The sequence below is a fragment of the Pseudomonas sp. SID14000 genome, assembly GCF_002165135.1.
Taxonomy (GTDB): domain Bacteria; phylum Pseudomonadota; class Gammaproteobacteria; order Pseudomonadales; family Pseudomonadaceae; genus Aquipseudomonas.
This window is the reverse complement of sequence record NZ_NFZQ01000002.1, coordinates 285329-397531: the sequence shown is the minus strand read 5'-3', so window position 1 is coordinate 397531 and position 112203 is coordinate 285329. Positions and strand designations below refer to the sequence as shown.

The window sequence follows — 112203 nt, the reverse complement described above, 5'->3', positions numbered from 1 at the left end:
CGCAGTTGTTGCTTGAAGTCCACCGGCATGTCCGGCGCGTCATCCCAGTCGGCTTCGGCAATGTGCAGGTAGCCGATGCCGATCTCGCCCAGGCGCCGGGCCGCTGCGGTATAGGTGGTGACCGGGTCGGCATCGACACAACCATTGAGCGTGGTCAGCGGCGCCAGGCGTACACCTACACGCTGGGCGTTGCCCGTGCCTTCGACCAGCGCGCGGGTGACCTGGTCGAGGAAACGCAGGCGGTTTTCCAATGAACCACCATAGCGGTCGGTGCGGTCGTTGGCGCCGGAATCGAGGAACTGGTTGACCAGGTAACCATTGGCCGCGTGCAACTCGACACCGTCAAAACCGGCCGCCATGGCATTGCGCGCAGCCTGGCGGTACTGATCGATGATCTCGGCAATTTCCGCTTCGCTCAACGCGCGCGGCCGGGAGGCCTGGACAAAGCCTGGGGTGCCGTCGGCATTGTCGATGAACACATTCACGCCTTCGGCTTGCATCGCCGAGGACGACACCGGTGCCTGGCCGCCGAGCAGGCTGCTGTGGCTGAGGCGGCCGACGTGCCAGAGCTGGGCGAAGATGCGCCCGCCCGCGGCATGCACCGCCTCGGTGACCAGGCGCCAGCCATCGATCTGTGCCTGGGTGTAAATGCCCGGGGTGCGGGCGTAGCCCTTGCCCAGTGGCGAGATCCAGGTGCCTTCACTGACGATAAGCCCGGCACTGGCGCGTTGCGCGTAGTACTCGGCCATCAGCGCGGTCGGTACATCGCCCGGCTGGGCGGCGCGGGAACGGGTCATCGGCGGCATCAGTACGCGATTGGGCAGGTTCAGGGCGCCGAATTGCAGGGGTTGGAACAGCGGATCTTGAGTCATGGCGAGCATCTCCGTAAGTCGAATCAGGGGTCAGGCGCGGCTGACGACAGGTTGTGGCTGGGCAGGTACGCGGCGGTCGAGGCGGCCGCTGTACAGGGTCAGGGCCAGGGCACCGAGGGTGACCAGCGCGGCGATCCACGGGGTGTGGCCGAGGCCGAGCTGTTGCACCACCTGGGCACCGCCCCAGGAACCACCGGCCACACCCAGGTTGAAGGCGGCGATATTGAAACCGGCAGCCACGTCGACGGCGTCGGGGGCGACCTTTTCCGCCTGCTGTACCACGTACACCTGCAGGCCTGGCACATTGCCGAAGGCCACCGCGCCCCAGGCCAGTACGGTCAAGGCGAGAGGCATTTGAGAATCACCTGTGGAAGGTTGGGATGGGTGAATTCTCGAGGGACATGGAGATGGGAAAAAGGTAGGGGCGGGACAATGAGTTTTGATCTGGAAGCAAAGGTTGCGACTGGGCTGTTGCAAAAGGGTCAATCTTTTGGGTTGCCCGCGAATGGAGGGCAAAGCCCTCCCCTTGCGTTGAAACCACCAAGTCCTGGTCAGCATGCTTAACCGACGAAGTGAACGCATCCCAGGCTGGCAAGATCAAGACCGCGCAAGTCATAATTACTAATAGTTAAGTCCCTGGAGGTCTCATGCAAGATCTACGTCAGTTGCGCTACTTCGTGGCCGTCGCCGAATGCGAGAACGTCGGCCGGGCCGCCGAGCAGCTGCATATTTCCCAATCTCCCCTCAGCCGGCAGATCGCCCAGCTGGAAAACAACCTGGGCCTGGCCCTGTTCGAACGGCGCAACCAGCGCCTGTACCTGACCAGGGACGGTCGCACCTTCCTGGCCGAGGCGCGTGGCCTGCTCAAGCATGCCGACCGCCTGGAATCGCTGGGCAAGCGCCTGGGCCGTGGCGAGGAAGGCGGGCTGTGCATCGGTTACGTCAACCATGCCATCCATGCCGGCGTGCTGCCGGGCGCTGTGCGGGCGATTCGGGGCGAGCGCCCGAACATTCACATTGCGCTGTACAACATGACCCCCAACGAACAGTTCGAAGGCCTGCGTCAGCGCAGCCTGGACATTGCCCTGGTTTGCGAGCCGCCGCCAAAGAATGACCCCGACCTGCGCGGCCAGCCGGTGCTGGATGACCCACTGCTGCTCGCCATCCCGGCCGCGCACCCGCTGGCCAGCAAGGCCGAGCTGACCCCCGCCGACCTGCACGAACAGGACTGGATCATCACCGGTGGCCAGCCCGACCAGGGCCACAAGCGTGACGATTTCATCGCCCGCTGTGGCGATGCCGGCTTCACCCCGCGCCTGTCGCTGGAGGCCAACGACCCGTTGAGCGTGCTAGGCCTGGTGTCCGCCGGCCTGGGGCTGGCCATGGTGCAAAGCAGCCTGTCGGCCAGCGCCGGGCCGACCGTGGTGCTGCGCCAGCTGGACTGGTTCCAGCCCAGCGAGCAGTTATGGGCGGTCTGGCACCAGGTCGACTTGCGGCCAATCGTGGGCATTTTCCGCGAGCGGGTGCTGGCCTTGGCAGACGCAAGGCTCGACAAGTCGATACAGGTCTGAACTAAGTCGAATTCCGTCTTTTACAGTCTCATTGCGCATCACTAGGATGGCTCCATCGATGCAACTCACCCACAGGAGCCATTCCATGAACATCGACCTCGGCGGACGCACCGCCATCATCAGCGGCTCGACCGGCGGTATTGGCCTGGCTATCGCCCGCGGCCTGGCCCGCGCCAACGCTGACGTAGTCATTGCCGGCCGCAGCCAGAAGTCGCTGGATGCCGCCCTGGCCGAACTGCGCGAGCAAGGCGGCCGTGGGCAGATCCACGGCGTGGTCGCCGACCTGGGCACCGCCGCCGGTGCCGAAACCCTGTTCGCCGCCCACCCACGGGCCGACATCCTGGTCAACAACCTGGGCATCTACGACGACGTCGACTTCTTCGAGGTGCCCGACAGCGAGTGGACGCGCTTCTACGACACCAACGTGCTGAGCGGCGTGCGCCTGGCTCGCCACTATGCCCCGGGCATGGTGGAGAAAGGTTGGGGGCGGATCCTGTTCATCTCCTCGGAGTCGGGTATTGCCATCCCTGCAGACATGATCAACTACGGCGTCACCAAGGCTGCCAACCTGGCGGTTTCGCATGGTCTGGCCAAGCGCCTGGCCGGCACCGGGGTAACCGTGAACGCCGTGCTGCCCGGCCCGACCCTGACCGATGGCGTGGCCGCGCTGGTAGCCGATGCAGCCCAGGCGTCCGGGCGCAGCATTCGTGAAGAAGCCGACAACTTCGTGCGTACCGCACGACCGAGCTCGATCATCCAGCGCGCCGCCGATGTCGACGAAGTCGCCCACCTGGCCGTGTACCTCGCCTCCCCTTACTCCTCCGCTACCACGGGCGCAGCGCTGCGCGTCGACGGCGGCGTGGTAGACAGCCTGGCTATCTGAATTCAACCGGGGGGTGCTCTGCCGAAAGAGGGCAAAGGCGCAGGGGGGACGCGCCTCTACTAAAGGCCGTGTGCGAGAACTTGGATACCATTCGGTGACAAGGTATGCTGGGCGATAGCTAAACGCCACTATCCAAGGCAGGCTTCATGCCTGCCTTCAAGGACGAGCCCTTTGCCCAGCCACCCTACCCGTCACACCATCGCCCGCCAGTGGCAGTTGCTCAAGCTGCTGCCCGGCCGTCACCCGGGGATGAGTTCCACCCAGTTGCAGGCAGCTCTGAAAACCGCGGGCCATACCACCAGCAAACGCACTGTCGAACGCGACCTGATCGAGCTCGCGGCGCTGTTCCCGCTGCAGTGCAACAGCAAGGGCATGCCCTACGGCTGGTACTGGCAACCGGGCCTGAGCCTGGGCGAAGCGCAGCAACTGCAGCCCGATGCGCTCACATCCCCGAAACAGATCGAGTTGCACGCCTGGGTCGACGACGCGCTGGCCCGGCGCCTGGATGCGTCACCCCTGTCGGCAGATATGCAACTGAAACCGCAAGCGGACGGCGGCGCCAGGCTGATAGCCACCGTCGACGACAACCGCGCGCTGATGGGCTGGCTGCTTTCCCAGGCCGGCTCGATCCGCGTGCAGGCACCACTGGTACTGCGCCAGGCCATGCTCGAGCAGCTGCGCCAGAGCCTGGCGTTGCACGAGGATGGTTGTTGACCGGCAAGCAAAAGTCATTGTCCCCCGAGCCGCTTTTTCCCACAGGTGGCCCTGCGCAGAATCTACTCCTGACAACGCCTCACTATCAGGAGTACCCGATGCAACGCTTCAAGCCCCTGCTGCTCGCCGTCGCCCTGGCGAGTACTGCCCAGGCCACCCTGGCCGCCGACTGGCAGACCTCACCCTACGGCAAACAGGATGAAATCGGCGCCGCCAACCTGCTCACTCCCGAAGTGGTCAAGCAGGCGGTCGGCCTGGTCAAGACCGGCAAGACCTACCCGCTGGCCGTGCCGGTCAGCAAAGACCTGCCGGCCTTCCGCCACCGCAGCTTCCACCTGTACAACATCCAGCCTGGCGAGCAGGCCGGCCAGACCCTGGGCCGCAACAAGTTCAGCTTCAACGATGAACTGGTCAACGGCTGGACCGGCGTCGGCACCCAGCTCAACAGCATCGGCCATATCGGTATCGACAACGTCTACTACAACGGCAACAAGGCTGCCGACTTCGTCACCGTCGAAGGCGTGACCAAGCTGGGTGTGGAAAAAGTACCGCCCATGGTCACCCGCGGTGTGGTGCTGGACATGACCGCGCACTATGGCAAGGCCATCGTGCCGGGCGGCACCTCGATCACCGTCGATGACATCAAGGCCGTGCTGAAGAAAGAAGGCATTACCCTGCGCAAGGGTGACGTGGTGCTGTTCAACACCGGTTGGCTGGAACTGATCGGCAAGGACAACCAGCAGTTCCTCGCCACCGAACCGGGCATCGACCTGCCGGCGGCCGAGTGGCTGGCGGACCAGGGCATCGTTGCCTTTGGTGGCGACACCTGGGCATCGGAGGTGTACCCGAACCCTACCGGTGAAGAATTCCCGGTCAACCAGTTCATGCTGGCCAAGCGTGGCATCTACAACCTGGAGCTGATCGACACCCGTGCGCTGGTCAAGGACAAGGCGTTCGAGTTCCTGTTCGTGCTGGGGCAGCCGCTGTACAAGGGCTCGACCCAGGTAAACATCAACCCTGTAGCGATTCACTGACTATCAGTGCCATTGGGCTCTGACCTGTAGGAGCAGCCTTGTGCTGCGAAGGGGCCGGTATGTCTGACAGATTTCTGTAAGTCATACCGGCCTCTTCGCAGCACAAGGCTGCTCCTACAAGGGGGAGCGTTCGGGCCGTTAGAACGTACCGGGGAACGCCCCACCATCGATCAACAGATTCTGCCCGGTGATGTACCCGGCATGCGCACTGCACAGGAACGCGCAATACGCGCCGAACTCGCTGGCATTGCCAAAGCGCGCCGCCGGGATGGCATTGCGCCGCGCCTGGGCGGTGGCTTCCACATCGCCACCTGCCGCCTTCAAGGTCTTCTGCAGGCGCGCTGTGTCGAACGCCCCAGGCAGCAGATTGTTCAGCGTCACGTTGCTGCCCGCCAGGCGCTGCTGACGGGCCAGGCCGGCGATGAAGCCGGTCAGGCCACTGCGTGCGCCATTGGACAAACCAAGAATATCGATCGGCGCCTTCACCGCGCCGGAAGTGATGTTCACCACCCGGCCGAAGCCGCGCTTGGCCATGCCATCGACCACCGCCTTGATCAGCTCGATGGGGGTAAGCATGTTGGCATCCAGTGCCTTCAGCCAGTCCTCACGCCCCCATTCACGGAAGTCACCCGGTGGTGGGCCACCGGCGTTGTTGACCAGGATATCCACCTGTGGGCAGGCCGCCAGCAGCGCCTGGCGTACTTCGGCGTCGACGACATCACCGGCTACGGTGCGCACCTCGATGCCCGGGCAGGCCGCGCGCAACTCGGCGGCGGTCTGCTCCAGGGTGGCCTGGGTACGGGCATTGATGACCAGGTTGACGCCTTCTTTGCCTAGTGCTTCGGCGCAGCCTTTGCCCAGGCCCTGGCTGGCCGCGCAGACGATGGCCCAGCGGCCGGTAATGCCTAGATCCATTGGGTTGCTCCTTGATGCAATGCAGTTACAAGGTCACTGGATCGGCGAAAACGCGGCAGGCATCAACAGCTTCGACTCCATCCGCACCAGCATCGGGAAGGCCACGGGGATGAAGCGCTCCAGCCAGTCTGCATCGCGGTACAGGGCAGCGCGGCGCTCGATGCGGTCGTCAAGGCTCTCGTAGGCCCAGATGTGCACCACCTGGTTCAGTTCGCCAATCTCGGTGTACCACCAGCCCACCAGCTTGGCGTAGCGGGAGATCACCGGCAAGCCTTCCTTTTCGAAGTGCTCCAGGTATTGCTTCATCTTGCCGATGTGCAGGGTGTAGGTACGCATTTCATAGAACATGGTCGTGGTTCCGCTAAAGGTTCAAAGGTTGCCGTGGTAGGCGTCGGTGATCAGGCGCTCGACATCGCGCGCGGTGGTCAGGCGTGGATTGACCAGCACGTTGCCGCTGCGCATCGAGTCGCTGACCATCTGCGGCAAGAACTCCAGGTCCACGCCCAGTTCACGGATGGTCGCGGGGATACCGATGGCCTGGTTCAGGGCCACTACCGCATCTACCGTACGCGCTGCAGCCTGCTCCACGCTGAGCCCGGTCACATCAGCGCCCAGGGCAATGGCGATGTCGCGGAAGCGCTCCGGACAGGCCGGCAGGTTGAACTTGATCACGTATGGCAGCAGGGCGGCGTTGGCGATGCCATGGGGGATGTTGAACACCCCGCCGAAGGTGTGAGAAATGGCATGCACGTTACCCAACCTGGATTGCGAGAACGCCACCCCGGCCAGGAACGAGCCCAGCAGCATCTGCTCGCGGGCGGCCATGTCGGTGCCGACGAAGTAGGTTTTTTCCAGGCTGCCGGCAATCATGCGAATGGCTTGCAGGGCCATGGCCTGGCTGATCGGGTTGGCCTGGCGCGACACATACGACTCGATGGCGTGGGTCAGCGCATCCATGCCGGTGGCGGCGGTGATGGCCGCGGGCAGTTTCAGGGTCAGTGCCGGGTCGAGAATGGCCAGACGCGGGAACAGCTGCGGGCTGACGATCACCGTCTTGAACAGCGTGCGCTTGTTGGTGAACACGGTCGACGCGGTGCATTCGCTGCCGGTACCGGAGGTGGTCGGGATGGCGAAGATCGGCAGCGGCGGCTGGAGCAGTTTGTCGTAACCCTCGTAGTCGAGGATGTTGCCAGGGTTGGTGGCCATCGCCGCCACGCCCTTGGCGGTGTCGATGCTGCTGCCGCCACCCACGCCGATCACGGCGGTGCAGTTACGCTCTTTGAGCAGCGCCACGGCAGCGTCCAGCACGTCGGTGCCGGGGTTGGCTTCAACGGCGCAGAACAGCTGGTAGTCGATGCCCGCCTGCTCCAGCGAGGCGAAGAAGCCGGCCAGGATGCCAGCGTCGATCAGGCCCTGGTCGGTGACCACCAGCAGGGTGCCGTCCATGTACGGCTTGAGCAGCGCACCGGCCTGGTCGGCCAGGCCCGCGCCACATTTGGCAATGGTGGGGAAATGAAACTGGAATTGGCTCATGAGGGGTCCTCAGGCAACTGCGTTGTTCTTGTTGTGCCCACCGTGACGCTGGCGGGCCGTGCCGAGGCAATCTAGAGCGCGGGCCAGGCCCGTCGATAATGAAAAGAGCTGATCCGCCAATAACCACTGCTTATCCCCTGCCCGGGTAATAAGCAGGCGTTATTGGCGGATCAGCTCTTTTCATTACCCGCCCCGCCAGCAGCACTCCAACAATCGGCCTGCGTAGCTGCTACGCCTCCCGATAATCACAACAACGAGCTCCTGCGATGAAGACCATCCCCTCTCCGGCCGACCTGGCGCTGACCGCTGCGCCCCCGATGACCACGGTGCGCTGGCGCATCTTCCTGATCCTGTTGCTGCTGACCGCAATCAACTACATCGACCGCGCCTCACTGTCGGTGGCGCTGCCGCTGATCGCCCCCGAATTCAACCTGACGCCAGCCATGGAGGGGCTGATGCTCAGTGCGTTCTTCTGGTCGTATGCCTTGATGCAGATCCCTGGCGGCCTGCTGCTGGACCGCTTCCACACCCGCGGTATCATTGGCGCGGCAACCGTGGCCTGGGGCCTGTTCCAGGCGCTGGGCGCGGCCTCGCACAACTGGCTGGTACTGCTGCTGACGCGCATCGGCCTGGGCGTGGCCGAGTCACCGATCATGCCCGCCGGGGCCAAGCTCAATGGTGCCTGGCTGACGCCCAACGAACGTGGCCGTGGCGCGGTGCTGGTGGATGGCGGCGCGCCGCTGGGCAGTGCCTTGGGGGCGATCCTGATTTCCGGGTTGATTGCCTGGCTGGGTTCTTGGCGTTTGGCCTTCGTGGTGGCCGGGGTCGGCACCGTGTTGGCCGGCATCCTGGCGTGGAAGTACATCCGCAACCACCCCAGCGAGCACCCGGGGGTTAACGAAGCCGAGTTGCGCCACATCACCGAAGGCAACGCCAGCGCTCATGCTGCGGCAGCCAAGGCCAGCCTGCCGCTGCGCGAGCTGCTCAAGGACCGTTCGATCTTTGCCATGTTCGCCGGCTACAGCTGCATCCTGGCGGTGTTCTACGGCCTGCTGACCTGGATGCCGAGTTACCTGCACAAGGCCCATGGCCTGAACATCTCGGCCATGGGTGGGGCGACCTTCCTGATCTTCATGTGCGGGTTTGTCGGCGAGCTGATCGGTGGCTGGATCGGTGACCGCTGGCGGGCCAGCGGTGCCTCGCCGAACCTGGTAATGCGCACCATGTTCAGTGGTTCGGCGCTGGTAGCGGCACTGTGCATCCTGGCAGCAGCCTATGTGGGTGAAACCGTCGCGGTGATCAGCCTGCTGTGCGTGGCGATGTTCTTCATCCGTTGGTGCGGAATGTACTGGTGCCTGCCGGCGATCATCGGCGGGCCGTCGCGCACCGGTGTGCTGGGTGGCACCATGAACTTCTGCGGCAACATGGCTGGGGTGCTGGTGCCGATCGTGATCGGGCTGATCGTGCAGTTCACCGGGGATTACTTCTTTGCGTTGATCTTCTTTGTGGTGGCGGCGGTGTTGATTGCAGTGTTTTCCAGCTTGATCGATTACCGCGAGCGGCGGTTCTGAGGTAAGACCGGTTGGGCCGCGCTGTCGCACAGATAACTGAATTCGCAAGCGATCCTCGTACCCTGTGGGAGCGGCTTTAGCCGCGAAGAATCCAGCGCGGTGCATGGCACCGGCTGCGCCGGTGTTCGCGGCTAAAGCCGCTCCCACAGGGTCCCTGCTAATTCAATGTGTCATGTAGGGCTCAACCGGCCGTAAGCTCCTCCACCAGCAACCGCGCCGCCGGCGACAGCGGCGCTGCCACCCGGTGTACGATACCGAACGGCTCGCTCAGTGCCCGCAGCTGCACTGCCAGCGACACCAGCAGCCCGCGCTGCTCGGCGTAGGCCGCCACCGCGCTGGGGATCACCGCCACCAGCGTTGGGTCATCCTCCAGCAGCATGAAGGTGGCGAAAGTGGAAAAGGTTTCCAGCGGGTAGCGCGGCACCTCCACCCCCGCCTCGCTCAACTCACGCTCCAGCGCCTGGCGCATGGGCATGTTGGCCGGGTAGACAATCCAGCGGTACTGGCTCAGGTCGCCAACTTCCAGCCCCGCCACCCCGGCCAGCGGGTGCAGTGGGTGCGCGACCACCGCCAACGGCTCCTGGGCCAGCTCGACAAAGGCGTAGTCTGCCGCGTTGCGGCCCAGCCCCGGCCGGCAGATGGCCAAGTCCAGGCGCCCTTCATCGAGCTGGGCCAGCAAATTGGCACTGGTGTTCTCGGCGATCTCCACCGCCAGTTGCGGCTGCTTGCTGCGCAGCCGCCCGAGGGCGCCGACCAGGATCGGCATGGCACCCATGATGCTGCCCACCGCCAGCCGCCCGCCCTGGCCCTGGACGATGCCCAGCACCTCTTCGCGCAAATGCCCCAGGTCGCTGTGGATCAACCGCGCGTAACGCACCACGCAACGGCCTATGTCATTGGCAACCAGGCCGCTCGGGAGGCGCTGGAACAACGGCACACCCAGCACCTCCTCCACCTCGCGCAAGGCCTTGGTGGCCCCGGGCTGGGAAATCGCCATGGCCTCGGCCGCCTTGTGCAGGGAGCCGCAGCGGTCCAGTTCGATGAGCAGGCGTAACTGACGCAGGCGCAGGCGGGAGAAAATGGAGTCCAGAGAAGGGATCATCGGGCAGGCTCGGCATGGCTCTTGTAATGCCCAGCACTATAGAGAGTCGCAAACGAGCGATTGTTGAGTATGCAGCAAATGACCTTTGCCCAAGATGCACGCATGTCCGCCTTCCCCTGTAGGAGCAGCCTTGTGCTGCGAAGAGGCCAGTACTGCCTGAACATGTGTATCGCTCGTACCGGCCTCTTCGCAGCACAAGGCTGCTCCTACAAAGGTGTACGGCTGAAAAACAGGGTAACGATCTGCCGGCGTTGGTAGCGTCTGAAATCTCTATTGTAGGTATCCCACACTGAACGGATGCGAGGAACACTACATGGATCGTGCTGAGGCCAACCTGCTACGGCGGGGGCGTTTTTCCGAGCCTGGCAGGCTGTACCTGCTAACCACTGCCACCCAGGCACGCAAGCCGCTGTTTCAGGATCTTCGTACGGCTCGCCTGGTCATCAGGGAGCTGAGGCAGTCGGAACGCCTTGGCGCTTGCCGCTCACTTGCCTGGGTGCTGATGCCTGACCATTTGCATTGGCTGGTAGAGCTGCATGCCGTCACATTGAGCAGCCTGATGCGGCAGTTCAAATCACGATCTGGTACGGCATTGTGCAAGGCGGGCGTGAGCCCGGGACAAGTCTGGCAACGCGGGTTTCATGACAGAGCGCTGCGCCAGGACGATGATGTGCGCAAGGTAGCCCGATACATCATTGCCAACCCTCTGCGGGCCGGCCTGGTAGCAGAGATTGGCGATTATCCGCACTGGGACGCAGTATGGCTCACTGACAGCCTGCACAACTCCTTGTAGGAGCAGCCTTGTGCTGCGAAGAGGCCAGTACTGACTGAACATGTGTATCGCTCGTACCGGCCTCTTCGCAGCACAAGGCTGCTCCTACAGGTGAGGCGTTCAGTGCCGGTTACGGCGCGACAGGCAGGCATACCCCAGGCCCAGCACGCTGGCCGCCAATACACCCAGCAGCACCATCAGCTCGCGGCTGTAACGGGCCACCCAGGCCGGGAAGCCGATAACTTCGCGGTACACCTGTACGTCAGCCTTACCATCGGCGTGACTGATGCTGACCCCGCCCTGGCGGATCTGCGAATAGTCCGCATCGAAATACACCCATACCTTGCACGTGCCACCCGGCTCGACGACGGGGATATCCACTTGCATGGTGGAGGTTTCCAGGATGGTGTCATTGCCAGCAGCATCACGTACCTGCACCAGGCCTTTGGCCGGCAGGCGGATTTTCACCTGGCGCACCTGCGCATCACCACTGTTGCGCAACTCGATGAGCAAACCGGTGCGGTGGTCGACCAGCCCGGCCTCGAAGGGCTTGGCGAACAGCTGGGCATACGGCGCCTGGGCCATCTCGATCAACCGCTCGACCTGATCGTGGCTCAGCCCTCCCTCGCTGATGGTGTTGATACGCCCCTGCAACTGCTCGTACTTGAGCTGCTCGCTGGCCTTGCTGATACGTTCGCTGAACTGGCTGGGATAGGTGAGGTAGGCATAGGTCAGCGATGCCTCCAGACGCGGGTTACCTCTGAGCACCCCATAGGCGGCCAGCAGAACTACCAGGCCAAGCAGCACGGCTACGAGGAGTTTCCCCACCTTGTCCCAGCTCAATGCGAACTTCCTTCTATCGTGATACAGACGATTCAAACTGACCAAGGGTGCCAAGTTCACGGCCCCCAGGCAAGCCTGACTAAGGCTCTTGCTCGCCTGCCCGTGCCTGGCGCAACTGCTGTAACTGGCCGTCGATCAGCGCCTTGGCCATGCCTGCCAGGTAGTAGGTGGCCTGCATCATCACCTTGCGGTCGCCGGGCCGGTCGATGGCCTTGCGGGTGAGTTCGGTAATGCAACCCATGATGCTCGAGGCCTCCATCAGCGCCGTCCGCATTGGCAGTTGCGCCTTCATCTGCACCAGTTCGGCACCGCCGTTGCCAAAACGGCCCGCTGCGCGCACGACATTGAGGTTGCTGTTTTCTTTCGGGGTGTCTTTGTCCATGTCCATTCCTCGGGTTACGAGCGTGCCGAGACTAGGGCGCTGCCCGCCCCGCCACAATCACCTTGGGGGTGGAAAGGCTTACTTTCGGAAATGGACTACAAGAACCCTACAAAGGGACGCTCTGCCACCGGTCAGGCTATTGACCGGCACCCGGCGGTGACGGACGATCAACCTCCCTCACACAAGGACGAACACCATGCTACGGATACTGGGCAGAGCCTCTTCCATCAATGTACGAAAAGTCCTGTGGGCGTGCGCCGAGTTCGAGGTTCCGTTCGAGCGCGAAGACTGGGGCTCGGGCTTCAAACCCACCGACAGCGCCGAATTCCTCGCGTTGAACCCCAACGCCATGATCCCGGTGATCCAGGATGGCGACTTCACCCTGTGGGAATCCAACAGCATCATCCGCTACCTGGCCACGCGCTACGGCGCCACCGCGTTCTACCCGGGCGAAGCGCAGGCGCGGGCCAGGATCGACCAGTGGATCGACTGGCAGGCCTCGGACCTCAACCGTGCCTGGAGCTACGCGTTCATGTCACTGGTCAGGCACTCGCCCGCCCACCAGGACCCACAGGCCCTCGCGGCCGGTTGCGCGGACTGGGCGCGCTACATGCACATTCTCGACCGCCAGCTGGCGGCCACCGGTGCCTATGTGGCCGGCAGCCAGTTCACCCTGGCCGACATTCCCATCGGCCTGTCGGTCAACCGCTGGTTCGAAACGCCGTTCGAACACCCGCACCTGCCGGCCGTGCGCGACTATTACGAGCGGCTGAGTGAGCGCCCGGCCTATCACCTGCATGGCCGCAACGGTACGCCGTGATGGCAGCAGATTAACAGCTAGTACAGGACCTTGGGGCTGCCTTGCAGCCCATCGCGACACAAGGCCGCTCCCACAGGGACGGCGCTCGCTTGACTTGTGGGAGCGGCCTTGCGTCGCGAAAAGGGGCGCAAAGCGCCCCCAGGACCTCAGCCCCTTAAACCGCTGCCCGATCCCCCAACGCCACCGCCCGCCCACGCCAGGCAAACATCAAGACCATTACCAACCCAACCGCCGCCATCGCCGCCCCCGCCAGGGAAACTGCCGAATACCCCAGCCCGGCATTGATCACCGCCCCACCCAGCGCCGCACCTATCGCGTTACCCAGGTTGAACGCACCAATATTCACCGCCGACGCCAGGTTGGGCGCATCCTTGGCCGCCTCCATCACCCGCATCTGCAGCGGCGGCACCAGGGCAAAGCTGGCAGCGCCCCACACCAGGATCGCCAACGCAGTCGGCAGCGGCCAGTTCATCACCAGCGGGAACACCAGCAACACCGCAATCAGCACGGCCAGTGACAGCATCAGGGTGCGGTCGATCGAGCGGTCCGCGGCCTTGCCACCCCACACGTTGCCCAACGTCAGGCCGACACCGAACAACACCAGCATGGCCGTGACGAAGGTGGTGGAGGCTGCCGCCTCGCTGTGCAGGATCGGCGCGATGTAGGTGAATACCGTGAACATCGCGCTGGAGCCCACCACGGTCAGCAGCAATGCCGCCAGCACCGGCCCGCGGCCCAGCACGCGGATTTCGGCCATGGCCCCGTCACCCTTGGGCGACGGCACATTGGGCAGTGCATACCAGAGGGTTGTCATTGCCACCAGGCCAAGCCCGGCGATGCCCCAGAATGCCGTGCGCCAGCCCAGCATTTCACCGAACCAGGTCGCCAGCGGCACCCCGCCGATGGTGGCCAGGGTCAACCCCATGAACATGGCGGCCACGGCCCCGGCGCGCTTCTCGGGCGGTACCACGCTGGCCGCGACGATCGAACCGATGCCAAAGAACGCGCCGTGGTTGAGCGAGGTGACCACGCGGGCGACCAGCAGGCTGGCATAGTCGCTGGCCAGCGCCGACATCAGGTTGCCCAGGGTGAAAATGGCCATCAGACCGATCAACAGGTAACGCCGCGGGATCTTCACCGTGGCCAGGGTCATCAGCGGAGCCCCGATCAGCACACCGATCGCATAGGCACTGACCAACAGCCCGGCAGCCGGGATGGAAACGCCAAGGTCGGTGGCGATGCCGGGCAACATGCCCATGGGGGCGAACTCGGTGACCCCGATGCCAAAGGCACCGATGGCGAGTGCGACAAGTGGTGGATTGATACGCATGGCAAGCTCCTTATCTATGCTGCAAATGCTACGATCCGAAGCCGAGCCGCACTAGACTGCGTTTTTGCGAACCACCTTTGCTTAAGAGGCACAAATGGACTTCAGTGGAAGATCCGGAGAGATGGAAATATTTGCCAAGGTGGCACAAGAGGGTAGCCTGTCCGCCGCCGCCCGGGCGCTGGGGCTGACGCCTTCGGCGGTCAGCCGCATCCTCGCGCGCACCGAACAGCGGCTGGGCACCCGCCTGCTGCTGCGCACCACCCGCGCGATCACCCTCACGCCCGAGGGCGAAGCGTACCTGCGCGGTGCACGGCGGGTGCTGGCCGACATGCTCGAAGTGGAAGAGGCCATCACCGACCAGGGCGTGCCACGTGGGCGCTTGCGAGTCAGCGCAGCGCTGGGCCATGGCCGGCTGACCGTGGTGCCGTTGCTGGCGGCGTTCAGCGCGCGCTACCCGCAGGTGCTGGTCGACCTTACCCTCAGTGACGAAGTGGCCGACATTCTCGGCGGCCAGGCCGACGTGGCGCTGCGCTTTGGCCGCCTGCCGGACAGCTCGTTGAGCGCCCGCGCCATTGGCGAAACCGGCCAGGTGATCGTCGCCTCGCCCGAGTACCTGGCGCGCTGTGGTACACCGCTTGTGCCGGAGGACCTGGCCCGGCACAACTGCCTGCGCTTCAACTTCCGCCGCGCCGCCCCCGACTGGCCGTTCTGCCGCGACGGGCAGGCGTTCTCATTGAAGGTGACAGGCAATATCGAATGCAGCAGCGGCGAAGCCCTGGCGCAGTTGGCCAGGCTCGGCGCCGGTGTGGCACGCATCGGTACCTTTACCGTCGCCGATGACCTGGCCAACGGGCAGCTAGTGCCGTTGCTGGAGGCGTACAACCCCGGTGATCGGGAGCCGATCCATGCAGTATTCGTGGGCGGCCCGGCGATGCCGGCGCGGGTGCGGGTGTTCGTGGATTTTCTGGTGGAGCAACTGTCAGGCCTGCGCTGTCGCGTAGAAAACTGAATTCGCAAGCGGTCCGCGGACCCTGTGGGAGCGGCTTTAGCCGCGAAGAAGCCAACGCGGTGCATGGCACCGGCTGCGCCGGTGTTCGCGGCTAAAGCCGCTCCCACAGGGTCCCTGCTAACTCAATGAGTCATGTGCAGTTCCAAGAAAGCGGCATCCGCTGATCAGGCAGTACAATGACGCACTTTTACATCAGCCATGCAAAGGACCGCCCATGCTTTACGTCGTCATGCTCGGAGGCCGCCACCCCGGCGCCAAGATCGAAGTCCACGATGTGGTGTTCGCCCAGGCCGACACCTTCGAACAGGCCTACCCGCAATTGCGCCAGGCCTGGTTCGGCAGCCCGCAAGGTTTGCACATCGACTCGTGGCTGGAAGTGCACGGTATCGACGGCCAACGCATTGAACTGCGCCCGAACGCCCCCGCCCCTGGTGCCCTGCGCCTGTACTTCATCAACCTCGGTGGCTACGAACGCGAGGTGTTCGGCGAGGCCCACCGCTACCTGCTGGTCACCGCCCACACCAAAGCCGAGGCCAAGGCCCTGGGCAAGCAACGCATGCAGGCAGAGTGGCTGAAGCCGCATACCGATGCCTTGCTGGATGTCGACGATTGCCTGGCGATCGACCAGGTGGCAGGGCAGTTCGTGCACCTGGTCGAAGGCGCGCATGAGCCGGTAGTGGTGCGTAGCGACTACATCCTGATCTGACGCCGACAGCCCCCCGAAGCGCGCGGTACACTTGCCTTCAGCTCACGCTCAGGAGTTGTTTCATGCCCTACCCCATCGAACAGAAACTGGTCATCGGCGTTGCTTCGAGTGCGCTTTTCGACCTCACCGTCTCGGACGACATCTACCAGACCCAGGGCGTCGAGGCTTACCGCCAGCATCAGCAACAGAACCTGGACGAACCGTTCCCCAAGGGCGTGGCATTCCCGTTCATTCGCCGCTTCCTGAGCATCAACCAAGCCTTCCCCGAGCAGTTGCCGGTGGAGGTGGTGCTGCTGTCGCGCAACTCGCCGGAAACCGGCCTGCGGGTGTTTCGCTCGATCAACCACTACCAGCTGGACATCACCCGCGCGGCGTTCATGTCGGGCCGCTCGCCCTACGAGTACATCCCGGCGTTCAACGCCTCGCTGTTCCTCAGCGCCAACGAAGAGGATGTGCAGAAAGCCATCGACGCCGACTACCCTGCCGGACGAGTACTGCCGACGCGCATCTACGATGACGAGATCGACACCGAACTGCGGGTGGCCTTCGACTTTGACGGGGTGATTGCCGATGACGAGGCAGAGCGCGTGTACAAACGCGACGACAACCTGGACGAGTTTCAGGAGCACGAGCGGGCGCGCAAGGGCATCCCGCATTCGCCGGGGCCGCTGGCAGACCTGTACCGCAAGCTTTCGCTGATTCGCATGCTCGAGGACCGTAAGTTGGCCGAGGACCCGGCATACAAGCGGATTCTGCGGATTGCGATCGTGACGGCGCGCAATGCGCCTTCCCATGAGCGGGTGGTAACGACGTTGAAAAACTGGGGCGTGTCGCCGGACGAGTGCTTCTTTCTGGGGGGGATGGAAAAGCCCAGGGTGTTGTCGATCCTGAAGCCGCATGTGTTCTTTGATGACCAGCGCAGCCATTTGCAGTCGCCGGCGGGGGATTTGCCGATGGTGCACGTGCCGTTTGGGGTGGCGAACAGGGAGGCGTTGCGAGGGCCGGCACTGCCGGGGGACTCGCGACAAGCTGCGGCATCTGACGCAACTGCCTTGTAGCAAGCGTTCGAGATTCCTGCGTTGTCCTGATTACACTGAATGATGTCAATATGGCATCATTCGCGCACGAATCCTACATGCTATCCCGAAGACGGGATCTACAAGCAGTCGCCAACAGTACACAGGAGTACCCATGGCCAATGAAATGACATTGAGCAAGTTGAACGAGGCGCTGGATTGGGCCTATGACAAGGCCATGAATGGTATTCCGGGAACCGGTACAGCTCTGGAGTTTGCGCAGGAGTACCGCAGGAATAACGATACCATCCTCGACGCCGCCAACTCCCTGATCCGCTGGCAGAATACCAAAGCCGCCACCTCTGGCTTTCTTACTGGTCTGGGCGGGATCATTACCTTGCCAGTGGCGGTACCCGCCAACGTCGCCAGCGTCATGTATGTCCAATTGCGCATGATCACAGCCATCGCCTATCTCGGCGGCTACGATCCACGTGATGACCGGGTCAAGGCATTGGTATACACCTGCCTGGCTGGCAATGCCGCCAAGGACATTCTCAAGGATGTAGGGGTGGTCATGGCGACCAAGCTGGCCACTAATTACATCAGCAAGATCAGTGGCGCTACCCTGGTGAAGATCAACCAGGCCGTAGGCTTCCGCTTGCTGACCAAGTTTGGCACCACTGGCGCGATTAACCTGGGCAAGGCAGTGCCTTTGCTCGGCGGCCTGGTAGGCGCAGCGTTCGACTCGGTGACAACCAATACCGTCGGCAACGTCGCCAGGGACCTGTTTGCCGCAAATCCGGCCCCCAAGCCCACTGCTGCTGCGAAAGAAGAAACGTTCGCCGATTAACCCGTGGACGGTGACTGCAACCGCACCAGCGTGCTCCCTTTTGTGGAGGGTGTGGCCAAGCTGTACGGCGGCACCTACAACCTGCTGGCCCAGGCACTGGACGCCAGCCGCGGCTGACCCACCTGGCGGGTGCCGAACGTACGACGCGCCGTGCGGCGATCTACCGCACGGCGCGTCGCCCCTTCTCTAAACGACGGTAAAGGTCATCTGGCTGACAACGGCCATGGCCTTGGGCTTGATCGCCGAGACGCCTTGATCCCCAAGCGCATCGTAGTGATGCAGATTGACCAGGTTCTCAGCGATTGCCCGTTCAAGTTCGGCTCCAGGGTTGATCGGGTAACTGAAAGTGACCGACAGACTCGCACCAGCTTCCACCTTCTGGTTGTCCGGGTTCCAGAACTGCACCGCAAGGTTGGCTGAATAACCGGCGGGCAGCGTGAAGGTGGCGCCGGTCTGCATCCCATCGCCCCCCAGCGTCAAAGGCCCGAGCAACACCGGCACCTGCTGGGATGTGAGGGTATCGCACAGCAGACTGACCCGCGTGCCCTGCAAGCCACTGGCGAACAAGGTGATGGTGATCGGAGACGTGCTGAAGTTTGCCGGTACGGTCAGGCGCTGACGACGTATCCACTGGGTAGCGGTGACCGGAGTCTGGGTACGGATGCCAAACGTGGGGGTCTGGCCAATCAGCTTCGCAAGGTCCAGCCAGTCACTCACCGACGGAATCGTGGCCACCAGTGCGTTCGCGCTCACCTGGGCAATCAGGTTGAAATAACTGTCTGGCGGCAACGCCGGGGGCGTCCAGACGAAGGGCTCTTCACCGACGCCGATATGCCCTGCGGGCGCACTTACCGGTGTGCTCTCGTGGCCGCTGACGGTGCACAAGGCATTTCCCTTGAACGTGGCCGGAAGCAGAAATACTTGCGCGGGTGCATAGTACAGCGAGAAGGCATTGGCATCGTTATCGCTGCCACCGTTCATGCCACGCAGGTAATAGTAATTGGGCACGGCTGCGACAGGTTGCGCGTTATAGGCCTGCTCCCAACTGCTGACGGTGCTGAACACATTCTGCGCATTGGCTACCGGCTCGCTGCTCTGGATTATGTCCGGGCATTGCCCCAGCGGCCCCTTGAACGGCACGCTGCCGGTTGAGGCCAGGTTGTTGCGCAAGTAAAGCGTCTGGCTGGCATCCAGGCTGTTGCTGAACAGGTTCAAGACTGATTCACTCATGACGATTCACTCCCTGTTAACCATCAAATGACATGCAAGCCGTCAGCACCCAGCAGTACCACCGGGCGCGGACGAATATCGGCCACTTCGGTAGCGGCATAGGCCCGGTGCAGCGCGTGTGACATCGCGAAGTCCACCAACCCCCGGTCCAAAGCTTCCTGCAGTTCTCGAGGCGTACCGTCGGCGTAGTACGTCGGGGTAATGTCGAGCGCCGCACCGGGCTGCGAATCAGGGCCGTTGTTACGGTACAGATTGATGGTAAGCAGCGCACTGTAACCAGGGTCCAGGGTGCAGCGCACGCCGACGAATTGGCCCGCAGGTGGCATGGCGACGTTGTTGATGGCGATTGGCTTGCCAGTCGAGTCCGGTTGGCTGCAGCTCATCGTCAGGGTCCAGCCAGTCGCCGGGAAGCCCAGGTTGGTGATTTGCAGTGAATACTCGCGGCTGCCTGCCGTCACGTCGCTGGGGATGATCAGTTGGGAACTCATCTGCCGGGTTGGCGAGCGCCCCGACTGCATCGACACATTGCGCCAGCCGAACTGCAGGTTGTTGGTGATCAGCGCCGACATGTCCAACTGGGTGAATACATCCGGAAACGGATTGCCCGCATTGTTCATCCAGGTGATGAAACAGTAGTGATCACTGCCACCGCCCGGCGGTTGCGGGTTACTCCAGACAAAGGTATCGCTCGCCACGCCGATGCTCGACGACGCGAGGCTGACGATGGATGAATCGTAGTAAGGCTGCGTGCCGTCCGGGTGATCGCGGTCGGTGGGAATGCCATACTTCGCCCACTCGCTGGGCCACTGGATGGAGGCACAAGGTACCCCATACAGCTGCACCTTGGTGGTGCTACTGACAGCCGCGCCATTGCGCCCACGCACATAGATGTAATTGGGCGTGCCCTGTGTGATGGTGCCCGGGGACTGCGTTGCGTAGCTGTTCGCCGTGGCCAGCGCCGTCTGGAAGTTGGCGACCGGCTCGGTGCCGGCTATCCAGATATCCGGCGAAGCCGACAACGGCGAGCGGGCCGGCACGGTGCCATCGCTATTCAGGTTGGGGCGCAGGTAGATACCCTTGTCATAGGTGCCACTCAAGGCCGCGGCCCTGCCCAGCGACTGGACAGTTGGCCCGCGCAGCACCTGGCCATGACCGACAACGGGTGGATTCTTGGTTACGATCAACATTGCCAAACTCCTTTTTGGACTACTACGAACCGGTGCCGGTGCGCATTGCACTGGCATCGACGAGGGAAGGTTTTGTTGCAGCAGACACCGATACCACGTTGAGCACCGTGGCCGAGGTGTAACAAATGGCATCCAGCGCGGCCTGGCCCACTAGCGAAAGGCCCTTGCTGGCAGCCACCACCTTTTTCAGGCGCAGTGGTTTGCACACTTCCGGCAGGCACGGCACGATGTTCAGCGCCACCGCCGAGCCGCTTTGCCCCAGAGAGGCAGGGATAGCTACACCCAGGTGGCCCAGGCCGTAGATGAACGTGGCCATCACGCCCACATCGTCACGGTTTTCAGGCATCTTGCTTGCCGCCACTACGAACACGCCATCCAGCAGCACCCCCAGGCAGGTGTAGATCCACAGCGTGCGGCTGGCACCATCGGCCGTGACGCAACCCGGTGCGCCACTGGAGAAAATCCAGGGGCAGCTGCACAACTGCGCGGCGGTTTCCAGGGTAAGCGCCACATAAGCAATGATTGCAGGCGGGCCGGCATCGGGCGGCATGCTGTCGCCCAGCGCGGTAAGGCCACCGTAGAAGAAATAGGCAACCGAACCCAGCACCCCCGTCACCAGCGCCAGGTCCCTCGGCAAACACCCGGTCCAGCCATCGCCGACGGTTGCCAGTGCCTGGCTGCCCGCAGGCTTGAGCCCGGTCGCGCGGAGCAGCATGTCGGCATTGAATGCGGCCTTGAAGCGCTGCACGCTCGCCTCGTCCGGGAAAGGCGCCTGGTTCTGCATGACCTTGAACAGGATCGTGCCCGGCACCGCCAGCACCAGAGCCATCAGGTCGAGGGTAGTCAGCTCCGAGCCATTGGTGATCAGCCGGTACAAGTCGCTGACGAAGGGGATATTCCACTTCGCGTTCATCAGCGTCTTCAGGCTGGCGATCAGCGTGGCCACTGTTCGCAGCATGGCGTCGATCACCGCTTGCACGCCAGAAAGCACTGCCTGCAGCACACCTTCGACCACACTCATCAACGCCGCCAGCAACTTGCGGAAAATCTCGTCCGGCGCAGTGCCCAGGTCTTGCAAATACGCGAGTGCCTGCTCGAACGCCGCGGTGGACTCGGTAAAGTCAGCCAGGCGCGTGAGCTCATCCAGAAACTGGTTGAAGGGCCCGTCAGCCTGGCTGAGCAATGCTGGGCCAGCCAGGCTGGTCTGGGCGACGGAGGCATTGTTGACCAGGCCATTGTAGACAATGTTGTTGGCGCAGGCCCTGGACGTTGCCGGGTCGTCAGGGGTGTTTGCCTGCTCGTAGCCACCCAGGCTGTAACTGCCGGCGATGGTGTTGCGCGCCTCTGCAAACCATTGCTGCAACTGACGCTGCAAGGTGTCGATGCCACCGTCCACGATACGCTGAATACCGCCAGTGGCGCCGACCAGGAAGTCGAAACCGGTGTTGACGATGTGGGCAATCGCGTCATGGGTACGCAGCATGTCACCCCAGTTGAACAGGAATGCCAGCCATTCGTACAGGTCCTGGAAGAACACCTTTACTGCCGAGAACACGGCCTCGGCCAGGTCGAATGCCTTCTCGACCGTGTCAACCAGGGTTTCGAACAAGTACGTGACACCATCGATCACGAAGTGAAACGCCGCCTGCACGCCGGCGCTGACCGTGGTCACCACATAATCGAGCACCCTGATGATGCCTTGCGCGACACCGGCGATGAAATCACCGATATCGGTCAACCAGCTGAACCATCCGGCCGATAGCGAAGCGCTGCGCAGCGCCATCAACACGCCGGAGGCCGCATCGCTCGACAAGTCGGTGAAACGGACTTCACCGTCACGCACGCTCAGGTGCCAATGCTGTTCCGGCACCGTTTCAAGAGCAAGCATACGCTCCGTGAGGTGGCCATCGCGTCGCAGCAGTACGCCTGCGCGTGGCCGGCGGGGGTCTACATAGGGTATTGCCGATGCCTGCATGTAGGCCGGGCTGGCCAGGCGCATGCTGCGGCTCACCGCCTCGGCCACCGCGTTGGCGGTTTCCTGCTTGTGGTATTGGTCACGCAGCAACGGCGCACCGCTAGCGAGTTTGGCGCTCATCAGTTCATCGCCGGTCGTGACGCTGATCCGCTCCTGGACCTCGGCATCCTGACGGATTTCGATACGCTCGCCCGGCGACATCAAGGATGGCACTTTAAGCAAAATGGCCGGCGCGGCCAGGCTGCTGACCTGCTGGGCTATGGAGAGGATGCCGGCACTGTTGGTCAGCAAGCGCACCGGCCGACGCGGCGTCACATAGTAGACACCGCCATTGATTGCCAGACGGGATGGCGCCTCGGTCCAGACCTCTACAGGTGTTTCGGCCAAGGGAGTGCCCACCTCGCTGAACAATGTCACGTCCGTGCTGTATGAGGCAAAGTCCTCGATGCTGCCCTGGGCCTGCACCTCCAGCGCTGCGGTCAGCCAGTTGCCGCTGTTGGCTTCGCGGGTAAGCTGGACCACATTGTTCTGCTGGCTCTTGAGCGCGAATACTGCCAGCCCGCCGTCTTCCACCGTGCATTGGAACGACTGCACGCCGCTGTACACCGGCGTAGGCTGAGACCACCCTGTTACTGACGGCGCATGCTGGCTGGCGTGATAGAGCGTATTGTCCACCCCCAGCAACAGCGCATCGAGCGACGGCAGTAGCGCGACCTGCTTGAACGACGACGCTGTAGTGAGCTGCGCCCAACTGTAAGGTCGGCTACCGCCACCGACCAGGCAGTAGGCATTACCATCGGCGAGAATAGCCAACACCTGGGTATTGCCGACCTGATCGGTAGTCGCGGCCACATCGACACTGCGGAAGTTGGCAGCAATTGCCGGACGCGAAAGCTGCCCGGTGCTGAGGGTGTATTCGAGAATGACAGTGTCGAACACCGAAAACGCGACATTGCTGTCACTGTTGCCGGTCCACACGGCGTTAAGGCTTTGCAGTTGCAACGTGGTGCCGTTGAGGGCCGTGGGCGCCTGGCTGCCCCACACGCCCCAACTGAAGTTGTAAAGCGTACCAACCAGTGCCTTGGCCTCGACCAGCACACCAACGTACAACTTGTTGTGGATACGCGTGGTGGTAATGCGCGCGATGCGAATGGCGTTGGACGGCAGCGGCACATCGATCAGCTTCACGGCGGACCAGCGCGTCGCCGATGTCGGCTGTTCGACACAGTACAGCAGGTTGGTGCCCTGTGCCGCGAATACCACGATGTCCCCGCTGGGGGTGAGGCCGGTGCTGATCACCTCGCCGGTCAACCCGGTCAGCGTTGCGCTGTTGGCGGTCGGGCTATGTGGATCGGGATAAATGTTCCAGACCTGGGTGTCGCTGCCACTGGTAAACAACTCCACATCCCCATGCCCATTGACGATGGCGGATGCCGAACTGCCACCGTGAACGGCGCTGGCTACCCGGTAGTTCTGCATGAAGCGGGACTCAGGAACGACGGTGACGGATGATCGGGCAAGCGAAGACGAAGACTCGAATCTTTCCATGATTTGCTCCGTTGGTGGTTGATCCATCAACGGACAGGTTAGGAGCTATAAGAGAATAGGATTCGTTTATTTTGGAATATTGGAGGTAGCGATTTGCTATCGGACAGCGGTCGCCTGGCCTGCGAACGGCTGGGTGTTTATGGATATCGGCACGTTGCGAACAATCAATTTGGAGACCGTCTCGGCAGTCCCTTGCCGGACGCTAACGGTTCAATGCCTCAAGCATTGGCGGACACGTGTGGAGCACGCAAACCCCACAACCGTAACCCAGGGATAGCAGAACCAACCCGCTCACCCGCGAACACCGGCACAGCCGGTGCCATACACCGCGTTGGATTCTTCGCGGGCACGCCCGCTCCCACAGGATCACACAGCCTTCACTGCAACCGCAGCACCTGTGGGAGCGAGTTCACCCGCGAACACCGGCGCAGCCGGTGCCATACACCGCGCTGGATTCTTCGCAGGTGTAACACCGCTGCTTCGCACAACGCGCGAGCCTGTCGATCAGAACACCGACCATCCAATCCGCGAACTGAGCAACTCAAGCGCCGCCATCCCCGCCAGGGAGTTACCCGCAGCATTCAACTCCGGCGACCACACGCACACCGTGAATTGCCCCGGCACGATCGCCACAATCCCGCCGCCCACGCCACTCTTGCCTGGCAACCCCACCCGGTAGGCGAAATTCCCGGCTTCGTCATACAGCCCGCTAGTGGCCATGATCGAGTTCACCTGCTGGGTCTGGCGGCGGGTCAGAATCTGCTCACCGCTGTGCTTGCAGAACCCGTCGTTGGCCAGGAAACAGAACGCCCGAGCCAGATCGAGGCAGTTCATTTGCAGCGCGCAGTAACTGAAGTAACTGCGCAGCACCGTCTCCACCTCGTTATGGAAGTTACCGAACGACTGCATCAGATAAGCCATGGCCGCGTTGCGCGCGCGGAATTGATACTCCGAATCAGCGACACGGGCATCAATGGAAATGTGGGGATTGCCCGACAGCCGCCGTACAAAATCGCGCATCGACAAAGTGGGTGCTGCGAAGCGCGACTGGTTGATATCGCAGATCACCAACGCCCCCGCATTGATAAAGGGGTTGCGCGGCCGACCACGCTCGAACTCCAGCTGCACCAGCGAGTTGAACGGCTGACCGGAGGGTTCATGACCAAGCCGTTGCCAAATGGCTTCACCCGAGTGGCCAATCGCCTGAACCAGGCTGAACACCTTGGAAATACTCTGTACCGAGAACGGCACCAGTGCGTCGCCTGCGCAATGATAGCTGCCATCGTTGCCATAGACCGCGATACCCAACTGGTTCGCAGGCACATCGGCCAGCGCAGGAATGTAGTCAGCCACTTTGCCCTTGCCGATCAAGGGACGTACTTCTTCGAGAATCTCGTTCAACAGCGTTTGCATGGAAGGCCCTGTATCAGTCCCCCAGACGACGGCTAAGGGGTAGCATTCTTGACGAAGGTTGGCCGGCAGAAATCACACACTTGGCAAGAAATTCCCGACCAACCCTGTAACGCGTGGCGTCTCGCCATCACCTATGCTGTGCTTGTCTCGACGGATAGAGAACATGCAACCGCCAGGGTGCACAAGCAACTAACCAAGGAATGGAGAGTCAACAATGCCCGCTTGCCCCTTACCCGCTGACGAAGCGCTGCGCCAGCGCACGCTCGATGACATGAACCTGGTCGATACGCCAGCCGAGCATTACCTCGATACCTTGGTACGGCTCACCCAGGACCTGGCCCACGTGGATACCGTGCTTATCAGCCTGATCGATCAGGACCGCCAGTGGTTCAAGGCCCGCATAGGGCTTGAGGCAAGCGAGACGACGCGCAGTATTTCCTTCTGCGGCTACGCCATCCTCGGTGACGATACCTTGATGGTTCCCGACGCGAAAAGCGATAGGCGATTCGTCGACAACCCGCTCGTGCTGAACGCGCCCTATATCCGCTTTTATGCCGGCCACCCCTTGCGCGCCGGGAACGGTAAAGCCATCGGTACGCTGTGCATGTTCGACCCGCGCCCGCGCGTGCTCAGCGAGGCTCAGCATGCGAATTTCAGGGACCTGGCCACGCTTGCCGAAGGATATCTGCAGTTGCGTACCTTGGCACAGGTGAACCGCGATCTGCGGCTTGAAATGGATCGCGAGCAGCGCAAAGCCTTGCTCGACCCTTTGACGCAACTGTGGAACCGCGGCGCGCTGTCGGCGTTTGAAGAGCATGAACGGAAACTGGCAGAGGTGAACGGCCTGCAGCTGGGTGCGGTGTATGCAGACCTGGATCACTTCAAATCCATCAACGACAAGTACGGCCATGGCGGCGGTGACAAGGTGCTTTGCGAAACTGCCCGGCGCCTGCGCGCAGCACTTCGCCCCGATGATCTGTTGGTGCGCCATGGGGGTGAGGAGTTCGTTGCTATTTTGCAGGTTAAGGACAGTGAAGAGCTGACGGGGATTGCTGAGCGGATTCGCGAACAGGTGGGTGCCAGCCCGATGCAGTTGCCCTGTGGCCAACTTAAGGTGAGCGTGAGCGTAGGGTGCACCCTGTTTGCCAAGGGTGAGACGTTGGATGACGCACTGGAACGCGCTGACAAGGGGCTTTATGACGCCAAACAGAATGGACGAAACCGGGTTGTCTATGTAGCGCCGTAACTCGAGCCGAGCACGATCCGGGCTGTACGGCATTTTTTCTGCACATCAGCCCGAAACTAGCGGGAGGTTTTGTGGCGAACGTAAAGCGCAGCCGTGCCCCCGGAAACCGGCCGTGCCTGCAACTCGAATACATGTGGATGGCCCTTGATCAAATCACTCAGCTTCTTGAAACCATGCGTGCGCGAATCGAACTCAGGTCGGAGCTTGGTCATGTTGGCGCCCAACGCACCCAGGTTCGCCCAGCCCTCCTCGTCAGCGAGATCGTCCAGAATCTTGCTGATAAAGCTAACTGGAGCTTTGGGCTTTTTACGAGCGACTACTTCTGTGTTCGGCTTACCGGTCCCTGCAGTAGCATCAACCTCCACCGCCACTTCCTCACTGGCAGAAGGCAAGACCTCCTCCCGCAAAAGCTCGGTGTAGATAAACTTGTCGCAGGCAGCCACGAATGGTTTCGGTGTTTTTTCCTCCCCAAACCCATAAACAGTCAGACCTTCCTCACGCATGCGCGAAGCTAGCCGAGTGAAGTCGCTGTCGCTCGAAACCAGGCAAAAACCATCAAAGCGCCGGGTGTAGAGCAGGTCCATCGCATCAATGATCAACGAGCTGTCGGTTGCGTTCTTCCCTTTTGTGTAGGCGAATTGCTGTATGGGTTGAATGGAGTAATCGAGAAGAACCTTTTTCCAGCCACCCAGTTGGGGGCCGGTCCAGTCGCCATAGATACGTTTCACGCTCGCCACACCGTACTTGGCAATTTCCTCGAACAGCCCCTCAACGATGGCGGCCGGGGCATTGTCGGCATCAATCAGTACAGCGAGGTGTTTCTGTGAGTGGTTCGCGCTGTAAGTGGCCATGACCCGTCCTTGAAAAGAATCAACCATATCGTCAACGGTTCCAGAAATCTCCCCCTTTTCAATATCCAATCGGATCGGCTTGCGGGGGCTTCTGAGCCTGTATTCCCTGGCGCAGTCACCGGTAATCCATCCGGCAGCTGCACAGTGAAGAAAAATCGGCGGAAAAACAGCCACAGACCAATCGCATTCTTGACTGTTAAAGGGTTTGGGGTTCACGCGCTTCAGCCTGCACCGCTGGCCCCGATCTCATCCATGAAATCCGCAAGAAACACTTCAAGCCGAGCATGACGTTCAGCAGCCAGCCGAGCCCCTTCAGCAGTTTTAAAGCCTGACGCAAGCTTGAGCAGCTTGGTATGAAAGTGCTCGACCGTATACGCCTTGTCCTGATACTCCCTCCCCCATGCAGTGGGGTTCTCGAAATCGTACAGCGCCGACCCCATTCGCCCGGAAACGTAAAAACACCGGGCGATACCCACTGCACCTATGGCGTCCAGGCGATCACTGTCCTGAAGAATCCTGGCCTCAAGGGTGAGTGGTTCGAAGCCAGCCGAGTAGCTGTGGGTTTTGACTGCATGCGCCACCTGTTCGATGCGCTGCAATGGCCAGCCCATATCAGCCAGGATCGACGCTGCCCTTTGTGCGGACAGCGTTGACGCCTGCCCACGCAAGGGCGAGTTCTTTTCTACCGCAACACAATCATGCAGCACTGTCGCTGCAAGCAGCACTTCCAGGTCGCCGCCTTCTACGCGCTGTATTCGTTGTGCGTTGACCCATACGCGATGGATATGGGACAGGTCGTGGGAGCCATCTGGCTGGTCAGCCGGTAGATACTTCAGCAGGTCAGCGGCAAAGCGCTGGAAAGGGGCAAAAGCTTCGATAGTCATCTTCGGTGCATTCCATGGGCTGTTACTTGGCGTCCTTTGCAGGGGGCTGGCCCGTGACCTGCCTTGGTCCAGATGCGAGCGGGTCAGTTTCAAGGCTTGAGTGGCGAAAGTCCATGCTGGACCGTTTGTTGGCATCGCGACATAACTGGATACAGGGATGCGTGAGTGGAACGCTTTTTGAGAGCCACAAACCGTTAACAGAGCAGCCGACGTTGCATGCTGTAAAGGTGAATGGGCAAAAAAAGTCAGAATTAACCCCTTCCTTGTAGGCCATTTCCCAAAGATACTCCCTGCGCCTGTTTTTCGTTGCACATGGAAATCGTGAACCATAGTCTCGACCTGCCGCTACCAATTGGCGGCACGGTTTTGACAGGCCGTGGTTCACTGAGAGCATGTGCAATGCCAGTTATGGCAGCTGTGCGTGGGGCACCTTTGTGTGCGCCGGGATTCTCAGTGCCCCCGGTCTGTCAACCCACAAACAGCTGCCACCCTTCCGTTTGACAGCGGATCTGCGGCAGCCCTTTAAGGCACTGAGAGGGTTTATGCTGAAGATAGTCCCTGATCCACCCCACAATGTTCTATCCCTTGAAGACACCCTGATCCAAGCCACCGATTACGCGCTGTGCGCGGCGACCGTTGTGCATCAGGCAATGTTGCTGCAGCCCAAATCGCCCGCGTCGATTCTGATGATGGCCTCGATGCATGAGCTGGAGACGCTGCGAGCTTTGCTTGAGTCCGCAATAGTCCAGGTGCAGATGCCTACTGAGCCTCGAACTGTGCACTGAGGCTTCATTGATGTGTCGCTTGGTCCGGCCCTACCGCCGGGAGGTCTGGCTCCCACATAGATCTGAGCTGCGCCACAGATCTCGAGGCCTATGCAGTAGCTGTGGGAGCAAGCTGGCTTGCTGGTGATGAGGCCAGACCAGGCACTAGTGATTTCGGGGAGATTGAACAATGACCACAGAAGAAACCAAATTCACCGTCGGCAAAACCACCTTCTACCAAGGGGAAAACCAGACCCATCCGCTGTTCCGCATCGAAGCAGGCATCCCCTGCCAGAGCGCCCGCGAGCAAGCCTCTGAGCTTATGGGCTATGCACGGGATATGACTCTGGACGGCTTGATGGAAGACAAACCCCAACTGATCTGGGCTTCGCATTACCTCTGCGCATTGGCTAAGGCGCTGATGGATGATGCCGAACTGGGCATGATGCGCTGAATTGCCCTTCCCTCACTGGATGCCTTCAGAACCTAAATCCATCCCGTTTTGAAGGCGCTCCAGCTGCCCCCACGTTCACAGCCAGGTAAAGCTCGCGTGCGCTTAGCTGTCTACCGAGACTCGATTACCCATCGGCCGCGCAACATTCCTTTCAGCTCGTCAACACTCAGAGTCTTATCTCTCTTGCGATGGACAACCGCGTGACAGTTGGCACACAACGTCACGAGATCTGTCTCAGGATTCACGGCCTTCTCCCCACCAAAGTCCGAAATCGGTACTACGTGATGAACGTGAATGAAGCCCTTCGCGTGTTCGCCGTATGCCTGTTCGAAATCAAACCCGCATGCCTTGCAGTCAAGCCCGTGGATGGCGATGGCCTTCACCCTCAGATCTTTCCGGCGCTCGTAACGGGTTCCAAAGTAGCTTGTTTTGCTGCCTTCACTGGCCGATTCAAAGGTAAGTGGGTCGCCTTCCGTATCCGGTACATCCGCGTCGACCTCCGAAGGCAGGAGCTTTGCATGGCTTAAGATGGCATCGTAATCGGATTGAGAAATTGGCCGAACGCCATCACGCCAGTAGTTACTCATACGGCTGGCGGGGATAGTCTCCAGGTACTCGCCGTCAATTTTCGAGGGGACAGCGTCTTCAAACGGCGTGAAGTTTTCGATCAGAGCAAACAGATCACCCTTATCGCTCCTCCGATCTGCGTAGACCTGACCTATACGTGCCTTACCAAAATAATGCGGATCGGCGCTGAGGCGGACGGAAGCAAAGGCTTTGTCCTTGATGCGCCCTTTGTAGTAGATCACCTCGGTTCCCTCCGCGAGCCATGCTTGGTAGCGCTTGGGGAAGTGATAGACAGCGCCTGTCTCGTCTTCCCACTGTGATGTATCGTTTTCAACGATGACGACGGGCATTTCCTTTTCCTCTCGACTGATGGCAAAAGCCTATCAAAAAAGAGGAAATTTCCTACGGGACAATGGCAAAAATCGATAGCATCGCGTTACGGTCCACTTCGCTACGCCAAACGCCGCTATGCGTGCATTTTTCTAACTGAGGATTACCATTACCGACTTACCCTCATCTAGGGCATCTGGCCAGCCTTGATCAGAACACCGAACATTCGATACTTGAATTCAGCAATTCAAGCGCCGCCATCCGAGCTAGGGAGTAGCCGGCAGTGTTCAGCTCAGGTGCCATACGCACACGGTGAATTGACCTGGCATGATCGCCACGACCCCTCGCCTACACCACTCTTGCCTAGCACCCCCACGCGGTAGGCGAACTTGCAGGTCATACAGCTTACTGATGGTCATGACAGCATAGGTGCTGCGAATCGCGACCGGTTGATATCGCAGATCCCCAACGCATTCACGTTGATGCATATATAGTTAGTACAAAGAATCGATCAATTATCGGCTTCAAGGCATACGAAAACACGACACATCAACAGCTTGAGTTAGGGCGAAATTCAATCATAATAGAAACAATATAAAATATGCTAACCTTCCAATACCAGGTGCTTAGTAATCCTCAACCAGTGCTTCCCCTTCCAAATTAAAACAACTGGGCTTAGCGATATTGTTTCGCCAAATCAAAATTTACTTTTTTTTTGCCATCTGATAAAATCGCGCGCGAGACCGAACACCTACGAGGATTCCAGTGTCCGCAAAACAAGCAATAGCTTCTACTGAGAATTCTCAGCAGGTCAGCGCCACGAGAAAAAAGAGCCTGGGAGCCTATTACACCCCAAGCAACTTAAGTCGAATTCTATGCCAGTGGGCGATTCGTTCAAGCAACGATAGCATATTAGAACCCAGCTTCGGCGGCTGTAATTTTCTAGACGAAATCGCTTTACGACTCAAAGAAATTGGAGCTGCAGACCCGCTTGCAAATGTTCACGGTTGTGATATTGACACTCATGCATTTGAAAAGCTCAAAGCTTTACCCTATAGTTACCCAGATTCAAATTTTCTCCACGAGGATTTTTTATCGTTAAGTACGGAAAATTTTTGCAGCGAACAAGCTACTGCTGTGATTGGGAACCCCCCCTATATCGGACACGCACAAATCAATGAAAAACAAAAAGGTACAATCAGCGCCTGGAAAGCCAAATTTAAAACCATAGTTGATGCCCGCTCAAGTCTTTGGGTTTATTTTATCCTGCATTCACTTGAATTCATTAAGCCCGGAGGAAGAATTGCTCTGGTGCTTCCTGGTAGCTTCCTGTCCGCTGACTATTCGAAAAAATTGCACACCGCACTGAAATCAGCATTTGAGAAACTATTGGTGATTTCTCTTTCAGAACGAATTTTTTTAGATGAAGGAGCCGAAGAGAGAACAGTTATACTCCTGGCAAGGGGATTTAATAAATCAAAAAAAGCTGCGGGAGATATGCGATTCCATCATGCTATACGAGTTACTGACATCTCCCAAGCGCTGAGGACATGGAATGACAACTCATCGGCCCTGGAACCTTTTATCGACTTTGGCGCAGGTTCGTTCGTAACGCGTGACACTATTAATTTATTTGCTGCAACTCGCAATATTTTCCCTTGCGTCACCTTAGGAACCATCGCATCCATAAATATTGGAATCGTTACCGGCGACACAAAATTTTTTATTAGAACACAGACCGAATGGACTAAAAGCGGAATCGACAAGAAGTACCTTAAATTCGTAGTGCCAAAAATTAAAAGTATCCAAGGCATACACTTAACACCCGAACAAGCTTCAAATCTAGTAAAAGCAGATGAACGATGCCTGCTACTCAACACCAAGAGCAAAAAGCTATCAGCTGAAGTATTGCTCTATTTATCATCTTATCCCGAAGATTTAAAGCAGAAAGCCACCTATACAAAACGCGCAGTTTGGCACCAGCCGGATGACGAAAAAATACCTGACGGATTCATGTCCTTTCTTACCCACTATGGACCTCGGCTTGTAATCAACTCTAGCAAAGCCAACTGCACAAATTCAGTGCATCGAGTATTTTTTAACGCTTGCATTACTGAAACCCAAAAGAAAACGGTCGCTATTTCGATACTTTCATCTTTTACTCAGCTACACGCAGAGATAATCGGACGCCCTTGTGGCTCTGGCGCCCTCAAGCTAGAACCAAAAGATGCTATGGCTCTAGCAATTATACTTCCGACCCAGCCGAATCCGCTTGTAGTTGATAAAACATTTGAGCAGATACAGTTCCTGCTTTCGGCTAACATACCCGATGAAAAAGAAATTCGGAAACTAGCGGACTCATTTCTAAAAAACACACTTAACAAGAATACTCACTGGGAATTAGACATATTTGACGAGGCACTGAACAGCGCTAGAAATCATAGAAAAGGCGAACTAAAATAGGGAAAGCATAAATGGACGCTCTACATTTAAAAAACATTCTTAAAAGCGAGCTAGATTTAGATTCTGTGGATTTCAGCAAAATATTGATGTTGGCAAACGAACTTGCTAAAACCGACACAGACAATGTTCGCTTTTCTATCGACGCAAGTCACATATCTCGCCTAGGCAGGGAACTCGTTTCGAAGCAAGAAACTGCCGTAGCAGAACTGATCAAAAACGCTTACGATGCCGATGCCACTTATATAAAAATAACATTTATAGACTCGAATTCTATTGGCGGCTCACTAATAATTGAAGACAACGGCTGCGGGATGAACAGAGAGCAGTTGATAAATGGCTTTATGCGAATATCAACTAAAGATAAAAGTATCAATCCACTCTCAAGCAAATTCAAGCGACAGCGGGCCGGGCGCAAAGGAATTGGACGTTTCTCTGCTCAGCGGCTCGGATCTCATTTACAGATTCTGACCAAAAGAGAGGATGAGAAACATGGCTTTTCGCTAGAAATTGATTGGGCCCGCTTTGAAAATGGAGATTTAACTCATATATCTAATAAGCTCACTCTTCAGGACAGCATCCCGACCGGTACTCACCTCATAATATCAGGATTGAAAGATTCCTGGAGCTTAGCTCAGATCCAACGGACCTATAGATATATATCAGAACTTATCCAACCATTTTCACTTCCGTTTGCACCTGAAAAAGCAGCAGGTGACCCAGGATTTAAAGTTGAGTTTTTCCAACGTATCCACGGTGAAGAAAAAATTGTAGCCGATGAGCAAAAAAGCATATTAGACCACGCTTACGCTGTATTTTCTGGATATATTTCCAGCAATGGAACACCTTACTACTCGATAAAATCTACGCGGTTTGGAATTGCCGAAAACGACCTGATTCTTACTCCCGACCCCAAAGTTAGAACCGTTTATGATAACAACGTGAGTGATTACTCTAATTTGGTTGGTGTTAGCTTTAGAGCTTATTATTTTATTGACGACTTATTACCAACGGGATCTCGTGGTGCTGTTAGGAATGTGCTGAAGAACCACGGCGGTATTAAGGTTTACAGAAATGGCTTTAGAGTCCTACCGTATGGAGAACCAAAGGACGATTGGCTCGGTTTGCAGCGGTCATCCGCTCTACGACAGCTGCTTCCTCCGCATCACAACTCAAACTTCCTTGGTTTTGTTCAGCTTAATGATGTTGATGGAATAAATTTTGAAGAAACTGCAAGTAGAGAAGGGTTAATTGAAAACCTCGCTTTCTTCCAACTACAAGATTTTCTTTACAAGGCGTTAATGAAGGGTGTAATTGCTATTGCTCACGCTCGTAGTAGAAAGGTATTTTCAACAGACACATACATTCAAGTAAAAGAGAAAGAAAAACCCACCGCTACAGCTCTAGTGGAAGAGATTAAAGAGCTGATTGAGGATTTGAGTTATCACGCCGAATCAACTGATATACCTTTAAATGAATCATCTTGGAAAAACCAGGCAAGTAGTAAAATTTCAAGCATTTCAGAAAAAGCCGAACAACTAGGTAACGTTTCTGAGTCTCTTCTCAAAGAAATTGGCATGCTTCGCGTACTAGCGAGCCTTGGGTTAACAATAGGTGAATTCACACACGAAACCCGACACGTACTGACAGCCTTATCTGCGGGAGTACTTGAGCTTGCTGACGGAAGACCTACTGAAGAGACGTTAAGGAATCTCAAAAGCAACATATCCTCCCTCCAAGCTTATATGCGATACTTCGACAAAGCTGTAACTCAGAACTCTCAAAGAACACTTGAAGTACACGAAGTAAGAGATCTACTATCGGATTTCGAAAGAATTGTTCATTCTCCACTTCAACGTCAAAATGTTGAACTCGCCATTACAGTGAAGGGATATGACCTATTTGTGAAGCCCAGCCATCGCTCAGAATGGGCGTCAATATTCTTCAATTTATTCACAAACTCACTGAAGGCTATTAATCGAGCACGCACCTCCGGAAAAATTCAAATCAATGCCGGTGAAATCGATTCGTCAACGCTGTATATCGAATTTTCTGACAACGGTGATGGCATTCAGCCGGACCATAAGGATAAAGTGTTCGATGCATTCTTCACCACATCTACTGCTGCAGATGCATTGGCAGATGAAGAAACACAAGTTACAGGCTCAGGCTTAGGCCTCAAGATAATTCGAGATATCATAGAAGATGCTGGGGGTGAAGTATACATTCATCAACCACCAACAGGGTTTAGCACCTGCGTCCGAATTGAATATCCACGCGCAACCGATGAGGAAATACCAGATGAGCTTCGTTAAGTACCTTTGTATTGACGATCAGCCCCAGCAGTTCATCCAGCCAATGCTAGATAGACTGGCCGGTACTAATGGAAACTTAAAATTTCACCGAATGCAGCCTCAAAAGCTCGAACAGCAACTCGATGTGATTCGAGAAATGGAGCGCAACTCTGAAATTTTCGGTTTATTACTCGATTTACGCCTTGATGAAGAGTTCGACGAAGCAGGCAACAAAGTCTTTTATCGGGGCCCCACGCTAGCACAGGAACTTAGAAGCCGTATGGCCGATGGAGAAATTTGTAGTTTCCCAATAGTTCTTTGGTCTATGAATGATAAAATAGTTCATTCATATTCTCCTGACAGCAGCTCGCATGATCTATTTGATGCAGTTTATGCGAAAGACGACGGCATGCATCAACTAGAGGGCAAATTTGTCTCTAGCGCTTTGGTAGCTTTAGCACAGGGTTATAAATTTCTTCGAGGCCTTTCAAAAAAAGGAAATACAAAAATTTCGGGCGCAGTCGAAGTACTTAACTTGCTTCCAAATGAAAGAGACCTATTGGACCCCCGGCTTGTTAATTCATTTTTCTCTGTTTCCCCGGTAACAGCGGCAAGCATCGTAGTATCTCTTATCTCAAACAACGGTACGCTTATCGACGAAGACGTTTTAGCTGCAAAACTAGGCGCTGATATAACGGCATCCGGTGAAAGCTGGGACGAATTAAAAGTCATAATTAAAGACACTTACTATACCGGACTATTCCATAATGGATGGGACCGCTGGTGGTCTCACAGGGTAGAGGCAATTGCTTTTGAGAAGCTTAAGCTAAAGACTTCACTTCGCCGACTCGATGCCGCTGAACGTATAACAGAGTTGAATAACGCCTTCAACTTGAGCCTGGTCCCGGCCAGTCCAATCGAACCTGGCTACAGCACCAATTATACGACAAAATGTTTTGCTACCAACAAACCTCTTGACAGCAGCGACGGCTTTAAGATAGCCAGCAATACACAAGACCCATGGTTGGATAGCTGCTATATATCTACTCACGCATTATTGGCCCGGATTAATAAAGACACCTGGCATCTAGACCCTTTAGAACTGGAGCGCTACAAAGGACTTAAGGAAAAGCTCAAAAATGAAGAAGAAAATTAATAGCGCCTCATTTCGCAGAGACCTGTCTTCTGAGCTGAGATCTTTCGCCACTATTCTCAACAGGAATCTATCCATTGTTTTCAATGACATTGGTGCATTGACGCAAGCAGCCAGCATGTGCGCAGGAAACATGCCATATGGAAAAGATTCGTGGGGATATAGCGTTGATAACTTAGTGCTTCGTATAAAGACCCCAAGGAAGACTATTCCAGCTACGGTCGGTGACTTCCTAAAAGTCAAGGTCGATTTTAAGATTGGTGGACTGTGCTCTACAATCTTATCGGAACTCATAAGTGAGTTAGAGCTAAACATAATAATTTCCACAGAAGACAATAAGCTTATAGCTAGCTGGCATTTTGATCGACATATATTCAAAGATGGGGACGGTGAGCCTGAGGATGCCCATCCTTTATATCATTTCCAGTTCGGGGGTAGAAACCTTAATATCTTGCAAGGAAATCATGGGGGAATTTTGATCTTACCATCCCCTAGAATCGGTCACCCCCCGATGGATATTATTCTCGCCTTGGACTTCGTGCTATCTAACTTTGCTGGTGGATACTGGAAAGCGCTTCGTAGCGAACGAGATTATGGAAATAAGATTCGAGACTCCCAACAACGCTATTTACGACCTTACATAGAAGGCCTTAACTCTTGGTTCACTTCATCCGGAAGTAGGGACTTTTCGACGGAGCTTTGGCCCCACTTTATATAAACTTTGGCTTGCCGAGATCACTGATTACTCTATGAACTCGGCTGCCCTAATGTTTAGGTCTCAGTTCTGCGGCCCTGCCGCATTATTTATTTGGGTTCTACCTCGCATTCGGTAATGCATTGACTAGAGATACTCCTACGCCATTTCCCGAAAAGTCAGATAGTTACGCCACAGATCATGTATGTAAGTAATTGCGGCGATCGAAGCCTCATGCTGGCCTACGATTAATTTGTCGAGCTGAATTTAAAATTTATTCTCAACTGCTTAGTCCCGCCGTCCATTTCACAACTTGCGCCAAAGTCGCCGTTAATAGGGCCGATCAAACAGTTGGGGCATGCAAGGCTTGGGTTTCCGCTTCATCGAGCGCAGCGGGATTAAGGGTTTCATTCGATATTGTCGCAGTAGCGGCGTAGCGCTTCGACGTCGCAGCCCTTGTCGGTAAGCAACCATTTGCAGCGCTTACGTAGCCGGCTACGCTGGCTTGATAGTGCTGAAGTCGTCCAGAAATGGTTGGACCTAGCTGATGCCACAGGCTCGACCAAGAGGAAGAAGCGCAACAGCGTCCCATTGGCACCGCAGATGCCTGTTGGTTGTCAGGTCCGCCGCGACTGCGGCCTAGAACGTGATCGGCAGGCTCCTCTCCGAACGCCAGATGAGGTTCGGGTAGCGCGGATAGCAGTTGGGTTGAAAACAAAAAGCCCAGTCATAACCGACTGGGCTTTTTCGTTTCAAATAATGGTCGGGACGGAGTGATTCGAACACTCGACCCCTTGCACCCCATGCAAGTGCGCTACCGGGCTGCGCTACGCCCCGACTGGGCTTTGAAGCATGCTCTCAATGCTACCGAGAACGTTGAAGAATGTACCCTAACCTCCTGATAAATGAAAGCTTTTTCTCAAAAAATTTTCCATTCACCAACAACCCAGCTCACTTCTTCAACACCACCAACACATCCTCCAACTCGACAATCATCTGCCGAATCAGCTGCTTGTACTGGCTCGACTCATCCTTAGCCTCATCACTGGAGAGCCTCAACCGAGCCCCGCCAATGGTGAACCCCTGGTCATAAAGCAGCGCACGAATCTGGCGAATCATCAGCACATCCTGCCGCTGATAATACCGCCGGTTCCCCCGCCGCTTCACGGGATTGAGCTGATCGAACTCCTGCTCCCAATACCGCAGCACGTGCGGTTTTACCGCACAAAGCTCACTCACCTCACCAATGGTGAAGTACCTTTTGCCCGGTATGGGGGGCAGTTCGTCGTTATGGCTTGGTTCCAGCATAGGCCTCAACCCGGGCCTTCAACTTCTGCCCTGGACGAAAGGTGACGACGCGCCGTGCGGTGATCGGGATTTCTTCCCCTGTCTTGGGGTTGCGGCCCGGCCGCTGGCGTTTGTCGCGAAGGTCGAAGTTGCCGAAACCGGACAGCTTGACCTGCTCGTTCTCTTCAAGTGCGTGCCGAATTTCTTCGAAAAACAGCTCGACCAGCTCCTTGGCCTCACGCTTGTTAAGCCCCAGCTCCTCGTACAGCCTTTCGGCCATCTCAGCTTTCGTCAGAGCACCCATGCCGTTATTTCCTTAACGTGGTGTTCAACCTTTGTTCGAGCGAGGTGAGGATGTTTTGCAGTGCGGCGTTCACCTCATCGTCGTTAAGAGTGCGCGATGGATGCTGCCAGGTCAAGCCAACGGCAAGGCTTTTTCTATCAGGATCAATGCCTTTACCCTGGTAGACGTCAAACAGCCTGAGGTCTGTAAGCCATTCGCCTGCATTGTCACGAATTACTTCAAGCACCGCGCTAGAAGCTACATCACGTCCTGCGATCAACGCCAGGTCGCGACGGGTTTCTGGGAACTTGGACAGCTCGCTGAATTTCGGCAGGCGGCCTTCGACCACGTCACCCAGCACCAGCTCGAACAGGAACACCGGGCGGTCCAGGTCCAGGGCTTTTGCCAGCTCTGGGTGGATGGCGCCGAGGTAGCCGACCAGCTTGCCGTCACGCTCGATGGCGGCGGTCTGGCCTGGGTGCAGGGCTGGGTGCTTGCCGGCGCTGAAGGTGAAGTCGCTCAGGGCGCCGGAGTAGCCCAGCAGGGCTTCCACGTCGGCCTTCACGTCGAAGAAGTCGACGCCGTCGCGGCCGTTGGCCCAGCCTTCTGGCAGGCGGCTGCCGGTGACAACGCCGGCGATCATCGGCTGCTGCTTCAGGTCGCCGAGCTGGCCGACGAAGCGCAGGCCGCTTTCGAACAGGCGCACGCGGTCTTGCTGGCGGTTCAGGTTGTGCTGCAGTGCCTTGACCAGGCCCGGCCACAGGGACGCACGCATGGCGGCCATGTCGCTGGAGATGGGGTTGGCCAGCAGCAGCGGCTCTACGCCCGGGCTGAACAGTTCGAACAGTTTCGGGTCGATGAAGCTGTAGGTGATGGCTTCCTGGTAGCCGCGGGCAACCAGCAGGCGGCGCAGGGTTGGCAAGTCGCCGCGGGTTTCCGGCTTGCCCTGGGGGGCCAGGCGGGCTTGCGGGTAGCGAACCGGCAGGTTGTTGTAGCCGTACAGGCGGGCCAGCTCTTCGATCAGGTCCACTTCCAGGCTGATGTCGAAGCGGTGGCTTGGGACGTTGACGGTCCACTGCCCTTCCCCACTCTTGGTGGTGGTCAGTTCCAGGGCGTTGAGCAGTTGCTCGACCTGGGCTGGGTCCATTTCCATGCCGAGCATCTGGGTGATGCGTTCGGCGCGCAGGGTGACCGGGGCCACTTGCGGCAGGTGCTGTTCGCTGACGGCTTCGACCACCGGGCCGGCTTCGCCGCCGACGATGTCCAGCAGCAGCTGGGTGGCGCGCTCCATGGCTTCGCGGGCCAGCTGCGAGTCCACGCCGCGCTCGTAGCGGTGCGAGGCGTCGGTGTGCAGGCCGTAGGAACGGGCTTTACCGGCGACGGAGATCGGCTCGAAGAAGGCGCTTTCCAGGAACAGGTCGCGGGTTTTTTCGGTGTTCACACCGCTGTGCTCGCCACCCATGACGCCGGCAATGGCCAGGGCGCGGGTGTGGTCGGCGATGACCAGGGTGTCGGCGCGCAGGGCGACTTCCTGGCCATCGAGCAGGACGAGCTTCTCGCCCTCTTCGGCCATGCGTACGCGGATGCCGCCGTTGATTTCTGCCAGGTCGAAGGCGTGCATCGGCTGGCCGAGTTCGAGCATCACGTAGTTGGTGATGTCGACGGCGGCGTCGATGCTGCGCACGTCGCTGCGGCGCAGGCGCTCGACCATCCACAGCGGGGTCGGCTTGCTCAGGTCAACGTTGCGGATGACGCGGCCCAGGTAACGTGGGCAGGCAACCGGGGCGCTGACTTCGACCGGGCGCACTTCGTCGTGGGCAGCCGGTACGGCTGGCACTGCCGGGCGGGTGACCGGGGTGTCGTACAGGGCGCTGACGTCGCGGGCGAGGCCTGCGATGGACAGGCAGTCACCGCGGTTAGGGGTGAGGCCGATTTCGATGCTGGCATCGTCCAGGCTCAGGTACTGGCGAATGTCTTCGCCAACCGGGGCGTCAGCCGCCAGCTCGAGCAGGCCGTCGTTCTCTTCGCTGATCTGCAGCTCGGCAGCCGAGCACAGCATGCCGAAAGACTCGACGCCGCGCAGCTTGGCCTTCTTGATCTTGAAGTCGCCTGGCAGTTCGGCGCCGATCATGGCGAACGGGATCTTGATGCCTGGGCGGGCGTTAGGGGCGCCGCACACGACCTGGAAGGTTTCCAGGCCGTTGCTTACCTGGCACACGCGTAGTTTGTCGGCGTCCGGGTGTTGTTCGGTGGCGAGGATTTCGCCCACGACGATGCCGCTGAACTGGCCGGCAGCGGGGGTAACGCTGTCGACTTCGAGGCCGGCCATGGACAGGCGAGCGACCAGTTCGTCACGGGAGACTTGCGGGTTTACCCAACCGCGCAGCCACTGTTCACTGAATTTCATGCTGTTCTCCTAGAATGTGCGTCGATTGGGCCTAGCGGAATTGGGCAAGGAACCGCAGGTCGTTATCGAAGAACAGACGCAAATCGTTGACGCCGTAGCGCAGCATGGCCAGGCGCTCGGCGCCCATGCCGAAGGCGAAGCCCTGGAACTCTTCAGGGTCGATGCCGGACATGCGCAGCACGTTCGGGTGCACCATGCCGCAGCCCATCACTTCCAGCCAGCCGGTCTGCTTGCACACGCGGCAGCCTTTGCCGGAACACATCACGCACTGGATGTCGACTTCGGCGGACGGCTCGGTGAAGGGGAAGAACGATGGGCGGAAACGTACCGCCAGTTCTTTTTCGAAGAACACGCGCAGGAATTCTTCGATGGTGCCCTTGAGGTCGGCGAAGTTGATATCGCGATCGATCAGCAGGCCTTCGACCTGGTGGAACATCGGCGAGTGGGTGATATCCGAGTCGCAGCGGTATACGCGGCCCGGGCAGACAATGCGGATTGGCGGCTGGGTGGACTCCATGGTCCGCACCTGCACCGGCGAGGTGTGGGTGCGCAGCAGCATGTTGGCATTGAAGTAGAAGGTGTCGTGCATCGCCCGGGCCGGGTGGTGGCCAGGGATGTTGAGCGCTTCGAAGTTGTGGTAGTCGTCTTCGACCTCTGGGCCTTCGGCGATGCCGTAGCCGATATGGGTGAAGAACTGCTCGATGCGCTCGAGTGTACGGGTGATCGGGTGCAGGCCACCGGTGGCCTGGCCACGGCCTGGCAGGGTGACGTCAATGCATTCGGCAGCCAGGCGAGCGCTGAGCTCGGCTTCTTCGAAGGCAGCCTTGCGGGCATTGAGCACAACGGTGACGCGCTCTTTGGCGTCGTTAATCAGCGCGCCGACTTTCGGCCGCTCTTCGGCTGGCAGGTTGCCCAGGGTCTTCATCACCTGGGTCAGCTCGCCTTTCTTGCCGAGATAGTTCACCCGGATCTGTTCCAGGGTATTGATGTCTTCAGCGCGCTCCACAGCCTCGAGGGCTTGGGAGACCAACGCATCCAGGTTTTCCATGTACAGACTCCAGATACGAAAATAGGGGAAGAGCTTTGAAGGCTCTTCCCCTATCGATGACGTTCAATGCCCGACGGCGCTAGCGCCGCCGGGTGATTGTCGCGGGTACTTAAGCCAGAACGGCTTTAGCTTTCTCGACAATCGCAGCAAACGCCGCTTTTTCGTTCACTGCCAGATCGGCCAGAACCTTACGGTCGATTTCGATCGAAGCCTTTTTCAGGCCAGCAATCAGACGGCTGTAGGACAGACCGTTGGTGCGGGCACCGGCGTTGATACGAGCGATCCACAGTGCGCGGAACTGACGCTTCTTCTGACGACGGTCACGGTAGGCATATTGACCAGCCTTGATGACAGCCTGCTTGGCAACGCGGAATACGCGCGAGCGTGCACCGTAGTAGCCTTTAGCCAGTTTCAGAATTTTCTTGTGACGCTTACGAGCGATGACGCCACGCTTAACACGAGCCATGAGTAACTTCCTCTATCTAAACCAGAATTAACGTACGCGCAGCATGCGCTCGACTTTTGCCACGTCAGACGGGTGCAGCAGGCTGGCACCGCGCAGTTGACGCTTACGCTTGGTCGACATTTTGGTCAGGATGTGGCTCTTGAAAGCGTGCTTGTGCTTGAAGCCGGAAGCGGTCTTCAGGAAGCGCTTCGCAGCACCGCTCTTGGTTTTCATTTTTGGCATGTTGGAACTCCGCATTCGATAAAATTACACAATAATCATCAGGCCTGCCGTGCCCGGGAGATTACTTCTTCTTTTTGGGGGCGATGACCATCATAAGCTGGCGTCCTTCCATCTTCGGATGCTGCTCAACGGAGCCGTATTCGGCGAGGTCGGCTTCGACCCGCTTCAACAGCTCCATGCCCAGCTCCTGGTGGGCCATCTCACGGCCGCGGAATCTCAGAGAGATCTTGGCCTTGTCCCCATCGGTAAGGAAACGTACCAGGTTGCGTAGTTTTACCTGGTAATCCCCTTCTTCCGTCCCTGGACGAAACTTGATTTCTTTAATCTGGATCTGCTTCTGGTTTTTCTTGGCTTCGTTGGCCTGCTTCTTCTTCTCGAAGAGGTGCTTGCCGTAGTCCATCACCTTGCAGACGGGCGGTTGCGCGTCGGCGGAGATCTCCACCAGATCCAGCTTCGCTTCATCAGCGATACGAAGCGCTTCATCAATCGAGACGATGCCAATCTGCTCGCCGTCAGCGCCAATTAACCGAACCTCGCGTGCCGAGATATTCTCGTTGATCGGGGCTTTCGGTGCAGTTCGTTTATCGTTTCTCATTTCACGCTTAATAGTCATTACTCCGATTCTAGGCGACCGCGCTGGGCGACAGCGCTGTTGAGCAGCTGCGTGAATTCAGCCACCGGCATGGAGCCGAGGTCTTTGCCTTCACGGGTGCGTACGGCGACGGTCTGCGTTTCGACTTCGCGATCCCCTATAACCAAAAGGTACGGGACCTTGAGCAAAGTATGCTCGCGGATTTTAAAGCCGATCTTCTCATTTCTCAAGTCCGACTTGGCACGGAAACCGCTACCGTTCAGGGTATTTTCCACCTCGAGGGCGAAATCGGCCTGCTTGTCGGTGATGTTCATGATCACGGCTTGGGTTGGTGCCAGCCAGGCCGGGAACACGCCAGCGTAGTGCTCGATCAGCATGCCGATGAAGCGCTCGAACGAACCGAGGATTGCACGGTGCAGCATGACCGGGCGAACACGGCTGTTATCTTCGGCGATATAGCTGGCATCCAGGCGTTCTGGCAGGTTAGGGTCGTACTGCAGGGTACCGCACTGCCAGTTACGGCCGAGGCAGTCGCGCAGGGTGAACTCGATCTTCGGGCCATAGAAGGCGCCCTCGCCCGGCTGGTATTCCCACTCCAGGCCCGATTCGTTCAGGGCGTCGGCCAGTGCGCCTTCGGCACGGTCCCACAGCTCTTCGGAACCCACGCGCTTGGCCGGGCGGGTCGACAGCTTCATGGCGATGTCGGTGAAGCCGAAGTCCTTGTACACGTCCAGGGTCAGCTTGATGAAGTCGGCGGCTTCTTTCTTCACCTGTTCTTCGGTGCAGAAGATGTGCGCGTCGTCCTGTACGAAGCCACGCACGCGCATGATGCCGTGCAGGGCGCCGGACGGCTCGTTACGGTGGCAGGCACCGAACTCGGCCAGGCGCAGCGGCAGGTCGCGGTAGCTCTTCAGGCCCTGGTTGAACACCTGCACGTGGCACGGGCAGTTCATCGGCTTGACCGCGTAGTCACGGCTTTCCGACGAAGTGGTGAACATGTTCTCGGCGTAGTTGGACCAGTGGCCGGAACGCTCCCAGAGGATGCGGTCGACAACCTGCGGGGTCTTGATTTCCTGGTAGCCGTTGGCGCGCTGGACCTGGCGCATGTACTGCTCGAGCACCTGGTATACGGTCCAGCCATTGGCGTGCCAGAACACCATGCCCGGGGCTTCTTCCTGCAGGTGGAACAGGTCGAGCTGCTTGCCGATCTTGCGGTGGTCGCGCTTTTCCGCTTCTTCGATGCGCTGGATGTACGCCGCCAGTTGCTTCTTGTCGGCCCAGGCGGTGCCGTACACGCGCTGCAGCTGCTCGTTCTTGGCATCACCGCGCCAGTAGGCGCCGGACAGCTTGGTCAGCTTGAATGCCTTGAGGAAGCGGGTGTTCGGCACGTGCGGGCCGCGGCACATGTCGACGTATTCTTCGTGGTAGTACAGGCCCATGGCCTGCTCGTCCGGCATGTCTTCGACCAGGCGCAGCTTGTAGTCTTCACCACGGGCCTTGAACACGTCGATGACTTCGGCACGCGGGGTCACCTTCTTGATGACGTCGTAATCCTTGTCGATCAGCTCCATCATGCGCTTTTCGATGGCGGCCATGTCTTCAGGGGTGAAGGGGCGCTCGTAGGCGATGTCGTAGTAGAAGCCTTCGTCGATAACCGGGCCGATCACCATCTTGGCGGTCGGGTACAGCTGCTTCACTGCGTGGCCGACCAGGTGGGCGCACGAGTGACGGATGATCTCCAGTCCCTCTTCATCTTTAGGGGTGATGATCTGCAGGGTGGCGTCGTTGCTGATCAGGTCGCAGGCATCAACCAGCTTGCCGTCGACCTTGCCGGCCACGGTGGCCTTGGCCAGGCCGGCGCCGATGGAAGCGGCGACTTCGGCTACGGATACGGCATGATCGAACGAACGCTGACTGCCATCGGGAAGAGTAATAACGGGCATGGCGCCTCCTCTCCTAGTGGTGACCCCTACCAAAGGTCACGTGGGTTGGGATGAGCCAGTACAAGATCCGACCTGCCTTCCTCAGCGGGAAGCCTGCCTCACAGTGGCAGAAGCCTTTCGGCTTGTCAGGGACGAACCAGAGTGACTGGAAAGAAAAAAGATAGCTGCAAGTTGTAGCTGCAAGCCGGCCATGCTAGCACGCGGGTTGCACAGCAGGCAGAAATATTTGGAAATTACAGACTTCGGCTGAACTTACACGGAAAAATTCCTATCAGACCTTGGGAAGCAACCTACTCTTGATGAGACCTTAACCCAAGGAGTAACTGGTTATGCGAGTTCCGTCTCTTCTGGCCCTGGCGGCCGCTGGGGCCCTGCTGCTGCCCATGGCTGCGAACGCCGGCAACTTCCCGCCCGGAAAGGAGGCCGGCTACATGGCCCAGTGCACGCAGGTGGCCAGCGGCCAGGGCGTTGATGCTGCGACCGCGAAAAAACACTGCGAATGTGGCGCCCAAGCCATCAAAAAGAATTTCACCGACGCGGAGATTGCCGACCTCGACAGCAAGGATGGCGTGGACGCCAAGCTGATGCAGAAGGCCCAGACGGTCGTGAGACAGGCCTGCGCAGCAAAGAGCTGAAACCTTAAAGCCAGAGCAGATCAGCCATTCTTTGAGCTGAATCAATATCCTGCGAAGGTAAAAGGCGCTAGATGCGCAGAATTAGACTATGATGTGTCCCGTGCTCCGTAGCCTCGGCCGCATTGCACCACTGAAAAACTAAATGTTCTGGAGATTCACCCCATGTCCAATCGCCAACAAGGCACCGTCAAATGGTTCAATGATGAGAAAGGCTACGGCTTCATCACCCCAGCAGGCGGCGGCGACGACCTGTTCGTACACTTCAAGGCCATCGAAACTGACGGCTTCAAGAGCCTGAAAGAAGGCCAGACTGTTTCCTTCGTCGCCGAGCGCGGCCAGAAGGGCATGCAGGCTGCACAGGTTCGTCCGGAGTAATTCGGATAGCTGTAAAAAAACCCGCCCTTGTGGCGGGTTTTTTTATGGGTGCTGCATGGGCTGACGGGGCTGGCCCATGCGGGCGCGGCTTTTCTTGTGGGAGCGGCCTTGTGTCGCGAAAGGGGCGCGTAGCGACCCCAAGGTTTTCAGCTTCGCAGCATCAATGGCCGGGGCCGCTTTGCGGCCCTTTCGCGACACAAGGCCGCTCCCACAAGGACCGCGTATCAACCGCAGTTGACGCGAATCACCTTGCCCTGCTCGTCCACATTCAGGTTCAAGCGCTCGGAGCGGTACTCCAGGGTGACCACATCATGCGGTTTGAGAATGCGGGCCATTTGCGAGCCACTGGCTTTCCGCGCCTGCTCCAGCAGTTCGGCACTGGCTGGCTTGCCAATGGCGAAATCGGCGCCGCTGGCTTCGCAGCGACCATCGTTGCCAGCTGACGCGACTGGGGCTGCGCCGCCAGCAGAACTGCCACCAGTGCTGCAACCAGCCAGGACAGCAGCCACCGCCAGGGTTGCCAGGTAAGCACGGGTACGGAACATGAAGCCTCCTAAATCGGTCCGGGAACTGTCTGATCCGACAGTTCCGCTCATCTTTTGTTGCACAACCGGTCAAGTCTGCCTGAACTCGCCAGCAGAGGCGAAAACGCAATCGTGACCGGATTTTGCACAAGCCGCTGCGTTTGCCATATGCTTAAGCCGCAAGGTCACTGACGCAAAGTCATGATTTAGTGCAAGAAGTGGAGCGCACCCCGCCTCCATCGAACACCAGGGTCAGTGTTCGCCCCTTCGTCCCGGGCCCCAAGCGAGAGCCTTTCATGAGCAGCCACAGCATCGAAGCCGATATCAAGGTCAAATGGGCCGAGGGCCAGAGCGCGTACAGCCCTGGCACGCCGGAGGAGTTGCTGCTGATTGCCATCGACCTGCTGGTGCGCGATCGCGGCGCCGAGGCGGCACGCAGCTTCTTCGACCAGGTGTTCGAGCGCTACGCGCCGCACACGGCTATTCCAATCGAGCCAAACGGGCGCTGAGCAGGTCGAACAGGCCCTGGGCATCGCCCTGCTCCACCCACATCACATTGGCAGGCTGCCTGAGCACGCCGTACCAGTCGGCAAGGGTCTGGCCGAAGCTGGGGCCTTCGCGGCTGTCGATGCTCATATGGATGCGCCGGCCGCTGAACAGCTCGGGCTTGAGCAGGTAGGCGATCACGCTGGCGTCATGCACCGGGCCGCCGGGCATGCCGTACAGGTCCATATCGTGGGTAATGTAGGCATTGAGGATATCCACCACCCGTTTGCTGGCCTGGTTGTTCACCGCTGCCAGTTGCTTGAGGCGGGCGTCGCTGGTCAGCAGCTTGTGGGTGACGTCCAGCGGCAGGTAGGTCAGTTGCACACCGCTGGCCAGCACCACTTCGGCGGCATGCGGGTCGGCATAGAGGTTGAATTCCGCCGCCGGGGTGATGTTGCCGCCGTTGAAATGAGCGCCGCCCATGACCACCACCTGCTTGATGCCTTTGACGATATCCGGGCGCTGGATCAGCGCCAGGGCCAGGTTGGTCTGCGGGCCGAGCATGGCGATGGTGATGCTGTGCGGCTTGGCGGCGCCAAGGGTGTCGACCAGGTATTGCACGGCATTGCCCTGGGCCAGCGGCGTTTTCGGTTCATGAACCTGGATGCCGGTGAGGCCTTCCTCGCCGTGGACGTCGGCGGCGTAGATCGGCTTGCGCACCAGCGGGCGAGCGGCGCCGGCGTACACCGGGATGTCTTCGCGGCCGGCCCATTCGCGGGCCAGGCGAGCATTGCGCGAAGTTTTTTCCAGGCGCACGTTGCCGGCCACGGTGGTGATGGCGCGAATGTTGAGTTCCTCGGGCGAGGCCATGGCCAGGAATAGCGCGACCACGTCGTCGGCGCCTGGGTCGGTATCGATGATCAGGTCGATGGGGGCGGCCTGGAGGGTGGTGGCTGCGGCCATGAAGGCGATTCCTTATAGCAGGGGTTTGAGCATGGGTGGCACTCCTGTTGCCTGGATTGGTATTCCTGAAACACCGCAAATCCCTGTGGGAGCGGGTTTACCCGCGAAGAAGGCAGCGCGGTGGATGGCACCGGCTTCGCCGGTGTTCGCGGGTGAACCCGCTCCCACAGGGGGGCTGCGCTGACAGGAGGACGAGCTAGAAAGTCACGCCGGAAATCAGCGCGATGTTGCTGTAGGGCTGGCACTCGCCAGTGCGCACGACCGCACGAGCACTGCGCGACAGCACTTTGAAATCTTCATGGCTCAGCCATTCGCGCTTGCCCAGTTTGCCCTTCAGGCGCTCGATCTCGACCAGTGCCGGAGGCACCACTTTCTGCATCTCTTCGGCCAACACATGGCGCTCCACCTGCAACTCGCTCAGCACCGCCCGCAGTACACTGGAAAAATCCGGTAACCCAGGCGTAACGGCCAGGTCGATCAGTTCGACGCCCGGCGGCACCGGCAGCCCGGCATCGCCGATCACCAGGATGTCACCATGCCCCATACCGGCAATGGTCCGCGACAGGGCGATGTTCAGCAGTGGGGTTTTCTTCATGGTGTCAGTTCCGCCAGGTAAGGGATCGACGGCTGGGCGCCGGCGCGGGTGACCGACAAGGCCGCGGCGCGCTGACCGAAGACGATGGCTTCGCCCTCCTCCAGGCCGCGTACCAGGCCAGCGGCAAAGCCACCAATGAAGGTGTCACCAGCTGCGGTGGTGTCCAGCGGCTGCACCACCGGCGCGGGGAAGTGCTGGTGGCCCTGGGCGGTGACCAGCAAGGCCCCTTGCGCGCCCAGGGTAATGATCACTTTGCCCGCCCCCAGTTGCAGCAAGCGCTCGCCGGCGCGCCGGGCACTGTCCAGGTCGGTTATCGCAATACCGCTCAGGGCTTCGGCTTCGCTTTCGTTGGGCGTCAGGTAGTCGATGTGGGCGAACCAATCCGCCGGCAAGGGGCCGGTCGCGGGTGCCGGGTTCAGGATCACCTGCTTGCCCAGCTCACGCCCCCTGGCCAATGTCCAGGCCACGGTGTCAGCCGGCACTTCCAGCTGGCAGATGATCACCTCGGCCGCCTGCAGCAGCGCATCGAAGCGCTGTACCGACTGCGGCGTAAGCAGGCCGTTGCTACCGGGGATAATGACGATGCAGTTCTGGCTGGCGGCATCCACGGTAATCAGCGCCACACCGCTGGACACGCCTGGGCAGGTATCGACCGCCCGGCAGTCGACACCCTCTACATACAGGGCCTGGCGCAGTTGCTGGCCATAGGCATCGTCGCCGACGTTGCCGATCATTGCCACGCTGCCGCCCAGGCGTGCCACGGCCACTGCCTGGTTGGCCCCCTTGCCGCCCGGCACGGTGAAAAAGCTTTCGCCGGGGAGTGTTTCGCCGGCACGGGGCAGGCGCTGGGCGCGGGCCACCAGGTCCATGTTGAGGCTACCGACTACCACAACCTTGGCATTCATGACATTTCCTTAGCATTAGCGGCAATCGTTGAACAGGTCCGAGCGTGGCCCGGTGGACTCGCGCAGCACGATGCGCGGGGCGACGATACGTTGCTCTGCCGCACCCTGCCTAGGTGTGCCGATACGCGCCAGCAACAGCGACGCGGCGCTCTCGCCCAGCTCGCGGATCGACTGGCCCACCGTGGTCAACGGTGGGTACACATAGCGGCTGAGCTCGATGTCGTCGAAGCCGATCACCGACAGCTCGCCGGGCACGTTGATATTGCGTTCGGCCGCGGCACGCAGCACGCCGAAACCGATCATGTCGTTGCCAGCGAAAATCGCCGTGGGCCGTTTGCCCTCCAGCAAGCGGGTTGCCACTGCATGGCCACCGGGGCTGGTGAAGTCGCAGTGCAGCACACGGTTGCCCAGCACCGGCACACAGGCCTCGGCCATGGCGCGGCGGAAGCCGCTCAGGCGCAGCTGGGTAACGCCGGTCTCGGCGGGGCCGCCGATGTAGGCGATGTCGCAGTGGCCAAGCTCCAGCAAGTGTCGGGTGGCCAGGTAGGCGCCCTGCTCGTGGTCAATGCGCACCAGGTCGGCATCCACGCCGTCCAGTTCGCGGTCGACGATCACCATTGGCGTGCGCACGCCAGCCAGGCTTTGCAGCAGGTCGCTGTCCTGCCCCACCGAGGCCACCACCAGGCCGTCGATGCGCTTTTCCAGCAGCACGCGCAGGTAGCTGCGCTGCTTCTGCGGGTTGTCGTCGGAGTTGCACAGGATCACGCAGTAGCCGTTGCGCTCGCAGGCGTCTTCAATGCCCCGCGCCAGCTCGGCGAAGTACGGGTTGACGCTGTTGGGCACCAGCAAGCCGATGGTGGCCGTGCTGCGCGCCTTCAGCGAACGGGCCACGGCGCTGGGCACGTAGTCGAGCTCGGCGATGGCGGCCTCTACTTTCAGCCGTACCTGCTCGCTGACCGGCCGGGTCTTGTTCAGCACATGGGACACGGTGGTGTAGGAAATACCCGCCAGTGCCGCGACGTCTTTGATGGTTGCCATGTTCTCAGTTCCGCCGGCCTGCACGCCGGCTACGGTAAGTGTCGAGCACCACGGCGATGACGATCACCGCCCCGGTGATGATGCGCTTGGTCGGTTCGCTGGCACCGATCTGTGCCAGCCCGGCGGCCAGCACCGAAATGATCAGTACACCAAAGAAGGTACTGATGACCGAGCCACGCCCGCCCATCAGGCTGGTACCGCCAATCACCACGGCAGCGATCACCTGCAGCTCCAGGCCGGAGCCGGCATTGGGGTCGGCGGCTTCCAGGCGCGAGATCTGGAACAGTGCAGCCAGGCCGGCGAGCAGGCCCATCAGCGCGAACACCAGCACCTTGTACGGGCGCGGGTCGATGCCGGCCAGGCGCACGGCCTCTTCGTTGGTACCGATGCCGATCAGGTAGCGGCCGAACACCGTGCGGGTCAGCACCAACTGGGCCAGCACGATCACCAGCAGTGCGATGATGAATGCCGGCGAGATGCCGAATGCGATGGGGTTGGAGAACCAGGCATAGGCATCGCCGATATAGGCAGTGCGCGAGTCGGTGAACTGGTAGGCGAGGCCGCGGGCCATTTCCAGCACGCCAAGCGAGACGATGAACGACGGAATGCGCCAGGCTACAGTGACGCCGCCGGTGATGCTGCCGGCCAGCGCGGCCACGGCCATACCCAGCAGGGCCGAAGGCAGCACGCCCCAGCCCCAGCCGAGGATCGCCACACTGACCGTCGAGGCCGCCAGCGCCAGCACCGAGCCCACCGAAAGGTCGATACCGCCGATGATCAGCACGAAGGTCATGCCCACCGCCAGCACCATCAGGTCGGGGATCTGGTTGGCCAGGGTACTGAAGGTGTTGTACGACCAGAAGTGGCTGCTGAGGAACGAGAACAGCACGATCATCGCCAGCAAGGCGCCGGCCAGGCCCAAGTAGGTACCCAGGCCAAGGTAGGTAGCACTGCGGCGCACCGGTGCGGCGCCTTGGCTGTCGAGCGGGGTGGTTTTCATGCATCCATCCTGGGGGCTGCATCATGCAGCAGTGCGTCACGTTTCTGATAACCGGCGAAGGCCGCGGCCAGCAACTGGTCCTGGCTCCAATGGTCACGCTCGAAGGTGTCGACCAAGCGCCCGGCCGACAGCACGGCGATGCGGTCGCAGATCAGCATCAGTTCGCGCAGGTCGCTGGACACCACCACCAGGGCCTTGCCCTGGCGCGCCAGTTCGGCCAGCAGGCCATAGATGTCGAATTTGGCGCCGACGTCTATGCCACGGGTGGGCTCGTCGAACAGCAGCACCCGGCAGTCGCGCTCCAGCCAGCGACCGATCACCACCTTCTGCTGGTTGCCGCCCGACAGCTCACCCACCACCTGCTGCGGGCCGGCACTGCGAATGCGCATGGCCTGGATCTGGCGCTCGGCCAAGGCCTTTTCGGCCTCGCCATCGAGCACACCGGCCCGTGATACCGCGCCGAGGTTGCCCAGGGCGATGTTGGCGCTGATCGACTGCGTCAGTAGCAGGCCCTCGCCTTTGCGGTCTTCGGTGATCAGCGCGATACCGGCCTGCACGGCGGCCCTGGGCGAGTCGATGGTGACCGCCTGCGGTGGCTGGCCGAGCGCGATACTGCCACTGTCGGCGCGGTCGGCACCGTAGATCAGGCGCAACAGCTCAGTACGGCCGGCACCGATCAGGCCGGAGATGCCGAAGATCTCCCCTGCCCTGACATCGAACGACACTTCACGCACCTTGTCCGCGCGGCTGAGCTTGTCCACCTTGAGCAGTGGCGCGCCGATCTGCCGGCGGCCCAGGTCGATATGCTCGCCCAGCTCGCGGCCGACCATCAGGTTGACCAGTTCGGCGCTGCTGTAACGCTGGATCGGCTCGTCGCACACCAGCTTGCCGTCGCGCAGCACGACGATGCGCTGGGCCACGCGTTGCAGTTCTTCCAGGCGGTGGGAGATGTACACGATGGCCACGCCACGCTGGCGCAGGCGCTCGATCTGGGTGAACAGCAGCTCCACCTCGCGCGCGGTGAGCATGGCGGTGGGTTCGTCGAAGATCAGTACATGGCAGTCGCCGATCAGGTTGCGGGCGATCTCAACCATCTGCTGATGGCCGATGCCCAGCTCGCCAACCGGGGTGTCCGGGTCGATTGCGTCGAGGCCGACCTGGGCCATGGCCGCCGTGGCCAGTTGGCGCAGGCGCTTTTGGCTGATCCAGCCGAAGCGACCGGGAAGGTTGTCGAGGAACAGGTTTTCGGCCACGGTCAGCGTGGGCAGCAGGTTCAGTTCCTGCATGACCATGCGCACGCCGAGGCGCTCGGCCTCGCTGCGGCTACCGGGCGCGTAGGCCTGGCCGCGGTAGCGCATGTGCCCGGTAGTGGGGGGTTCCAGGCCACTGATGAGCTTGGACAGGGTACTCTTGCCCGCGCCATTCTCGCCGGTCAAGGCCAGCACTTCGCCGGCCCGCAGGTTCAGGCTGACCTCGCCGAGCACAGGCTGGGCGTAGGTCTTGCCCAGGCCGCTGGCGGCGAGCACCACTTCATTGGCCGATGCAGGCATGGCCGTTTCTCCTGCCAGCGATCAGGGCTTGGTAATGAGTTGGACCGGGGTCTGGATGACGTTGTCGGCATCCACATCCGGCTTCTCGCCCTTGACCATTTTCAGCGCCGCCTGGATGCCGTACACCGCCTGCTGGCTGGCCGCCTGGTCGAGGGTGGCGAGCACGCGGCCATCGGCGAGCATCGGCTTGATGGCGTTGATGTTGTCGTAGCCCACCACTTGCACCTGCCCGGTCTTGCCAGCGGCACGCACGGCCGACACGGCGCCCAGTGCCATGCTGTCGTTGCCGGCCAGCAGGGCTTTCAGGTCGGGGTATTCGTTGAGCATGGAAGCAGCGACGGCGTTGCCTTTGTCGATTTCCCAGTTGCCGCTCTGCACCGAGACGATCTTGATCTGCGCGGCTTCCATGGCGTCCTTGAAGCCGGCAGTGCGCTGCTGGGCGTTGGTGGTGGTCGGCACGCCTTCGATGATGCCGACCTGGTCGCCGGCCTTGAGCTTCTCGTTGGCCAGGAAGTCGCCGACCAGGCGCGCGCCCTTGCGGTTGTCGGGGCCGACGAAGGGTACGCTGATGCCTTTGCTCTGGAGCAGTGCCGGGTCCAGGCGGTTGTCGATGTTGATCACCACCACGCCCTGGTCCATGGCCTTCTTCACCGCCGACACCAGCGCCTTGGAGTCGGCCGGAGCTATGACCAGGGCCTTGGCACCAGCGTTGACCATTTGCTCGACGATGCGGATCTGCTCGCCGGTATCGGTCTCGTTCTTGATGCCGTTGGCAATCAGCTCGAATTCATCGGCGTGAGCTTTCTGGTAGTCCTTGGCGCCGTCTTCCATGGTGCGGAAGAACTCGTTGGCCAGCGACTTCATGACCAGGGCAACCTTGGGCTTGTCTTCGGCGTGGGCGGCAGAAAACGGCAGGGTAAAGGACAGCGAGGAAATGACCGCGAGGGCCAGCAGACGACCGGGGAACGGCAGTTTCATGGACGATGACTCCGAATCTTGTGTTTTTTGTCGGATCGCAAACGTTTGCTTTGACCAACTATGGAAACAGGACCGGGTTTTGTCAAATACGTCTGGCTATCGGAGGTCAAGTCGAGCCCGGGGCAGTTTATCCGGATTTTTCCGAAAAACCGAACGTATTTTCCTGCATTTGTTCGGAATCCCGAACGGAATACGCCCGCATGCGGCCTTGTATCGCGAAGCGTCGCAGCGGATCTTCCGGGAGATTTGGATAACGCCGGGCACGGATCGGCTCAGGCTTGAGCACAGCTTTCGCCTGACAAGCTGTTGCGAAATTACTTACGGTGAAATACTGTATGCGCATACAGCAAAACAAGGAAATGCTTGTGTCCAGCACCGCCTCCTCCACCCCGAGCAGCTATGAACAACTGGGTGTGCGCATTCAGAAGATCATCAACAGCCCCACCGCCCAGCGCAGTCGCGCGGCGCTGATCTTCCGCCTGGAGCAGGAAACCCCGGAAGACTGGGAAACCCTGCTCGAGGAAATTGCCGAAAACGACAATGTCACCCTCGCCCACCGCGACGATGGCGGCGTGCAGATTTTCTGGACTGTACCGAAGGAAGACTGACCGCGCATGAGAGTTTCGCTTTTCGCGGCTGTTTGCCTGTTTCTGACCACCCCCTTCGGCCCATGAGCAAGCAGTACAACCTGCGCATGTCCCGGCAGGACCGCCAGTTGTTCGAAGCCTGGAACAGGACCTACCCGCCGCAAGCCTGGGAGCGACAACGCAACCAGCAGGTGGCCTGTGTGATGGGACGGGGCAACGAGTTCGTCGGGCCGGTCAACCTCAAGACCTGTGGCTGAACCTCAGACCAACGCCTGCAGGTAGGCGCTGGCTTCGCGGTAACGCGCCAGCCGTGCCAGGTCAGCGGGGCCCGGGCAAGGGATGCGCGAAAGGTCGCTGTTGTCGGCCAGGTCGGCCAGTTTGACCGTACGCGCCAGCGGATCACCGCCCAGGCGCACCACGAAGTCCTGGTAGGCCTCGCCCTCACGGCGGCTGAGCGCCAGCAAGGCGGCAAGGATTTTCAGCGCGAAGCCCTCGCGCGCCAGGTCGGACAGGGTCAGCGAAGTATCTTCGATCACATCGTGAAGCACTGCGACAATCCGTTGCTCAGGTGTAGAAACCCGCATCATCACACGTAACGGGTGGAGGATATAAGCAGCCCCACCCTTGTCGTACTGCCCTTCATGCGCCCTGGCGGCCACGGCAATGGCCCGCTCCAGTGTAGACATGAGGCCCTCCCCGTTCGGCATCTTCCTGCCAAGCATAGCCAAACTTGTGCGAACAATGTCTAGCGCAGGTGTGACCACTCAAAATCCAGAAGCTGGCGCGGCCTTTGTAGGAGCAGCCTTGTGCTGCGAAGAGGCCGGTACGGGCAACAGATATGCATTACCAGTAAGGCCCCTTCGCGGCACAAGGCTGCTCTCGTAGAACTGCGCATAGCTCATTGAGTTAGCGCTCGCGAATTCAGCCCTCTACGTGACAGAAAGGGCTGGGTTTAGCGTGCTGCGCCGTGCTGGATGACCACCGAATCGGTGCCCAGTTTGGCCATCACCTCGGCCTTGCGTGCTTCGGCTTCTTCACGGCTCGGGAACGGCCCCATCAGCACCACCGGCTTGCCGTCGCGATACTCCACCGAGGACGGAATGCCCTTTTCGATCAAGCGTGCGGTCATGTCGCTGAGTGCACCCATGTTGGCGCCCTGGATCACTTCCACATCCCAGCCTTGCGGGGCCGGTTGGCCAGCCAGGGCTTCGGCGCGGCGTTGCAGCTCGGCGCCGCCACACATTTCGCGGATGCGCAGGTTGTTGCCGCTGTCGTCTACGATGATTTCGTATTGGCCATCACGCTTGATCGCCACATAGCTGCGGTAGGCCTCGTACTGCCCGGCATCATCCTTGCCGCGGACCTGACCGCAGATGGTGCCTTGGGTGTCAATCCGCACGTTACCGAACTTGGCGGTCTTGGGGTTGTGCAGGTGTTCGGCCACCTGTTTGTGCACGCCTTCGACCTCGTTCTCACAGCCCGCCAGGGCGAACACTGCCATTACCACAGCCAGTTTGCGCACGCGTGTACCTCCAGATTCGAAGGAGCGGATTCTAGCACGCCGGGCAATACCCCGAACCGCGACCAAACGTTACACGCTGCTTCATGCGTGAATTCCAGCGTCATGATCACTAAGGCTGGGAGAGAGGTTGTCGCAGGATTATGCTGAACAATCCCTTGCTAACTGGCTTTTGTTCTCTGCCTGATAGACTTGAATGGCAGGGCTGAATCGCCCCTTTCTCACTCGACATTGCCGTAGCGCAGGCAATACTGCTGACAATGTCCAAACGAGCTTGCTCAATGCCGCTTCCTGCACTGCGTTTCATCGCCTTCATTATTGGTGTATTCCTGATCACTTTGGCCATCAGCATGGTGATCCCGATGCTGACGCTGCTGCTGCATGACCGCAGCGACGACCTCGGCGCATTCCTCTGGTCGAGCCTCATCGTCCTGTGCGCCGGCCTGGTCATGGTGGCTCGTGGAGTGCCCGACACACCGCAACTGCGGGCCAGGGACATGTATTTCCTGACAACGGCGAGCTGGGTCATCGTGTGCGCATTTGCGGCCCTGCCGATGGTGTTCATTCGGCACATCAGCTATACGGACGCGTTCTTCGAAACCATGTCGGGAATCACCACAACCGGCTCGACAGTACTGACCGGTCTGGACAGTGCATCGCCGGGGCTGCTGATCTGGCGCTCTCTGCTTCACTGGCTGGGAGGCATTGGCTTTATCGGCATGGCCGTCGCGATCCTGCCATTACTGCGCGTGGGCGGCATGCGCCTGTTCCAGACAGAGTCGTCGGACTGGTCCGACAAAGTGACCCCGCGCTCGCATGTGGCGGCCAAGATGATCCTGCTGGTCTACCTGAGCCTGACAGCACTGGGGACATGGGCGTTGTGGGCGGCCGGAATGACCCCGTTCGAAGCCATCAATCATTCGATGTCACTGATTTCGACCGGAGGATTCTCCACTTCGGATGCCTCACTGGGGCATTGGGTGCAACCTGCAGTGCATTGGGTGGCCGTGGTCATCATGATTCTCGGCAGCCTGCCCTTCACCCTGTATGTGGCCACATTGCGTGGCCATCGGCGCGCCCTGCTCAAGGACCATCAGGTTCGCGGTTTTCTGGGCTTCCTTGTCTTCATGTGGGTCGCTGTCGGAACCTGGCTGAGCTGGCACAGCGACTTCTCCTGGTGGGATGCGTTTCGTATCGTTGCGGTCAATGTGACCTCGGTGGTGACCACCACAGGCATTGCCGTCGGTGATTACACCCTTTGGGGCAGCTTCGCGATCATGCTGTTCTTTTATCTGACGTTCGTCGGCGGCTGCTCAGGCTCTACCGCTGGCGGTCTGAAGATATTTCGTTTCCAGGTGGCCGCGGCCTTGCTTGTCAGCAGCCTGAAACAATTGATCCACCCAAGGGCAACGATCTCGAAGAAATACAATGGGCACCCCATCGATGAAGAGATCGTGCGCTCAATGCTGACGTTTTCGTTCTTCTTCTCGATCACCATCGCGGTCATCGCCCTTGGCCTCTCTCTGCTGGGGCTCGACTGGATGACGGCGTTGAGCGGGGCAGCTACCGCCGTGTGCAACGTTGGACCGGGGCTGGGTACACTTATCGGGCCTGCTGGTAATTTCGCCTCGTTATCAGACGCTGCGAAATGGCTGCTGACGATTGGCATGCTCCTTGGGCGGCTCGAAATCCTGACCGTACTGGTACTCGTCTCTCCAGCTTTCTGGCGATTCTAGGCCAGACGTCAAGCAGGTGAGAAACATTAGGTTTGGTACTTTTCGTTCATCTGAGAATAGTTGTTCGGTAGACTACCGGATGGGTGCCAGCTGCACGGTGCAGTGGGGGCAGGTTAAAGAACAGCGCAGGTCGGGCCGCCATGCGGGAGTACTTGCGCCTATGCATAAACAGGAATTGCCTCGCGCCCAGGAACTGGCCGAGCGTGCCTTCGCCAACCTTGAACGCTTTCTGCACATTGAAGCGGTCAGCGGCATTGTTCTGCTGGTTGCAGCTATTGCTGCGCTGATCTGGGCGAATTCCCCAGCCGCCGAAAGCTACGACGGCCTTTGGCATACACCGTTGACGATCGGCGTGGGTTCGCTGATCTATTCGCAGTCCCTGCATTTCTGGATCAATGATGGCTTGATGACCATCTTCTTCCTTGTCGTGGGCATGGAGATCCGTCGCGAGATCCACGAGGGCGCACTGTCCAGCCTGCGGCAAGCCACGCTACCCATGGCCGCCGCCGTCGGCGGTGTAGCCGTACCCGCGCTCCTCTACCTGGGTTTTGGTCACGCCTCGGCAGAACAACAAGGCTGGGCCGTGCCGACGGCTACAGATATCGCCTTTGCGGTAGGCGTACTGGCGCTGCTCGGCAAGTCGATCCCGTCCAACGTCCGTGTGTTTCTACTGGCCCTGGCGATCATCGATGACATCATCGCAGTGCTGATCATCGCGTTCTTCTATTCGGGCGGCCTCGATTACAGCGGTTTCGGGGTTGCGTTGATCGGTCTGTTAATGGTGATCGGGCTTCAGAAGATAGGTGTTGGCTCTGCCTACGCGTATATCATTCCTGGCGCGATCACTTGGCTGGGCGTCTTGTTGACCGGAGCCCATCCGACCCTCGCAGGCGTTGTGCTGGGCCTGATGACGCCTGTGACCGCAATGCCGATGCGTGAGCGCCCGCTGGATGCAATTACCCGCTTCACCGGCGAGTTGCTGGGACGTGCCAAGGCACCTGAACAGGATGCCAGCGACCTCATGGACCCTTTGAAACGCCTGCGCCTGGCCCAGCGCGAACTGGTGCCACCAGTAGTGCGCATGCAGGGAACCTTACACCCCTGGGTTGCGTTCGGCATCATGCCGGTGTTTGCCTTGGCCAATGCCGGGGTAAGCCTATCGGGTGTCGATCTCTCCGCCGAGTCCCGCCAATGGGTCATGATCGCTGTCGCTGTCGCGCTGGTGGCAGGCAAACCCTTGGGCATCGTCAGCGTCAGTTGGCTGATGGTCCGCTTGGGCTGGTGCGCGCTTCCTGCCGAGGTCAACTGGCGCAGCATTGTCCTGATTGGGCTGCTGGCCGGCATCGGTTTCACCATGTCGATCTTCATCGCCAATCTCGCGTTCGTCGACCATGGCTCATTAGGGGCAGCCAAACTCGGCGTACTATCCGCTTCGGTGATCGCAGCCATGCTCGGCTTGGCCTGGGGTGCGTGGATTATACGAAGAGCATCGTCTGCTACCAAAGCAAGTGCGACCACCTAGCAGCAATCTCACCCTGGCGATCCATTGCCATTGAGCAAGTGGATCGCCACAAGCCTTGGAAACGCCCTCTCGCCGGCTGCGCGCCCGATTACTATCGCTCCCCATGGCTGCGTGGGGCCCCCTGCTTATTGGTGGTTCGACTGACCGGGATCCAGGCGGGAGGTTTTGCAATAGTTTTGCAAAAGCAAAAAGGGCGACCCTTTCGGATCGCCCTTGCTGCGCCCGGAAAACCGGGACTTTTGTTTGGTAGGCACAATTGGACTCGAACCAACGACCCCCACCATGTCAAGGTGGTGCTCTAACCAACTGAGCTATGTGCCTGTCGTGTGGTGCGCATATTAGTGATCGAATGCGTACCTGTAAAGCGTTTTTTTGAGAAAAATCAAAAACTTTCGAGATTCAAGCATAGGGGCGCACTGTGCGCCGCAGGCCGCATGAAACCCCAATGAAAAAAGGGGTGACCCTTGCGGATCACCCCTTCTTCGATTTGGTAGGCACAATTGGACTCGAACCAACGACCCCCACCATGTCAAGGTGGTGCTCTAACCAACTGAGCTATGTGCCTGTCGTGTGGTGCGCATTCTACTCATTCCAAAAACCCTGTCAACACTTTTTTTCACGCTAACCTACTGAATCTTAAACTTTTTATAGAAAGGCGCGCTGACAGGGACCGAGTAAAGGATTTTCAACGGACGACTAGCGGGTGTTTATTATTATTGATAGCATCGGTACATTCGTTAAAAATATAAAACACGAGGTTCCTGCAGCATGGCTAATACCCCCTACCCCCAGTCCTACTACGCCGCCTCGGCCAACCCGGTGCCGCCACGTCCGGCGCTGCAGGGTGAGGTGGAAACCGATGTGTGCATCATCGGCGCCGGCTACACCGGCCTGTCCAGCGCCCTGTTCCTGCTGGAGAACGGCTTCAAGGTAAGCATCGTCGAAGCGGCCAAGGTCGGCTTCGGCGCGTCGGGCCGCAACGGTGGCCAGATCGTCAACAGCTACAGCCGCGACATCGACGTCATCGAACGCACCGTTGGCCCCAAGCAGGCTCAACTGCTGGGCCAGATGGCCTTCGAAGGCGGGCGCATCATTCGTGAGCGCGTGGCCAAGTACAACATCCAGTGCGACCTGAAAGACGGTGGCGTATTTGCTGCCCTCACCAGCAAGCAGATGGGCCACCTGGAGTCGCAAAAGCGCCTGTGGGAACGCTTCGGCCACAACCAGCTGGAGCTGATGGACCAGAAGCGTATCCGCGAAGTGGTCGCCTGCGACAACTATGTGGGCGGCATGCTGGACATGAGCGGCGGCCACATCCACCCGCTGAACCTGGCCCTGGGCGAAGCCGCCGCGGTCGAGTCGCTGGGCGGCATCATTTATGAGCAAACCCCGGCCGTACGCATCGAGCGCGGCGCCAACCCGGTGGTGCACACCCCGCAGGGCAAGGTCCGCGCCAAGTTCATCATCGTCGCCGGCAACGCCTACCTGGGCAACCTGGTGCCGGAGCTGGCCAGCAAGTCCATGCCATGCGGCACCCAGGTAATCACCACCGAGCCGCTGGGCGACGAACTGGCGCGTACCCTGCTGCCGCAGGACTACTGCGTCGAGGACTGCAACTACCTGCTCGACTACTACCGCCTGACCAGCGACAAGCGCCTGATCTTCGGTGGTGGCGTGGTGTACGGCGCGCGTGACCCGGCCAACATCGAGGCAATCATCCGTCCGAAGATGCTCAAGGCCTTCCCGCAGTTGAAGAACGTGAAGATCGACTATGCCTGGACAGGTAACTTCCTGCTGACCCTGTCGCGCCTGCCACAGGTTGGCCGTATCGGTGACAACATCTACTACTCCCAGGGCTGCTCGGGTCACGGCGTAACCTACACCCACCTGGCGGGCAAGGTGCTGGCCGAAGCCATGCGTGGCCAGGCCGAGCGTTTCGACGCCTTCGCCGGCCTGCCGCACTACCCGTTCCCGGGTGGCCAGATGCTGCGCGTGCCGTTCAGCGCCATTGGTGCCTGGTACTACAGCCTGCGTGATCGCCTGGGTTTCTGATGTAGGCAGGCCAGGCCTCTTCGCGGGTAAACCCGCTCCCACAGGGATATCACTGGACCTGAGGGCAGCGGGTTTCCTGTTGGAGCGGGTTTGCCCGCGAAAGGGCCGGAACAGGCCAAGCTACTTGTTCAGGCTACTCACAGCCTGCTTCGCCGCAATCTCCTGCCCCGCCCGGGCCAGTTCATCCGCAGCTTGCAGCCAGCGCTGGCGGTCCACCTGTGCCGGCAGTTGCCGCGGTGGCTGCACCAGCACCGCCCAACTCCCAAGCTTCGCCCACGCCGACGCAAAGTCATCGAACGCCATCACCTGCCGCCGGTGCATGCCCGAGCGCAACAGCACCCGCTGCTTGTAGCGATCGTAGCCGATCAACACGGCATAGCGTGGCTCGCTCCACCAGGCCGAACCATCCTCGTAACGCAGCAGCACCGGGTTGCCCGCCGCCACCTGGATCAGCAGCGCGTCCAACTGCTTGTCCAGCGGATACACCACCATGCCGTAGTCACGCGCCACGCGTGGGATGCCGGTGTCCAGCGCCTCGGCGCCCAAGGGCAAGTTCAACGGCTTGTCCAGCAACCCTGGGGTGATTGGCGCGCCCTGTTGCGACAATACCGCCGCCAAGGCCATGGCCCCACTATGGTTGGCGTTACCACGGTAGAACGGCACGCTGCTGATCTCGACCCGCTGCGGCAGGCCCTTGAGGTTGGCGGGCGGGGCACTGGCACAACCGGCCAGGCTGACCGCCACCAGGCAGGCAGCCAGCAGCCGACGGGGGGCGGATTTGAAGGAATGTTGCTGCATGGACACTCGCTTGCTCCAACGCCGGGCAGGCAGCGCCCGGCTCTGGCCACCGATCATAGGTCGGACAGCGGCGCGGGTATAGTCCGACACTGGTTAGGAGCAAATCGGACCAAGCAATAGACCTTTGGTCAATGGAACGTCACAGGCGAAAGGCTAGACTAAAGGAGTGTCTGGAAGGCCAGCGTCGGCAGACCGAGCGCGGCTTGTAGAGATGGAGGCACAGATGAGCCTGACCGTGGCAATCCTCATGCTGGTGGGCATGTGGCTGAGCGTCGCAGCCGCCATGCTGTGGGGTGTACTGCGCATCGTGCGGCGTCATTCCCACCACCACCTGCCACCGCAGGTCGCCGCCAAGCCACAGCCTGTGCGCCGGGCGCGGCGGCATGCCGGGGTGCACTGACTTCAGTTTTTCTTAACCCCCTTCGCGGGCTTGCCCGCGAACGGGGCGCAAGCGCCCCGCCTTTTCACATCAACCTTCAGCCGCCTCACGCTTCAACCGTGCCCGACGGGCCAGGATGTTGAGGATCTCGATCGCTGTCGAGAAGGCCATGGCCGCATACACATAACCCTTCGGTACATGGGCGCCAAAACCTTCGGCGATGAGCGTCATGCCAATCATGATCAGGAAGCCCAGGGCCAGCATCACCACGGTCGGGTTGTCGTTGATGAAGTTGGCCAGCGGGTCGGCGGCCACCAGCATGACGATCACCGCAGTGATAACGGCAATGATCATGATCGGCAGGTGCTCGGTCATGCCCACGGCGGTGATGATGCTGTCGACCGAGAAGACGATGTCCAGCAACAGGATCTGGAAGATCGCCGCGGCAAAGCCCAGGGTAACCGTCGACGACACCTTGGCTTCTTCCTTGGCACCGTGCGGGTCGACGTTTTCGTGGATCTCCTTGGTCGCCTTCCACAGCAGGAACAGGCCACCGGCAATCAGGATCACATCCTTCCAGGAGAAGGCATTACCGAACACTTCGAATACCGGGTCGGTCAGCTGGACGATCCAGGCCACCGTACTGAGCAAGGCCAGGCGCATGACCAAGGCCATGCTGATACCGATACGGCGCGCCTTGGAGCGGTACTCCACCGGCAGTTTGTTGGTCAGGATGGAGATGAAGATCAGGTTGTCGATGCCCAGTACAACTTCCATGGCCACCAGCGTAGCCAGGGCAACCCAGGCGGTAGGGCTAGCGACGAGTTCCAGCAAGTATTCCATTGTTCAAATCCTGCAGCAGCGGTTGGGGTCAGATTTCCTGGGTGTCTTCTTTCTTGTCGGCGTCCTTGGGCTTGTGCCCTTCGCTGCCGATGGCCTCGCTCAACGCCTGCTGCGCGGCCTTGTTGGTGTCATCGATGGCCTGCTTGGCCGACTGCGCGGCCTGGTCGAGCATCTGTTGGGCGGATTTCTCGGCCTGCTCGCAACCGGCCAGGGTAAACAGGGCCAGGGCCAGTACCAGCGGCGTGCCGATGGATTTGAGTTGCAGCATGGGTTCCTCGCTTGTCGATATTCCGGCGGCGCACACGGCGCCTGATGGAGCCGCATTGTAAAGAGCGTAATACATCAGGAAAATTCGTATTTTCAGCGGTTATACTTCGGGTTTTACGAATCCGGAAAAGCACCGATGCTCAACTATCGGCAGTTGCACTACTTCTGGGCCGTGGCCAAGACCGGCAGCATCGCCCGCGCCAGTGAACAGTTGAACCTGACCCCGCAAACCATCAGCGGGCAAATCAGCCTGTTCGAACAGACTTACGGTCTGGAGTTATTCCAGCGCGTGGGGCGGCAGCTGGAGCTGACCGAAACAGGACGCCAGACGCTGATCTATGCCGAGCAGATGTTTCAGCTGGGCGGCGAGCTGGAGGCCATGCTGCGGGCCGGCCCGCAGGAGCAGATCCTGTTCCGCGTGGGTGTGGCGGACGTGGTGCCCAAGTCCATCGTCTACCGCCTGCTGGCACCGACCATGGAGCTGGACGACGTGCTGCGTATCAACTGCCGTGAAGACAAGCTCGAACGGCTGCTGGCCGACCTGGCGATCCAGCGCCTGGACCTGGTGATTTCCGACAGCCCCATGCCCAACCACCTGGACATCAAAGGCTATAGCCAGAAACTGGGCGAGTGCGGCTTGAGCTTCTTCGCCACCCCGGCGCTGGCACAACGCCTGGAAGGGACCTTTCCTGCCTGCCTGCAGGATGCGCCCTTGCTTATTCCCGGCCAGGAAACCGTGGTACGCAGCCGCCTGCTGCGCTGGCTGGGTGAGCAGCAGGTGCAGCCACGGATCGTCGGCGAGTTCGATGACAGTGCCTTGATGCAGGCGTTCGGGCAATCGGGCAGCGGCATCTTCGTCGCGCCCAGCGTGATTGCCGAGGAAGTGTGCCGCCAGTATGGCGTGCAGTTGATCGGCCAGACCGAGGCCGTGCACGAGTCGTTCTATGCCATTTCGGTGGAGCGCAAGGTCAAGCACCCGGGGATCGTGGCGATTACCGAGGGCGCGCGGCGAGAGTTGTTTCACTGGTAGCCGTGGTGGCCTCTTCGCGGGCAAACCCGCTCCCACAGGTTCATCACAGTCTTCGAAACCCTGTGGAGATCTTGTGGGAGCGGGTTTACCCGCGAAAAGGCCGGAACAGCCCTACAAGGCTCTATGGTAAAGTCCCGCACTTTCCAGATTCCGAGACCCCGCTGCACATGACCCCCGTCCTCCGCTTCCTCAACCGCACCAGCCTGGTGACGCAGATCGTCATCGGCCTGATCGCAGGCATCGCCCTGGCCCTGCTTGCGCCCGCCATTGCCCGCGACATGGGCTTCCTCGGGAAAGTGTTCGTCAGCGCACTCAAGGCGGTGGCCCCCGTGCTGGTGTTCATCCTGGTCATGGCCTCGATCGCCAATCACCGCCACGGCCAGGAAACCCACATTCGCCCGATCCTCTGGCTGTATCTGCTGGGCACCTTCGGCGCTGCGGTAGTCGCCGTGCTCGCCAGCATGCTGTTCCCGTCGAACCTGGTACTGAGCACCGGCGAGGCTACGCTGAGCGCGCCAGGCGGCATCGGCGAGGTGCTGCAGAACCTGCTGCTGAGTGCGGTCGACAACCCGATCAACGCCCTGCTCAACGCCAACTTCATCGGTGTGCTGACCTGGGCCGTAGGCCTGGGCGTTGCCCTGCGCCATGCCGGCGAAACCACCCGCACCGTGGTCGAGGACCTGTCCAATGGCGTGACCCTGATCGTACGCGTAGTCATCCGCTTCGCCCCGCTGGGCATCTTTGGCCTGGTCAGCGCTACCCTGGCCCAGTCGGGCCTGGACGCCCTGCTCGGCTACCTGCACCTGCTGGCGGTGCTGATCGGCTGCATGATGTTCGTGGCGTTGGTGATGAACCCGCTGATCGTGTACTGGAAAATCCGCCGCAACCCCTACCCGCTGACTCTGCTGTGCCTGCGCGAAAGCGGTATCACCGCGTTCTTCACCCGCAGCTCGGCTGCCAACATTCCGGTCAACCTTGCCCTGTCGGAGCGCCTTGGCCTGCATGAGGACACCTACTCGGTGTCGATCCCGCTGGGTGCGACCATCAACATGGCCGGCGCCGCCATTACCATTACCGTGCTGACCCTGGCGGCGGTGCATACCCTGGGTATTCCGGTGGACCTGCCGACCGCTGTGCTGCTCAGCGTGGTGGCAGCGGTATGTGCCTGCGGCGCCTCGGGCGTGGCCGGTGGCTCGCTGCTGCTGATTCCGCTGGCGTGCAGCCTGTTTGGCATCCCTAGCGAAATCGCCATGCAGGTGGTGGCGGTGGGCTTCATCATCGGCGTGCTGCAGGATTCGGCGGAGACGGCGCTGAATTCTTCGACCGATGTGCTGTTTACTGCGGCGGCGTGTCAGGCAGAACAGCGTAACGCCTGAGTTTGCCTGGCACCTGTGGGGGCAGGTTCACCCGCTCCCACAGGTGCCAATTGCCTAACACGATGGCATTACCTACCCTAGTGGCCTTTCCCCAGCAATGAGACAGGGCCATGTCAGAACACGAAACCGCCGGCGAAGGCCGCTTCAACAGCATCGAGATCCGTATTCTCGGCTCGCTGATCGAGAAGCAGGCCACCAGCCCGGAAAGCTACCCGCTGACACTCAATGCCCTGGTCCTGGCCTGCAACCAGAAGACCAGCCGCGAGCCGGTGATGAACCTCACCCAAGGCCAGGTCGGCCAGGCCCTGCGCGCCCTCGAAGGGCAAGACATGACGCGCCTGCAGATGGGCAGCCGCGCCGACCGCTGGGAGCACCGGGTGGACAAGGCGCTGGAACTGGTGCCGGCGCAACTGGTGCTGATGGGCCTGATGTTCCTGCGCGGGCCGCAAACCCTCAATGAACTGCTGACCCGCAGCAACCGCCTGCACGACTTCGACGATACCGAGCAGATCCAGCACCAGCTGGAGCGCCTGGTCTCGCGCGGCCTGGCCTTGCACCTGCCGCGCCAGGCCGGCCAGCGGGAGGACCGCTACACCCATGCCTTGGGTGACCCGGCGGAAATCGAGGCGATACTGGCTGCGCGGCAGCAGGAAGGTAGCGCACGCAGTAGCGGCGGCAATGTGTCGGAAGAACGCATCGAAGCCCTCGAGGCCCGCATCGCGGCGCTGGAAGCACGCCTGGCCGAACTGGAAGGCTGAGCCGTCACGGCTCGGGGTCGGGGAAGTTGCGGCAGCTTTTGCGCTCGGCCAGCTCCTGGTCACTGGGGCGCTGATCGACGAACACGGTGCGGCCGTCGGCGTAGATTTCCAGGTAGCCCCAGTGCAGGTCCTGCTCTTGCTGCCCGGGCTGTGGGGGGACTAGCCACCAGGGTTCGCGGCTGATCAGGGTCATGGGTGTGATTCCTGAGGGGGTCTACAACAATCATAGACATCCTCGGGCTTTGCTTGTACCGGCCCTTTCGCGGCTAAAGCCGCTCCCACAGGGATCTGCACAGTTTTCAAAATCTGCGCAGTACCTGTGGGAGCGGCTTTAGCCGCGAAAGGGCCGGTACAGGCTTACGCCGGTGCCGAAGTGCGGATCAGGTGGTCAAAGGCCGCCAGCGAAGCCTTGGCCCCCTCACCCACCGCAATCACGATCTGCTTGTACGGCACAGTCGTCACGTCACCCGCCGCAAAAACACCCGGGATGCTGGTTTGGCCCTTGGCGTCGACGATGATCTCGCCACGTGGCGACAGCTCGACGGTGCCTTTCAGCCAGTCGGTGTTCGGCAGCAGGCCGATCTGCACGAAAATGCCTTCCAATGCCACTTCATGCTGCTGGTCGTTGGTGCGGTCCTTGTAGCGCAGGCCGGTCACTTTTTCGCCATTGCCCAGTACTTCGGTGGTCAGCGCACTGGTGATCACTTTCACGTTCGGCAGGCTGTGCAACTTTCGCTGCAGTACCGCATCGGCACGCAACTGGCTGTCGAACTCGATCAGGGTTACCTGAGCGACGATACCGGCCAGGTCAATAGCCGCTTCCACACCCGAGTTGCCACCACCGATCACCGCCACGCGCTTGCCTTTGAACAGCGGGCCATCACAGTGCGGGCAGTAAGCTACGCCACGGGCGCGGTATTCCTGCTCGCCCGGCACGTTCATTTCGCGCCAGCGGGCACCGGTGGCCAGGATCACGGTCCTGGCCTTGAGCGAGGCGCCGCCGGCCAGCCGTACTTCGTGCAGGCCGCCATCGGTGGCCGGGATCAGCGCTTCACCACGCTGCAGGTTCATGATGTCCACGTCGTACTGCTTGACGTGTTCTTCCAGCGCCGTGGCCAGCTTCGGCCCTTCGGTTTCCTGTACCGAGATGAAGTTCTCGATGGCCAGGGTATCGAGCACCTGGCCGCCGAAACGCTCGGCCGCAATACCAGTGCGGATGCCTTTACGCGCGGCATAGATGGCTGCCGAGGCGCCGGCCGGGCCACCGCCGACCACCAACACATCGAAGGCGTCCTTGGCGTTGATCTTCTCGGCCTGGCGAGCACCGGCGCTGGTGTCGATCTTGCCGAGGATTTCTTCCAGCCCCATGCGGCCCTGGCCGAACACTTCGCCGTTCAGGTAGATGCTCGGCACCGCCATGATCTTGCGCGATTCCACTTCCGCCTGGAACAGCGCGCCGTCGATGGCCACATGGCGCACGTTGGGGTTGAGTACCGCCATCAGGTTCAGCGCCTGGACCACGTCCGGGCAGTTCTGGCACGACAGCGAGAAGTAGGTTTCGAAGGTGTACTCGCCTTCCAGCGCCTGGATCTGCTCGATCACTTCGGCACTGGCCTTGGAGGGATGGCCGCCGACTTGCAGCAGTGCCAGCACCAGCGAGGTGAATTCGTGGCCCATGGGAATGCCGGCGAAGCGCAGGCTGATGCTTTTGCCATCAAGGGCAGCACCCGGGCGATTCAGCGAGAACGAAGGACGACGGGCATCGGTACCGTCCGCGCTGAAGGTAATGAGGTTCGACAGGCCGGCAATTTCCACCAGCAGGTCGTGCAATTCGCGGGACTTCGCGCCGTCGTCGAGGGAAGCAACGATCTCGATCGGCTGGGTGACCCGCTCCAGGTAGGTTTTCAGTTGCGATTTAAGCGTGGCGTCCAACATACGGGGCGATTCCTTTTTCAAAACTCGGATACAAAAACGCCCAGGCGAGCTCGCCCGGGCGTTTTGGCGGGGCGGTAATTACTTCAGCTTTGGCGGCTGCTCACCGCCCGCGACTGGCGCATGGACTTAGATCTTGCCGACCAGGTCCAGCGATGGCGCCAGGGTGGCTTCGCCTTCTTTCCACTTGGCCGGGCAAACTTCGCCTGGGTGAGCGGCAACGTACTGGGCGGCCTTCACTTTACGCAGCAGTTCGGCAGCATCGCGGCCTACACCACCGTCGTTCAGTTCGACGATCTTGATCTGGCCTTCCGGGTTGATCACGAAGGTACCGCGATCGGCCAGGCCGGCTTCTTCGATCAGCACGTCGAAGTTGCGCGAGATGACGTGGGTCGGGTCACCGATCAGTGGGTATTCGATCTTGCCGATGGTGTCCGAAGTGTCGTGCCAGGCTTTGTGGGTGAAGTGGGTGTCAGTGGACACGCCGTAGATTTCCACGCCCAGCTTCTGGAACTCGGCGTAGTTGTCAGCGAGGTCACCCAGCTCGGTCGGGCAGACGAAGGTAAAGTCGGCCGGGTAGAAGAACACGACAGACCACTTGCCTTTCAGGTCTGCTTCGCTGACCTGGACGAACTCGCCCTTATGGTAGGCGGTGGCGTTGAACGGTTTGACCTGGCTGTTGATGATTGGCATGAGAGACGCTCCTTCATGGGGTTGGAATCAGTTGATGGAGAGAATCCTAACCGCTGGTCCCGATAAAGGCTCATTGGCAAAGCTCATGCTTGTGATTGGTTTTCGCTATAAACGGGGTGTATTAATAGAAGGGAATGGGCTGAGCAAAGGATTGCGCAGTGTGTAGCCTTTGCAGCGGCTGCTTTTTGTGGGAGCGGCCTTGCGGCCCTTTCGCGACACAAGGCCGTTCCCACAGGGGAATATGTTCAGCGCGTGGCTGTGCGCATGGTCACGAACTCTTCGGCAGCCGTCGGGTGCACGCCAATGGTTTCGTCGAACTGCTGCTTCGTCGCACCGGCCTTCAGGGCAACGCCCAGGCCCTGGATGATCTCGCCCGCGTCGGGGCCGACCATGTGGCAGCCCAGCACCTTGTCGGTCTCGGCATCTACCACCAGCTTCATCAGGGTCTTTTCCTGGATGTCGGTCAGGGTCAATTTCATCGCGCGGAAGCGGCTTTCGAACACCTGCACCTTGTGCCCGGCCTCTAGTGCCTGTTCCTCGGTCAGGCCCACGGTGCCGATGGGCGGCTGGCTGAACACCGCGGTGGGGATGTTCTGGTAGTCCACCGGGCGGTATTGCTCGGGCTTGAACAGGCGCCGCGCTACGGCCATGCCCTCGGCCAGAGCCACCGGAGTCAGTTGCACGCGGCCAATCACGTCGCCAATGGCCAGGATCGACGGCGCGGTGGTCTGGTACTGCTGGTCAACGCGAATGTAACCGCGTGCATCCAGCTCGACGCCAGTGTTTTCCAGGCCCAGGTTGTCCAGCATCGGGCGCCGGCCGGTGGCATAGAACACACAGTCGGTGACCAGCTCGCGGCCATCCTTGAGGGTGGCCTTGAGGCTGCCGTCCTCGAGCTTGTCGATGCGCTGGATGTCGGCATTGAACTGCAGGTCGAGGCCGCGTTTTTCCAGTTCTTCCTTCAGGTGCGTGCGCACCGAACCATCGAAACCACGCAGGAACAGGTCGCCACGGTACAGCAGCGTGGTAGCCACCCCCAGGCCCTGGAAAATGCCAGCGAACTCGACGGCGATGTAGCCACCACCCACCACCAGCACCCGGCGTGGCAGGTCCTTGAGATAGAAGGCTTCGTTGGAGGTGATGGCCAGTTCCTTGCCCGGGATGTCCGGTACCTGTGGCCAGCCACCGGTGGCGATGAGGATGTGCTCGGCGGTGTAGCGCTGGCCTTCCACTTCCACTTCATTGGCACCGGTCAGACGCGCATGGCCCTGCAGCAGGGTGACCCCGCTGTTGACCAGCAGGTTGCGGTAGATGCCGTTGAGGCGCTCGATTTCCCGGTTCTTGTTGGCAATCAGGGTGCCCCAGTCGAAATGCCCTTCTTCTAGGGTCCAGCCGAAACCTGCGGCCTGCTCCAGTTCGTCGGCAACGTGCGCGCCGTACACCAGCAGTTTTTTCGGCACGCAGCCGACATTGACGCAGGTACCGCCCAGGTAGCGGCTCTCGGCAACCGCCACCTTTGCACCAAAGCCGGCGGCAAACCGCGCCGCGCGTACACCACCGGACCCGGCGCCAATCACGAACAGATCAAAATCGTAGGCCATGTATTCAGTCTCCTAGGCAGGCGCCCAGCATAACGCCGTTGCCCGCCGCAAACAAAAAAGCCACCCCGAAGGGTGGCTTTCAGGCCAGCAGGACTTATCAGTAAGCCTTGCCAGTCTTGTAGTAGTTCTCGAAGCAGAAGTTGGTCGCATCGATGTAGCCTTCGGCGCCACCGCAGTCGAAACGCTTGCCTTTGAACTTGTAGGCGATCACGCAGCCGTTCTGCGCCTGTTGCATCAGTGCGTCGGTGATCTGGATCTCGCCACCTTTGCCCGGTTCGGTGTTGGCGATGATGTCGAAGATGTCCGGGGTCAGGATATAGCGGCCGATGATCGCCAGGTTCGACGGGGCATCTTCCGGCTTTGGCTTCTCGACCATGTTGGTGACGCGGAAAATGTCGTCACGGATCATGTCGCCGGCGATCACGCCGTACTTGTTGGTTTCCTGCGGGTCGACTTCCTGGATGGCGACGATCGAGCAACGGAACTGCTTGTACAGCTTGACCATCTGGGTCAGTACACCGTCACCTTCCGGGTTCACGCACAGGTCGTCCGCCAGCACCACGGCGAACGGCTCGTCACCGATCAGCGGGCGGCCGGTGAGGATAGCGTGGCCCAGGCCTTTCATTTCGGTCTGGCGGGTGTAGGAGAACGAGCACTCGTCGAGCAGGCGACGGATACCAACCAGGTATTTTTCCTTGTCGGTGCCCTTGATCTGGTTTTCCAGCTCGTAGCTGATGTCAAAGTGGTCTTCCAGAGCGCGCTTGCCGCGACCTGTGACGATGGAGATCTCGTTCAGACCGGCATCCAGTGCCTCCTCAACGCCATACTGGATCAGTGGCTTGTTGACCACCGGCAGCATTTCCTTGGGCATGGCTTTGGTAGCGGGCAGGAAGCGAGTGCCGTAGCCGGCTGCCGGGAACAAGCATTTTTTGATCATATACGTCCTTACAAAAGGCTAGGCCTGTGGAATTCGGCGCAGTCTAATCAGGCGGCAGTCACCTTACAATGCCCCCACCCGTGCCGACCGATGCCATGATAGAGATAACCCAGTGTAGATAGTTCCGGGGGATCGTAAATATTGCTGTCATCCATGACCGTTGGATGACAGCAAATGGGGATCGCCTCAGCTACCGGTGCCCTGTCCGATCAGCACGCCATCGACCTTCTGCCCATACAGGTTCACCCCGTCATTGGCATGGAACTTCACTCGCGTCTTCTCGATAGAACCTTCCACCAGCCGCGGATCCTGCGGCCGTTCGTGGCGGTTGATCCAGGCTGCCACATCCCAGGCCTGCTGATCACTCAGGCTGCCCGGTTTGCCAAGCGGCATGTTGTACTTGATGAACGACGCCGCGGTGTTGATGCGGTGCATACCGGCGCCCCAGTTGTAGGAATCCTTGCCCCACAGCGGCGGCATCACATACTCGCCCGCCACCTTCTGCCCTTCACCGTTGTCGCCGTGGCAAATCGCACACTGCTCGCCATAAACCTGCTGACCACGCTTGAAGTCGTATCCACCCTTGGGCTGCGGCACCTCCGGGTAACCACGCCCGGCAATCTCCACGCCGGTCGGGGCCTTGGTCGACAGCCAGTACGAATACACCGCCAACGCCGTCATCTGCGGGCTGTCGGCCGCAGGCGGCTTGCCGTTCATGCTGAACTGGAAGCAGCCCTGGATACGCTCGGCGTAGGTATTGACCTTGTCGTTTTTCTTGCGGTATGCGGGGTACATCGGGTACGCCCCCCACATCGGCGCGGAATGCGCCAGCCGCCCCTGGTCAAGATGGCAGTTGCTGCAGTTCATGCCGTTGCCCACTGCCTCGGGCATCAACCTGCGGGTGTCGACGAACAGAGCATGGCCCTCGCGCACCATCTTGCCAAAGGCGTTGTCCGGCAAGTCGCTTTCCGCTGGCGGCACGAACTGTGGCGCGGCCTGCACGCCAGGCACCTTCAACTGCGACTGGTCTTCCATGGCAATCTGGGCGGCCTGGGCGCTGCCCATGGCCAGCAGCAGCAGGGCTGGAATCATCGGTTTCATGGCTTGACCTCCTGGCTGGCTGGGCGGGCGAAGAACTCGGCAACGGCCTTGATCTCGTCATCGGTCATGGCTTTGGCCACGCCGACCATCAGCTGGTTGGGGTCGTTGCTGCGGTTGCCGTCACGCCAGGCATTGAGCTGCGCCACAAGGTAACTGGCGGGCTGGCCGGCCAAAGGCGGGAAGTGCTCGCCAACCCCGCCACCGCCTGGGCCATGGCATTGCACACAGCCAGGAATCTGCCGGCTCCAGTCGCCGTACAGGGCCATGCGGGTGGTTGGGTCATCGGCAATCTGTTGCCGACGCAGGTCGCCTGCGGGGTCTGCCGGCAGGCTGGCCAGGTAGGTGCTGACCGCCTTGATCTCATCCTCGGTCAGGGCCTTGGCAAGCGGCTCCATCACCGGCTGCTTGCGGCTGCCGCTGCGCCAGTCATGCAATTGCTTGCTGAGGTAGGCGGCCGGTAGCCCGGCCAGGCGCGGGAACCCGGCAGCGGCAATGCCCTTGCCGTCCGGGCCATGACAACCCAGGCAAGCCATGGCGGCGGGATTGGCCCCGCCCTGGGTGAAGACTTTCTGGCCATCGGCGGCATGCGCCGTGGGCCAGGCCAGGATCAGCAGGCTGCCGATCACGGCGCGACTCAACGGTGTCATCACGAATCTCCTTTTCTATTGTTATAAGCTTAGGCTTAAAACATATAAGCAAAAGGAGCATTATCCGTTGCCCTGGATCAACTACCAGAGATGCATTGGGTGGCTGCGGTGCGCACATCGCCCAGGCGCAGCGGGAAGTTGTTAAGCCGCTCATGCAGCTTGATGCTGCTGCCGCTGCCACGCTTGTCGATATCCACCAGCGCCGCCGGGCCCACGCCCGAGCTGATCTTCTGCGGCACGATCAGCCGCAGGCCATCGCCACGCTGCTCTTCCACCAGCGGGTCGCGGGTATCGGCCAGTTTCTGCTTGACGCAATCGGCATACGCGCGCGGGGACTTGCCGGAGATGACATCCAGCGTTTCACGCGATTGTTCCAGTTCCGTAACACTCACACAGCCACCCAGCGTCACCGCCAGCGCCGCCACCATCCATTTCATTTGCAGCACCTCTGCCTTCAAGAATCCGGTTCGACCACGGCCAGGCCGTTTTGCTCCCTGCTTTGGCAGATTTATCTGCGCCTGGCGGAACAGCGCGGCAGTGTAACCCGACATCGTGGTATCGTTTGCCTTTGCAGAACCAATCCTTGCGGAGCATCACATGAAATTCGTACACCAGCGCGAGCACCTGAACGAGGACGACATCGTCGTCATCGAGTGCTCCCAGCGCTGCAATATCCGCCTGATGAACGACGCCAACTTCCGCAGCTTCAAGAACGGCGGCCGTCATACCTACCACGGTGGCCATTTCGACAAGTTCCCGGCGAAGATCACCGTGCCCAGCACCGGTTTCTGGAACATCACCATCGATACCGTGACCACCCGCCCGATCTCGGTTACCCGCAAGCCAACCTTGACGCACAAGATCAAGATCGTCCGTCGTTCGTCGTCGAAACTCAGATAAGGCCACCATGACCCAGACCACCAAGTACGTCATCAAGTACAAACTCGACGGCCAGCGCCGCTGGGATTTCGCGCTGATGCCCGATGCCTCCCTCGAACAAGCCCTGGAAGCCCTGCGCAAGATCCACGGCGAAGACGCCGAGAAGATCAGCGACATCCAGGTCAGCAAAGCCTTGTAAAAAGCTGCCCCCGCCGCACCGCTCGCCCGCGCAAGGAGAACCGCATGAGCCACTGGCCCGACCGCCGCATCCTCGACCTGCTGGGCATCGAGTTGCCCATTCTCCAGGCCCCCATGGCCGGTGCGACGGGCTCGGGCATGGCCATCGCCGTGGGCCTGGCGGGTGGTTTGGGCGCCCTGCCCTGCGCCATGCTCACCGGCGACCAGGTGCGGGCCGAGATCGCCGCCTTCCGCGCCAGTTGCCCGGGCCGCCCGCTGAACCTGAACTTCTTCTGCCACCAGCCGCCAGCGCCCGATGCCGAGCGCGATGCGCGCTGGAAGCAGGCGCTCGCGCCGTATTACAGCGAGGTGGGTGCCGACTTCTCGGCCCCTACGCCGGTGTCCAACCGCGCGCCTTTCGACGAACAGAGCTGCCAGCTAGTCGAGCAACTGCGTCCGGAGGTGGTGAGCTTCCACTTCGGCCTGCCCCAGTCCGACCTGCTGCAACGGGTAAAGGCTAGCGGTGCCAAAGTGCTGTCCAGCGCCACCACCGTAGAGGAAGCCGTGTGGCTGGAGCGCCACGGCTGTGATGCGATCATTGCCATGGGCTATGAAGCGGGCGGCCATCGCGGCATGTTCCTCAGCGAGGACATTACCAGCCAGATCGGCACCTTCGCCCTGGTGCCACAGGTGGCCGATGCGGTCAGCGTGCCGGTGATTGCCGCCGGTGGTATCGGCGACCACCGCGGCCTGGTGGCGGCGCTGGCCCTGGGCGCCTCGGCAGTGCAGATCGGAACGGCTTACCTGTTCTGCCCCGAGGCCAAGGTCTCGCCGGCGCATCGCCAGGCCCTGGACAGCGCGCCCGCCAGCGACACGGCGCTGACCAACCTGTTCACCGGCCGACCGGCGCGTGGCATCAACAATCGCATCATGCGTGAGCTGGGGCCGATGAGCGACCTGGCGCCACGCTTCCCACTGGCCGGTGGGGCGTTGATGCCTTTGCGGGCGATTACAGATCCGCAGGGTAATAGCGATTTCAGCAACCTGTGGTCGGGGCAGGCGTTGCGGCTGGGCAGGCATATGCCGGCGGGCGAGTTGACCCGGGAGATTGCCGAAAAGGCGCTGGCCGTGCTCGGCCACCAGGCGTCTGCATAAGCAGGCTCGGCCTCTTCGCGGGTAAACCCGCCCCCATAGGTACTGCGCAACATTCAACTATTGTGGCGACCTTGTGGGAGATGGCCCAACCCTTTGGGCTGCGCTGTCGCGTAGATAACTGAAATTGCAAGCAATCCGCGTCCCCTGTGGGAGCGGCTTTAGCCGCGAAGAATCCAACGCGGTGCATGGCACCGGCTGCGCCGGTGTTCGCGGCTAAAGCCGCTCCCACAGGGTCCCTGCTAATTCAATGAGTTATGTGCAGTTCTATGAGAGCGGGTTTACCCGCGAAAAGGCCTGGCCTGCTGACGCATTACCTGACCCCTTCCCGGCCCATGGCCTATCGCTATATAGTTAAGGATATAACGATAGCCCCTAGGAGCTGCCTTAAATGCGTATCCGCCCGTACCGCCTGGCTGGCACCGCCCTGGCCAGCCTGCTCGCCTTCAACACTGCCTGGGCCGATGAAGTTCAGGTCGCGGTCGCAGCAAACTTCACAGCCCCCATCCAGGCCATCGCCAAAGACTTCGAAAAAGACACCGGCCACAAGCTGGTTGCCGCCTATGGCGCCACTGGCCAGTTCTACGCACAGATCAAGAACGGCGCGCCGTTCGAGGTATTCCTCGCTGCCGACGACAGCACCCCGGCCAAGCTCGAGCAGGAAAAGGCCATTGTCCCGGGTTCGCGCTTCACCTACGCCATTGGCACCCTGGCCCTGTGGTCGGCCAAGCCCGGCTATGTCGACGCCAACGGCGAAGTGCTGAAGAAGAACGCATTCAAGCACCTGTCCATCGCCAACCCGAAAACCGCACCTTACGGCCTGGCCGCCAGCCAGGTGCTGGACAAGCTGGAGCTTACAGAAGCCACCAGGCCCAAGCTTGTCGAAGGGCAGAACATCACCCAGGCATTCCAGTTCGTCTCCACCGGCAACGCCGAGCTGGGCTTTGTCGCCCTGTCGCAAATCTACAAGAACGGCAAGGTCGAAAGCGGCTCGGCCTGGATCGTTCCCTCGTCCATGCATGAGCCCATTCGCCAGGACGCGGTAATCCTCGAAAAAGGCAAGGACAACCCTGCTGCCAAGGCTTTGGTCGACTACCTGAAAGGCCCGAAAGCCGCGGCAGTGATCAAATCCTACGGTTATGAAATCTGATGCCACTGGACGCCAGTGACCTGGGTGCCATCTGGCTGACCGTGAAACTGGCCAGCCTGACCACCCTGATCCTGCTGATCGTCGGCACACCCATCGCCTGGTGGCTGGCGCGCACGTGCTCGTGGCTGCGCGGGCCGGTAGGCGCGGTGGTGGCCTTGCCGCTGGTGCTGCCACCCACGGTGATCGGCTTCTACCTGCTGATCGCCCTCGGCCCGCATGGTTGGCTGGGCCAGGCGACCCAGGCACTGGGCCTAGGCAGCGCTGTGTTCAGCTTCACCGGGCTGGTGATCGGCTCGGTGATCTACTCCATGCCGTTCGTTGTCCAGCCCCTGCAGAATGCCTTCGGCGCCATTGGCCAGCGCCCGCTGGAAGTGGCCGCCACGCTGCGCGCCAGCCCCTGGGACACCTTCGTCCACGTAGTGCTGCCGCTGGCTCGCCCAGGCTTCATCACCGCCGGCATCCTCGGCTTCGCCCATACCGTGGGCGAGTTCGGAGTGGTGTTGATGATTGGCGGCAACATCCCCGACAAGACACGCGTGGTCTCGGTGCAGATCTTCGACCATGTCGAGGCCATGGCCTATTCGCAAGCACACTGGCTGGCCGGTGCCATGCTGATGTTCTCGTTCCTGGTGCTGCTCCTGCTGTACGCTGGACGCCGCGGCAAAGCTGGCTGGAGCTGAAATGAGCGCATCGATTGTGGCGCGCCTGAAACTGGCGCGCGACGACTTCACCCTGGACGTCGACCTGCACCTGCCCGGGCGCGGCATCAGCGCGCTGTTCGGCCACTCCGGCTCTGGCAAGACCAGCTGCCTGCGGTGCCTGGCCGGGCTGGAACGGGCCGCCAGCGCCTACATCGAAGTCAACGGCGAAGTCTGGGAGGACAGCGCCCGCGGCTACTTCCAGGCACCGCACCTGCGCCCAGTGGGCTACGTGTTCCAGGAGGCCAGCCTGTTCCCGCACCTGTCGGTACGCGGCAACCTGGAGTTTGGCTGGCGCCGGGTAGCCGCTACCGAGCGCAAGGTCAGCCTCGACCAGGCTTGCCAGCTGCTGGGGATAGGCCACTTGCTGGCACGCCGGCCAGTGACCTTGTCTGGTGGCGAGGCGCAGCGGGTAGGCATTGCCCGCGCCCTGCTCAGCAGCCCGCGCCTGCTGTTGATGGACGAACCGCTGGCTGCCCTCGACGGGCCTCGCAAACGGGAGATCCTGCCCTACCTGGAACGCCTGCACGACGAACTGGACATCCCGCTGGTGTATGTCAGCCATGCCCAGGAGGAAGTGGCGCGGCTGGCCGACCACCTGGTGTTGCTGGAACAAGGCCAGGCGGTGGCCAGCGGCCCGATCGGCGAAACCCTGGCCCGCCTCGATCTGTCGCTGGCCCATGGCGAGGATGCCGGCGTAGTGTTCGAGGGCCTGGTGGTGGGGCATGACCCGCATTACGACCTGCTCGACCTGCGCCTGCCCGGCAACGACGGGCCGCTGCTGCGCATCGCCCACCCGGCCCAGGTGATGGGCAGCACCCTGCGGATCAAGGTGCAGGCCCGTGACGTCAGCCTGGCCCTGGCAGCCGACAGCACTTCGAGCATCCTGAACCGCCTGCCGGTGCGCGTGCGCGAAAGCCGCCCGGCCGCCAACCCGGCCCATGTGCTGGTCAGCCTGGATGCCGGCGGCAATGCCCTGCTCGCGCGCATCACCCGCTTCTCGGCAGACCAGCTCGGCCTGCACCCGGGCCAGGTGCTGTTTGCCCAGATCAAGTCGGTGGCCTTGCTGGGCTGAGCATCGGCCCCGTGGCTGGTGTCCATTGATCAGAGACCTGATCGAGGCCTGCCAACCATGCTCGACTGCCCCCTGCCGCCCACCCTGCACTACGTCGACGACAGCCAGCCGGGCCTGACCCGGCGGCGCTGGCGGGGCCGCTTCATCTACCTGGATGCCGATGGCCAGCGGGTGCGCGACAGCGATACCCTCGCTCGCATTGCCGCACTGGTGATCCCTCCGGCCTATACCGATGTGTGGATCTGCGCCGACCCGCAGGGCCACCTGCAAGCGACAGGTCGCGATGCCCGTGGCCGCAAGCAATACCGCTACCATGTGCAGTGGCGCGAAGTACGCGATCAGCACAAGTACGGGCGCATGCTGGCGTTTGCCCAGGCCCTGCCGAAGCTGCGCGCACAACTGCAAGCCCACCTTGCCAGGCCAGGGCTGGACCGGGAAAAGGTGATGGCGCTGGTGATCAGCCTGCTGGACCACACCCTGATCCGCATCGGCAATCAGCGCTACCTGCGTGACAACCAGTCCTATGGCCTGACCACCCTGCGCAACCGCCACGTCGAGGTGAAGGGCAGCAGCATCCGCTTCCAGTTCCGCGGCAAGCGCGGCGTCGAGCATGACGTCAGCCTCAACGATCGGCGCCTGGCCAACCTGCTCAAGCGCTGCATGGAACTGCCAGGGCAAGCGCTGTTCCAGTACCTGGACGAAGACGGCCAGCGCCATAGCGTCGGCTCTAGCGAGGTCAACCAGTTTCTGCAACAGCTGACTGGCGCCGACTTCACCGCCAAGGACTACCGCACCTGGGCCGGTAGCAGCCTGGCCCTGGACCTGCTCAGGCCCTTGGCCTGGGAGCCCGAGAGCGAAGCCAAACGCCAGGTCGCCGCCATCGTCCGCCAGGTTGCCACACGCCTGGGCAATACACCGGCGGTGTGCAGGCGCTGCTACATCCACCCGGCCGTACTTGAACACTATGCCCTGGGGCGTCTGGCCAACTTGCCGAAAAACCGTGTACGCAAAGGCCTGGACCGTGAAGAAGTGGCCTTGCTGGTATTTCTTCAGGCACTCGAGGAACAGGATGACCATTGAACAGGTCTATTCAGCCGATGATGCGAAGAAATTTCCCATTACCAGCCAAGCCCCCTATTCTTGCCATCGAGCACCTTGGCCTACAAACCGCTAGCGGTTTGCTTCGGCACCTGCGACTGAAGACACGCAACAGAATTTGTCTGTCGGGGAATTACTATCCGCCGAAAGCGTCTTTAATGAGAAGGAAGAGGGACAAGCTCCCGCCGACGTGGCAACTAGCCCGACGGACTTTTACATCACCAAGGAGAACTACATGCTGATACTCACCCGCAAGGTTGGCGAAAGCATCGTCATCAACGATGACATCAAAGTCACCATTCTGGGCGTCAAAGGGATGCAGGTGAGGATCGGGATCGATGCACCGAAAGATGTCCAGGTCCATCGCGAAGAGATCTTCAAGCGTATCCAGGCCGGTAGCCCCGCCCCGGAAAAGCACGACGACTCGCACTGAGCGACCTGCCTCAAGCCGCACGGACGCGCTTGATCGCCCCGCGCCTCAGGTGCCCAGCAGTTCGCGCACCTTGGCGATCATACAGTCCATGTCGAACGGTTTGTCGAACACCGCGGCGAACAGTTCCGGGCATCCCTGGTTGGCCTGCGCGCCACTCATGAGGATGACCGGCAACTCGCTCAAGGCCGGGTCTTCACGCATCGCGCGCACCAGCTCCTCACCGTTGAGCAGCGGCATCATGTAGTCGGTGATAACCAGCTGCACGCGCTTTTCCTTCAGCGCCTCCAACGCCTTGCAGCCGTTGCTCGCCTTTTCTACCAGGAAACCTTCATCCTCCAGGGCGAAACCGAGGATGTCGGCGATCAGGTACTCGTCATCGACGATCAGGATGGTGTTCATCGGCCCACCCCGTCACCCACTCCCCTGCGGCACCGGCGTTCCCGAGAGCACACCACAGGCACCTTCGAACGCCTTGCGCAGGGTAATGCCCTGCGGCCCGATCAGCAGCTCATGCAAGGCAGGGTCATGGTGGCTGTCACGCACCTTGAGGATCGACAGCATGCGCCGCAGTTGCGAATCCAGTTCGACGAAGCGCATCAGCATCAGGTTGTCGACGATGCTGGACAGGTCCGGGGCCGGGGCGCTGATTTCCGCGCCGAAGATGTCGCGCATTTCCCAGGTCAGCATCACGCTGACATCGCGCGCGCGCAACTCGCCGGTCAGGGCGCGGAAAAACGCATTGAGCCGGGCCGGGTCGGTGGCCAGGCGGCTGAACGCCCCCAAGCTGTCGATCAGCACGCGCTTGCTGCCTTGCGCCTCGACCCGCTCCAGCAGGCGCGCACCAACCTGGTCCAGCAGGCCCTCGGTGGTCGGCTGCCAGCACAGTTGCAGGCTGCCGCTTTGCTCCATGGCGGCAAAATCGTGCCCCAGCGTCGCGGCCTTGATACGCAGGCGTTCCGGCGTTTCGTAGAAACCGAAATGCAGCCCCGGCGCCTGCGGGGTGCTGGCGCCGAGAAATGCCAGGCCCAACGACGTCTTGCCAATCCCCGAGGGCCCGATCAGCAAGCTGACCGAACCGGTGGCCAGGCCGCCACCGAGCATTTCATCCAGGCTTTCCACCCCGCTGCTGATGCGCTCCAGGATGGCGCTGCCCGCCTGGCTGGGGTGGCTGAACAGGGATTCCAGGCGGGGGAAGACGTGCATGCCAGCTTCATCGATGAGGCATTCATGGCGCCCTGACAACGCCGCGCTGCCCCGCGTCTTGCGCAGCTGGATATGGCGCACGGCGCGGCTGCCGAACAGTTGCTCGCCCAGTTCGATCACGCCGTCGACCATGGTGTGCTCCGGGCTGCCCTCTTCCAGCCGAGCGCTGGTCAGCAGCAGCACGGTACAACCGGCAAAGGCCGCATGGCCCTGCAGTTCGGAGACGAACTTCTTGGTGTCTAGCGCGGTTTCCGCACGCACCCGGGCATTGAGCACGCCATCGACGATCAGCAGGCTGGCCTGCTGGCGGGCGATTTCCTGGCGCAGCAGCCGTACCACGGCGTCCAGGCCTTCCTGTTCCAGGGTGTCGAAGGCACTGACAAACTGGATCGGGTCGCCGACCAGCGCCGGGTCGAAGAACTCCAGGGTCGCCAGGTACTGAAACAGCCGCTCGTGCGACTCGCTCAGTAAGGTGGCCACCAGCACCCTGCCACCGGCGCGCACATGCCCACAGGCCAACTGGTTGGCCAGGATGGTCTTGCCGGCCCCCGGCGGGCCCTGGATGATGTAGGACGCGCCGGCCACCAAGCCCCCCTGGAGCAATGCATCGAGCCCTTCGATCCCCGTCACCAGCCGCCTGAGTGCCTGTGCCATGGTGTCTACCTGTCGAGTTGGCTGTCCGTCCGATCCTGATGGATTGGCAAGTAAAGCTGCATGCAAGTTCCCCGCCCGGGCTCACTGTCGACGCAGATGGCGCCACCACTCTGCCGGGCAAAACCATACACCTGGCTAAGCCCCAGGCCGGTGCCCTTGCCAAAGGGCTTGGTGGTGAAAAACGGCTCGAAGATCCGCGGCAGTACCGCTGGCGCGATACCCTCGCCGTTATCTTCCACCTCGAAACGCACAAACCCGCCGCGCAGCCCTTCCACTTCGCCAGCCAGTTCGGCCACATCGACCGTCAAGCCGATTCGGCCCTGCCCTGTGATGGCATCGCGGGCATTGAACAACAGATTGAGCAGCACCATCTGCAATTGCCCGGCATCCACCTCGATCAGGGGCAGGTCCGGTTGCACCAGCACCCTCAGGTCAATCGAACCAGGCAGCGCATGCTCCAGTAGACCACGGGTGGCGGCAATAAGGTTCGCCGGGGCAACGCAGGCCACATCAAGCTTGCGGTGGCGGGCAAAGCTGAGCAACTGCTGGGTCAGTTCGGTACCCCGCTGCCCGGCATCGAGAATGTGCTGCAACATGCGCTGGGCGCGTGCCGGGTCCTGAGTGGCCAGCGCCAGCCGCGCCGAACTGATGATGATGGTCAGCATGTTGTTGAAGTCATGCGCCAGGCCACCGGTCAACTGGCCGAGGGCCTCCAGCTTCTGTGCCTGGAATAGCTGTGCGCGCATCGCGTCCAGCTGCAGCGCCGACTCACGCCGATCTGTGATGTCCCGGGTCACCTTGGCCAGGCCGACGACCTGGCCCTGGTCATCGCGAATCACATCCAGCCCGACCAAGGCCCAGAACTGCGTGCCATCCTTGCGTACGCGCCAGCCTTCATCCTGCGCCACGCCCTGCTCCAGCGCCTGACGCAGCAAGCGCTCCGGACGGCCCTCGGTGCGATCCTGCGGGGTGAAGAACAACGAGAAATGCTGGCCGATCACTTCATCGGCACGGTAACCCTTGATGCGCTGCGCACCTGCATTCCACGACACGACATGGCCGGTCGGGTCGAGCATGTAGATGGCGTAATCCACCACCGACTGAACCAGTTGCTCATAGCGGTGGGCAGGCATGATGGCGTGGTCGAGACAGTCAGCTGAAACCATGCGTACTCCACCGGCACAGCGGAAGGGAAAAATAAGCCTAGCCGAACAAGTGCGCCTGTGAGCGCCCGCGTGGTCAGCCCTGTGTGATTGACCCCGTGTGGCTGGCGAGGTTCAGCGCTCAGGCTCCACCAGTACCGGGCTGACGCGCCGTGGCATCGCCATTTTCAGCAGCCACAGGCCGACCAGCAGGATAAGCCCGCCACCGGCCAGGGCCATCAGCCGCTGCGGTTGAGGGTGTTCGGCATCGAACCCCAGCATCAGCAGGTAACCGCCCAGGCTGATCAGGCTGAGGTAGAGAAATGCCCCCAACAACACCACCTGCACGAACAACAGTCGCCAGAATAGCCGTGGGCGCACGATACGCCCGGAAGCAGCGGACTGAGTCATCACCGCACACTCTTTGGATCCATAAGCAGGGCAACAGTGGTGTAATGACAGCAAGGTGTCAATTGCCCAATCGATCGACCCTTCGTTCTGTTGATCATAGGTGCTGCGGTTGACTCAACTATAACAATGGGTTATAAAGCGCGCTTGATTGCGAAGCCCTTCTGCTTAGAAGCGAGCTGGTCGTTGCGACCCCTTCAAGCGTGCGAGTGTGGTGGAATTGGTATACACAGCAGACTTAAAATCTGTCGGCGTGAGCCTTGCGGGTTCGAGTCCCGCCACTCGCACCAAACTTCTTTGAAAAGGCGCCCTTGCGGCGCCTTTTTGCTGCCTGCCAGCAATTCTTGGCGCAACTGCTAGAGTGGAGCTTGTACCCGTCCACTGGAACGCCACCATGCGCTACTCCCTGTTCGATGGTCAACGCGACATCATTATCCTGATTGCCCGCGTGCTGCTGATGATCCTGTTCGTCCTGTCTGGCTGGGGCAAGCTGACCGGCTTCGAAGGCACGGTTGGCTACATGACCTCACTGGGCGCCCCTGCCCCCATGCTGGCAGCGGCAGTTGCCGTGCTCATGGAGTTTGTCGTCGGCATCCTGCTGATCCTCGGTTTCTACACCCGGCCGCTGGCCTTCCTGTTTGCGCTGTTCGTGCTGGGCACGGCGCTGCTGGGCCACCCATTCTGGAGCATGGTCGACCCTGAGCGCAGCGCCAACATGACCCAGTTCCTGAAAAACCTCAGCATCATGGGCGGCCTGCTGTTGCTGGCAGTGAGCGGCCCTGGGCGTTTTTCGCTAGACGGGCGCTGAGTCAGTCGTCTTCGCAGTCGTCGAACCAGGCTGGGTGATCGCGTTCCTCGTCATCGAGGTCATCCAGCGTTTCCTCGTCTTCCTCCACCTCGTCCTCGGCGCCTTGGGCATCCGCTTCAGGCTCCACATCGTCGTAGAGGAATTCGTGGTCAAGCAGGTGATCGTGCTCGGGTTCGTGCAGGTCGTCTTCGTGCATGCTGGCTCCTGGGCTAGTGGCAGGCCTGTATAGGCCGATCAGCCGTGCAGGTCAATGCGCTATCGCTTAATGCTCGGTTAACCAGCCGGGTCCAGTCTGCAGGCTCTCCCTTCAAACGTTGCTTGCCCGCCTTTCATGGCGGGCTTTTTTATCCCCTTGGTTTTCCCTTCATCCAGGCCCTGAACAGCAGCGCCCGGCACCGCAATGACCGGACCATGGCGAAAGTGTTCTGGAACTGGGCCATGCATGACAAGCTCGTGACCTGACCTTCACGAAATACTGACATCCGGGAGGGCACACTGACCCTGCTCCGTATGTTCTTGCAGCCCGCCGCATTATTGCCGCGGGCTTTTCTTTTTGCCTGACAGGCATACACAAGGCCGCTCCAAGTGCCTGCGCAAGGCAGGTACATAGGTGCACGCCCCACCCCAGACCATGACCTGAAGCAGTTTTGCCTCACCAGGCAAGGGCTATGCTGAACCGGCAATTACTCAAGCTCACTCGGATAGACACGGAGGCTCATATGAAAGCTGCTGTTGTTGCGCCAGGCCGTCGCGTGGCTGTGGTGGAGAAAACCCTGCGCCCCCTCGAGCACGGTGAAGCGCTGCTGAAGATGCAGTGCTGCGGTGTGTGCCACACCGACCTGCATGTGAAAAATGGCGACTTCGGTGACAAGACCGGTGTAGTGCTAGGTCATGAAGGCATCGGTGTGGTCCAGGAAGTAGGGCCAGGCGTCACCTCGCTCAAACCGGGTGACCGCGCCAGCGTGGCCTGGTTCTACCAGGGCTGCGGGCATTGCGAGTATTGCACCAGCGGCAACGAAACCCTGTGCCGCGAAGTGAAGAACTCCGGGTACACCGTGGACGGAGGCATGGCCGAAGCCTGCATCGTCAAGGCCGACTACTCGGTCAAAGTACCCGACGGGCTCGACTCCGCTGCCGCCAGCAGCATTACCTGCGCCGGCGTGACCACCTACAAGGCGGTGAAGACTTCCAACATCCGCCCCGGTCAATGGATCGCCATCTACGGCCTTGGCGGCCTGGGCAACCTGGCGCTGCAATATGCCAGGAATGTCTTCAACGCCAAAGTGATCGCCATCGACGTCAACGACGAGCAACTGCGCTTCGCCAGCGAGATGGGCGCCGACCTGGTCATCAATTCACGCACCGAGGATGCCGCCAAAGTCATCCAGGCCAAGACCGGTGGTGCCCATGCCGCCGTGGTTACCGCCGTCGCCAAGGCTGCGTTCAACTCGGCCGTCGACGCCCTGCGCGCCGGGGGGCGGCTGGTTGCTGTCGGGCTGCCATCGGAAGCCATGAACCTGAATATTCCTCGCCTGGTGCTGGACGGTATCGAAGTGATCGGCTCGCTGGTCGGCACCCGCCAGGATCTGCAGGAAGCTTTCCAGTTTGCGGCGGAAGGGAAAGTGGTACCGAAGGTGACCCTGCGACCGATCGAGGATATCAACCAGATCTTCGAGGAGATGCTGGAGGGCAAGATCAAAGGGCGGATGGTGATCCAGTTCGCTTCACAGCAGAAGAATGGCTAACCCGTCGGGGTGAAGGTATGAGCATCCGCAGCTTGGCGAAAAACCTGCCAGCCGATCCGGCCAATGACGGCTGGGTGCTCGGATGGGGCGTGCTGAGAGACCGGCATCCCTGGCATTTCGTCGATGTCTATGCCGACCAGAAGACTGCCAGGGCCGAGGCTGAGCGCCGCGGTGCTGGCTATGTTGTGGAGTTCGGTTCGCATCGCCTGGGATCGGATGAATTCGTCTGTGGGATATCCCCGCCTGAAGGCTAGCGTTTGAATGGGCGCAGCGGCGGGGACGCCAGGGCGCCCCGCCTTTGATCATGCCAGCATCCGTCGCATGATTAGCTCGCCATCTATGACTTCGCCGGTCTCGACGAAGCCTTCGGAGGCATAGAGACGTTTTGCCCCAATGTTCTCAGGGGCGACGCCAAGGGCAACGCCGGGGCCACCCGGCAACGGTTGCAGGTATGCCAGCAGCGCCCGCAGGGCAGCGCGGCCATAACCGCGGCCTTGGTGGCGGTGGTCAATCATCAGGCGATAGATCCAGCGGCTGTTCTCATCCGGATCGAGGGCATGCATCAGGAAGCCGACCATTTCACCGGTCTGCATGGCGCGCACGGCCAAGGGTTCACACCAGGGGCTATCGGCAGCCTGTTCCAGCGATTCGGCGTTGCTGGCAATGAAGTCGGATTGGTCGTCGCGTACTCGCAATGTACGACAGTGGGCTTCCTCCTCAGGCGAACTGAGGGCAACAAGAAGCACCGGTGGGCAAAGAGTGGACATGTTGGATTCTCCGCGGGGCAGCAAGGGCCCCTCCAGAATTTCGTTGACGGTTCATTAACGGACACATCATTGGAAACTGGGTCATAGGGCACCTCCTTGTTCGCGGATGGAGAGACAGTCGGCTGATCCGGCCGACCGGGGCGTCATTCTAGGGGGCTGCCTGGGGCTAGCACAAGCGTTCCTTCGGGGCACTGAAGGCGGCCTGAAGAAGCAGCCGCAACACACAGGGCTGCAGCCCCTCACGGAGGGCTGGGTCGGTAGCAATCGTCCGCGACTGGCGGCTATCAGAGGCGCCATTCTCGGACGGCTCCAGATTGTCACACCTGTCGATCAGCTCATCCGTCTTTATGGTCTGGGTCGAAAGCAGACGGTTGTAGATGAGCGCTGTCGAGACAATGCAGCCAGTTGCGACCATCCTCAAATCACCCCGTTAATGAACGCTCGACACAAACGAATCCATCACAGACCATTGAAAGCAACCACAAGGATGCCCAGGAACGCATGCCATGGATCGCCTTCCGACGCTGTTCACCGATCGTCTTGTTCTCACGCCACTCCAATTGCAGGACGCCCCCATCATCCAGGAGTTGTTTCCGCAATGGGAGGTAGTGCGCTATCTGGATCGTCGTGTCCCATGGCCGTATCCAGAAGATGGAGCACTGGTCTATGTGCGCGATTTCGCCCTGCCGGCCATGGCAGCGCGTCGTGAATGGCATTGGATGATCCGCATGCGCAACGATGCCGAGCGCACCATTGGCAGCATCAGTTTGTTTGAACAGCCTGGTAACAACAGAGGCTTCTGGCTTGCGCCGCAGTGGTGGGGAAAAGGCTACATGCGTGAGGCATGTCGGATCATCAACGCGTATTGGTTCGAGACATTGTCACGCCCAGTGATGCAGGTTCCCAAAGCGGTTGCCAACCACGCGTCCCGCAGGGTCTCAGAGTACGAGGGTATGCGCATGGTGGGCGCACGAGAAGGTGAATTTGTCTGCGGGCTGATGCGCGTCGAAATTTGGGAGATGACACGAGCTGAGTGGCTTGGCAGGTCGATAGGTTGAAAGCAGCCGTTCAGTAAAGGCATGAAACCAACAACTTGATAGACCTAGAATACGTCCACAGGATCGGACGTGAACATCTGGCCGATGCTTTGCAACATCGGCCGACATGCTCTGGCCGGCATTACCCCTTGGTCAGATCAACCAATGGCGTCTGCCGCACTTCGGTTTCGCGCCCATCCTGAATCTCGCTCACCTGCTTCAGGGCCTTGTCCACCGCCACCTTGTCCGCCAGCAAGCTGTAGCTGATATGGAACTGCCTGTGTTCCTTCGGTCCGATTGTCGGCACCAGATTCAGTGGCCTCTGGTAACGCCGGTTGTAGGAAAAACTCGTCCCCGGCTCCAGCCCCGTGACATAGCCCTGGCCTTGGGTATCGGTATTCTTCCACAGGGAAAATACCGGCAACGTCCGAGTATTGAAGCCGACCGAAACCCCCAGACTGCCAGCCTTGTCATGCAACACGGCCAACGTATTGCCCTGGGCATCAGCATAAGGCACCACGTTGTAAACCGTCTCGTCATAGTCCTTGGTGGGTGCTCGGTAGGTTTGCCAATCAGGCAGATCACCCCTGGCCTTGTCATTGAACGGCGATACCTGTTTCACCGGCGCGGCGAAACGAGCGCCCTGCTCCAGGAACGGGGTGCTGAAGTTACTGTGATAGAGCGCCTGGTATTCCTTTGGATAGTCGCCGTTGTTGGTCAGGGTGTCGTTGAGGGCGAACATCACGCTGCCAGGTTCGGTGACCAATTCGGTCACGACGGAGAAATCGACCTTCTTGAACGCCTGCTCTTTCAGTTCACCACGCAAAGTGATGGCGTACGGTGGTTTCTCATCGATGTGCAGGGTGACTTTGTTCGCGGGAATGTTGGCGGCCCGACCGTGCAGGGTCAGCAGTTCGCCGTTGTCGATGCCGGGGTGGCCGACCCATTCGTAACCGCAGCGAGCGACCAGCTCGTTGAAACCTTCCAGCCAGCCCAGACCATTGCGCCCATTGAGTTCGATGAAGGACGGGTTGACCACTTCCTTGACCGGCGAGTCCCAGCCCATGCGCACATTACCGACCGAAGCCTGCAATACGTTCATTCCGCGAGTCGGTACTACCGAAAGCTTCATCGTACCGTTATCGATGTCGACGATGCTGACACCCTCTTGCCGACCACCGTGCAAGGTGCGCAGGGTAACGCTGAAGGGCTTGTCGGTTTTTACGCCAAGTAGCTGGCTAGTGATTTGCCAATTCTGGGCGGCTTTGTCGGTATCGAGCAGGACGTAATCCCAGGCCATGGCGTGGGAGGCAGCAGACAGGGCGCTGAAAGCAACGAAGAGTTTGAGTAGGGGCATGGCAGTAGCCTTTCTTGGAGTTGTGCCCTTTTATAGCCACGAAGAAACGTTTCAGCAAGCACGACAAGCTCCGGCAGGTCGACCAAGGTGGTATCTCGCCTGCCCCATCTCGACGGCCTTCTCGGCGGATGCGCCCATATCCATTTCCACAGGCCGATGTCGCCTACAACAATCATCATGAGCTTGCCACCATCGAGGACGATTGCAGATGCGTCGACCGTCCCCGATAGGGCGTACCAAAGTAGGCCACCACCAGCGCGTCATAGCCACGGAGCGCGCCGGGCATGAAGAACTTCACGCCATTACCTCAGTTGTTAGCGCCACAATTCGGCGTATCAGTGTCATGTAGCGCGAGCAGTGCTAGGCTCCTGGCTGACTCGCCATCCAAGGAAAGGGAAATGAGCTTCGACTGGCACGCTGGACCGATTACCCGCACTACTCCGCTCGACAGCAACTACCGCAACACGCAGAAGGTCCGGCAGTTCCTGGTGAGGGAATGTGGCGCTGGTTTCAAGTTCGATCGCGCCTTCATGTCCTGGATCAAGAGTGGCGCCCCGTCCACCATGGGTGATGTAGCAGATGAGTGGTTGCGGACGCACTAGTGTGGTGTTTCAGAAGCACTGCTGAAAATTACTTGTCCAGTGCCCGTGCTGCACAGGCGACTGAGGCAAGGATGCCCTCGGCCTGTTTATGCCACCGAGATGGCTTCGGGTTTTGGTTGTAGGTTTCCAGGTAGTGCTCGATCGACGCTTCAAGATCTTTAACGCTGACATGTGCCTGGCGCTTGATCCACTTCTCGCTCAGCGTTGAGAAAAACCGCTCAACCAGATTCAGCCATGACGCCGAAGTCGGCGTGAAGTGGATGTTGTAGCGCGGCCGCGCCGCAAGCCATGCCCTGACCTTGTCGGTTTTGTGTGTTGCGTAGTTATCCATGATCAGGTGAATCGGCATCTCAGCAGGGCTGATGCGTGAATTTCTCTCAAGAACGCGAGGAATTGGGGGCCCTTGCGGAGCTTGAGTGATGATCTACAGGGCCTAGCTCAAATTTTTAGTGGTACTTCTGAAACACCACACTAGGGCCTCAGTAAGTCGATCCATGGTTTTCTGCCGCTGAAAAACCCGGTTTGCGGGCCTTGGGACGGATGCACAAAACTGCGCTTCCGCTGATTGCAGTGCCCGAAGAATTGGGAAAACCCAGGTGTTGCGAATACAATCGCGCGGTCTAATGGAAGGCTTACCGATGAACGAACGTTACTCACATCTTGATGGGCTGCGCGGATTGGCGGCGCTAGCTGTAGTTTTCTGCCACTTCGTACAGCTATATCTGCCTGCTGCCTTTCTCCGAACAGCACCTGACCATTTTGGTGAGTCGCTGATATCGGCATCACCGCTCAACCTGATATTCAACGGAAACTTTGCGGTAGCAATATTTTTCGTCCTCAGCGGCTTTGTTCTTGCGGCACCTTTCTTCAGCAACAAAAATTCAACGTGGTATTTGAAAGCAGCAATCAAGAGATACCCCAGACTGGCAATACCAGCACTGGCATCCACATTGATACCCTGCCTCATCTACATTGCATTCGGCTCAAACTTTGCAGCCACAACCGAATTATCCGGATACCCTAAAAAGGAATATTTTTCAGGTTTTAACAGCATCACGACAGCAGTATGGCAAGGGCTAATAGGGGCGTTTCTATTCGCCGAGCAAGACTACAACCGGGTCCTTTGGACAATTCGCACTGAACTCATAGGTTCATTTGGGGTATTCGCCCTCCTGCCAATCCTGGGGAGGTACCGAGCGAGAATCATTGCCTATACAGCCCTCGTAGTCATCCTGAAAGATTCCTACCTGCTCGGTTTTGTACTCGGAACCTTAGCAGCAGACCTAGTCATTGGATATCGTGCAGTTATGAATCGATCGGCGTCGATCATCGCTCTCATGGTCGGCCTCTATTTAGGCACATTCCCATATGTTGGCCAGGAACTCTTGATATGGCGACCAATTTCCTCAATCCCCATGAAAAATATTTTTGTTATTTCCCATATCGCAGGAGCCTTCTTGTGCATCATTGCACTTCCTGGACTACCATCACTCCAACGCGCGTTAATGACCAGGACCTGCGCCTTCCTTGGAAGAATTTCATACTCCATGTACCTAATCCACTTTACCATTCTCGGTTTTCTTGGATCATTTATCATAATTCATTTCTCATCCTTCGGTTACGGCACATCACTGATAGTCGCCATGACCATTCTGCTTCCGGTAACAGTAGGAGTATCCTATGCGTTCACCCTACTGATAGATGAACCATCAATACGACTCAGCAACTATATTTCCAAGTCACTGACAAACAAAGCCAACGTACCATCACCAACATTATAGCGAGCATCGCAAATACAATATCGGCTGGCATTCAAGGCAAGTACAAGGCCACCGCCTTGAGCGGTATGGCAACTTTCTTTTCCTTACCTGTGCTATTTGCCTTGCCCTTTTTGCCGCCGTTGCATTTTATGATCGTGGCCCAGCCCGAGGCGGTAAATCGTCCAGGGCCTGGGCCAGCAGCGGGCGGTACTGGCCGGCATTCAACCAGATGCCACAGCCACCGCCCAACGCCATCAGCATGTTCCGGCCGGTACCGGCAACAGCAGATTGCCGCTCCTGCCGCCGTCTCCCGCCGAAGGTACTGAACCTTGTGAGCAGCTCACCCTTAGTCTTGGCCTTGGCTGCCCGCCCCTCCTCGTAGATACCAAGCAGCGCGGTCAGCTAGTGCTAGCGTTGACCATATGACGCGGATCGATCAGCTGCGAACGGTCAAATGTTGAGCTTGCCATCGGCCTGGCTGACCAAACTCAATGCCCAGTCGGCCTTGGTACCAGGCCAGGCACCAGGCAGGCACTGGGAGAGATCATGGAACGGGCCGAAGTCGAGGAAAACGGAGAGGCCGTAACTCTGATGATCCATCGAATCCATGAACCAGGGCCTGAAGCGGCCCGCCACTTCCTTAGTGCTGAGCGCCACGAAATCGTGATATCAGAATTCGTGGAACGCCGCCTGGATCAGTTCCAGATCAGCCGCCAAATGCAAGAGCCGAGCCTGATACTCGGCGTTCTCCTGCCAGAGCGGCACTGTTTGCTCCGACCGAGCCGCCTGCTAGCCAACGACAATCAAATTTGATGGTCTGGTAGCGCGTAGTCAAATTTGTATGAGTGCTGACCATCGGTGATCGTGATGACCATGCTACCAGTTAACCCGGAAAGCGCGTCAGTACCAGAATCAGGTACGACGGTGATGGACTGAATGGGTATCCCACGACTCATAGTCGAACTGTGTTGAAGTACGAAGCTACCTCTGCGACCGTGCAATGCTCCATGTACAGTTTCCATGGCAACGTAGCCGGCAGAACCTTGAATACCGCTGCGGAATGACAACATCTCACCTTGACTGGTGGCTTCAAGCTCACCGTGAAATTGCTTGTCTAGAGACATTCGGCCAAGGCCAGTTTTTTCAGCGGCGTTGCTTAAAAGCTCCGGGTTGAGTGTGATTTCAAACGGCCCGCTGGCTGTGTGGTTCATTTCAAATTCCTTTTGATCCGGTCACATCCCGGTCACCCTAACGAAAAGCCCCGGCGGTTGCCAGGGCTTTCATTGATGTCTGTAGCTCAGGGTTTGCCCCCCAGCGCTCATTGATGTCGTCCAGCACCTGAATCAGCCGGTCACATGCCACCGACTGCTTGAGCGCGAATAAATCCCCTGAAAACTCACCAGATTTTCGCAGGTCCATCAGCTGCACCTCTACTTTGCTGTGGCTGAACCCGGGATGTTGCCTACATGGGCTGATCCACGCCTATTGGGATGTGTAAGCGCCGGCCCCGTGAGAAAGTCCCCAGTTCGTTCCCGTTGGGCAAGCTGGGCTCCGGAATTGAACAACCCAAGCAATAGGTCTAAGCATTCTGCGCCATGCTCAGGCGATGCCGAATTGGAGTTCTATATAATTGTCCAGTGAATCTGGTCCCTGCCAGTCATGATAGACCTCTCGGCTTTCGTCGGTCAGTCTACAGCCGGCTGCACGAGCCCCTTCAATGAGCTTCGCATAACCATGGGAAAAGAGGTCGCTGAGGGGCCCTCGATAATCCTCACGGATGCAGCGTAAAGCCGGTAGCAGTTGATAACGAACCTCTCCGATCTGCCCTTCCAAGTTACCCTCCACTGGCAGGCAGAATTCAATCCGAAAACGGTCGCTGGAATTGTTAGGGATCTTGTGGGAAACGAAAACCCACGGACCGACGACCTCAAGCCCCAGATCTTCGGCCGCTTGAGCGATCTCCGCACAACATACTGACGCTTGCTCGGCGATTTCCGGGATGGATAACTCTCGGCCGATGAAAAGCACCCGCTGAGAGGCGATGCTTTTTTCCTTCATCTGTAGTTCCTCGTTTGCCAGGCAGTTCACTGCGGGGCCTCACATGACTTCCGAAAACTTATGGGTGCCTACTACCCCTTGTCAGAGGAGACAGCCTCATCGCAGCCTCGGGCGAGCAGAATAGTACATTTGCAGCAACATCTTGGAGAAAATCAACCTTTTGAGCGCCGAGTTGAGGGACGGTTACATCCGCAGCCTGCCTTTGGTTAAAGCGACTCGTTGAATGCCACCGTTCCACAGCTTGATCTGGTAATCCCGTTGATGTTGATACCGAGCTGTGCCGTGCCGTTGACCTTGGCGTCGCGCAGCCGGAGATGATGTCGGGCTCGGGTCCGGACGACTTGAATATCCAGGCCTGGGTCGAAACCGGCCCAACGGTTCACTGTGGTAGTCGCCGATGTGGATATCGGCCCGCAGGCCTGTGGTAGCCCGGCCATCATTCCTTCCTGCACCACCACGACTGCGCATACAGCACACCGTCGATCTCCTCGATCCCGTTTATGTTGATGCCGAGCTGGGCCATGCCGTTGACCTTGGCATCGTGCAGCCGGGGGATGATGTCTGGTCCGGGCGATGGGTTGAACACCCAGGCCTGGGTTGAAACCCGCCCCAGCGGCTCACTGTGGTGGTCACCGATGTGGATGTCGGCCCTCAGGGGCTGGATCTTCCTGAGCTGATCGGAAGGGATGGCCACGCCATTCACGCGGCGGCGAACGAGGAGGAAGTACATACCGCACCTAATACTGTATATCGACACAGTATTTCAGCATCAGGCAAAGCAACCGCGCCAGTACCGTTCGGCGAACTATGCTTGCTCAAGCAGGAGGGCGACGCATGTGTGGAAGGTTGAGCCAGTACCGAGGCATACATGACTTCGTTGAAACCCTGAGCCTGCCCGAGGCCTGGAGGAACAACGTCGGTGACCAGCCGCTTGGCAGGTTTAACGTCGCGCCGACCATGCCGGTGGCAGTGCTGCGGGTGGATGACGCAGGCCCGCGGGCGGACCTGGTGAGGTGGGGGTGGCGGCCGCATTGGGCCACCGACCGTGCTACACCGATCAACGCCAGGGTCGAGAAAGTGGCACACGGCCCATTCTTCCGGTCGATCTGGCCAAACCGGGCCATCACGCCGATCGACGGCTGGTACGAATGGGTTGATGAGGGTGGGCCGAAAAAGCAGCCCTACTACATCCGGCGCCGGGACGGGCGCCCTACCCTATGCGCCAGCATCGGCCAGTTCACCGGCAGCGAGCACGACGGGTTTGTGATCATCACCGCCGACGCCCAGGGCGGGATGGTCGATGTTCACGACCGCCGGCCGGTGGTGCTCTCTCCTGAACTGGCCCGGGAATGGATGGCGCCAGGCACGCCCAAGGAGCTGGCAGAGCAAATGGCGCTCAACCTGGAGGAGCCGGCTGAAGCATTCGAGTGGTACCGGGTGAGTACGGCCGTTGGCAATGTGCGCAAGCAAGGCGCCGAGCTGATTGAGCCGATTTAGTGAAGGGGCGGTAGATCCTTTCCCCTCGCCTTGGCGACAGCGCGCAACTGGTAATCGGAGACCGCTTGGAATAGCGACTCGGCTAGCAGGCGTAAGCGTTCGATCTCTTCAGGCGGCGCACCACGGTCCTGGGCTTGGTGGTACTCCCGCATGGCGTCGATGGCCTGCCTGGATCAGCGGCTCGCCAGCCTCGACCATCCCAATGAAGGTGCGCTTGTCCATTGCCCTGCTCCGTCCTGATAGACGACTCATTATAGGAGGCAGAGCCTTCAGGGGGACTGGCATCGCTCGCTTCATGGTCTGAAACCCTGCTCCCTGAATCGTCGACGGAGGACGCCCGGCGGCCATGAGCTGGCATGCGATCACCACCTGATAGAGTGAGTCAGCCGGGGCGCCAGACCTCTCGACATCCTGATGCGCACAAATGTCCTGTAGAGCTTCGCGAATGACCGGCTCACCAGCATCAATGAGTCCTAGGATGGTTCGTTCCATGACGCTGCCCTGATGGTTTGCCCTAGCGTTGTAGAATATTTAACGCACTGGGGTTCCGAGATCAGGAAACGCCATAGAGCTATCACAACGGATTTCAATCTGTCTTCGACTTGATTCTTTGCGCAAAGTCGTCGTCCCTCTCGAATTCATTTTCCCGTGGGACTTTAGCGATTTTTTTGGGAGGAGGTCATTGTACTTTTAAGGAGTTACGCGCCTAGATATCTGATTTGACTGGAAAGACCAACCTAACTAATCTGCGGCTACAGAAGTGAACCATCTTTGTGCGACAAGGAGTGTCGGCAATGTCCCTATATATTCGTTCGTCATTTCTCTTGGCCTGGACCCTACCCTTCACATTCAATGCACTGGCTGTCCAGCCGCCGCTAGACCCGCTCGAAACCCTCAATCGCATCAACCGCAACTACAACACCCTCAAAGACGCCTGCAGGGAACCCGACACCGGTGCCGCACGCGGTCATTACTACTGCAGTGGTGTGACCTTGCGCATGGTCAACGACGGACCGTTCAACCCTTGGGACTACAGCCCCTACGCGATCAAGATTGGCGCGACGTCCTATTCCTGGATCCGCAAGGATCTGAGCACTCGGATCCTCATTCACCCAGCCGGTTTCATCCTGCGCACACCAACCGATGCGGCGGCCTTGAAACTGCCGGTCAAGGAGCAGGGTTGGACCTGCATCTACGCCTTCGACGGCGGTACCGGACCGGAGCGTAAGTGGTACGGCTGCGGCTTTTTTGACGGTCGCGAACCGCCACGCGCCGCCCAGGGCACCATGACGAACCGCAATGCCGCGTTGGCCTACGGTACCTGCTCTGAAGCCGGGGTCAGCACAGCCGAGCAGTGGATACAGAAATACACTGGTTTGATGAAGGGACCTATCCAGTACAACCAGTGTTCCTGGAACGCGGAAAAACCTAGTGACTGGAACGCCATGATCCGGGTCCACGAGTCACGGGTGAAGGCCACCAACAAGGACCCCTTCGCCTACAGCGCCCAGGTCAACGAATTCATGCTCAAAAATGCCTCGGCTACTAACGACGGCAGCGAGAACATGAAGTACATCGATGCATTCATCTACAACGTCAACAGCACGCAAAACTTTGCCACCCGCGGTGACCAGGCGCCGCCGAAACCGGAAAACGGGCTGACCAGCGCGCGCAACTTCCAGAAGAAACTTCAGGCCCAAGGATACAGCGTACCCATCCTGCGACTGGACTTCACCAAGCCGCCGGAGCAGCGCTTTAGCTACGTCGCTGCCGACCAGGCGATTGACCTGACAGCCGCCAGCGGCGGACAGGTCACACCGATAGCACTTACGCAGCGATACATCGCTGCGGCCACCTGGGTCAAGCGCTACGACCCCGGCACCCGCCAAGATGAATGGACCTTGAGCGTAGTGCCCACGGCGGCGGGACGAGCCTTGCCCAAAGAGCAAGTCGGGGCGCTGTACGACCAGTTGTTTGCCCTCAGAGGCGCCGATAGCCAATGGCGCGACAATGAAAATTCCACCGACAGTATGCGCCAGCAATTGAGCTGCGTACTCGTCAATTATCGCAGCAAGACGCCCTGGAATCTCGAGCCTTTCCGGCCGACGCTGTCCGAAAGCGAAACCCGCGCTGCAGGATGCAATCCGGTCCCACGTTGAGTAGTCGGCTGTTTAGATTTTCGCTTAGCAGAAGAAAGGTGTAGTCACATTCGGGTGGCTATGGAAGTGCAGGTTATTTTTTGGCTAATCAGGGAGATACATGCCATGAGAAAGAGTTCGAACAGGATTGTCCCGATATTGGTGTTTCCGTTGTTTCTGTACACTGCGTCAGCTAGTGCCGAGTCCTGCGAAGAGACGCTGAAACAGGTGGAAAGTCTATACAACAGAACCGTCGACAGTTGCGGGAAAGACCCAGCATCTGACTGTTCGGGCCTGTTGATTAGGGGGACACACCGCGCCGACCCGGCAAAGGGCCAACAATGGGATGTATGGAACCCGAGCCCTAAGGCCCGGGAGCTGGGGACTTTTGCTGCGTCATGGATGCGTGTCGACGGTATCAGCTATGAGGACCCGGGCATGAGCACGCAGAACGGTTACATCATCAAGCCGATCGATCTAGTGCGCGCCCCCGAGACACCAGTACATATCTACTGCGCCTTCCCCAACGACGCCTGGACCGACTTCCGAGATGACCGGGGCTGCGGCAACAACCGCAACACCAACCAGACCGAGGCGGTATGTCAGGCCATGGCCCCGCCTATCACTAATGCCAATGCCTGGGTCGCGCACTTCACTAAATTCAACAACGACCGCAAGCAGGACCAGTTGCAATGTGGGTTCAACATGCGCAATCCCATGAGCAGTCAGGATAGGGTAGGTGCGTTTCAGAACTTCATGGGTGCTCGGCGCGCCATCAACACTCGTGAGTTCCAGACCCAGACCGAGCTGCGCCTGGGTAACCCAAAAGACGACGAATTACCAATCCTAGCGTTTTTCTATAGCGATGAACGAGGACTGAACGATGCCCTGGCTAATCAGCGCGACTACAAGAACAAGACCGGCAAGGACCGCAACATCGTCAGAATCAACTTCCCACGGACGCCCAACGGTAAGGCCAGCTTCTCCTGTATTCAAACCGCGCCGCTACCAACGCAGCAGTTCTGCGACAAGTACCTTCAATCCAGTACATGGGTACAACGCCCCGATCCGAAGCTAGGTCCGAACACTTGGTCGCTGCAAGTCGTACCCACCGCCTGCGGTCGCGCAATCAAGGACGATCAGACTGACCGGATGTTCGCGGAGCTATACAACAAGCACAAGAACGACGAGCAATGGCGGAAATACAGCATTAATGGTGGTTCGCTTCGCCGGCAATTAGTGTGCCACCTGGCAGCAACTTATGACAATAAACCTGTCAGGAATAAGCCCGAATGGAACCTTGAGCCAGCTCGCCCCTATGTTGACCAAGCTACAGCGGTAGCTCAGCACTGCAACCCCTATTGAGGCGATTGTAATCCCCGACCTGCCAGTACTTCTTAGGGCATCTCCGATCAAGTCACACCCGTGCTGATTTGATCGGAGATTCCTGGGCAGGAATAATGCGACCGCCAATCGGGTGGTTGAACAAACTTCAACCCTTAGTCAAGCATTAAGCGTGGCATTTTCTGGCGCACAAAGAAAAACCCCGCAGACGTTAATCTGCGGGGCTTTCGAATGGTGGAGGCCGAGGTCGGAATCGAACCGGCGTAGACGGATTTGCAATCCGGAGCATAACCACTTTGCTACTCGGCCTCAAAGGTTGGATCTAGCAGCTTACGCTTCGCTATCTCCTTGAAACGCTGAACCTTTTTCAAGGTTTGCTGCGTTTCGATGGGCGCCATTATGTCTGCATTCCTTTAACCTTGCAACCCCCTGAACAAAAAAAAATTTCAACAGGTTCAAGGTGTTAGCGCAGGCGGCCGAGTTTACTCCACAACCCCACCACGGTGTTCTCCACCGCGCCACTGGCAGCCATGCCGATTCGCTCCTGCAGGCTCTTGCGTTCGGCGTAATGCAGGTGGAACAGGTTGGCGTTGCGCGCGCGCTCGCTGAGGTACTCGTCGCTGGTTTGCAGCTCGTCCACCAGTTTGCGGTTTAGCGCCGCGACGCCAAGCCAGACTTCGCCGGTGGCCACTTCGTCGATGTGCAGCTGCGGACGATAGCGGGCAACGAAGTCCTTGAACAGCTGATGGGTGATGTCCAGGTCTTCCTGGAACTTCTCCCGGCCCTTCTCGGTGTTCTCGCCGAACACGGTCAGGGTGCGCTTGTACTCACCAGCGGTCAGCACTTCAAAATCGATGTCGTGCTTCTTCAGCAGGCGGTTGACGTTGGGCAGCTGCGCCACCACGCCGATGGAACCCAGTACGGCGAACGGTGCGCTGACGATTTTCTCGCCGATGCAAGCCATCATGTAACCGCCGCTGGCGGCCACCTTGTCGATACACACGGTCAACGGGATGCCGGCCTGACGAATGCGCGCCAGCTGCGATGCGGCCAGGCCGTAGCTGTGCACCAGGCCACCACCACTTTCAAGGCGCAGCACCACTTCGTCACGCGGGGTCGCGAGGGTCAGCAGCGCAGTGATTTCGTTACGCAGGCTTTCGGTGGCAGAGGCTTTGATGTCGCCATCGAAGTCCAGCACGAAGACCCGGCCTTTTTCCTCGGCCTTGCCCTTCTTCTGCTGTTTTTCCGCCTTGGCCTGCTGCTTGCGCAAGGCCTTGAGCTGGGCCTTGTCGAACAGGCCGGACTCCAGGCGCTCACGCAGGTCCTTGTAGAACTCGTTCAGGCGGGTGACCTGCAATTGCCCACCCGATTTGCGCCGCCCCTTGCCGCGCAGCCCGGCGATGGCCGACAGCACTATCAGGAGGGCGATGACCAGGGTGGCGGTTTTAGCGAGAAAGCTTGCGTATTCAGCAAGAAACTCCACGTTGACTCCTTAAAGACTTGCGCCACTACGGCGCGTAACTGTAGCAAGCATACCGTTGCGCCTGAGGTGCTGCCAGCCGCGGTAAACGCTGGCAACACCTTTCAAACAACCTTTTCAAACGCTTGTATGTTTTTTCGTTGACAGCCCGTGTGCCGCATCCTAACCTCGCAGCAACCTCCAACAGGCCGGAACCTTTCGTGGGCAACCTCTACCTGATCCGACATGGCCAAGCCTCCTTCGGCGCCGATGACTACGATGTCCTCTCGCCCGTGGGCGTGCGCCAGAGCCAGGCCCTGGGTGAGCACCTGGCCCAGCTCGGGGTGCGGCTGGACCGTTGCGTGGCAGGCGACTTGCGCCGTCAGCAGGATACCGCGCGTCTGGCCCTGGAAGCATTGCACGCCAATGGCTGCCTGGTGCCGCCTGTAGAGACCGATGCTGCGTTCAATGAGTTCGATGCCGATGGTGTGATCCGCGCCCTGTTGCCGGGGCTGCTGCCGCAAGAGCCCGACGCCCTGCACATCCTGCGCAATGGCGCGCAGCACCGCAGCGAGTTCCAGCGCCTGTTCGCACTGATGGTGCAGCGCTGGCACGATGGTGAACATGCCGACGATGGCCTGGAGACCTGGCAGGCGTTCACCACCCGCGTGCAAGGCGGCCTGCAGCGCGTACTCGATGCCGCCGCCAGCGGTGACAATATCGCCATCTTTACCTCGGGCGGCACCATTGCCGCCCTGCTCCACCTGGTTACCCATATTACCCCCAGCCAGGCGTTCGCGCTGAACTGGCAGATCATCAACACGTCGCTCAGCCAGCTGAAGTTCCGTGGCCGCGACGTGGCACTGGCTTCCTTCAACAGCCAGGCCCATGTGCAGTTGTTGAAGGCGCCGGAGCTTGTCACCTATCGATGAGCCCGGCTTGTTGTGTCCCTGCGCGGACATGTAAATCACTCTATAAGGAATGCGCCATGACCTCCGTAGCTGATGCCGTTAAAAAGATGCAAGAGAAGTTCAACCCATCCGCTGCCGCCGGCCTGGACCTGGTGTTCGGCTTCAACATCACCGACGAAGACAAGCACTACGCGCTGATTGTCAAGGACGGCACCTGCGACCTGCAGGAAGGCGAAAACCCGGATGCCAACTGCACCCTGGTCATGGACAGCGAAACCCTGAAAGGTATCGTCAGCGGCGAAACCGACGGCATGCAGGCGTTCATGGGGGGCAAGCTGCGCGTTGAAGGCGACATGATGCTGTCGATGAAACTCAGCGAGCTGTTCCCGTCCTGAGGGCTGGAAACAGCGGATGATCGAAAAACCGAAGCCTGACCGGCTTCGGTTTTTTTTTACCTGCCTGCTTCACATCAAGCGCTCCCACAGTTAGCGCGCAAGGTTTCAAGATTTGGGCACGCATGAAGACCTGTAAGTTTGGGGGTTATCAAGGCAGTTGATCGGGCAGCAACACCCTTACCTATATGGCACCTGGTACGCTTGTCCCAACCTGGGCAGACCATTAGATTAGCCAATAGTCCTTGCGATCGAAAATAAGGAAAACGCATGACGCTCACAGACCAGTCCACCCAGGTACGCCCCGGCGAAGAACTTGACGCGGCCGTCATCGACCCTTACCTCAAGGCCAACATACCTGGCCTGGATGGCCTGCCGAGCATCAGCCAGTTCCCTGGCGGCGCCTCCAACCTCACCTATCTGGTCAGCTACCCAGGCCGCGACCTCGTGCTGCGCCGCCCGCCGTTCGGGCACAAGGCCAAGTCAGCACACGACATGGGCCGCGAGTTTCGTATCCTCAACCAGCTGAACAGCGGCTTCCCCTACTGCCCCAAGGCCTACGTGCACTGTACCGACAGCAGCCTGATCGGCGGCGAGTTCTACGTGATGGAGCGGGTCAAGGGCATCATCCTGCGCTCGGATATTCCGGCCGAACTGGACCTCGACGCCAACCGCACCGAGGCCCTGTGCAAGAGCTTCATCGACCGCCTGGTGGAGCTGCACCAGGTGGACTACAACGCCTGCGGCCTGGCCGACCTGGGCAAGCCGGAAGGCTATGTGCAGCGCCAGATCGAGGGCTGGACCAGCCGCTATGAAAAGGCCCTGACGCCCGACGCCCCACGTTGGGAACAGGTAACCGCCTGGCTGCACGAGAAAATGCCCGCTGACCACCCGCGGCCCGGCATCGTGCACAACGACTACCGTTTCGACAACGTGATCCTCGATGCCGACAACCCCATGCGCATCATCGGTGTGCTGGACTGGGAAATGGCCACCCTCGGCGACCCGCTGATGGACCTGGGCAACAGCCTGGCCTACTGGATCGAGGCCGACGACCCGGCGCCGGTGCAACTGATGCGCCGTCAGCCGAGCAACGCACCGGGCATGCTCAGCCGCCGCCAGTTCGTCGATTACTACGCAGAGCGCGCCGGCATCCGCCTGGACAACTTCGATTATTACTATTGCTATGGCCTGTTCCGCCTGGCAGGCATCGTCCAGCAGATCTACTACCGCTATTTCCACGGCCAGACCCAGGACAAGCGATTCGCCCAGTTCATCCACATGAACCGCCTGCTGGAGCAGATGGCCTTGCAGGTCATTGCCAAGTCCAGCCTCTGAACCCCGACCTCGACGACGGATAACAAGGAAAAGAGCATGCCCAAGACCCACCTGTTCGACCTCGACGGCAAGATTGCCTTCGTTTCCGGCGCCAGCCGTGGCATCGGCGAGGCCATCGCCCACCTGTTGGCCCAGCAAGGAGCCCATTTGATCGTGTCCAGCCGCAAGCTCGACGGTTGCCAGCAGGTGGCCGACGCCATCATCGCCGCTGGTGGCAAGGCAACGGCGGTGGCCTGCCACATCGGTGAACTGGAGCAGATCCAGCAGGTGTTCGCCGGCATCCGCGAACAGTTCGGGCGGCTCGACATCCTGGTCAACAACGCCGCCACCAACCCGCAGTTCTGCAACGTGCTGGACACCGACCCGGGCGCGTTCCAGAAGACCGTCGACGTGAACATCCGTGGTTACTTCTTCATGTCGGTAGAGGCCGGCAAGCTAATGCGCGAGCACGGTGGCGGCAGCATCATCAACGTGGCCTCGATCAACGGGGTTTCGCCTGGCCTGTTCCAGGGCATCTACTCGGTGACCAAGGCGGCGGTCATCAACATGACCAAGGTCTTCGCCAAGGAATGCGCGCCATTCGGCATCCGTTGCAACGCCCTGCTGCCGGGCCTGACTGACACCAAGTTCGCCTCAGCACTGGTGAAGAACGACGCCATCCTCAACGCCGCGCTGCAACAGATCCCGCTCAAGCGCGTGGCCGACCCCAAGGAAATGGCCGGCGCCGTGTTGTACCTGGCCAGCGATGCCTCCAGCTACACCACCGGCACCGCGCTCAATGTCGACGGCGGCTACCTGTCCTGATCAGGCTTTTACTGCCACCAGCGTGTAACTCAGGGGCAGGCGCGCGGGCTGCTCGCGCAGGCGATATTCACCGTCGTCGCCCTTGACCATCTGCCCCGGCAGCGCCTCCCAGGGGATGCTCTGGTGCTCGACCAGGGCGGTCAGCTGCAGGCCGTGGGCCAGCAAGGCACTGATCACCTCGCCCAGGCCATGGTTCCACTCGTGGGTTTCGGTGTGGGAAAGGCGCTGCTCGGTTTCGACGTAGGTCTGGTCGTTGTGCCACACCGTCGGTTCCTCGTGCTCGAAATACGGGTATTCGAGTTGCAGGCGGTCCTGGTGGTCTTCATTGACTGCCATCAGCATCGGGTGCCCGTCGCGCAGGAACAACCGCCCGCCCGGCTTCAGCAGGGCCGCGACTGTACGCGCCCACGGCTCGATGCGAGGCAGCCAGCAGAGCGCGCCAATGCCGGTGTAGACCAGGTCGAACGTGCCAGCCGGCAGCACCTTGTCGGCGGCGTAGACATCGGACTCGACATACGCGATGGGTGCCGCACAGCGCTCGGCCAGCACCCGCGCCTCGGCCAGCGAAGCCGCGGAATAGTCCAGGCCACAGACCTTGGCGCCAAGGCGCGCCAGCGAGAGGGTATCGGTGCCAATATGGCACTGCAGGTGGACGGCGTTGAGCCCGTCGATATTGCCGAGCAATGGCAGATCGAAGCGGACGGTTTCGGAAAGGTGTTCGGGATGCTGGACGAGCCGTTCGACTTCGTAGTCGTTGGAAGCAGCGTGCAGCGGGGCACGTTCATCCCAGCTGGCACGGTTGAGTTGCAGTGAGCGGTCCATGGTGTCTTCCTTGATTCGGTAGGGGCTCATGCTAGCCCCCACCGATCTTCCCGCGACAGAACTGCCTTGCTAAAAATTGTAAAGCTTGCGCGCCCCCTGTGGGAGCGGCTTTAGCCGCGAACACCGGCGCAGCCGGTGCCATGCACCGCGTTGGATTCTTCGCGGCTAAAGCCGCTCCCACAGGGTACGCGGACTGCTTGCGAATTCAGTTCTCTAAGCGACAGCGCAGCCCAGAGGGCTGGGCGATCTCCCACAGGGAAATGCATCCTGCCAGCCGTTACAGGCAGGTCGCCGCCGCCGCCCGGCGCTGCAGGGCCACGCCGTCGTTCTTCTGCGCGTAGTAATCCACCCGCGCCCCACCGGCCTGCGGGTACACGTCCACGAACGCCTCGGCCTCACGGGTATACACCGTGAACCCACCCTGCTTGCGTGGTTCCAGGTAGCCACTGGCGTCGTCACCGAACACCTTTTCTTCCTGCCAGCTGAACTGGATGCACTGGGCCACCAGTTCCGGCGCCTTGTGCGAGTCGAGCTGCGCAGTCGGCTTGCCGCCGCGGGCCGTTTCCATGGTCGCAGAAGCACAACCGACCAGCATCAGCGCCGCGGCCATCGGCAGAATCGCACGCATGTTCCATCCTCAGGGTAAAAAAGAAAGCGACTCTAGCACTGGCAAGCATCGCGAGTGAATTGTCGCGCGCAGGTGGATGAGGCATGCCGCTCATCGCTGGCACGACAAATTTTTGCCTGCCTGCGAAACCAAATGGATCCTTTCCAGTCTCAGAGGGTGTGCCGTAAACCTTTGCGGATCAAGGATCTATATCGTGATGACCCGTCTTGCAAGCCTTTCGCTAATCGCCGTTGTCCTGCTGACCGCAGGGTGCCATAGCCATCGCTACCATGACGACGACGATGGCTGGCGTGACCGTGATCGTGACCATCGCCACCACCATCGGCATGACCGTGACGACGACGATGATGATGACTATCGTCGATACCGTGGTGACCGCTACTACCGCTAAAACGTCTTTTCAACCCTGAGCCGCCGCCCGTTGCGCGGCACCTTAACCTGATGATTCCTTTGAGGTTCGTATCATGCGTCTGACTCTGCCTTCCCTTGCCCTCGGCCTGCTGCTGTGCCAGGGCGCTTTCGCCGGTGACGGTACCGCCGCCATTGGCGGTGGCCTGGGTGGTGTTCTGGGTAACGTTGTCGGTCAACAGATCGGCGGCAAAACGGGGGCGGCCATCGGCGCCGGCCTCGGCGGCGCAGCCGGCAGTGCGGTAGGTGCACGCAAGGGTAACCGTACCGAAGCCGCCATCGGCGGTGGCCTGGGCTCGGCCGGCGGTTCGCTGCTGGGCGGCGCGGTGGGCGGCAAGACTGGCTCCACCGTGGGTGCCGGCCTGGGTGGCGCGGCCGGTGGTGCCATCGGCAACCACCTGGGCGACAACAACGGCAAGCACCGTCACCGTCACCGTCACTGATCCGATGACTCCGGGGCTGCTACGCAGCCCCTTTCCTTGCAGCACATCAACACCTCCTTCAGCACAATCCGGCACACTCGCTGCTACTGTCTATCGTGCCTCTGTGTGAAGGAACACCCCCTCCCCATGAACCAAGAGCTGCTCTGGGTCCTCGGCCTGCTGGCCATCGTCATCGTTCTGTTCGTCATCAATCGCCCACGCATGGACGTGGTCGCGCTACTGGTGATCCTCGCCCTGCCGTTATCGGGCATCCTTACCGTGGAGCAGGCGCTGGCCGGCTTCAGTGACCCCAACGTGGTGCTGATCGCCGCCCTGTTCGTGATCGGTGAAGGCCTGGTGCGCACCGGCATTGCCTACCGCATCGGCGAATGGATGAGCGAGCGGGCCGGCAACAGCGAGGCCCGCCTGCTGGTACTGCTGATGGTGGCCGTGGCGGGGCTGGGTTCGATGATGAGCTCCACCGGCGTGGTGGCCATCTTCATTCCGGTGGTACTGAGCATCGCCGCCCGCCTGCAGATTTCGCCCAGCCGCCTGATGATGCCGCTGGCATTCGCCGGCCTGATCAGTGGCATGCTCAGCCTGGTGGCCACGCCGCCCAACGTGGTGGTGCACAGCGAACTGGTGCGCCATGGTGAAGCGGGCTTCAGCTTCTTCAGCTTCACCCCGTTTGGCCTGGTGGTGCTGGTGCTGGGCATCGGCTACATGCTGCTGACCCGGCACTGGCTGAATGGCGAAGTGCGCAAAGATGGCCGTGTGGAAAGCCGCCGCACCCTGCTGGACCTGGTGCTGGACTACAAGCTCAACGGCCGTGAGCGGCGCCTGCGCATCCGCCCCCACTCGCCGCTGATCGGCCACACCTTGGGCGAACTGGAGCTGCGCACCCGGCATGGCGCCAACGTGATCGGCATCGAGCGCCAGCACAAGTTCACCACCCGGGTGATCGCCGCCGACTCCAACACCGTGCTGCACCAGGGCGACGTGCTGCTGCTAGACCTGTTCGCCAACCACGACGACCTGCGCAGCCTGTGCCAAAGCATGCAACTGGAGCCGCTGCACTTCAAGGCCGCCTACTTCATCGACCAGTCCCAGGAACTGGGCATGGCCGAGGTCTCGCTGCCACCAGGCTCGAAACTGCTCGGCAAGAGCATCCTCGAGCTGGCCTTCCGCACTCGCTTCGACCTCAACGTAGTCGGCTTGCGCCGCGAGCAGGAGGCGATCGAAGAACAACTGGTGGAAGAAAAGCTGCGCCTGGGCGACACCCTGCTGGTAGTCGGCCCATGGAAAGCCGTGCGCCAGTTGCAAAGCAAGCCCAAGGACTTCCTGGTACTGAGCCTGCCCGCAGAAATCGACCTGGTCGCGCCCGCCCGCACCCGCGCACCACAGGCGTTGCTGAGCCTGACAGTGATGGTCGGGTTGATGGTCAGCGGCGCAGTACCCAACGTCATTGCCGCGCTGATCGGCTGCCTGCTGATGGGCGCAGGCCGCTGCATCGACATGAACAGCGCCTACCGGGCCATCCACTGGCAAAGCCTGGTGCTGATCGTCGGCATGCTGCCCTTTGCCCAGGCACTGCAGAAAACCGGCGGCATCGACCTGGCGGTGGGCGGCCTGGTCAGCGTGCTGGGCGGTGCCGGCCCTAGCGCCATCCTTGCCTGCCTGTTCGCGGTCACGGCGCTGATCGGCCTGTTCATCTCCAACACGGCCACCGCGGTACTGATGGCACCAGTGGCCGTCAGCACCGCCGCGCAGCTGGGCATGTCGCCCTACCCGTTTGCCATGACCGTAGCGCTGGCCGCCTCGGCAGCGTTCATGACGCCGGTGTCATCGCCGGTCAACACGCTGGTACTGGGCCCAGGGCAATACCGCTTCGCCGACTTCGTCAAAGTCGGCGTGCCGTTCACCGTGCTGGTAATGCTGGTGACCGTGTTGATGGTGCCGTGGTTCTTCGGGCTGTGAGGTGATTGGCAACGAATGGAGGCAATTTGGCATTATCTCGACCGATCGCGGCAGATTGACATCAAGTACCTTGGCGAAACACACTTGTGCGCAATTGCCCCAGGTGCTTCAAGCCGTTGTCCTGGATTTCGTTTCCGCTTTGCCGGTCGAGCCCATGGTTTTTCCCGCCCAATCGCGCTTTTTGCACTACGTCGTTCTGCTCGGCCTGACCTTTGCCCTCACCCTGGGCGGTATCCTGGCCCGCCCGATCGAATCCCTGTCGCTGTTCTGGCCGGTCAATGCAGTACTAGCCGGGGTGCTGCTGCGCTACCCCCGCCAAGCCACGCTGACGGGCTTCGCCCTGGTCTGGCTGGCCATGGTCGGCGCCGACCTGTTGTGCGGCAGCGCCTGGGTACCGGCCTTGTGGTTCAACCTTTGCAACCTGGGCGTGGTGCTCACCCTCTGGCTGCTGCTCTCGCGCTTGCCGCGCCTGCACCGGCGCATGCGTACACCCCACGGCGTGCTCAGCGTGTTCGGCGCCTCTGCCACCGCGGCGATAGTGGCGGCCAGCATGGCGGCAGTAATGGCCACGCCATGGTTCGAACAGTCCTTGCGCGCCACCTGGCTGGCCTGGTTCAGTGAGCAGTTCTCGACCAGCATACTGGTGCTACCAGTACTGCTGACGGCGCCCTCGGCGCGAGCCCTGATACGCGGTGGCGCCCAGGCCATACGCCTGGCGCCGTTGCTGGTGCTGCTGGCCTCGCTGGCGTTCAGCATTGCCTTCGGCGGCCCCGGGGCCATTGCCTTCCCGATTGCCGCGCTGCTGTGGTGTGCCTGGACCTACTCACCGTTCCTGGTCTCACTGCTGACACTCACAGCCGGCAGCACACTGATCGTGGCGGTGGCGCAAAACCTCATGCATTTCAGCGTGCCACAGAGCGAGCCTGGGGTGTCCACGCTGATGTCGGCGCGCCTGGGCATCGCCATGCTGGTGCTCGGGCCGTTGGTGGTGGCCTGCGTCAGCCAGGCCAACCGCAGCCTGATGGCCCGTCTGGCACATCAGGCCACCATCGACCATCTCACTGGCGTGCTCACCCGCAGCGCCTTCACCCGCCGCGCCAACGCACTGCTCGACAGCCGCCAGCAACACGCCCAGGCACTGCCGCTGACCCTGATGATGCTGGATATCGACCACTTCAAGTCGATCAATGATGCTTACGGCCATGCGGTCGGTGACCAGGTGCTGCGCCAGTTTGCCGGCACCCTGCAGGACCAGTTGCACGATGGCGAACTGTTAGCCCGCCTGGGCGGCGAGGAATTCGTCGTGGTCCTCCCGGGCCTTGCGCCAGACAGGGCCAAGTTCACCGCCGAACGCCTGCGCCGCGCCGTGCAGGACCTGCATGTGGTGCAGGCCGACCAGCACCTGCAGATTACCGTCAGTATCGGCCTGGCCGGTTGCGCCGCCGACATGCCTGCCCCCACCATCGACGAACTGCTGGCGCGCGCCGATCAGGCGCTTTACCGGGCCAAGGCCCATGGCCGCAACCGCGTCGAGCAGGCCGAACCGCAACGCCAGGTGATGTGAACTAGCCGGCCAGCAAGTCCCACGACAACTTGGCGATCAGCACGCACAACAGCACCAGGAACAGCCCGCGGACAAAGCCCGCACCCTTGCGCACTGCCAGCCAGGTGCCGGTCAGCGCGCCGAGGATGTTGCACACCGCCATGGGCAAGGCGATGGCGTAGAGCACATTGCCCGATGGCACGAAGAACACCAGCGCAGCCAGGTTGGTGGCGATGTTCACCACCTTGGCCGACGCCGAGGCATGCAGGAAGTCCAAGGCGAAGAAGCGGATGAACAGGAAGATCAGGAAGCTGCCGGTACCCGGCCCGAACAACCCATCGTAAAAGCCGATTGCACCACCGATCAGCACCGCCAGGCACTGCTCCTTGCGGCCGATCTTTGCGGGTTTGTGCAGGGTGCCGAAGTCCTTCTTGCAGAAGGTGTAGATGGCCATCAGCACGATCAGCACCAGCACGGCCGGGCGCATCACGCTGGGCGGTACCAGCGACACCGTGGCGGCACCGGCAAACGACATGAGGAAGGCGCTGAGCGCAGCCGGCACGATCAACCCCCAGTCCAGCGTCACCCTGCGGATGAACGAGCGCGCAGCGAAGGCCGTGCCACACACCGACGCCAGCTTGTTGCTACCGAGCAATGCCGCCGGTTGCGCGGTAGGCAGCACGTTGAACAAGGCCGGGATCTGGATCAGCCCGCCGCCACCCACGGCAGCGTCGATCAGCCCTGCGGCGAAGGCGAACACGGAAAGCACAGCGATATCCATCATGACGCGGTTCCAGGCAGTGAAGACGCCTGCAAGGCTAATCAAAGTGCTGCGCTTGTGTTGAAATGCCACATTGCGAAAACTGCAACGAGGAGCAGGCAATGGCATTGGACATGCTGCGGGAAATCCAGGCGTTCGTCAGCGTGGCGCACAAGCGCAGCTTCGTTGCCGCAGCCCGCGCACTGGGGCGCTCACCCAGCGCGGTAACACGCGCGGTACAAACCCTGGAAGACAATGCGGGGAGCAAACTGCTCAACCGCAATGCCAATGCCGTAACCCTGACCGAAGCCGGTGAGCGTCTGCTGCCCCACGCCGAACGCTTGCTGGATGTGCAACGTGATGCCGCCGATGAACTGGCCGCACTCAGCGGCAGTGCACAAGGCTGGATCCGCTTCGCCGTACCGCAGGTGCTGGGTGAACATGTGCTGCCCCAGGTGCTTGCCGAGTTTTCCCGCTGCTATCCCCAGGTAACCCTGGACGTGCAGTACAGCGACGGGGCCCTGGACCCGCTGCAAGGCAAGTTCGATTTCGTGGTGCGCGGTGCCTTCCCGCAGTCCAGCGAGCTGATCGGCTACCCGCTGTGGGATTACCGACGCCACCTGTATGCGAGCCCTGAATACCTGGCCCTGGCCGGCACGCCACAACAACCTGAGGACCTCGAAGGCCATGCGCTGATCCTGCACACTGCCCCGCGCATACTCAAGGCCTGGCACTTCTGCCGCGACGGCCAGATTACCAGCCTGCGCCCCAGGCCCAGGTTGCGCCTGGACTCAGGCGACGCGGTGTACCACAGCACCCTGGCGGGCGCCGGCATTGCCCGCCTGGCCGCCTGGGTTGGCGAAGCGCAGGTCAAGGCCGGGCGGCTGGTGCGGGTATGCCCGCAATACCGTCTGACCTCCAGCAACGGCCAGGACCCGCAGATGCATGCCGTGTACCCCGCTGGCGAGCTACCGGCGAGGGTACGCGACCTGCTGGCGGCCCTGCGCCACGCTGGCCTGGCCTACTGAAACGCCCCCTGAAACGGCTGTTCAAATTCTGCTCAATTTAACAGAGCCCGCTGCAGACCTGGCTTGCAGCACTTTATCCACAGACCTACCCACGTTTTTTGTGGACAGATTTCCCAGTGCAAAGAATGACTTATCGTACAAATCGGTAGGGTGAATCGGCCAACAACCAAGAGGAATGGGCCCGCCCGAAAGACAGGCAGGCCGCGGGACTGTGGATGATGAACGTCAGCTTGGCGGAATGGTGCCAAGAATACCAATCAGAATGGTCAGCAGCAGAAAACCACCCAGGAATAGCGCAAGCTTGCCCATTGGAACCTCTACAAGTGTATGCGGGAATGGGCATATTGTCGGGCGTGGGCTGATACGGTTACAGATTCAGGTTTGTGGAAAAAAAGCGGATCAGATGCGAAGCGCCGCTCCCACAAGAGCAGCGCAGTCGCCCCCTATGCGTGACAGCAATTTTTGCAGTCATCCACGCTGT

114 protein-coding genes, 5 tRNA genes and 7 pseudogenes (1 of these 126 running past the window's edge) are annotated in these 112203 nt (G+C 60.2%); 57 read left to right on the top strand and 69 right to left on the bottom strand.

Annotated elements, in window-relative coordinates; translation table 11 throughout:
- Both CAY82_RS04750 and CAY82_RS04745 read right to left on the bottom strand, forming a co-directional pair.
- Positions 1–872, bottom strand: partial view of an alkene reductase gene (locus CAY82_RS04750; RefSeq protein WP_087500138.1) — the 5' portion only. It extends 235 nt beyond the left edge of the window; 872 of the gene's 1107 nt are visible here — the first part of the coding sequence; it begins with the start codon at positions 870–872; the stop codon falls past the left edge of the window.
- 30 nt (positions 873–902) lie between these two features.
- Positions 903–1214: pseudogene (locus CAY82_RS04745) on the bottom strand (MFS sugar transporter); the annotation flags it as partial.
- Between the two features lie 305 nt (positions 1215–1519).
- Here CAY82_RS04745 and CAY82_RS04740 point away from each other — a divergent pair.
- The 4 genes from CAY82_RS04740 (at position 1520) to CAY82_RS04725 (ending at position 5074) form a co-directional block, all read left to right on the top strand.
- Positions 1520–2443, top strand: a complete 924-nt coding sequence (locus CAY82_RS04740; RefSeq protein ID WP_087500137.1) for a LysR family transcriptional regulator — start codon at positions 1520–1522, stop codon at positions 2441–2443.
- A gap of 85 nt (positions 2444–2528) precedes the next feature.
- Positions 2529–3326, top strand: a complete 798-nt coding sequence (locus CAY82_RS04735) for an SDR family NAD(P)-dependent oxidoreductase (protein ID WP_087500136.1) — start codon at positions 2529–2531, stop codon at positions 3324–3326.
- 171 nt (positions 3327–3497) lie between these two features.
- Positions 3498–4040, top strand: a complete 543-nt coding sequence (locus CAY82_RS04730; RefSeq protein ID WP_087500135.1) for a WYL domain-containing protein — start codon at positions 3498–3500, stop codon at positions 4038–4040.
- A 98-nt stretch (positions 4041–4138) separates the two neighbouring features.
- A complete protein-coding gene (locus CAY82_RS04725) occupies positions 4139–5074 on the top strand; it encodes a cyclase family protein (protein ID WP_087500134.1) in 936 nt (311 codons plus the stop codon).
- 138 nt (positions 5075–5212) lie between these two features.
- Here CAY82_RS04725 and CAY82_RS04720 read toward each other — a convergent pair whose 3' ends face one another.
- From CAY82_RS04720 to CAY82_RS04710, 3 genes are read right to left on the bottom strand one after another with little or no spacing between them, the layout of a single operon-like run.
- Positions 5213–5989 (bottom strand): SDR family oxidoreductase, encoded by a 777-nt coding sequence (locus CAY82_RS04720; protein WP_087500133.1) that lies wholly within the window; start codon positions 5987–5989, stop codon positions 5213–5215.
- A gap of 33 nt (positions 5990–6022) precedes the next feature.
- On the bottom strand, positions 6023–6337 hold the full coding sequence (locus CAY82_RS04715; protein WP_013972037.1) for an NIPSNAP family protein: 315 nt from the start codon (positions 6335–6337) through the stop codon (positions 6023–6025).
- Between the two features lie 21 nt (positions 6338–6358).
- Positions 6359–7522, bottom strand: coding sequence for an iron-containing alcohol dehydrogenase (locus CAY82_RS04710; RefSeq protein ID WP_087500132.1), 1164 nt, complete (start codon positions 7520–7522; stop codon positions 6359–6361).
- 266 nt (positions 7523–7788) lie between these two features.
- Here CAY82_RS04710 and CAY82_RS04705 point away from each other — a divergent pair, with 266 nt between their 5' ends.
- A complete protein-coding gene (locus CAY82_RS04705) occupies positions 7789–9093 on the top strand; it encodes an MFS transporter (RefSeq protein ID WP_087500131.1) in 1305 nt (434 codons plus the stop codon).
- A 181-nt stretch (positions 9094–9274) separates the two neighbouring features.
- Here the strand turns inward: CAY82_RS04705 and CAY82_RS04700 are convergent, their stop codons facing one another.
- Positions 9275–10195, bottom strand: coding sequence for a LysR family transcriptional regulator (locus tag CAY82_RS04700; RefSeq protein WP_087500130.1), 921 nt, complete (start codon positions 10193–10195; stop codon positions 9275–9277).
- Between the two features lie 313 nt (positions 10196–10508).
- Between CAY82_RS04700 and CAY82_RS04695 the strand changes: the two genes are divergently transcribed.
- Positions 10509–10988, top strand: a complete 480-nt coding sequence (locus CAY82_RS04695) for a transposase (protein WP_087500129.1) — start codon at positions 10509–10511, stop codon at positions 10986–10988.
- A gap of 99 nt (positions 10989–11087) precedes the next feature.
- Here the strand turns inward: CAY82_RS04695 and CAY82_RS04690 are convergent, their stop codons facing one another.
- Complete coding sequence (locus CAY82_RS04690) at positions 11088–11810, bottom strand: hypothetical protein (protein ID WP_087500128.1); 723 nt, start codon at positions 11808–11810, stop codon at positions 11088–11090.
- Between the two features lie 79 nt (positions 11811–11889).
- On the bottom strand, positions 11890–12192 hold the full coding sequence (locus CAY82_RS04685) for a DUF3077 domain-containing protein (protein WP_087500127.1): 303 nt from the start codon (positions 12190–12192) through the stop codon (positions 11890–11892).
- Positions 12193–12388: 196 nt separating this feature from the next.
- Here CAY82_RS04685 and CAY82_RS04680 point away from each other — a divergent pair, with 196 nt between their 5' ends.
- Positions 12389–13012 (top strand): glutathione S-transferase family protein, encoded by a 624-nt coding sequence (locus CAY82_RS04680; protein WP_087500126.1) that lies wholly within the window; start codon positions 12389–12391, stop codon positions 13010–13012.
- Between the two features lie 154 nt (positions 13013–13166).
- Here the strand turns inward: CAY82_RS04680 and CAY82_RS04675 are convergent, their stop codons facing one another.
- A complete protein-coding gene (locus tag CAY82_RS04675; protein WP_087500125.1) occupies positions 13167–14342 on the bottom strand; it encodes an MFS transporter in 1176 nt (391 codons plus the stop codon).
- Positions 14343–14436: 94 nt separating this feature from the next.
- Here CAY82_RS04675 and CAY82_RS04670 point away from each other — a divergent pair, with 94 nt between their 5' ends.
- The 4 genes from CAY82_RS04670 to CAY82_RS04655 all read left to right on the top strand — a co-directional run bounded on the left by CAY82_RS04670 (position 14437) and on the right by CAY82_RS04655 (position 17923).
- Positions 14437–15351 carry a LysR family transcriptional regulator gene (locus CAY82_RS04670; RefSeq protein ID WP_087500124.1) on the top strand — a complete coding sequence of 305 codons (915 nt, stop codon included), beginning with the start codon at positions 14437–14439 and terminating at the stop codon, positions 15349–15351.
- Between the two features lie 214 nt (positions 15352–15565).
- The gene (locus tag CAY82_RS04665) at positions 15566–16057 is read left to right on the top strand and encodes a DUF1543 domain-containing protein (RefSeq protein ID WP_087500123.1); all 492 of its coding nucleotides are present in this window, start codon (positions 15566–15568) and stop codon (positions 16055–16057) included.
- Positions 16058–16119: 62 nt separating this feature from the next.
- Positions 16120–17115: a 5'-nucleotidase gene (locus CAY82_RS04660; protein WP_256576226.1), complete on the top strand. Its 996-nt coding sequence runs from the start codon at positions 16120–16122 to the stop codon at positions 17113–17115.
- Positions 17116–17248: 133 nt separating this feature from the next.
- Positions 17249–17923: an EcsC family protein gene (locus tag CAY82_RS04655; protein ID WP_087500122.1), complete on the top strand. Its 675-nt coding sequence runs from the start codon at positions 17249–17251 to the stop codon at positions 17921–17923.
- A 186-nt stretch (positions 17924–18109) separates the two neighbouring features.
- On the opposite strand, the gene CAY82_RS04650 is transcribed toward CAY82_RS04655, so the two are convergent.
- The 4 genes from CAY82_RS04650 to glsB form a co-directional block, all read right to left on the bottom strand.
- On the bottom strand, positions 18110–19153 hold the full coding sequence (locus CAY82_RS04650) for a hypothetical protein (RefSeq protein WP_087500121.1): 1044 nt from the start codon (positions 19151–19153) through the stop codon (positions 18110–18112).
- 23 nt (positions 19154–19176) lie between these two features.
- Entirely contained in the window at positions 19177–20340 is a 1164-nt protein-coding gene (locus tag CAY82_RS04645; protein ID WP_087500120.1) for a hypothetical protein, read from the bottom strand.
- A 22-nt stretch (positions 20341–20362) separates the two neighbouring features.
- Complete coding sequence (locus tag CAY82_RS04640) at positions 20363–23863, bottom strand: hypothetical protein (RefSeq protein WP_140399082.1); 3501 nt, start codon at positions 23861–23863, stop codon at positions 20363–20365.
- 504 nt (positions 23864–24367) lie between these two features.
- The gene (glsB, locus tag CAY82_RS04635) at positions 24368–25276 is read right to left on the bottom strand and encodes a glutaminase B (RefSeq protein WP_087500118.1); all 909 of its coding nucleotides are present in this window, start codon (positions 25274–25276) and stop codon (positions 24368–24370) included.
- A 214-nt stretch (positions 25277–25490) separates the two neighbouring features.
- On the opposite strand from glsB, the gene CAY82_RS04630 reads away from it, so the two are divergent.
- Complete coding sequence (locus tag CAY82_RS04630; RefSeq protein ID WP_087500117.1) at positions 25491–26522, top strand: sensor domain-containing diguanylate cyclase; 1032 nt, start codon at positions 25491–25493, stop codon at positions 26520–26522.
- Between the two features lie 56 nt (positions 26523–26578).
- On the opposite strand, the gene CAY82_RS04625 is transcribed toward CAY82_RS04630, so the two are convergent.
- Both CAY82_RS04625 and CAY82_RS04620 read right to left on the bottom strand, forming a co-directional pair.
- Positions 26579–27373: an NYN domain-containing protein gene (locus CAY82_RS04625; protein ID WP_063915109.1), complete on the bottom strand. Its 795-nt coding sequence runs from the start codon at positions 27371–27373 to the stop codon at positions 26579–26581.
- Between the two features lie 221 nt (positions 27374–27594).
- Entirely contained in the window at positions 27595–28257 is a 663-nt protein-coding gene (locus CAY82_RS04620) for an HD domain-containing protein (protein ID WP_087500116.1), read from the bottom strand.
- A 542-nt stretch (positions 28258–28799) separates the two neighbouring features.
- On the opposite strand from CAY82_RS04620, the gene CAY82_RS04615 reads away from it, so the two are divergent.
- Together CAY82_RS04615 and CAY82_RS04610 are read left to right on the top strand one after the other, a co-directional pair.
- On the top strand, positions 28800–29042 hold the full coding sequence (locus CAY82_RS04615) for a hypothetical protein (RefSeq protein WP_003256565.1): 243 nt from the start codon (positions 28800–28802) through the stop codon (positions 29040–29042).
- A 169-nt stretch (positions 29043–29211) separates the two neighbouring features.
- A complete protein-coding gene (locus CAY82_RS04610; RefSeq protein ID WP_003256566.1) occupies positions 29212–29475 on the top strand; it encodes a DUF3077 domain-containing protein in 264 nt (87 codons plus the stop codon).
- 110 nt (positions 29476–29585) lie between these two features.
- On the opposite strand, the gene CAY82_RS04605 is transcribed toward CAY82_RS04610, so the two are convergent.
- The gene (locus CAY82_RS04605) at positions 29586–30392 is read right to left on the bottom strand and encodes an HNH endonuclease (RefSeq protein WP_087500115.1); all 807 of its coding nucleotides are present in this window, start codon (positions 30390–30392) and stop codon (positions 29586–29588) included.
- A 190-nt stretch (positions 30393–30582) separates the two neighbouring features.
- Positions 30583–30760: pseudogene (locus tag CAY82_RS26980) on the bottom strand (glutaminase); the annotation flags it as partial.
- 377 nt (positions 30761–31137) lie between these two features.
- On the opposite strand from CAY82_RS26980, the gene CAY82_RS04600 reads away from it, so the two are divergent.
- From CAY82_RS04600 to CAY82_RS25765, 4 genes are read left to right on the top strand one after another with little or no spacing between them, the layout of a single operon-like run.
- Positions 31138–32835, top strand: coding sequence for a class I SAM-dependent DNA methyltransferase (locus CAY82_RS04600; RefSeq protein WP_170931026.1), 1698 nt, complete (start codon positions 31138–31140; stop codon positions 32833–32835).
- 11 nt (positions 32836–32846) lie between these two features.
- Entirely contained in the window at positions 32847–35147 is a 2301-nt protein-coding gene (locus CAY82_RS04595) for a sensor histidine kinase (RefSeq protein WP_087500113.1), read from the top strand.
- Complete coding sequence (locus CAY82_RS25770; RefSeq protein WP_140399081.1) at positions 35134–36282, top strand: hypothetical protein; 1149 nt, start codon at positions 35134–35136, stop codon at positions 36280–36282. Before CAY82_RS04595 ends, CAY82_RS25770 begins: the two co-directional genes overlap by 14 nt.
- The gene (locus CAY82_RS25765) at positions 36266–36997 is read left to right on the top strand and encodes a hypothetical protein (protein WP_140399080.1); all 732 of its coding nucleotides are present in this window, start codon (positions 36266–36268) and stop codon (positions 36995–36997) included. Before CAY82_RS25770 ends, CAY82_RS25765 begins: the two co-directional genes overlap by 17 nt.
- A gap of 736 nt (positions 36998–37733) precedes the next feature.
- Here CAY82_RS25765 and CAY82_RS04590 read toward each other — a convergent pair.
- From CAY82_RS04590 to thrS, 9 genes are all read right to left on the bottom strand, one after another.
- Positions 37734–37810 (bottom strand) — tRNA-Pro (locus CAY82_RS04590).
- A gap of 114 nt (positions 37811–37924) precedes the next feature.
- Complete coding sequence (locus CAY82_RS04585; RefSeq protein WP_003250681.1) at positions 37925–38281, bottom strand: MerR family transcriptional regulator; 357 nt, start codon at positions 38279–38281, stop codon at positions 37925–37927.
- Positions 38262–38564: an integration host factor subunit alpha gene (gene ihfA, locus CAY82_RS04580; RefSeq protein WP_003250679.1), complete on the bottom strand. Its 303-nt coding sequence runs from the start codon at positions 38562–38564 to the stop codon at positions 38262–38264. Before ihfA ends, CAY82_RS04585 begins: the two co-directional genes overlap by 20 nt.
- 4 nt (positions 38565–38568) lie before the next feature.
- On the bottom strand, positions 38569–40950 hold the full coding sequence (gene pheT, locus CAY82_RS04575) for a phenylalanine--tRNA ligase subunit beta (protein WP_087500112.1): 2382 nt from the start codon (positions 40948–40950) through the stop codon (positions 38569–38571).
- Between the two features lie 31 nt (positions 40951–40981).
- A complete protein-coding gene (gene pheS, locus CAY82_RS04570; protein ID WP_013972006.1) occupies positions 40982–41998 on the bottom strand; it encodes a phenylalanine--tRNA ligase subunit alpha in 1017 nt (338 codons plus the stop codon).
- 109 nt (positions 41999–42107) lie between these two features.
- Entirely contained in the window at positions 42108–42464 is a 357-nt protein-coding gene (rplT, locus tag CAY82_RS04565) for a 50S ribosomal protein L20 (protein ID WP_003250671.1), read from the bottom strand.
- A 27-nt stretch (positions 42465–42491) separates the two neighbouring features.
- On the bottom strand, positions 42492–42686 hold the full coding sequence (gene rpmI, locus CAY82_RS04560) for a 50S ribosomal protein L35 (RefSeq protein ID WP_003250667.1): 195 nt from the start codon (positions 42684–42686) through the stop codon (positions 42492–42494).
- A 61-nt stretch (positions 42687–42747) separates the two neighbouring features.
- A complete protein-coding gene (infC, locus tag CAY82_RS04555) occupies positions 42748–43299 on the bottom strand; it encodes a translation initiation factor IF-3 (protein WP_013972005.1) in 552 nt (183 codons plus the stop codon).
- The gene (gene thrS, locus CAY82_RS04550) at positions 43299–45221 is read right to left on the bottom strand and encodes a threonine--tRNA ligase (RefSeq protein ID WP_087500111.1); all 1923 of its coding nucleotides are present in this window, start codon (positions 45219–45221) and stop codon (positions 43299–43301) included. Before thrS ends, infC begins: the two co-directional genes overlap by 1 nt.
- Before the next feature lie 329 nt (positions 45222–45550).
- On the opposite strand from thrS, the gene CAY82_RS04545 reads away from it, so the two are divergent.
- Together CAY82_RS04545 and CAY82_RS04540 are read left to right on the top strand one after the other, a co-directional pair.
- Entirely contained in the window at positions 45551–45856 is a 306-nt protein-coding gene (locus CAY82_RS04545) for a hypothetical protein (protein ID WP_087500110.1), read from the top strand.
- A gap of 162 nt (positions 45857–46018) precedes the next feature.
- Complete coding sequence (locus CAY82_RS04540; RefSeq protein WP_087500109.1) at positions 46019–46231, top strand: cold-shock protein; 213 nt, start codon at positions 46019–46021, stop codon at positions 46229–46231.
- A 224-nt stretch (positions 46232–46455) separates the two neighbouring features.
- Here the strand turns inward: CAY82_RS04540 and CAY82_RS04535 are convergent, their stop codons facing one another.
- Positions 46456–46776, bottom strand: coding sequence for an I78 family peptidase inhibitor (locus CAY82_RS04535; RefSeq protein ID WP_087500108.1), 321 nt, complete (start codon positions 46774–46776; stop codon positions 46456–46458).
- A 275-nt stretch (positions 46777–47051) separates the two neighbouring features.
- Between CAY82_RS04535 and CAY82_RS04530 the strand changes: the two genes are divergently transcribed.
- Positions 47052–47264, top strand: coding sequence for a hypothetical protein (locus CAY82_RS04530; RefSeq protein WP_087500107.1), 213 nt, complete (start codon positions 47052–47054; stop codon positions 47262–47264).
- On the opposite strand, the gene CAY82_RS04525 is transcribed toward CAY82_RS04530, so the two are convergent.
- The 7 genes from CAY82_RS04525 to CAY82_RS04490 form a co-directional block, all read right to left on the bottom strand.
- Complete coding sequence (locus CAY82_RS04525; protein WP_087500106.1) at positions 47236–48204, bottom strand: nucleoside hydrolase; 969 nt, start codon at positions 48202–48204, stop codon at positions 47236–47238. The two genes, CAY82_RS04530 and CAY82_RS04525, sit on opposite strands and share 29 nt — an antisense overlap.
- A 196-nt stretch (positions 48205–48400) precedes the next feature.
- Positions 48401–48799: a D-ribose pyranase gene (gene rbsD / locus CAY82_RS04515; protein WP_087500104.1), complete on the bottom strand. Its 399-nt coding sequence runs from the start codon at positions 48797–48799 to the stop codon at positions 48401–48403.
- The gene (gene rbsK, locus CAY82_RS04510; protein ID WP_087500103.1) at positions 48796–49704 is read right to left on the bottom strand and encodes a ribokinase; all 909 of its coding nucleotides are present in this window, start codon (positions 49702–49704) and stop codon (positions 48796–48798) included. Before rbsK ends, rbsD begins: the two co-directional genes overlap by 4 nt.
- Before the next feature lie 15 nt (positions 49705–49719).
- Positions 49720–50742 carry a LacI family DNA-binding transcriptional regulator gene (locus tag CAY82_RS04505; RefSeq protein WP_087500102.1) on the bottom strand — a complete coding sequence of 341 codons (1023 nt, stop codon included), beginning with the start codon at positions 50740–50742 and terminating at the stop codon, positions 49720–49722.
- 4 nt (positions 50743–50746) lie between these two features.
- A complete protein-coding gene (locus CAY82_RS04500; protein WP_087500101.1) occupies positions 50747–51742 on the bottom strand; it encodes an ABC transporter permease in 996 nt (331 codons plus the stop codon).
- The gene (locus CAY82_RS04495; RefSeq protein WP_087500100.1) at positions 51739–53292 is read right to left on the bottom strand and encodes a sugar ABC transporter ATP-binding protein; all 1554 of its coding nucleotides are present in this window, start codon (positions 53290–53292) and stop codon (positions 51739–51741) included. Before CAY82_RS04495 ends, CAY82_RS04500 begins: the two co-directional genes overlap by 4 nt.
- A gap of 21 nt (positions 53293–53313) precedes the next feature.
- Positions 53314–54270, bottom strand: coding sequence for a sugar ABC transporter substrate-binding protein (locus CAY82_RS04490; protein WP_087500099.1), 957 nt, complete (start codon positions 54268–54270; stop codon positions 53314–53316).
- A 365-nt stretch (positions 54271–54635) separates the two neighbouring features.
- Here CAY82_RS04490 and CAY82_RS04485 point away from each other — a divergent pair, with 365 nt between their 5' ends.
- Together CAY82_RS04485 and CAY82_RS04480 are read left to right on the top strand one after the other, a co-directional pair.
- Positions 54636–54878, top strand: a complete 243-nt coding sequence (locus CAY82_RS04485; protein WP_087500208.1) for a DUF1654 domain-containing protein — start codon at positions 54636–54638, stop codon at positions 54876–54878.
- A 62-nt stretch (positions 54879–54940) separates the two neighbouring features.
- Positions 54941–55114: pseudogene (locus CAY82_RS04480) on the top strand (endonuclease); the annotation flags it as partial.
- Between the two features lie 3 nt (positions 55115–55117).
- Here CAY82_RS04480 and CAY82_RS04475 read toward each other — a convergent pair.
- Both CAY82_RS04475 and CAY82_RS04470 read right to left on the bottom strand, forming a co-directional pair.
- Positions 55118–55543 (bottom strand): GTP pyrophosphokinase, encoded by a 426-nt coding sequence (locus CAY82_RS04475; protein WP_087500097.1) that lies wholly within the window; start codon positions 55541–55543, stop codon positions 55118–55120.
- Positions 55544–55809: 266 nt separating this feature from the next.
- A complete protein-coding gene (locus CAY82_RS04470) occupies positions 55810–56379 on the bottom strand; it encodes an SPOR domain-containing protein (protein ID WP_087500096.1) in 570 nt (189 codons plus the stop codon).
- 278 nt (positions 56380–56657) lie between these two features.
- Between CAY82_RS04470 and CAY82_RS04465 the strand changes: the two genes are divergently transcribed.
- Both CAY82_RS04465 and nhaA read left to right on the top strand, forming a co-directional pair.
- Positions 56658–58112: a TrkH family potassium uptake protein gene (locus tag CAY82_RS04465; protein ID WP_087500095.1), complete on the top strand. Its 1455-nt coding sequence runs from the start codon at positions 56658–56660 to the stop codon at positions 58110–58112.
- 160 nt (positions 58113–58272) lie between these two features.
- Entirely contained in the window at positions 58273–59634 is a 1362-nt protein-coding gene (nhaA, locus tag CAY82_RS04460) for a Na+/H+ antiporter NhaA (protein WP_087500094.1), read from the top strand.
- Between the two features lie 244 nt (positions 59635–59878).
- Here the strand turns inward: nhaA and CAY82_RS04455 are convergent.
- Positions 59879–59955, bottom strand: a tRNA-Val gene (locus CAY82_RS04455).
- A 167-nt stretch (positions 59956–60122) separates the two neighbouring features.
- Positions 60123–60199: transfer RNA gene (locus CAY82_RS04450), tRNA-Val, on the bottom strand.
- 203 nt (positions 60200–60402) lie between these two features.
- Here CAY82_RS04450 and CAY82_RS04445 point away from each other — a divergent pair.
- Positions 60403–61686 (top strand): FAD-binding oxidoreductase, encoded by a 1284-nt coding sequence (locus tag CAY82_RS04445; RefSeq protein WP_087500093.1) that lies wholly within the window; start codon positions 60403–60405, stop codon positions 61684–61686.
- A 120-nt stretch (positions 61687–61806) separates the two neighbouring features.
- On the opposite strand, the gene CAY82_RS04440 is transcribed toward CAY82_RS04445, so the two are convergent.
- A complete protein-coding gene (locus CAY82_RS04440; protein WP_087500092.1) occupies positions 61807–62541 on the bottom strand; it encodes a peptidase C39 family protein in 735 nt (244 codons plus the stop codon).
- Between the two features lie 166 nt (positions 62542–62707).
- On the opposite strand from CAY82_RS04440, the gene CAY82_RS26620 reads away from it, so the two are divergent.
- Positions 62708–62884 (top strand): hypothetical protein, encoded by a 177-nt coding sequence (locus tag CAY82_RS26620; RefSeq protein ID WP_170931025.1) that lies wholly within the window; start codon positions 62708–62710, stop codon positions 62882–62884.
- 69 nt (positions 62885–62953) lie between these two features.
- On the opposite strand, the gene CAY82_RS04435 is transcribed toward CAY82_RS26620, so the two are convergent.
- Together CAY82_RS04435 and CAY82_RS04430 are read right to left on the bottom strand one after the other, a co-directional pair.
- Positions 62954–63706 (bottom strand): TerC family protein, encoded by a 753-nt coding sequence (locus tag CAY82_RS04435; protein ID WP_087500091.1) that lies wholly within the window; start codon positions 63704–63706, stop codon positions 62954–62956.
- A gap of 28 nt (positions 63707–63734) precedes the next feature.
- On the bottom strand, positions 63735–63974 hold the full coding sequence (locus CAY82_RS04430; RefSeq protein WP_025338519.1) for a hypothetical protein: 240 nt from the start codon (positions 63972–63974) through the stop codon (positions 63735–63737).
- Between the two features lie 135 nt (positions 63975–64109).
- On the opposite strand from CAY82_RS04430, the gene nhaR reads away from it, so the two are divergent.
- The 3 genes from nhaR to CAY82_RS04415 all read left to right on the top strand — a co-directional run bounded on the left by nhaR (position 64110) and on the right by CAY82_RS04415 (position 67137).
- Entirely contained in the window at positions 64110–65003 is an 894-nt protein-coding gene (gene nhaR, locus CAY82_RS04425; protein ID WP_087500090.1) for a transcriptional activator NhaR, read from the top strand.
- 167 nt (positions 65004–65170) lie between these two features.
- Positions 65171–66379, top strand: a complete 1209-nt coding sequence (gene sstT, locus CAY82_RS04420; RefSeq protein WP_087500089.1) for a serine/threonine transporter SstT — start codon at positions 65171–65173, stop codon at positions 66377–66379.
- A 110-nt stretch (positions 66380–66489) separates the two neighbouring features.
- Positions 66490–67137, top strand: coding sequence for a YceH family protein (locus tag CAY82_RS04415; RefSeq protein ID WP_087500088.1), 648 nt, complete (start codon positions 66490–66492; stop codon positions 67135–67137).
- Positions 67138–67141: 4 nt separating this feature from the next.
- Here the strand turns inward: CAY82_RS04415 and CAY82_RS04410 are convergent, their stop codons facing one another.
- The 8 genes from CAY82_RS04410 to CAY82_RS04375 all read right to left on the bottom strand — a co-directional run bounded on the left by CAY82_RS04410 (position 67142) and on the right by CAY82_RS04375 (position 74485).
- Entirely contained in the window at positions 67142–67330 is a 189-nt protein-coding gene (locus tag CAY82_RS04410; protein WP_087500087.1) for a hypothetical protein, read from the bottom strand.
- A gap of 164 nt (positions 67331–67494) precedes the next feature.
- The gene (gene ahpF / locus CAY82_RS04405; protein WP_087500086.1) at positions 67495–69072 is read right to left on the bottom strand and encodes an alkyl hydroperoxide reductase subunit F; all 1578 of its coding nucleotides are present in this window, start codon (positions 69070–69072) and stop codon (positions 67495–67497) included.
- A 126-nt stretch (positions 69073–69198) separates the two neighbouring features.
- Positions 69199–69762: an alkyl hydroperoxide reductase subunit C gene (gene ahpC, locus CAY82_RS04400; RefSeq protein WP_003250537.1), complete on the bottom strand. Its 564-nt coding sequence runs from the start codon at positions 69760–69762 to the stop codon at positions 69199–69201.
- Positions 69763–70007: 245 nt separating this feature from the next.
- Positions 70008–71363 carry a glutathione-disulfide reductase gene (gene gorA / locus CAY82_RS04395; protein ID WP_087500085.1) on the bottom strand — a complete coding sequence of 452 codons (1356 nt, stop codon included), beginning with the start codon at positions 71361–71363 and terminating at the stop codon, positions 70008–70010.
- A gap of 97 nt (positions 71364–71460) precedes the next feature.
- Entirely contained in the window at positions 71461–72300 is an 840-nt protein-coding gene (galU, locus tag CAY82_RS04390) for a UTP--glucose-1-phosphate uridylyltransferase GalU (protein ID WP_087500084.1), read from the bottom strand.
- Positions 72301–72486: 186 nt separating this feature from the next.
- A complete protein-coding gene (locus CAY82_RS04385) occupies positions 72487–73401 on the bottom strand; it encodes a c-type cytochrome (RefSeq protein ID WP_087500083.1) in 915 nt (304 codons plus the stop codon).
- Positions 73398–74048, bottom strand: a complete 651-nt coding sequence (locus tag CAY82_RS04380) for a cytochrome c (RefSeq protein WP_087500082.1) — start codon at positions 74046–74048, stop codon at positions 73398–73400. Before CAY82_RS04380 ends, CAY82_RS04385 begins: the two co-directional genes overlap by 4 nt.
- A 77-nt stretch (positions 74049–74125) precedes the next feature.
- Complete coding sequence (locus CAY82_RS04375) at positions 74126–74485, bottom strand: hypothetical protein (protein ID WP_025339668.1); 360 nt, start codon at positions 74483–74485, stop codon at positions 74126–74128.
- Positions 74486–74645: 160 nt separating this feature from the next.
- On the opposite strand from CAY82_RS04375, the gene CAY82_RS04370 reads away from it, so the two are divergent.
- The 8 genes from CAY82_RS04370 to csrA all read left to right on the top strand — a co-directional run bounded on the left by CAY82_RS04370 (position 74646) and on the right by csrA (position 80710).
- Positions 74646–74948 carry a DUF1883 domain-containing protein gene (locus CAY82_RS04370; RefSeq protein WP_004375922.1) on the top strand — a complete coding sequence of 101 codons (303 nt, stop codon included), beginning with the start codon at positions 74646–74648 and terminating at the stop codon, positions 74946–74948.
- Between the two features lie 7 nt (positions 74949–74955).
- Entirely contained in the window at positions 74956–75126 is a 171-nt protein-coding gene (locus CAY82_RS26615; RefSeq protein ID WP_013973186.1) for a hypothetical protein, read from the top strand.
- Between the two features lie 44 nt (positions 75127–75170).
- The gene (locus CAY82_RS04360; protein WP_087500081.1) at positions 75171–76259 is read left to right on the top strand and encodes a nitronate monooxygenase family protein; all 1089 of its coding nucleotides are present in this window, start codon (positions 75171–75173) and stop codon (positions 76257–76259) included.
- A 388-nt stretch (positions 76260–76647) separates the two neighbouring features.
- A complete protein-coding gene (modA, locus tag CAY82_RS04355; protein ID WP_087500080.1) occupies positions 76648–77406 on the top strand; it encodes a molybdate ABC transporter substrate-binding protein in 759 nt (252 codons plus the stop codon).
- Positions 77406–78086 (top strand): molybdate ABC transporter permease subunit, encoded by a 681-nt coding sequence (gene modB, locus CAY82_RS04350; protein WP_087500079.1) that lies wholly within the window; start codon positions 77406–77408, stop codon positions 78084–78086. Before modA ends, modB begins: the two co-directional genes overlap by 1 nt.
- 1 nt (position 78087) lies before the next feature.
- The gene (modC, locus tag CAY82_RS04345; RefSeq protein WP_087500078.1) at positions 78088–79179 is read left to right on the top strand and encodes a molybdenum ABC transporter ATP-binding protein; all 1092 of its coding nucleotides are present in this window, start codon (positions 78088–78090) and stop codon (positions 79177–79179) included.
- 57 nt (positions 79180–79236) lie between these two features.
- On the top strand, positions 79237–80259 hold the full coding sequence (locus tag CAY82_RS04340) for a DNA topoisomerase IB (protein WP_087500077.1): 1023 nt from the start codon (positions 79237–79239) through the stop codon (positions 80257–80259).
- A gap of 253 nt (positions 80260–80512) precedes the next feature.
- Positions 80513–80710, top strand: coding sequence for a carbon storage regulator CsrA (gene csrA, locus CAY82_RS04335; protein WP_004375914.1), 198 nt, complete (start codon positions 80513–80515; stop codon positions 80708–80710).
- 45 nt (positions 80711–80755) lie between these two features.
- On the opposite strand, the gene CAY82_RS04330 is transcribed toward csrA, so the two are convergent.
- The 4 genes from CAY82_RS04330 to CAY82_RS04315 form a co-directional block, all read right to left on the bottom strand.
- Positions 80756–81109, bottom strand: a complete 354-nt coding sequence (locus tag CAY82_RS04330; RefSeq protein ID WP_087500076.1) for a response regulator — start codon at positions 81107–81109, stop codon at positions 80756–80758.
- Between the two features lie 12 nt (positions 81110–81121).
- A complete protein-coding gene (locus tag CAY82_RS04325; protein ID WP_087500075.1) occupies positions 81122–82567 on the bottom strand; it encodes an ATPase domain-containing protein in 1446 nt (481 codons plus the stop codon).
- A 5-nt stretch (positions 82568–82572) separates the two neighbouring features.
- A complete protein-coding gene (locus CAY82_RS04320) occupies positions 82573–83733 on the bottom strand; it encodes a nitrogen regulation protein NR(II) (RefSeq protein WP_087500074.1) in 1161 nt (386 codons plus the stop codon).
- Between the two features lie 111 nt (positions 83734–83844).
- Positions 83845–84120 carry a hypothetical protein gene (locus CAY82_RS04315; RefSeq protein ID WP_087500073.1) on the bottom strand — a complete coding sequence of 92 codons (276 nt, stop codon included), beginning with the start codon at positions 84118–84120 and terminating at the stop codon, positions 83845–83847.
- Between the two features lie 202 nt (positions 84121–84322).
- On the opposite strand from CAY82_RS04315, the gene CAY82_RS04310 reads away from it, so the two are divergent.
- Together CAY82_RS04310 and CAY82_RS04305 are read left to right on the top strand one after the other, a co-directional pair.
- Positions 84323–84407: transfer RNA gene (locus CAY82_RS04310), tRNA-Leu, on the top strand.
- 104 nt (positions 84408–84511) lie between these two features.
- Complete coding sequence (locus CAY82_RS04305; RefSeq protein ID WP_087500072.1) at positions 84512–84925, top strand: DoxX family protein; 414 nt, start codon at positions 84512–84514, stop codon at positions 84923–84925.
- Between the two features lies 1 nt (position 84926).
- Here the strand turns inward: CAY82_RS04305 and CAY82_RS04300 are convergent, their stop codons facing one another.
- Positions 84927–85121 carry a hypothetical protein gene (locus CAY82_RS04300; RefSeq protein ID WP_087500071.1) on the bottom strand — a complete coding sequence of 65 codons (195 nt, stop codon included), beginning with the start codon at positions 85119–85121 and terminating at the stop codon, positions 84927–84929.
- Between the two features lie 523 nt (positions 85122–85644).
- Here CAY82_RS04300 and adhP point away from each other — a divergent pair.
- Together adhP and CAY82_RS04290 are read left to right on the top strand one after the other, a co-directional pair.
- On the top strand, positions 85645–86670 hold the full coding sequence (gene adhP, locus CAY82_RS04295) for an alcohol dehydrogenase AdhP (protein ID WP_087500070.1): 1026 nt from the start codon (positions 85645–85647) through the stop codon (positions 86668–86670).
- 17 nt (positions 86671–86687) lie between these two features.
- A complete protein-coding gene (locus CAY82_RS04290) occupies positions 86688–86924 on the top strand; it encodes a hypothetical protein (RefSeq protein WP_087500069.1) in 237 nt (78 codons plus the stop codon).
- A 48-nt stretch (positions 86925–86972) separates the two neighbouring features.
- Here CAY82_RS04290 and CAY82_RS04285 read toward each other — a convergent pair whose 3' ends face one another.
- On the bottom strand, positions 86973–87437 hold the full coding sequence (locus CAY82_RS04285) for an N-acetyltransferase (protein WP_256576224.1): 465 nt from the start codon (positions 87435–87437) through the stop codon (positions 86973–86975).
- Positions 87438–87943: 506 nt separating this feature from the next.
- On the opposite strand from CAY82_RS04285, the gene CAY82_RS04275 reads away from it, so the two are divergent.
- Entirely contained in the window at positions 87944–88495 is a 552-nt protein-coding gene (locus tag CAY82_RS04275; protein ID WP_087500066.1) for a GNAT family N-acetyltransferase, read from the top strand.
- A 121-nt stretch (positions 88496–88616) separates the two neighbouring features.
- Here CAY82_RS04275 and CAY82_RS04270 read toward each other — a convergent pair whose 3' ends face one another.
- The gene (locus CAY82_RS04270) at positions 88617–89831 is read right to left on the bottom strand and encodes an aldose 1-epimerase family protein (RefSeq protein ID WP_087500065.1); all 1215 of its coding nucleotides are present in this window, start codon (positions 89829–89831) and stop codon (positions 88617–88619) included.
- Positions 89832–90229: 398 nt separating this feature from the next.
- On the opposite strand from CAY82_RS04270, the gene CAY82_RS04260 reads away from it, so the two are divergent.
- On the top strand, positions 90230–90433 hold the full coding sequence (locus CAY82_RS04260; RefSeq protein ID WP_087500064.1) for a DUF6434 domain-containing protein: 204 nt from the start codon (positions 90230–90232) through the stop codon (positions 90431–90433).
- 28 nt (positions 90434–90461) lie between these two features.
- Here the strand turns inward: CAY82_RS04260 and CAY82_RS04255 are convergent.
- Positions 90462–90829, bottom strand: a pseudogene (locus CAY82_RS04255) (transposase); the annotation flags it as partial.
- 242 nt (positions 90830–91071) lie between these two features.
- On the opposite strand from CAY82_RS04255, the gene CAY82_RS04250 reads away from it, so the two are divergent.
- Entirely contained in the window at positions 91072–92214 is a 1143-nt protein-coding gene (locus CAY82_RS04250) for an acyltransferase (RefSeq protein WP_170931024.1), read from the top strand.
- A 429-nt stretch (positions 92215–92643) separates the two neighbouring features.
- On the opposite strand, the gene CAY82_RS26610 is transcribed toward CAY82_RS04250, so the two are convergent.
- From CAY82_RS26610 to CAY82_RS04220, 6 genes and pseudogenes are all read right to left on the bottom strand, one after another.
- Entirely contained in the window at positions 92644–92802 is a 159-nt protein-coding gene (locus CAY82_RS26610) for a hypothetical protein (RefSeq protein WP_170931023.1), read from the bottom strand.
- 194 nt (positions 92803–92996) lie between these two features.
- Positions 92997–93404: a DUF3224 domain-containing protein gene (locus tag CAY82_RS04240; protein ID WP_087500062.1), complete on the bottom strand. Its 408-nt coding sequence runs from the start codon at positions 93402–93404 to the stop codon at positions 92997–92999.
- Positions 93405–93501: 97 nt separating this feature from the next.
- Positions 93502–93648: pseudogene (locus tag CAY82_RS04235) on the bottom strand (DNA polymerase V subunit UmuC); the annotation flags it as partial.
- 144 nt (positions 93649–93792) lie between these two features.
- On the bottom strand, positions 93793–94251 hold the full coding sequence (locus CAY82_RS04230) for a hypothetical protein (protein WP_087500061.1): 459 nt from the start codon (positions 94249–94251) through the stop codon (positions 93793–93795).
- A 206-nt stretch (positions 94252–94457) separates the two neighbouring features.
- A pseudogene (locus tag CAY82_RS27235) lies at positions 94458–94719 on the bottom strand (hypothetical protein).
- A complete protein-coding gene (locus CAY82_RS04220; RefSeq protein ID WP_087500059.1) occupies positions 94688–94981 on the bottom strand; it encodes a hypothetical protein in 294 nt (97 codons plus the stop codon). The pseudogene CAY82_RS27235 and the gene CAY82_RS04220 overlap by 32 nt, the downstream one beginning before the upstream one ends.
- A gap of 104 nt (positions 94982–95085) precedes the next feature.
- Here CAY82_RS04220 and CAY82_RS04215 point away from each other — a divergent pair, with 104 nt between their 5' ends.
- A complete protein-coding gene (locus tag CAY82_RS04215; protein ID WP_087500058.1) occupies positions 95086–95748 on the top strand; it encodes an SOS response-associated peptidase in 663 nt (220 codons plus the stop codon).
- On the opposite strand, the pseudogene CAY82_RS04210 reads toward CAY82_RS04215, so the two are convergent.
- Positions 95745–95970, bottom strand: a pseudogene (locus CAY82_RS04210) (hypothetical protein). The gene CAY82_RS04215 and the pseudogene CAY82_RS04210 overlap by 4 nt on opposite strands.
- A gap of 572 nt (positions 95971–96542) precedes the next feature.
- On the opposite strand from CAY82_RS04210, the gene CAY82_RS04205 reads away from it, so the two are divergent.
- Together CAY82_RS04205 and CAY82_RS04200 are read left to right on the top strand one after the other, a co-directional pair.
- Complete coding sequence (locus CAY82_RS04205) at positions 96543–97907, top strand: DUF2599 domain-containing protein (RefSeq protein WP_170931022.1); 1365 nt, start codon at positions 96543–96545, stop codon at positions 97905–97907.
- Between the two features lie 105 nt (positions 97908–98012).
- Complete coding sequence (locus CAY82_RS04200; protein ID WP_087500207.1) at positions 98013–99251, top strand: DUF2599 domain-containing protein; 1239 nt, start codon at positions 98013–98015, stop codon at positions 99249–99251.
- 214 nt (positions 99252–99465) lie between these two features.
- Here the strand turns inward: CAY82_RS04200 and CAY82_RS04195 are convergent.
- Positions 99466–99539: transfer RNA gene (locus CAY82_RS04195), tRNA-Cys, on the bottom strand.
- A 154-nt stretch (positions 99540–99693) separates the two neighbouring features.
- The gene (gene sohB / locus CAY82_RS04190; protein WP_087500056.1) at positions 99694–100713 is read right to left on the bottom strand and encodes a protease SohB; all 1020 of its coding nucleotides are present in this window, start codon (positions 100711–100713) and stop codon (positions 99694–99696) included.
- 197 nt (positions 100714–100910) lie between these two features.
- On the opposite strand from sohB, the gene CAY82_RS04185 reads away from it, so the two are divergent.
- The 4 genes from CAY82_RS04185 to CAY82_RS04170 all read left to right on the top strand — a co-directional run bounded on the left by CAY82_RS04185 (position 100911) and on the right by CAY82_RS04170 (position 104134).
- A complete protein-coding gene (locus CAY82_RS04185; protein WP_087500055.1) occupies positions 100911–101621 on the top strand; it encodes a histidine phosphatase family protein in 711 nt (236 codons plus the stop codon).
- A 56-nt stretch (positions 101622–101677) separates the two neighbouring features.
- Complete coding sequence (locus tag CAY82_RS04180; protein WP_003257405.1) at positions 101678–101995, top strand: SCP2 sterol-binding domain-containing protein; 318 nt, start codon at positions 101678–101680, stop codon at positions 101993–101995.
- Between the two features lie 267 nt (positions 101996–102262).
- Entirely contained in the window at positions 102263–103330 is a 1068-nt protein-coding gene (locus CAY82_RS04175; RefSeq protein WP_087500054.1) for a phosphotransferase family protein, read from the top strand.
- Positions 103331–103366: 36 nt separating this feature from the next.
- A complete protein-coding gene (locus CAY82_RS04170) occupies positions 103367–104134 on the top strand; it encodes an SDR family oxidoreductase (RefSeq protein ID WP_087500053.1) in 768 nt (255 codons plus the stop codon).
- On the opposite strand, the gene CAY82_RS04165 is transcribed toward CAY82_RS04170, so the two are convergent.
- Both CAY82_RS04165 and CAY82_RS04160 read right to left on the bottom strand, forming a co-directional pair.
- Positions 104135–104956: a bifunctional 2-polyprenyl-6-hydroxyphenol methylase/3-demethylubiquinol 3-O-methyltransferase UbiG gene (locus CAY82_RS04165; protein WP_087500052.1), complete on the bottom strand. Its 822-nt coding sequence runs from the start codon at positions 104954–104956 to the stop codon at positions 104135–104137.
- 277 nt (positions 104957–105233) lie between these two features.
- Positions 105234–105584: a hypothetical protein gene (locus tag CAY82_RS04160; protein ID WP_016498900.1), complete on the bottom strand. Its 351-nt coding sequence runs from the start codon at positions 105582–105584 to the stop codon at positions 105234–105236.
- Between the two features lie 196 nt (positions 105585–105780).
- Between CAY82_RS04160 and CAY82_RS04155 the strand changes: the two genes are divergently transcribed.
- The 4 genes from CAY82_RS04155 to CAY82_RS04140 all read left to right on the top strand — a co-directional run bounded on the left by CAY82_RS04155 (position 105781) and on the right by CAY82_RS04140 (position 109955).
- Positions 105781–105975, top strand: a complete 195-nt coding sequence (locus CAY82_RS04155; protein ID WP_087500051.1) for a hypothetical protein — start codon at positions 105781–105783, stop codon at positions 105973–105975.
- Positions 105976–106048: 73 nt separating this feature from the next.
- Positions 106049–106435: a glycine zipper domain-containing protein gene (locus CAY82_RS04150; RefSeq protein ID WP_087500050.1), complete on the top strand. Its 387-nt coding sequence runs from the start codon at positions 106049–106051 to the stop codon at positions 106433–106435.
- Positions 106436–106561: 126 nt separating this feature from the next.
- A complete protein-coding gene (locus tag CAY82_RS04145) occupies positions 106562–108391 on the top strand; it encodes an SLC13 family permease (protein ID WP_087500049.1) in 1830 nt (609 codons plus the stop codon).
- Positions 108392–108530: 139 nt separating this feature from the next.
- Positions 108531–109955, top strand: a complete 1425-nt coding sequence (locus tag CAY82_RS04140) for a GGDEF domain-containing protein (RefSeq protein ID WP_087500048.1) — start codon at positions 108531–108533, stop codon at positions 109953–109955.
- A 1-nt stretch (position 109956) separates the two neighbouring features.
- Here CAY82_RS04140 and CAY82_RS04135 read toward each other — a convergent pair whose 3' ends face one another.
- A complete protein-coding gene (locus CAY82_RS04135) occupies positions 109957–110718 on the bottom strand; it encodes a TSUP family transporter (protein WP_087500047.1) in 762 nt (253 codons plus the stop codon).
- Between the two features lie 98 nt (positions 110719–110816).
- Here CAY82_RS04135 and CAY82_RS04130 point away from each other — a divergent pair, with 98 nt between their 5' ends.
- Positions 110817–111722 carry a LysR family transcriptional regulator gene (locus CAY82_RS04130; RefSeq protein ID WP_087500046.1) on the top strand — a complete coding sequence of 302 codons (906 nt, stop codon included), beginning with the start codon at positions 110817–110819 and terminating at the stop codon, positions 111720–111722.
- Positions 111723–112203 lie beyond the last annotated feature (481 nt).

Coding starts and splice junctions, on each gene's coding strand:
- CAY82_RS04650 (WP_087500121.1), bottom strand. CDS start 19,153: ATGAGTGAATCAGTCTTGAACCTGTTCAGCAACAGCCTGGATGCCAGC.
- adhP (WP_087500070.1), top strand. CDS start 85,645: ATGAAAGCTGCTGTTGTTGCGCCAGGCCGTCGCGTGGCTGTGGTGGAG.
- CAY82_RS04545 (WP_087500110.1), top strand. CDS start 45,551: ATGCGAGTTCCGTCTCTTCTGGCCCTGGCGGCCGCTGGGGCCCTGCTG.
- CAY82_RS04165 (WP_087500052.1), bottom strand. CDS start 104,956: ATGGACCGCTCACTGCAACTCAACCGTGCCAGCTGGGATGAACGTGCC.
- CAY82_RS04410 (WP_087500087.1), bottom strand. CDS start 67,330: ATGACCCTGATCAGCCGCGAACCCTGGTGGCTAGTCCCCCCACAGCCC.
- CAY82_RS04285 (WP_256576224.1), bottom strand. CDS start 87,437: ATGTCCACTCTTTGCCCACCGGTGCTTCTTGTTGCCCTCAGTTCGCCT.
- modB (WP_087500079.1), top strand. CDS start 77,406: ATGCCACTGGACGCCAGTGACCTGGGTGCCATCTGGCTGACCGTGAAA.
- CAY82_RS04500 (WP_087500101.1), bottom strand. CDS start 51,742: ATGAAAACCACCCCGCTCGACAGCCAAGGCGCCGCACCGGTGCGCCGC.
- CAY82_RS04440 (WP_087500092.1), bottom strand. CDS start 62,541: ATGATCGGTGGCCAGAGCCGGGCGCTGCCTGCCCGGCGTTGGAGCAAG.
- csrA (WP_004375914.1), top strand. CDS start 80,513: ATGCTGATACTCACCCGCAAGGTTGGCGAAAGCATCGTCATCAACGAT.
- CAY82_RS04160 (WP_016498900.1), bottom strand. CDS start 105,584: ATGCGTGCGATTCTGCCGATGGCCGCGGCGCTGATGCTGGTCGGTTGT.
- CAY82_RS04525 (WP_087500106.1), bottom strand. CDS start 48,204: ATGGCCGCAGCCACCACCCTCCAGGCCGCCCCCATCGACCTGATCATC.
- CAY82_RS04535 (WP_087500108.1), bottom strand. CDS start 46,776: ATGTTCCGTACCCGTGCTTACCTGGCAACCCTGGCGGTGGCTGCTGTC.
- CAY82_RS04615 (WP_003256565.1), top strand. CDS start 28,800: ATGCTGAAGATAGTCCCTGATCCACCCCACAATGTTCTATCCCTTGAA.
- ahpC (WP_003250537.1), bottom strand. CDS start 69,762: ATGCCAATCATCAACAGCCAGGTCAAACCGTTCAACGCCACCGCCTAC.
- CAY82_RS04430 (WP_025338519.1), bottom strand. CDS start 63,974: ATGCTGCAACTCAAATCCATCGGCACGCCGCTGGTACTGGCCCTGGCC.
- CAY82_RS04715 (WP_013972037.1), bottom strand. CDS start 6,337: ATGTTCTATGAAATGCGTACCTACACCCTGCACATCGGCAAGATGAAG.
- CAY82_RS04435 (WP_087500091.1), bottom strand. CDS start 63,706: ATGGAATACTTGCTGGAACTCGTCGCTAGCCCTACCGCCTGGGTTGCC.
- galU (WP_087500084.1), bottom strand. CDS start 72,300: ATGATCAAAAAATGCTTGTTCCCGGCAGCCGGCTACGGCACTCGCTTC.
- CAY82_RS04495 (WP_087500100.1), bottom strand. CDS start 53,292: ATGCCTGCATCGGCCAATGAAGTGGTGCTCGCCGCCAGCGGCCTGGGC.
- CAY82_RS04300 (WP_087500071.1), bottom strand. CDS start 85,121: ATGCACGAAGACGACCTGCACGAACCCGAGCACGATCACCTGCTTGAC.
- CAY82_RS04135 (WP_087500047.1), bottom strand. CDS start 110,718: ATGATGGATATCGCTGTGCTTTCCGTGTTCGCCTTCGCCGCAGGGCTG.
- pheS (WP_013972006.1), bottom strand. CDS start 41,998: ATGGAAAACCTGGATGCGTTGGTCTCCCAAGCCCTCGAGGCTGTGGAG.
- CAY82_RS04270 (WP_087500065.1), bottom strand. CDS start 89,831: ATGCCCCTACTCAAACTCTTCGTTGCTTTCAGCGCCCTGTCTGCTGCC.
- CAY82_RS04605 (WP_087500115.1), bottom strand. CDS start 30,392: ATGCCCGTCGTCATCGTTGAAAACGATACATCACAGTGGGAAGACGAG.
- CAY82_RS04200 (WP_087500207.1), top strand. CDS start 98,013: ATGAGAAAGAGTTCGAACAGGATTGTCCCGATATTGGTGTTTCCGTTG.
- CAY82_RS25770 (WP_140399081.1), top strand. CDS start 35,134: ATGAGCTTCGTTAAGTACCTTTGTATTGACGATCAGCCCCAGCAGTTC.
- nhaA (WP_087500094.1), top strand. CDS start 58,273: ATGCATAAACAGGAATTGCCTCGCGCCCAGGAACTGGCCGAGCGTGCC.
- CAY82_RS25765 (WP_140399080.1), top strand. CDS start 36,266: ATGAAGAAGAAAATTAATAGCGCCTCATTTCGCAGAGACCTGTCTTCT.
- CAY82_RS04595 (WP_087500113.1), top strand. CDS start 32,847: ATGGACGCTCTACATTTAAAAAACATTCTTAAAAGCGAGCTAGATTTA.
- CAY82_RS04325 (WP_087500075.1), bottom strand. CDS start 82,567: ATGGCACAGGCACTCAGGCGGCTGGTGACGGGGATCGAAGGGCTCGAT.
- rbsK (WP_087500103.1), bottom strand. CDS start 49,704: ATGAATGCCAAGGTTGTGGTAGTCGGTAGCCTCAACATGGACCTGGTG.
- CAY82_RS04275 (WP_087500066.1), top strand. CDS start 87,944: ATGGATCGCCTTCCGACGCTGTTCACCGATCGTCTTGTTCTCACGCCA.
- gorA (WP_087500085.1), bottom strand. CDS start 71,363: ATGGCCTACGATTTTGATCTGTTCGTGATTGGCGCCGGGTCCGGTGGT.
- CAY82_RS04675 (WP_087500125.1), bottom strand. CDS start 14,342: ATGCGTATCAATCCACCACTTGTCGCACTCGCCATCGGTGCCTTTGGC.
- glsB (WP_087500118.1), bottom strand. CDS start 25,276: ATGCAAACGCTGTTGAACGAGATTCTCGAAGAAGTACGTCCCTTGATC.
- CAY82_RS04230 (WP_087500061.1), bottom strand. CDS start 94,251: ATGAAGGAAAAAAGCATCGCCTCTCAGCGGGTGCTTTTCATCGGCCGA.
- CAY82_RS04705 (WP_087500131.1), top strand. CDS start 7,789: ATGAAGACCATCCCCTCTCCGGCCGACCTGGCGCTGACCGCTGCGCCC.
- CAY82_RS04260 (WP_087500064.1), top strand. CDS start 90,230: ATGAGCTTCGACTGGCACGCTGGACCGATTACCCGCACTACTCCGCTC.
- CAY82_RS04665 (WP_087500123.1), top strand. CDS start 15,566: ATGCTTTACGTCGTCATGCTCGGAGGCCGCCACCCCGGCGCCAAGATC.
- CAY82_RS04415 (WP_087500088.1), top strand. CDS start 66,490: ATGTCAGAACACGAAACCGCCGGCGAAGGCCGCTTCAACAGCATCGAG.
- CAY82_RS04155 (WP_087500051.1), top strand. CDS start 105,781: ATGACCCGTCTTGCAAGCCTTTCGCTAATCGCCGTTGTCCTGCTGACC.
- CAY82_RS04640 (WP_140399082.1), bottom strand. CDS start 23,863: ATGGAAAGATTCGAGTCTTCGTCTTCGCTTGCCCGATCATCCGTCACC.
- CAY82_RS04505 (WP_087500102.1), bottom strand. CDS start 50,742: ATGGCAACCATCAAAGACGTCGCGGCACTGGCGGGTATTTCCTACACC.
- pheT (WP_087500112.1), bottom strand. CDS start 40,950: ATGAAATTCAGTGAACAGTGGCTGCGCGGTTGGGTAAACCCGCAAGTC.
- CAY82_RS04375 (WP_025339668.1), bottom strand. CDS start 74,485: ATGAAATGGATGGTGGCGGCGCTGGCGGTGACGCTGGGTGGCTGTGTG.
- CAY82_RS04240 (WP_087500062.1), bottom strand. CDS start 93,404: ATGAACCACACAGCCAGCGGGCCGTTTGAAATCACACTCAACCCGGAG.
- CAY82_RS04645 (WP_087500120.1), bottom strand. CDS start 20,340: ATGTTGATCGTAACCAAGAATCCACCCGTTGTCGGTCATGGCCAGGTG.
- CAY82_RS04170 (WP_087500053.1), top strand. CDS start 103,367: ATGCCCAAGACCCACCTGTTCGACCTCGACGGCAAGATTGCCTTCGTT.
- CAY82_RS26620 (WP_170931025.1), top strand. CDS start 62,708: ATGAGCCTGACCGTGGCAATCCTCATGCTGGTGGGCATGTGGCTGAGC.
- CAY82_RS04385 (WP_087500083.1), bottom strand. CDS start 73,401: ATGAAACCGATGATTCCAGCCCTGCTGCTGCTGGCCATGGGCAGCGCC.
- CAY82_RS04530 (WP_087500107.1), top strand. CDS start 47,052: ATGAGCAGCCACAGCATCGAAGCCGATATCAAGGTCAAATGGGCCGAG.
- CAY82_RS04490 (WP_087500099.1), bottom strand. CDS start 54,270: ATGAAACTGCCGTTCCCCGGTCGTCTGCTGGCCCTCGCGGTCATTTCC.
- CAY82_RS04250 (WP_170931024.1), top strand. CDS start 91,072: ATGAACGAACGTTACTCACATCTTGATGGGCTGCGCGGATTGGCGGCG.
- CAY82_RS26610 (WP_170931023.1), bottom strand. CDS start 92,802: ATGGATTCGATGGATCATCAGAGTTACGGCCTCTCCGTTTTCCTCGAC.
- sstT (WP_087500089.1), top strand. CDS start 65,171: ATGACCCCCGTCCTCCGCTTCCTCAACCGCACCAGCCTGGTGACGCAG.
- rpmI (WP_003250667.1), bottom strand. CDS start 42,686: ATGCCAAAAATGAAAACCAAGAGCGGTGCTGCGAAGCGCTTCCTGAAG.
- nhaR (WP_087500090.1), top strand. CDS start 64,110: ATGCTCAACTATCGGCAGTTGCACTACTTCTGGGCCGTGGCCAAGACC.
- CAY82_RS04215 (WP_087500058.1), top strand. CDS start 95,086: ATGTGTGGAAGGTTGAGCCAGTACCGAGGCATACATGACTTCGTTGAA.
- CAY82_RS04740 (WP_087500137.1), top strand. CDS start 1,520: ATGCAAGATCTACGTCAGTTGCGCTACTTCGTGGCCGTCGCCGAATGC.
- CAY82_RS04320 (WP_087500074.1), bottom strand. CDS start 83,733: ATGGTTTCAGCTGACTGTCTCGACCACGCCATCATGCCTGCCCACCGC.
- CAY82_RS04720 (WP_087500133.1), bottom strand. CDS start 5,989: ATGGATCTAGGCATTACCGGCCGCTGGGCCATCGTCTGCGCGGCCAGC.
- CAY82_RS04620 (WP_087500116.1), bottom strand. CDS start 28,257: ATGACTATCGAAGCTTTTGCCCCTTTCCAGCGCTTTGCCGCTGACCTG.
- CAY82_RS04630 (WP_087500117.1), top strand. CDS start 25,491: ATGCCCGCTTGCCCCTTACCCGCTGACGAAGCGCTGCGCCAGCGCACG.
- CAY82_RS04315 (WP_087500073.1), bottom strand. CDS start 84,120: ATGACTCAGTCCGCTGCTTCCGGGCGTATCGTGCGCCCACGGCTATTC.
- CAY82_RS04465 (WP_087500095.1), top strand. CDS start 56,658: ATGCCGCTTCCTGCACTGCGTTTCATCGCCTTCATTATTGGTGTATTC.
- CAY82_RS04685 (WP_087500127.1), bottom strand. CDS start 12,192: ATGGACAAAGACACCCCGAAAGAAAACAGCAACCTCAATGTCGTGCGC.
- infC (WP_013972005.1), bottom strand. CDS start 43,299: ATGACTATTAAGCGTGAAATGAGAAACGATAAACGAACTGCACCGAAA.
- rplT (WP_003250671.1), bottom strand. CDS start 42,464: ATGGCTCGTGTTAAGCGTGGCGTCATCGCTCGTAAGCGTCACAAGAAA.
- CAY82_RS04670 (WP_087500124.1), top strand. CDS start 14,437: ATGGACTTCAGTGGAAGATCCGGAGAGATGGAAATATTTGCCAAGGTG.
- CAY82_RS04445 (WP_087500093.1), top strand. CDS start 60,403: ATGGCTAATACCCCCTACCCCCAGTCCTACTACGCCGCCTCGGCCAAC.
- CAY82_RS04370 (WP_004375922.1), top strand. CDS start 74,646: ATGAAATTCGTACACCAGCGCGAGCACCTGAACGAGGACGACATCGTC.
- CAY82_RS04475 (WP_087500097.1), bottom strand. CDS start 55,543: ATGTCTACACTGGAGCGGGCCATTGCCGTGGCCGCCAGGGCGCATGAA.
- CAY82_RS04220 (WP_087500059.1), bottom strand. CDS start 94,981: ATGTACTTCCTCCTCGTTCGCCGCCGCGTGAATGGCGTGGCCATCCCT.
- CAY82_RS04660 (WP_256576226.1), top strand. CDS start 16,120: ATGCCCTACCCCATCGAACAGAAACTGGTCATCGGCGTTGCTTCGAGT.
- modA (WP_087500080.1), top strand. CDS start 76,648: ATGCGTATCCGCCCGTACCGCCTGGCTGGCACCGCCCTGGCCAGCCTG.
- CAY82_RS04725 (WP_087500134.1), top strand. CDS start 4,139: ATGCAACGCTTCAAGCCCCTGCTGCTCGCCGTCGCCCTGGCGAGTACT.
- thrS (WP_087500111.1), bottom strand. CDS start 45,221: ATGCCCGTTATTACTCTTCCCGATGGCAGTCAGCGTTCGTTCGATCAT.
- CAY82_RS04625 (WP_063915109.1), bottom strand. CDS start 27,373: ATGGCCACTTACAGCGCGAACCACTCACAGAAACACCTCGCTGTACTG.
- CAY82_RS26615 (WP_013973186.1), top strand. CDS start 74,956: ATGACCCAGACCACCAAGTACGTCATCAAGTACAAACTCGACGGCCAG.
- CAY82_RS04330 (WP_087500076.1), bottom strand. CDS start 81,109: ATGAACACCATCCTGATCGTCGATGACGAGTACCTGATCGCCGACATC.
- CAY82_RS04360 (WP_087500081.1), top strand. CDS start 75,171: ATGAGCCACTGGCCCGACCGCCGCATCCTCGACCTGCTGGGCATCGAG.
- CAY82_RS04175 (WP_087500054.1), top strand. CDS start 102,263: ATGACGCTCACAGACCAGTCCACCCAGGTACGCCCCGGCGAAGAACTT.
- CAY82_RS04205 (WP_170931022.1), top strand. CDS start 96,543: ATGTCCCTATATATTCGTTCGTCATTTCTCTTGGCCTGGACCCTACCC.
- CAY82_RS04150 (WP_087500050.1), top strand. CDS start 106,049: ATGCGTCTGACTCTGCCTTCCCTTGCCCTCGGCCTGCTGCTGTGCCAG.
- CAY82_RS04585 (WP_003250681.1), bottom strand. CDS start 38,281: ATGCTGGAACCAAGCCATAACGACGAACTGCCCCCCATACCGGGCAAA.
- CAY82_RS04305 (WP_087500072.1), top strand. CDS start 84,512: ATGCGCTACTCCCTGTTCGATGGTCAACGCGACATCATTATCCTGATT.
- modC (WP_087500078.1), top strand. CDS start 78,088: ATGAGCGCATCGATTGTGGCGCGCCTGAAACTGGCGCGCGACGACTTC.
- CAY82_RS04340 (WP_087500077.1), top strand. CDS start 79,237: ATGCTCGACTGCCCCCTGCCGCCCACCCTGCACTACGTCGACGACAGC.
- CAY82_RS04180 (WP_003257405.1), top strand. CDS start 101,678: ATGACCTCCGTAGCTGATGCCGTTAAAAAGATGCAAGAGAAGTTCAAC.
- CAY82_RS04145 (WP_087500049.1), top strand. CDS start 106,562: ATGAACCAAGAGCTGCTCTGGGTCCTCGGCCTGCTGGCCATCGTCATC.
- CAY82_RS04610 (WP_003256566.1), top strand. CDS start 29,212: ATGACCACAGAAGAAACCAAATTCACCGTCGGCAAAACCACCTTCTAC.
- CAY82_RS04380 (WP_087500082.1), bottom strand. CDS start 74,048: ATGACACCGTTGAGTCGCGCCGTGATCGGCAGCCTGCTGATCCTGGCC.
- rbsD (WP_087500104.1), bottom strand. CDS start 48,799: ATGAAGAAAACCCCACTGCTGAACATCGCCCTGTCGCGGACCATTGCC.
- CAY82_RS04290 (WP_087500069.1), top strand. CDS start 86,688: ATGAGCATCCGCAGCTTGGCGAAAAACCTGCCAGCCGATCCGGCCAAT.
- ihfA (WP_003250679.1), bottom strand. CDS start 38,564: ATGGGTGCTCTGACGAAAGCTGAGATGGCCGAAAGGCTGTACGAGGAG.
- CAY82_RS04680 (WP_087500126.1), top strand. CDS start 12,389: ATGCTACGGATACTGGGCAGAGCCTCTTCCATCAATGTACGAAAAGTC.
- CAY82_RS04735 (WP_087500136.1), top strand. CDS start 2,529: ATGAACATCGACCTCGGCGGACGCACCGCCATCATCAGCGGCTCGACC.
- ahpF (WP_087500086.1), bottom strand. CDS start 69,072: ATGTTGGACGCCACGCTTAAATCGCAACTGAAAACCTACCTGGAGCGG.
- CAY82_RS04700 (WP_087500130.1), bottom strand. CDS start 10,195: ATGATCCCTTCTCTGGACTCCATTTTCTCCCGCCTGCGCCTGCGTCAG.
- CAY82_RS04710 (WP_087500132.1), bottom strand. CDS start 7,522: ATGAGCCAATTCCAGTTTCATTTCCCCACCATTGCCAAATGTGGCGCG.
- CAY82_RS04695 (WP_087500129.1), top strand. CDS start 10,509: ATGGATCGTGCTGAGGCCAACCTGCTACGGCGGGGGCGTTTTTCCGAG.
- CAY82_RS04130 (WP_087500046.1), top strand. CDS start 110,817: ATGGCATTGGACATGCTGCGGGAAATCCAGGCGTTCGTCAGCGTGGCG.
- CAY82_RS04655 (WP_087500122.1), top strand. CDS start 17,249: ATGGCCAATGAAATGACATTGAGCAAGTTGAACGAGGCGCTGGATTGG.
- CAY82_RS04540 (WP_087500109.1), top strand. CDS start 46,019: ATGTCCAATCGCCAACAAGGCACCGTCAAATGGTTCAATGATGAGAAA.